78 protein-coding genes and 1 other RNA gene (1 of these 79 only partly in view) are annotated in these 97,028 nt (G+C 69.2%); 37 read left to right on the forward strand and 42 right to left on the reverse strand.

Going from position 1 to position 97,028, the window contains the following annotated elements; all coding sequences use genetic code 11:
* From KV106_RS17570 to dkgB, 3 genes are all read left to right on the forward strand, one after another.
* On the forward strand, window positions 1-159 hold the 3' end of the coding sequence (locus KV106_RS17570) for a hypothetical protein (RefSeq protein ID WP_261211357.1). 468 nt of this gene lie to the left of the window's left edge; 159 of the gene's 627 nt are visible here — the last part of the coding sequence; its start codon lies beyond the left edge, outside the window; its stop codon occupies window positions 157-159.
* A 163-nt stretch (window positions 160-322) separates the two neighbouring features.
* Window positions 323-1,525, forward strand: a complete 1,203-nt coding sequence (locus tag KV106_RS17575) for an MFS transporter (protein ID WP_261211359.1) — start codon at window positions 323-325, stop codon at window positions 1,523-1,525.
* Window positions 1,526-1,640: 115 nt separating this feature from the next.
* A complete protein-coding gene (gene dkgB / locus KV106_RS17580; protein WP_261211361.1) occupies window positions 1,641-2,459 on the forward strand; it encodes a 2,5-didehydrogluconate reductase DkgB in 819 nt (272 codons plus the stop codon).
* 96 nt (window positions 2,460-2,555) lie between these two features.
* Here the strand turns inward: dkgB and KV106_RS17585 are convergent, their stop codons facing one another.
* A complete protein-coding gene (locus KV106_RS17585) occupies window positions 2,556-2,936 on the reverse strand; it encodes a hypothetical protein (RefSeq protein ID WP_057597225.1) in 381 nt (126 codons plus the stop codon).
* Between the two features lie 267 nt (window positions 2,937-3,203).
* On the opposite strand from KV106_RS17585, the gene KV106_RS17590 reads away from it, so the two are divergent.
* The 3 genes from KV106_RS17590 to KV106_RS17600 all read left to right on the forward strand — a co-directional run bounded on the left by KV106_RS17590 (window position 3,204) and on the right by KV106_RS17600 (window position 5,881).
* Window positions 3,204-4,166 (forward strand): GlxA family transcriptional regulator, encoded by a 963-nt coding sequence (locus tag KV106_RS17590; RefSeq protein WP_261211363.1) that lies wholly within the window; start codon window positions 3,204-3,206, stop codon window positions 4,164-4,166.
* A 118-nt stretch (window positions 4,167-4,284) separates the two neighbouring features.
* A complete protein-coding gene (locus KV106_RS17595) occupies window positions 4,285-5,277 on the forward strand; it encodes an SLAC1 anion channel family protein (protein ID WP_462982919.1) in 993 nt (330 codons plus the stop codon).
* A gap of 199 nt (window positions 5,278-5,476) precedes the next feature.
* On the forward strand, window positions 5,477-5,881 hold the full coding sequence (locus tag KV106_RS17600; RefSeq protein WP_261211365.1) for a RidA family protein: 405 nt from the start codon (window positions 5,477-5,479) through the stop codon (window positions 5,879-5,881).
* Here KV106_RS17600 and KV106_RS17605 read toward each other — a convergent pair.
* The 3 genes from KV106_RS17605 to KV106_RS17615 all read right to left on the reverse strand — a co-directional run bounded on the left by KV106_RS17605 (window position 5,876) and on the right by KV106_RS17615 (window position 8,561).
* The gene (locus KV106_RS17605) at window positions 5,876-6,877 is read right to left on the reverse strand and encodes a phosphotransferase enzyme family protein (protein WP_261211367.1); all 1,002 of its coding nucleotides are present in this window, start codon (window positions 6,875-6,877) and stop codon (window positions 5,876-5,878) included. The two genes, KV106_RS17600 and KV106_RS17605, sit on opposite strands and share 6 nt — an antisense overlap.
* 65 nt (window positions 6,878-6,942) lie before the next feature.
* The gene (locus KV106_RS17610; RefSeq protein WP_261211369.1) at window positions 6,943-7,296 is read right to left on the reverse strand and encodes a hypothetical protein; all 354 of its coding nucleotides are present in this window, start codon (window positions 7,294-7,296) and stop codon (window positions 6,943-6,945) included.
* Window positions 7,297-7,334: 38 nt separating this feature from the next.
* Complete coding sequence (locus tag KV106_RS17615) at window positions 7,335-8,561, reverse strand: MFS transporter (RefSeq protein ID WP_261211371.1); 1,227 nt, start codon at window positions 8,559-8,561, stop codon at window positions 7,335-7,337.
* Window positions 8,562-8,661: 100 nt separating this feature from the next.
* Between KV106_RS17615 and KV106_RS17620 the strand changes: the two genes are divergently transcribed.
* The 3 genes from KV106_RS17620 (at window position 8,662) to KV106_RS17630 (ending at window position 10,775) form a co-directional block, all read left to right on the forward strand.
* Window positions 8,662-9,633, forward strand: a complete 972-nt coding sequence (locus KV106_RS17620) for a LysR family transcriptional regulator (RefSeq protein ID WP_261211373.1) — start codon at window positions 8,662-8,664, stop codon at window positions 9,631-9,633.
* A gap of 126 nt (window positions 9,634-9,759) precedes the next feature.
* Complete coding sequence (locus KV106_RS17625) at window positions 9,760-10,521, forward strand: SDR family NAD(P)-dependent oxidoreductase (protein ID WP_261211375.1); 762 nt, start codon at window positions 9,760-9,762, stop codon at window positions 10,519-10,521.
* Between the two features lie 11 nt (window positions 10,522-10,532).
* Window positions 10,533-10,775: a tautomerase family protein gene (locus KV106_RS17630; RefSeq protein ID WP_057593911.1), complete on the forward strand. Its 243-nt coding sequence runs from the start codon at window positions 10,533-10,535 to the stop codon at window positions 10,773-10,775.
* Between the two features lie 31 nt (window positions 10,776-10,806).
* Here the strand turns inward: KV106_RS17630 and KV106_RS17635 are convergent, their stop codons facing one another.
* The 8 genes from KV106_RS17635 to KV106_RS17670 form a co-directional block, all read right to left on the reverse strand.
* Window positions 10,807-11,064 (reverse strand): hypothetical protein, encoded by a 258-nt coding sequence (locus KV106_RS17635; RefSeq protein WP_409976535.1) that lies wholly within the window; start codon window positions 11,062-11,064, stop codon window positions 10,807-10,809.
* Window positions 11,065-11,355: 291 nt separating this feature from the next.
* A complete protein-coding gene (locus KV106_RS17640) occupies window positions 11,356-12,078 on the reverse strand; it encodes a hypothetical protein (RefSeq protein WP_261211379.1) in 723 nt (240 codons plus the stop codon).
* Between the two features lie 823 nt (window positions 12,079-12,901).
* Window positions 12,902-31,240, reverse strand: a complete 18,339-nt coding sequence (locus KV106_RS17645; protein WP_261211380.1) for an Ig-like domain repeat protein — start codon at window positions 31,238-31,240, stop codon at window positions 12,902-12,904.
* A 347-nt stretch (window positions 31,241-31,587) separates the two neighbouring features.
* Window positions 31,588-32,058: a nucleoside deaminase gene (locus tag KV106_RS17650; RefSeq protein WP_261211381.1), complete on the reverse strand. Its 471-nt coding sequence runs from the start codon at window positions 32,056-32,058 to the stop codon at window positions 31,588-31,590.
* 23 nt (window positions 32,059-32,081) lie between these two features.
* Window positions 32,082-33,353 carry a cyanate transporter gene (locus KV106_RS17655; RefSeq protein WP_261211382.1) on the reverse strand — a complete coding sequence of 424 codons (1,272 nt, stop codon included), beginning with the start codon at window positions 33,351-33,353 and terminating at the stop codon, window positions 32,082-32,084.
* Entirely contained in the window at window positions 33,350-34,552 is a 1,203-nt protein-coding gene (locus tag KV106_RS17660; protein ID WP_261211383.1) for an amidohydrolase family protein, read from the reverse strand. Before KV106_RS17660 ends, KV106_RS17655 begins: the two co-directional genes overlap by 4 nt.
* A gap of 32 nt (window positions 34,553-34,584) precedes the next feature.
* Window positions 34,585-36,060 carry a sodium:solute symporter family protein gene (locus KV106_RS17665; protein WP_261211384.1) on the reverse strand — a complete coding sequence of 492 codons (1,476 nt, stop codon included), beginning with the start codon at window positions 36,058-36,060 and terminating at the stop codon, window positions 34,585-34,587.
* A complete protein-coding gene (locus tag KV106_RS17670; protein WP_057593917.1) occupies window positions 36,057-36,269 on the reverse strand; it encodes a DUF3311 domain-containing protein in 213 nt (70 codons plus the stop codon). The genes KV106_RS17665 and KV106_RS17670 overlap by 4 nt, the downstream gene beginning before the upstream one ends.
* A 166-nt stretch (window positions 36,270-36,435) precedes the next feature.
* Between KV106_RS17670 and KV106_RS17675 the strand changes: the two genes are divergently transcribed.
* From KV106_RS17675 to KV106_RS17685, 3 genes are all read left to right on the forward strand, one after another.
* Window positions 36,436-37,200 (forward strand): GntR family transcriptional regulator, encoded by a 765-nt coding sequence (locus KV106_RS17675; protein ID WP_261211385.1) that lies wholly within the window; start codon window positions 36,436-36,438, stop codon window positions 37,198-37,200.
* A 63-nt stretch (window positions 37,201-37,263) separates the two neighbouring features.
* Window positions 37,264-38,205 carry a DMT family transporter gene (locus tag KV106_RS17680; RefSeq protein WP_261211386.1) on the forward strand — a complete coding sequence of 314 codons (942 nt, stop codon included), beginning with the start codon at window positions 37,264-37,266 and terminating at the stop codon, window positions 38,203-38,205.
* 3 nt (window positions 38,206-38,208) lie between these two features.
* Window positions 38,209-38,517 (forward strand): DUF1272 domain-containing protein, encoded by a 309-nt coding sequence (locus KV106_RS17685; protein ID WP_261211387.1) that lies wholly within the window; start codon window positions 38,209-38,211, stop codon window positions 38,515-38,517.
* On the opposite strand, the gene KV106_RS17690 is transcribed toward KV106_RS17685, so the two are convergent.
* Genes KV106_RS17690 through KV106_RS17700 form a run of 3 tightly spaced genes read right to left on the reverse strand, consistent with a single transcriptional unit; the run spans window position 38,514 to window position 41,233 of the window.
* A complete protein-coding gene (locus KV106_RS17690; protein WP_261211389.1) occupies window positions 38,514-38,888 on the reverse strand; it encodes an AtuA-related protein in 375 nt (124 codons plus the stop codon). The two genes, KV106_RS17685 and KV106_RS17690, sit on opposite strands and share 4 nt — an antisense overlap.
* A gap of 4 nt (window positions 38,889-38,892) precedes the next feature.
* On the reverse strand, window positions 38,893-40,254 hold the full coding sequence (locus KV106_RS17695) for an acyclic terpene utilization AtuA family protein (protein WP_261211391.1): 1,362 nt from the start codon (window positions 40,252-40,254) through the stop codon (window positions 38,893-38,895).
* A 13-nt stretch (window positions 40,255-40,267) separates the two neighbouring features.
* Window positions 40,268-41,233, reverse strand: coding sequence for a Bug family tripartite tricarboxylate transporter substrate binding protein (locus tag KV106_RS17700; RefSeq protein WP_261211392.1), 966 nt, complete (start codon window positions 41,231-41,233; stop codon window positions 40,268-40,270).
* A 152-nt stretch (window positions 41,234-41,385) separates the two neighbouring features.
* Between KV106_RS17700 and KV106_RS17705 the strand changes: the two genes are divergently transcribed.
* Entirely contained in the window at window positions 41,386-42,372 is a 987-nt protein-coding gene (locus KV106_RS17705) for a LysR family transcriptional regulator (RefSeq protein ID WP_261211394.1), read from the forward strand.
* On the opposite strand, the gene KV106_RS17710 is transcribed toward KV106_RS17705, so the two are convergent.
* From KV106_RS17710 to KV106_RS17720, 3 genes are all read right to left on the reverse strand, one after another.
* A complete protein-coding gene (locus tag KV106_RS17710) occupies window positions 42,359-43,348 on the reverse strand; it encodes a Bug family tripartite tricarboxylate transporter substrate binding protein (protein WP_261211396.1) in 990 nt (329 codons plus the stop codon). The two genes, KV106_RS17705 and KV106_RS17710, sit on opposite strands and share 14 nt — an antisense overlap.
* Window positions 43,349-43,359: 11 nt before the next feature.
* Window positions 43,360-44,439, reverse strand: a complete 1,080-nt coding sequence (gene add / locus KV106_RS17715; protein WP_261211397.1) for an adenosine deaminase — start codon at window positions 44,437-44,439, stop codon at window positions 43,360-43,362.
* A 71-nt stretch (window positions 44,440-44,510) separates the two neighbouring features.
* A complete protein-coding gene (locus KV106_RS17720; RefSeq protein WP_261211399.1) occupies window positions 44,511-45,461 on the reverse strand; it encodes a LysR family transcriptional regulator in 951 nt (316 codons plus the stop codon).
* Between the two features lie 155 nt (window positions 45,462-45,616).
* Here KV106_RS17720 and KV106_RS17725 point away from each other — a divergent pair, with 155 nt between their 5' ends.
* Window positions 45,617-46,495, forward strand: a complete 879-nt coding sequence (locus KV106_RS17725; RefSeq protein ID WP_261211401.1) for a TorF family putative porin — start codon at window positions 45,617-45,619, stop codon at window positions 46,493-46,495.
* Between the two features lie 24 nt (window positions 46,496-46,519).
* Here KV106_RS17725 and KV106_RS17730 read toward each other — a convergent pair whose 3' ends face one another.
* On the reverse strand, window positions 46,520-47,527 hold the full coding sequence (locus KV106_RS17730; protein WP_261211402.1) for a Bug family tripartite tricarboxylate transporter substrate binding protein: 1,008 nt from the start codon (window positions 47,525-47,527) through the stop codon (window positions 46,520-46,522).
* Between the two features lie 118 nt (window positions 47,528-47,645).
* Here KV106_RS17730 and KV106_RS17735 point away from each other — a divergent pair, with 118 nt between their 5' ends.
* The 3 genes from KV106_RS17735 to KV106_RS17745 all read left to right on the forward strand — a co-directional run bounded on the left by KV106_RS17735 (window position 47,646) and on the right by KV106_RS17745 (window position 50,730).
* Entirely contained in the window at window positions 47,646-49,313 is a 1,668-nt protein-coding gene (locus KV106_RS17735; RefSeq protein WP_261211404.1) for an MBL fold metallo-hydrolase, read from the forward strand.
* Window positions 49,310-50,026: an RNA pseudouridine synthase gene (locus KV106_RS17740; RefSeq protein WP_261211405.1), complete on the forward strand. Its 717-nt coding sequence runs from the start codon at window positions 49,310-49,312 to the stop codon at window positions 50,024-50,026. Before KV106_RS17735 ends, KV106_RS17740 begins: the two co-directional genes overlap by 4 nt.
* A gap of 119 nt (window positions 50,027-50,145) precedes the next feature.
* Window positions 50,146-50,730, forward strand: coding sequence for a hypothetical protein (locus KV106_RS17745; RefSeq protein ID WP_057593928.1), 585 nt, complete (start codon window positions 50,146-50,148; stop codon window positions 50,728-50,730).
* A 79-nt stretch (window positions 50,731-50,809) separates the two neighbouring features.
* Here the strand turns inward: KV106_RS17745 and KV106_RS17750 are convergent, their stop codons facing one another.
* The 8 genes from KV106_RS17750 to KV106_RS17785 form a co-directional block, all read right to left on the reverse strand.
* On the reverse strand, window positions 50,810-52,036 hold the full coding sequence (locus tag KV106_RS17750; RefSeq protein WP_261211407.1) for a multidrug effflux MFS transporter: 1,227 nt from the start codon (window positions 52,034-52,036) through the stop codon (window positions 50,810-50,812).
* Complete coding sequence (locus KV106_RS17755; RefSeq protein WP_261211408.1) at window positions 52,033-53,520, reverse strand: efflux transporter outer membrane subunit; 1,488 nt, start codon at window positions 53,518-53,520, stop codon at window positions 52,033-52,035. Before KV106_RS17755 ends, KV106_RS17750 begins: the two co-directional genes overlap by 4 nt.
* A complete protein-coding gene (locus KV106_RS17760; RefSeq protein WP_261211409.1) occupies window positions 53,520-54,491 on the reverse strand; it encodes an efflux RND transporter periplasmic adaptor subunit in 972 nt (323 codons plus the stop codon). The genes KV106_RS17755 and KV106_RS17760 overlap by 1 nt, the downstream gene beginning before the upstream one ends.
* A 7-nt stretch (window positions 54,492-54,498) precedes the next feature.
* Window positions 54,499-54,705 (reverse strand): DUF1656 domain-containing protein, encoded by a 207-nt coding sequence (locus KV106_RS17765; RefSeq protein WP_057593930.1) that lies wholly within the window; start codon window positions 54,703-54,705, stop codon window positions 54,499-54,501.
* Window positions 54,702-56,864, reverse strand: a complete 2,163-nt coding sequence (locus KV106_RS17770) for an FUSC family protein (protein ID WP_261211410.1) — start codon at window positions 56,862-56,864, stop codon at window positions 54,702-54,704. The genes KV106_RS17765 and KV106_RS17770 overlap by 4 nt, the downstream gene beginning before the upstream one ends.
* Window positions 56,865-57,368, reverse strand: a complete 504-nt coding sequence (locus KV106_RS17775; RefSeq protein WP_371269545.1) for a MarR family winged helix-turn-helix transcriptional regulator — start codon at window positions 57,366-57,368, stop codon at window positions 56,865-56,867.
* 131 nt (window positions 57,369-57,499) lie between these two features.
* Window positions 57,500-57,857, reverse strand: an RNA gene (gene rnpB / locus KV106_RS17780) — RNase P RNA component class A.
* A gap of 33 nt (window positions 57,858-57,890) precedes the next feature.
* The gene (locus KV106_RS17785) at window positions 57,891-58,688 is read right to left on the reverse strand and encodes an AraC family transcriptional regulator (protein WP_261211411.1); all 798 of its coding nucleotides are present in this window, start codon (window positions 58,686-58,688) and stop codon (window positions 57,891-57,893) included.
* Between the two features lie 118 nt (window positions 58,689-58,806).
* Here KV106_RS17785 and KV106_RS17790 point away from each other — a divergent pair, with 118 nt between their 5' ends.
* On the forward strand, window positions 58,807-59,703 hold the full coding sequence (locus tag KV106_RS17790; RefSeq protein WP_261211412.1) for a DMT family transporter: 897 nt from the start codon (window positions 58,807-58,809) through the stop codon (window positions 59,701-59,703).
* Between the two features lie 6 nt (window positions 59,704-59,709).
* On the opposite strand, the gene KV106_RS17795 is transcribed toward KV106_RS17790, so the two are convergent.
* The gene (locus tag KV106_RS17795) at window positions 59,710-60,666 is read right to left on the reverse strand and encodes an AraC family transcriptional regulator (protein ID WP_261211413.1); all 957 of its coding nucleotides are present in this window, start codon (window positions 60,664-60,666) and stop codon (window positions 59,710-59,712) included.
* A 99-nt stretch (window positions 60,667-60,765) separates the two neighbouring features.
* Here KV106_RS17795 and tehA point away from each other — a divergent pair, with 99 nt between their 5' ends.
* The 6 genes from tehA (at window position 60,766) to KV106_RS17825 (ending at window position 66,799) form a co-directional block, all read left to right on the forward strand.
* Window positions 60,766-61,782 (forward strand): dicarboxylate transporter/tellurite-resistance protein TehA, encoded by a 1,017-nt coding sequence (gene tehA / locus KV106_RS17800; RefSeq protein WP_261211414.1) that lies wholly within the window; start codon window positions 60,766-60,768, stop codon window positions 61,780-61,782.
* A 69-nt stretch (window positions 61,783-61,851) separates the two neighbouring features.
* Entirely contained in the window at window positions 61,852-62,772 is a 921-nt protein-coding gene (cysK, locus tag KV106_RS17805; protein ID WP_057593936.1) for a cysteine synthase A, read from the forward strand.
* Window positions 62,773-62,867: 95 nt separating this feature from the next.
* Window positions 62,868-64,514: an NAD(P)/FAD-dependent oxidoreductase gene (locus KV106_RS17810; RefSeq protein ID WP_261211417.1), complete on the forward strand. Its 1,647-nt coding sequence runs from the start codon at window positions 62,868-62,870 to the stop codon at window positions 64,512-64,514.
* A 7-nt stretch (window positions 64,515-64,521) separates the two neighbouring features.
* Window positions 64,522-65,091, forward strand: a complete 570-nt coding sequence (locus KV106_RS17815) for a VUT family protein (protein WP_261211418.1) — start codon at window positions 64,522-64,524, stop codon at window positions 65,089-65,091.
* 23 nt (window positions 65,092-65,114) lie between these two features.
* Window positions 65,115-65,741: a flavin reductase family protein gene (locus KV106_RS17820; RefSeq protein WP_261211420.1), complete on the forward strand. Its 627-nt coding sequence runs from the start codon at window positions 65,115-65,117 to the stop codon at window positions 65,739-65,741.
* 71 nt (window positions 65,742-65,812) lie between these two features.
* Window positions 65,813-66,799, forward strand: coding sequence for a ProQ/FinO family protein (locus tag KV106_RS17825; RefSeq protein WP_261211422.1), 987 nt, complete (start codon window positions 65,813-65,815; stop codon window positions 66,797-66,799).
* Window positions 66,800-66,809: 10 nt separating this feature from the next.
* Here the strand turns inward: KV106_RS17825 and KV106_RS17830 are convergent, their stop codons facing one another.
* The 5 genes from KV106_RS17830 to pyrC form a co-directional block, all read right to left on the reverse strand.
* The gene (locus KV106_RS17830) at window positions 66,810-67,271 is read right to left on the reverse strand and encodes a DUF4304 domain-containing protein (protein ID WP_261211423.1); all 462 of its coding nucleotides are present in this window, start codon (window positions 67,269-67,271) and stop codon (window positions 66,810-66,812) included.
* Window positions 67,272-67,380: 109 nt separating this feature from the next.
* A complete protein-coding gene (gene htpX / locus KV106_RS17835) occupies window positions 67,381-68,253 on the reverse strand; it encodes a protease HtpX (RefSeq protein ID WP_057593941.1) in 873 nt (290 codons plus the stop codon).
* A gap of 182 nt (window positions 68,254-68,435) precedes the next feature.
* A complete protein-coding gene (locus KV106_RS17840) occupies window positions 68,436-69,188 on the reverse strand; it encodes a DUF3025 domain-containing protein (RefSeq protein WP_261211426.1) in 753 nt (250 codons plus the stop codon).
* Between the two features lie 11 nt (window positions 69,189-69,199).
* On the reverse strand, window positions 69,200-70,036 hold the full coding sequence (locus tag KV106_RS17845; RefSeq protein WP_261211427.1) for an NYN domain-containing protein: 837 nt from the start codon (window positions 70,034-70,036) through the stop codon (window positions 69,200-69,202).
* The gene (gene pyrC, locus KV106_RS17850) at window positions 70,033-71,064 is read right to left on the reverse strand and encodes a dihydroorotase (protein ID WP_261211428.1); all 1,032 of its coding nucleotides are present in this window, start codon (window positions 71,062-71,064) and stop codon (window positions 70,033-70,035) included. Before pyrC ends, KV106_RS17845 begins: the two co-directional genes overlap by 4 nt.
* Before the next feature lie 199 nt (window positions 71,065-71,263).
* Here pyrC and KV106_RS17855 point away from each other — a divergent pair, with 199 nt between their 5' ends.
* On the forward strand, window positions 71,264-73,090 hold the full coding sequence (locus KV106_RS17855; RefSeq protein WP_261211429.1) for an ATP-binding response regulator: 1,827 nt from the start codon (window positions 71,264-71,266) through the stop codon (window positions 73,088-73,090).
* Between the two features lie 6 nt (window positions 73,091-73,096).
* Here the strand turns inward: KV106_RS17855 and KV106_RS17860 are convergent, their stop codons facing one another.
* The 5 genes from KV106_RS17860 to KV106_RS17880 all read right to left on the reverse strand — a co-directional run bounded on the left by KV106_RS17860 (window position 73,097) and on the right by KV106_RS17880 (window position 78,655).
* Window positions 73,097-74,539, reverse strand: a complete 1,443-nt coding sequence (locus tag KV106_RS17860) for a UdgX family uracil-DNA binding protein (RefSeq protein ID WP_261211432.1) — start codon at window positions 74,537-74,539, stop codon at window positions 73,097-73,099.
* Between the two features lie 11 nt (window positions 74,540-74,550).
* Window positions 74,551-75,804 (reverse strand): putative DNA modification/repair radical SAM protein, encoded by a 1,254-nt coding sequence (locus KV106_RS17865; RefSeq protein WP_261211434.1) that lies wholly within the window; start codon window positions 75,802-75,804, stop codon window positions 74,551-74,553.
* A 104-nt stretch (window positions 75,805-75,908) separates the two neighbouring features.
* Complete coding sequence (gene ligK / locus KV106_RS17870; RefSeq protein ID WP_057595500.1) at window positions 75,909-76,592, reverse strand: 4-carboxy-4-hydroxy-2-oxoadipate aldolase/oxaloacetate decarboxylase; 684 nt, start codon at window positions 76,590-76,592, stop codon at window positions 75,909-75,911.
* Window positions 76,585-77,655: an amidohydrolase family protein gene (locus tag KV106_RS17875; RefSeq protein WP_261211435.1), complete on the reverse strand. Its 1,071-nt coding sequence runs from the start codon at window positions 77,653-77,655 to the stop codon at window positions 76,585-76,587. The genes ligK and KV106_RS17875 overlap by 8 nt, the downstream gene beginning before the upstream one ends.
* A gap of 16 nt (window positions 77,656-77,671) precedes the next feature.
* The gene (locus KV106_RS17880) at window positions 77,672-78,655 is read right to left on the reverse strand and encodes a Bug family tripartite tricarboxylate transporter substrate binding protein (protein ID WP_261211436.1); all 984 of its coding nucleotides are present in this window, start codon (window positions 78,653-78,655) and stop codon (window positions 77,672-77,674) included.
* 109 nt (window positions 78,656-78,764) lie between these two features.
* Between KV106_RS17880 and KV106_RS17885 the strand changes: the two genes are divergently transcribed.
* Complete coding sequence (locus KV106_RS17885; protein WP_057595462.1) at window positions 78,765-79,538, forward strand: IclR family transcriptional regulator; 774 nt, start codon at window positions 78,765-78,767, stop codon at window positions 79,536-79,538.
* Here the strand turns inward: KV106_RS17885 and KV106_RS17890 are convergent, their stop codons facing one another.
* From KV106_RS17890 to leuC, 3 genes are read right to left on the reverse strand one after another with little or no spacing between them, the layout of a single operon-like run.
* On the reverse strand, window positions 79,539-80,561 hold the full coding sequence (locus KV106_RS17890; protein WP_261211438.1) for a tripartite tricarboxylate transporter substrate binding protein: 1,023 nt from the start codon (window positions 80,559-80,561) through the stop codon (window positions 79,539-79,541). It lies immediately after the preceding gene.
* On the reverse strand, window positions 80,558-81,235 hold the full coding sequence (gene leuD, locus KV106_RS17895) for a 3-isopropylmalate dehydratase small subunit (protein WP_261211441.1): 678 nt from the start codon (window positions 81,233-81,235) through the stop codon (window positions 80,558-80,560). Before leuD ends, KV106_RS17890 begins: the two co-directional genes overlap by 4 nt.
* Window positions 81,232-82,638, reverse strand: a complete 1,407-nt coding sequence (leuC, locus tag KV106_RS17900; RefSeq protein WP_261211442.1) for a 3-isopropylmalate dehydratase large subunit — start codon at window positions 82,636-82,638, stop codon at window positions 81,232-81,234. Before leuC ends, leuD begins: the two co-directional genes overlap by 4 nt.
* A gap of 113 nt (window positions 82,639-82,751) precedes the next feature.
* On the opposite strand from leuC, the gene KV106_RS17905 reads away from it, so the two are divergent.
* Entirely contained in the window at window positions 82,752-83,480 is a 729-nt protein-coding gene (locus tag KV106_RS17905) for a GntR family transcriptional regulator (RefSeq protein ID WP_261211443.1), read from the forward strand.
* On the opposite strand, the gene KV106_RS17910 is transcribed toward KV106_RS17905, so the two are convergent.
* Complete coding sequence (locus KV106_RS17910) at window positions 83,464-84,366, reverse strand: LysR family transcriptional regulator (protein WP_057595471.1); 903 nt, start codon at window positions 84,364-84,366, stop codon at window positions 83,464-83,466. The genes KV106_RS17905 and KV106_RS17910 overlap by 17 nt on opposite strands.
* A 143-nt stretch (window positions 84,367-84,509) precedes the next feature.
* Here KV106_RS17910 and KV106_RS17915 point away from each other — a divergent pair, with 143 nt between their 5' ends.
* The 10 genes from KV106_RS17915 to KV106_RS17960 form a co-directional block, all read left to right on the forward strand.
* Window positions 84,510-86,645, forward strand: coding sequence for a 3-hydroxyacyl-CoA dehydrogenase NAD-binding domain-containing protein (locus KV106_RS17915; protein ID WP_261211446.1), 2,136 nt, complete (start codon window positions 84,510-84,512; stop codon window positions 86,643-86,645).
* A 30-nt stretch (window positions 86,646-86,675) separates the two neighbouring features.
* Window positions 86,676-87,866, forward strand: coding sequence for an acetyl-CoA C-acyltransferase (locus KV106_RS17920; RefSeq protein WP_209542527.1), 1,191 nt, complete (start codon window positions 86,676-86,678; stop codon window positions 87,864-87,866).
* A 10-nt stretch (window positions 87,867-87,876) separates the two neighbouring features.
* On the forward strand, window positions 87,877-89,085 hold the full coding sequence (locus KV106_RS17925) for an acyl-CoA dehydrogenase family protein (RefSeq protein WP_261211448.1): 1,209 nt from the start codon (window positions 87,877-87,879) through the stop codon (window positions 89,083-89,085).
* Window positions 89,086-89,097: 12 nt separating this feature from the next.
* Entirely contained in the window at window positions 89,098-90,240 is a 1,143-nt protein-coding gene (locus KV106_RS17930) for an acyl-CoA dehydrogenase family protein (RefSeq protein ID WP_261211449.1), read from the forward strand.
* On the forward strand, window positions 90,237-91,052 hold the full coding sequence (locus KV106_RS17935) for an oxepin-CoA hydrolase, alternative type (protein WP_261211451.1): 816 nt from the start codon (window positions 90,237-90,239) through the stop codon (window positions 91,050-91,052). Before KV106_RS17930 ends, KV106_RS17935 begins: the two co-directional genes overlap by 4 nt.
* A gap of 73 nt (window positions 91,053-91,125) precedes the next feature.
* On the forward strand, window positions 91,126-92,334 hold the full coding sequence (locus KV106_RS17940) for a CaiB/BaiF CoA transferase family protein (RefSeq protein ID WP_261211453.1): 1,209 nt from the start codon (window positions 91,126-91,128) through the stop codon (window positions 92,332-92,334).
* A 35-nt stretch (window positions 92,335-92,369) separates the two neighbouring features.
* The gene (locus KV106_RS17945) at window positions 92,370-93,368 is read left to right on the forward strand and encodes a Bug family tripartite tricarboxylate transporter substrate binding protein (protein ID WP_057595483.1); all 999 of its coding nucleotides are present in this window, start codon (window positions 92,370-92,372) and stop codon (window positions 93,366-93,368) included.
* Between the two features lie 50 nt (window positions 93,369-93,418).
* Window positions 93,419-95,380, forward strand: a complete 1,962-nt coding sequence (locus tag KV106_RS17950; RefSeq protein WP_261211455.1) for an acyl-CoA synthetase — start codon at window positions 93,419-93,421, stop codon at window positions 95,378-95,380.
* Window positions 95,381-95,456: 76 nt separating this feature from the next.
* A complete protein-coding gene (locus KV106_RS17955; protein WP_261211456.1) occupies window positions 95,457-96,473 on the forward strand; it encodes a Bug family tripartite tricarboxylate transporter substrate binding protein in 1,017 nt (338 codons plus the stop codon).
* A 33-nt stretch (window positions 96,474-96,506) separates the two neighbouring features.
* On the forward strand, window positions 96,507-97,028 hold a 522-nt coding region (locus KV106_RS17960), incomplete at its 3' end, for an electron transfer flavoprotein subunit beta/FixA family protein (protein WP_261211457.1).

Below are 97,028 nucleotides of genomic sequence, written 5' to 3' on the forward strand. Positions count from 1 at the left end.
CAACGATTCCCAACTATGCTATGGCTTTCGGCATTAGCATGGATGTCTTTGTGGTATTCAATGTTGATGACGTTGGAAATTATTGGCACTATTTATAGACTTGGAGAGCATTCGCTTCTCGATAAGGTGGATGAAGATGATGACCATAGCTGGTCCTAGTCGGAGTCATAAACCATCTACAACCCAGAAAATCCCCGCCAAAATCTCTAATTTATATAGAACTGATTACAATTGACTTTCAGTCAACTATCTTATTCTCTGCATCTAGTTAATTTGCAAGAATAATCGCGAGACACTCCTCCCATCCAAGAAGGAGTGCCCCATGCCCATCGCCCTACTAGCGCTGACCCTCAGCGCCTTCGCCATCGGAACGACAGAGTTCGTCATCGTTGGCCTCATCCCCACGGTCGCCGCCGATCTAGGCATCGGCCTTCCCTCCGCCGGCCTGCTGGTCAGCCTCTATGCACTGGGCGTGGCCATCGGCGCGCCGGTGCTCACCGCGCTCACGGGCAAGCTGCCGCGCAAGGCGCTGCTGCTGGGCCTGATGGCGCTGTTCACGGTCGGCAACCTGCTGGCCTGGAAGGCGCCGAGCTACGAGACGCTGGTGGCCGCGCGCATCCTGACGGGGCTGGCGCACGGGGTGTTCTTCTCGATCGGCTCGACCATCGCCACCGGCCTGGTGCCCAAGGAAAAGGCGGCCAGCGCGATCGCGATCATGTTCACGGGCCTCACGGTGGCGCTGGTCACGGGCGTGCCGCTGGGCACCTTCATCGGGCAGCACTTCGGCTGGCGTGAAACCTTCCTCGCGGTGTCGGCGCTCGGCGTGATCGCCTTCGTGGGCAGCTGGATCTTCGTGCCCAACGACATCCGCCACACGGCGCCGGCCTCGCTGGCGCAGCAGGCCAAGGTGCTGGCCGAGCCGCGCCTGTTGCTCGTGTATGCCAAGACGGCCATCGGCTACGGCGGCTCGTTCATTCCCTTCACCTTTCTCGCGCCGATCCTCACCGACGTGGCCGGCTTCAGCGCGGGCGCGGTGGGCTGGGTGATGCTGGTCTACGGCGTGTCGGTGGCGGTGGGCAACATCTGGGGCGGCAAGCTGGCCGACCGGCTGGGCCCGATCCCGGCGCTGAAGATCATCTTCGCGCTGCTGGCCGCGGTGCTGCTGCTGTTCAACTTCGCGGCGCCGCACAAGTGGTTTGCCGTGGTGGCGGTGCTGCTGTGGGGCGCGGTGGCCTTCGGCAACGTGCCGGGCCTGCAGGTCTACGTGGTGAAGCAGGCCGAACGCTTCACGCCGCAGGCGGTCGACGTGGCCTCGGGCCTGAACATCGCGGCCTTCAACCTCGGCATTGCCGGCGCGGCCTGGGCCGGCGGCCTGATCGTCACGCACCTCGGCCTGATGCACACGCCCTGGATCGGCGCGCTGGTGGTGCTGGTGTCGCTGGCGCTCACGCAGTGGAGCGGCGTGCTCGACCGCCGCGGCGGCATCCCGGTGCGCGCCTCGGGGCCGGTGCCGGTCGGACACTGAGGCGCGGTGCGCGCCTGCGCCGCGCGACGAGGGCGCGGCGTCTTCTCCCTTCTTTCACCTTCATTCATCGATCGATCGATTCGACGTACGTAACTTCTCAACCAAGGACCCCACCATGAGCAACGACAACACCCCCATCCCCGCCTTCGGCCTCGGCACCTTCCGCCTCAAGGGCCAGGTGGTCATCGACTCGGTGAAGACCGGCCTCGAGCTCGGCTACCGCACCATCGACACGGCCCAGATCTACGGCAACGAAGCCGAGGTGGGCCAGGCCATCGCCGAAAGCGGCGTGGCGCGCAACGAGCTCTTCATCACCACCAAGATCTGGACCGACAACTACGCCAGCGACAAGCTGGTGCCCAGCCTCAAGGACAGCCTCGCGAAGCTGCGCACCGATCACGTCGACCTGACGCTGATCCACTGGCCCTCGCCCGGCAACGCGGTGCCGGTGGCCGAGTTCATGGGCGCGCTGGCCGAGGCCAAGGCGCAGGGGCTCACGAAGCACATCGGCGTGTCGAACTTCAACATCGCGCTGATGAAGGAAGCCATCGCGGCCGTGGGCGCGGCGCAGATCGCCACCAACCAGGTCGAGCTGCACCCCTACCTGCAGAACCGCAAGCTGGCCGAGTTCGCGAAGAGCCAGGGCATCCACATCACCTCGTACATGACACTGGCCTACGGCAAGGTCATCAACGACCCCGCGATCGAGGCAATTGCCAAGGCGCACGGCGCGACCACGGCGCAGGTGGTGCTGGCCTGGGCGATGCAGTTGGGCTATGCGGTGATTCCGTCGTCGACCAAGCGCGCGAACCTCGAGAGCAACCTCAAGGCACAGCAGCTTCGGCTCAGCGATGCGGAGATGGCGCAGATCGCGGCGCTCGACCGTGGCGAGCGGCTGACGGATCCGGCCGGGCTGTCGCCGGCGTGGGATTAAGGGAACAAGAAGAAAGAGAAAGCGCGGCGGGCCGCACCCTGAAGGCCGGCCCGCACGCTGGAGCTGCTGCGCCCGAGGCGCGGCCTGCTGCCCGCATCAAGAACCTTCGCTGACGCCACGCGCCGCCGTCGCACGCGCCTCGGCACGCACGGCCTGGCGGTCGACGTTGCCGGCCACGACGCGGGCCACGCCATCGCCGCTCACGTCGCCATAGAGGTTGCCGGCACGCGCGGCGGCCACGGCCTGCGAGCGGGCGTCCGAACGGGCGACCTGGCTCTGGAACACCGGCGGCACGCCGGCCTGGGCGGCTTCGCTGTACGGGTCTTCGCTGTGGGCGGCGACCACGGCCTGGGCCCGCACATCGGCGCGGCTCGCGGTCGACTGGAACTGCAGCACGCCCTGGTATTGCTCGGCGCTGGCGCCGAGCGAGAACACGGAAGCGAGGACGGCGACGGAGAGGAGGACGGAAGACTTCATGATGGACTTTCTCGAAGGTTGAAGAAGAAGAAGAAGAAGAAGAAGGAGACGGACAGTCGTCAGTGGCGGAAGGAGAGGGTTGTTGCTGCTGACGGAAGTGATTGTTTGAGCGGCACGCCTCTCGCGAACGCGATTGCGTATGCCTGTGTATCCGCGGGGGCGAACGCTCACAGTAAATTTCACAGCGGGGGCATCGAACCCGCGCGGCCATCCATGTAGACAGGGCGTTCTACAATCGCCCGCCCATCGGCCCCGAAAGCGCGCCTCATGAAGCTGGTCATCGTCGTCCTCGAAGGGGTGCAGGCCCTCGACGTCGCGGCGCCCATGGACGTCTTCACCGAGGCCAACCGCTTCCTGCCCCCGCACCAGCAGTACGAGATCACGCTCGTGGGCCTGCAGGCCGGCGGCGTGCGCTGCGCCAACGGCATGCAGCTGCACGTGGGCACGGGCTACCTCGACCACCACGAACAGCCCGACCTGCTGCTGGTGGCCGGCGGACCGAACCTGCCCGAGCTGCACGCCTATCCCGCGCCCTTTCTCGCCTGGCTCAACGCCATGGCCGAGGGCTCGCGGCGCTATGGCTCGGTGTGCAACGGCGCCTTTCCGCTCGGCCATGCGGGCCTGCTCAACGGCAAGGAGGTCACGGCGCACTGGCACGACGTGGACCGGCTCATTGCGCGCTTTCCGCGAGCGCGCGTGCGGCCCGACAAGATCTTCGTGCGCGACGGCAAGCTGTTCACCTCGGCCGGCGTGACGGCCGGGGTGGACCTCTGCCTCGCGCTGGTGACCGAGGACTGGGGCCACGAACTGGCGCTGCGCATCGCCAAGCGGCTGATCGTCTACATCCGCCGCGACGGCGGGCAGTCGCAGTACAGCCCCTACCTGGCGGTGGGCCCGAAGGAAGAGACCATCGTGGCGAAGGTGCTGCGCCACGTCACCGAGCACCTGAGCGAGCCGCTGAGCATCGAGCAGCTCGCCGACGCGGTGGGCGTGAGCCGCCGCACCTTCTCGCGCAGCTTCGCGAAGGACGCCGCGATGACGCCCTCGGCTTTCGTCGAGCAGGTGCGCATCGACTTCTCGCGCAAGCTGCTCGAGGAGACCGACCTGCCGCTCAAGACGGTGGCCTTCCGCTGCGGCTTTCGCAGCGCGAACCACATGCGCGTGGTGTTCGCGAAGCGGCTCGACACGACACCGCGCGACTACCGCGAGCGCTTCCACAGCGTGGCCTGAAACGGGCCATCAATGGCGCAAACCGCGCCATCGTGGCTCACCGCCGAGCACCACCGACTCCTAGACTTTTGCTTCGCCCTCGCCGCTCTCGCGCGGGGGTTTTCAGGAGCAAGAAATCATCACCACCCACACGCTGAGCCCGGCAGCCCCTCCGCGACAGGCCTCCCTTCGCCACCTGCCGGTCAACCTCTTCGCCTCGGTCATGGGCATCTCGGGACTGGCCGGCGCCTGGCACCAGGCCAGCGAGCAGTTCGGCGCGAGCCCGCGCATCCACGCGGCGATCGGCGCCATCGCCGTCGCGGTGTTCGTGCTGCTGTGCCTGGCCTATGCGGCCAAGGCCGTGCTGCATCCGCAGGCGGTGCGCGCCGAGTTCATGCACCCGATCGCGGGCAACTTCTTCGGCACGATCGCCATCGCCACGCTGCTGATCTCCTCGGTCGTGGCGCCGGTCAGCGCACGGGCCTCGCAACTGCTCTGGAGCATCGGCGCCGCGCTGACCGTCGCGCTGTCCTTCACCATCGTGAGCCGCATGCTGCGCGGCAAGGTCGACGCGGGCCATTCGGTGCCGGCCTGGCTGATCCCGGGCGTGGCCACGCTCGACATCACGGTGGCCGGCGCCACCATGCCCATGGCCTGGGCGCGCGAACTCAACCTGTTCGCGATGGCGGTGGGAACGATGGTCGCGCTGGTGTTCTTCACCATGATCGTGTCGCGCCTGATCCATCACCACGAGAAGCTGACCAACGAGATGGTGCCCTCGCTGATGATCCTGGTCGCGCCCTTCGAGGTGGGCTTCCTGGCCTACACCGGCTTCTTCCAGCGCGTCGACACCTTCGCGGCGCTGCTCTTCTACTTCGGGCTCTTCGTCTTCTTCACGCTGGTGTTCAAGGTGTTCCGGCGCAGCATTCCGTTCGCGGCCGGCTGGTGGGCGCTGAGCTTTCCGATCGCCGCGCTCGCCAATGCCGCGCTGCGCTACGCGCATCACGCCGACTTCCTGCCGCTGACCGTGCTCGCGCTCGCGCTGCTGGTCTTCCTGAGCGGGCTGATCGCAGTGCTCGCGATTCGCACCTTGCAATCGCTCGCGAGCGGCAGGCTGCTCGCGCCCAAGTGAACAACAACCTCCCACGCCACCAGACCATGAACGACGCTCCATACTCGCCACCCATCGCACCCACCGCCCCTGCCGACGCGACGAGGCCCCCGCCTCTGTCGGGCTGGGACGAGGTCGGAAACTGCAGCTGCCTGGACCATGTCGAGGCCGCGCCCGATCCGGCCGGTGGCCGCTCTCCGGAACCCCACATCCCTTTGCCATGACGCAACGACAACTCATCATCCCCGCCTCGATGCAACGCCTCGCCGAACGCGCGGGCTACGCCCCCGCCGTGAAGGTCGGCGCCACGGTCTACTGCGCGGGCCAGGTCGGCCGCACGCCCGAGCTCGAGGTCATCGCCGACCCCGAGGCGCAGTTCGTCGCGGCATGGGACAACCTGCGCACGGTGCTGGCCGAAGCCGGCTGCGGCTTCGAGGACGTGGTCGAGATGACGACCTACCACGTCGACATGGCCACGCACATGCCGGTGTTCCGCGCGGTGAAGGACCGCATCTTTCCGCGCGGCCAGTGCGCCTGGACCTGCATCGGCGTGCACTCGCTCGCGCACGCAGGGCTGCTGGTGGAGATCAAGTGCATCGCGGTGGCGCGCGACGGCCGGTCATAGCGGCAGCTCGAGCGTCTGCCATGCGCGCAGCATGGCGGTCTGCTTGCGCAGGTAGTCGGTCGGTATCGACTGCGATCCCCAGTCGGGAATGCGCGCCGCGTATTCGCCCAGCAGCCAGAGCTGCCGCACGGCCATGAAGCGCGGGATCGCGGCGAGGTCGACATCGGCGACCGGCCGCACTTCGCGATAGGCGCCGATGAAGGCCAGCCATTGGGACCTGGCCTTCTCGCTCATCACGCCATCGGGCATGCGCGGATGCAGGCTCCACGGATACACCGCGAGTTCGTAGGCCAGGTAGCCGGGGCCCGCTTCGTCGAAGTCGAAGAACAGCGCCCGGCGCTGCCCCTTCGCATCGGCCGCGATGAAGTTGTTGTAGCCGTGCGTGTCGCCATGGCACAGCACGCGCAAGAGTTCGCCGAAGGCCAGGATGTCGTCGTCGAGGCGACGTCCTATCTCCTCGTACTGCGGGCGCAGTTCGGCCGGCATGGTCGATCCGCACAACAGGGCTTCGAGCGGACGGTGCAACAGGTGATCGAGATCGAGGGTGTAGGCGCTGGGCGGACCGCCATAGCTCTCGCCCGCGGCATGCAAGGCGGCCAGCCCGTGCGCAAGCAGCGCGATGTGCTCGACGCTGTCGCCGGTGGCTTCGCCTTCGAGGTGCTCGAAGAGCATCAGCGCGCGCGGTCCTTCGGGGAGTTGCACCCGGATCGCCGCCTCGCCATTGGCTGCGGGCAGGCAGCGCGCGACAGCGCAACCGGCATCGGCCCAGTGCGCGAGCGCGGCCGCCTCGAAGGCGATATTGGGCCCGCCACGAAAGCGCTCGGGACTCAGCCGCGCCACCACGCGTCGGCCGTCGGCGAAGTCCAGGCGGTAGCTCTGGTTGAAGCGTCCAATCAGGAATTCGCTCGCGACGACTTGGCCCAGATCGTAGAAGGCCTGCACGAGCCTCGCGATGCTGGCGGCGGTCGGCGTCGATTGCGCGATATCGATCTGCATGGAGCCCCCGAAAAAGAAAGGGGCGCGATTACGCGGCGACGAACCTGCGGGGAAGCTGAAGGCCCTCAGCCCTGGCCGCCGGCATCGCCCACGGGCTTCACCGCCGCATCGGCCTCGAGGCAGGCCGCCTTCAAGGCCTCGGCCACCGCCTCGGGCGCATCGCGCAGCTGGACGATGTCGCGCTCGCCCACGCAATGGCCTTCGAGCCGGATGTAGATGCGCTTGAAGTCGCCGCCCAGCGCCTTGGCCACGTCGCGCAGGCAGTCGGGCAGCGTGGCGAAACCGCTGTCGCGGTAGGAGCTCGGCGGGATCACGCCCTTGGAGCGCGGCGCGCGCACCGAGTAGCCGTAGGCGGCGCCCTGCTCCTTCAGCTCGACCACGGGCTGAAGGGTGCGCTCGACTTCCAGGGCTCGCTTCATCGCCCCAGTGTAAGAGCGATGCGCCGCGGGAAACCAGCTCAGGCGGCGGGGTGCAGCCTCCGCGCGACGATGTCGGTGACGAGCGCCAGCACGATCGCCACGCCGCCCACGGCAAACAGCAGCGCATACCCGCCACCCGCGTGCGCGAGCAGCCACGACATTCCGTAGGCACCGCTGGCCTGCAGCACCGCGAAGCCGGTGGTGGCGCGGCTCCATGCGGGCTTCTGCATCGCGGGGTGATGCGCGAGCAGCTCCTGCACGCGGCCCAGCACCAGCGGCACGATGCCCGGCGTGAAGGCGCCGACCACGGCGCTCGACACGATCAACCCGCCATGGCCGATGAGGCCGAACGCGGGCAAGGCGAGCGCCGCGGCCTGCAGCACGAAGGCGATGCGCAACGCGGTGGCGAAACCGACACGGTCGGCGAGCCAGCCGCTGAGCACCGGCCCCACGAGCGCGCCGAGGCCGAACACCACCCAGTACTGCGCGCCGACCGCGAGGCCCTGCCCGAGGCCGCGCGCGACGAAGTCGACCAGAAAGATCATGTGCGGCACGAGGCCCACGGCATTGAGCGAATAGGAGACGGTGAGCGCGCGCAGCGCGCCGGTGGCCGGCTTGCGCGCGGCGGCGGTGTGCGCGGTGGCCACGGGTGCCGGCGCGGCGGCGGGCCAGCCGTTCCATGCGAGCGCGGTGAGCAGCAGGGCCAGCAGCGCGAGGCCGAGCCAGGTCGCGCCCAGTCCCTGGCGCAGCAGCAGCGGCACCAGCGTGCCCGAGGCCGCGATGCCCAGGCCGATGCCCGCGAACACCAGGCCGCTCGCGAGGCCGCGCTGGCGCGGCGGAATGTGCGCGAGCACGGTGGGCGCGGCCAGCACCATGAGCGCGCCGCCCGAGATGCCCGAGACGATGCGCCAGCCGAAGAACCATGCGAAGTCCAGCGGCCAGGCGCAGGCCGCGAGCGAGGCGACGGTGGCGAGCATCATCGCGCGCAGCACGCCGCGCACCGGCCAGCGCGCCGACATCGGGCCGCCAAGCAAGGCGCCCGCGAGGTAACCCACGAGGTTGGCGGCGCCGAGGTAGGTGGCGGCCGAGGCGTCGAACCAGTGCGCGTCGATGATGGCGGGCAGCAGCGGCGTGTAGGCGAAGCGCGCGAGGCCCAGGCCCACGAGCGTGGCGCAGAAGCCCGCGAGGATGACGGGCCAATTGGAGGCGGCGCGCGGGTGCGATGCGGTGGCAGTGCGCGCGGCGGCACTGCGGGGGGTGGCCATGGTGTGCTCCGGCGAATCGAGGGATTCGATGCTACGGATTGCCGGCCCGCGAATGAATCTTTATCCTCGGGCATTCAGTATTTCGCGAGAAGGAAGAATCATGGACCGCATCGACGCCATGAAGGTGTTCGTGGCGGCGCTGGCCGAAGGCAGCCTCGCCGGTGCCGGCCGCAAGCTCGGCAAGTCGCCGGCCGCCGTGAGCCGCGCGATCGCCTTCCTCGAGGCCCATGTGGGCGCCGAGCTGCTGCACCGCACGACGCGCTCGATCCGGCTCAGCGAGGCGGGCGAGCGCTATGCGGTGGCCTGTCGGCGCATCCTCACCGACCTCGAGGAAGCCGACATCGCGGCCGCCGGCGAACGCTCGGCGCCGCGCGGCAGGCTCACGGTGACGGCCGCGGTCGCGGCGGGCGAGGCGCTGCTGCGGCCGATCCTCGATGCCTTCATGAACGCGCACCCCACGGTGTCGGTGCGGCTGCACCTGCTGGACCGCCCGGCCAACCTGATCGACGAGGGCATCGACGTGGCGCTGCGCATCGCGCACCTGGCCGACTCGACGCTGGTGGCGCTGCCCGTGGGCGAGGTGCGCCGCGTCACGACGGCCTCGCCGCGCTACCTCGCGAAGCATCCGCGCATCGCGGTGCCGGCCGACCTCGCCGAGCACCAGGTGATCGCGATGACGCACTTCGGCATCGACTCGTGGAGCTTTCCGCCCGCGGGGGGCGCCAGCGGTGCCGGCACCCTGCCGCGCACGGTGCAGTTCGCGCCGCGCTTCGTGGTCAACAGCCTGCGCGCGGCGGTGGCCTCGGCGGCCGAGGGGCGCGGCGTGCTGCGTTCCTTCTCGTACCACGTGGCCGACGAGGTGGCCGACGGGCGCCTGCGCATCATCCTCGCGCAGGACGAACCGCCGCCGCTGCCGGTGCATCTCGTGGTGCCGCACGGCCGGCTGGCGGTGCCGAAGGTGCGGGCCTTCGTCGACTTCGCGCTGCCCAAGCTGCGCGCGGGCTTCGCGGACTGGTGCAAGGTCTGCACGCCCAAGGCCGAGGCCCCGCGCGCCAGGCGCCGCACCGGCTGATTCGCTCGAGTGGCGGAAGAGTGATTGCCGAATCGCGGCCATTCACTCTTCGATCGAGCGACTCCACACTTCCTTCCACGACGCCACCGCATCTCGCGGAGCGCACATACCGGAAGGACATTCACCATGAGCACCCCTGATTCCCAAGGCGGCAAGGCCCGCACCGCCGTCGTCACCGGCGCCAGCAGCGGCATCGGCTTCGCGATCGCGCGCCGCCTGCTGGCCGAAGGCTGGAACGTGGTCGGCAATGCGCGCAGCGACGCGCGGCTGGTCGAGGTCGCGCGCCAGTTCGGCGCCGGCGACCGCTTCACCGGCGTGGCCGGCGACATCGCCGATCCGCGCATCGCCACCGCACTGGTCGAGCATGCGGTCACGCGCTTCGGCGGCGTCGATGCGCTGGTCAACAACGCGGGCATCTTCCTGGCCAAGCCCTTCGTGGACTTCACGCCCGAGGAGGTCGAGCAGCAGATCGCCACCAACGTGAAGGGCACGATCTACGCCTCGCAGGCCGCGGCGCGCCACATGATCGGCCGCGGCGCGGGCGCGATCGTCAACATCACGGCCTCGATCGCGATGCAGCCGCGCGGCAACGTGCCGGCCTTCATGGCGGTGCTGCTCAAGGGCGGGTTGAACGCGGCCACGCGCGCGCTGGCGCTCGAGCTCGCGCCGCATGGCGTGCGCGTGAACGCGGTAGCGCCCGGCATCATCGACAGCCCGATGCATGCGCCCGAGACGCACGGCTTCCTCAAGACCCTGCAGCCGGCCGGCCGCCTGGGCACGGTCGACGAGATCGCCGATGCGGTGCTCTACCTGGTGGATGCGGGCTTCACCAGCGGCGCGGTGCTGCCGGTGGATGGCGCGGGCAGCGCCGGCAACTACGTCGCCTGAAGGAGAACGCCATGCCCTACGTCAACGTACGCATCACGCGCGACGGCGTCACGCGCGCACAGAAGGCCACTGTGATCGCGGAGATCACCGACACGCTGCAGCGCGTGCTCGGCAAGGACCCGCACCTGACCCACATCGTGATCGACGAGATCGACACCGACGACTGGGGCTATGCGGGCGAGACGACGACGGTCGTGCGCGCGCGGGAGGCGGCGCAAGCGAAGGAAGCGGCGGGGCAGGCCCGTCAGGCCTGAGCCGCCGCCGCGCGGTATCGAAGGACACGGATCAACCCGCGTTCTTCAGCGACTGCTTGGCCTTCTCTGCCGAAGCCTTCGAGCGGTTCTTGTGATAGCCCGATTTCACGTTGTTCACGGCCTTGCCGACCGGGCCGCTCTTCTTGGCCTTGCTGTCGGCCTGCTTCTCGTCGATCTTGTGCTGGGCCGCATCGGTCGCCTCGGAGGCGGCCTTGCCGATCTGGGCGTTGGCGGTGCCGGCGGCGAGCAGGGTCAGCGAGGTGGCGAGAGCGAGCAGGGTCTTGTTGATCATGGGAAGGGTCCTCCAAGAGTTATCAGTGAAACCCATGGTCATGCCGTTGGAGCACACGGCCTGTCGGCGGTGGCCGCGCATCGCTAGGCGGGTCGCCCTACAGCCATCGTCATTTTCCCCGCTGCCGAGGTACGCGCGATGGGAGCCTCAAGCAAAAGCGGCGCTGATGCACAAAGGCCGAGCAAATAGAGAACACGGGCCAGCCCGCTTTCTTTATGCAACTACCAAGGTCTTATTGTTATAACTACTTTTAACAGTAAGGATTACTGACTTGGCGCGAAGGATCAATCATTTCACGACCTCCATCTTGAAGTCTCTCGATCTCGAGGCTACCGCCCAACCACTCTGAAATTCATTGGAAATATTTTTGAGAGGAGTGCGCTGCTGACGAAAGATGTTCGCTTTCACAGAACCGATCGGAAGTTCGATTTTTTTATGAATTGGATCAAACACGATCTCTTGTTCCGCGGCAGGTTTCTGATCAAAGGGGTAGTAGATGTTTCCAGCGTAGATTGCCATACGATGGGTATCACGCATGCCCCCTGCCCGAGGTGGCCCAGGATTGACCCTCACCTTGAGCGTCTCACCTGCCCGATAAGTGCGAGGAAACTCGACGATCTCGAGTTCCGGCAAGGCAAAACTATGCTCGATCACCCTCCCAGGCGTACGCGCAAACTCGAAGGTCAGCAAACCACGCGATGTGGGGATTTTTCCTATATAGGAGACCAACTCTTTCGGGTCGCGTTGCAACTCAAAGCCATTAACCTTGATGGAGGCGCCCGGAAGTAATCTCACGTCTTTCTTGGTGTCGTAGGAGTAGAAGTCGGCCCGCACAAAAGTGTGGGACTGACTCTCGTTGTGGGTCATCACATAGACGGGTGTGATCTCGGAAACTCCGTCATCGACAACCTTCTTGGATTGCGTCTGGGCATTTGTTTCCGTCATGGCCGTAGAGCCGGTCAACCCACCTGCGAGCAGCAGCAGGCTGTCGCGCCGATTGATGGAGTACATGTGTTCACCTTCCTGGCGCCACCGCAGTTAGCGAGACCATCGTTTCGCAGCCACTCCAGGTTCGGCTGCAAATCTAATGATCACCCACATGCCGTCTCTTGACGTTTTTGGTATTACGCTCGTAATTTCTAATTTGTCGGAACCAAGCACGGCCAAACTGCACTTTCCCCATTCTGTCCGAACCTTACATCATCTGTACCCATGTCGTCGTGTTACCAGGTAGCCTATTTTCTATTAATCATCCGTGAATCAGCATTTGCGCGGACGAATTACAACAGCCTGCTGGGGGTCTCTCGCGACGAGCCGGAATCAACGCCCACCATGGCAGCAGATGAGATCGACCTTGCACCCACCCAAGGCCCCTGAGCCTTTCGTCAGCAAGATATTGAGACGATCCCGGCTCGGTCCTGACCACGGAGCACAGCTAGCACTGAAGCCCTCACGACTTCAGCGAACGACTGCTATTGAACCCAGGACTCTCTTGACCTGCATATTTCTGCATCACCGACAACCAACGCTCCCTGGAAATTGAATTCACACCTCTCTTTTTCCCCATCGGGTTCGTTCAGTTCAACAGACACAACCCGCCCGAGTTCCAGCCGAACTATCGCCAATCGATGATTGTTTTCTAGCCAAGTAACCTTGCATCCTGAATAATTCGGCTTCAACGACGCTGGATATGTTATCAATCTGCCGGCATGAGTGGAGCGCACCAGAGCTCCAATTGGAGGCCGTTGCATTGTGCATACGTCGGATTTTTCCGCTCTGCTCCCCCCGACCACCAACCCAGTGGTTATAGCAAACAACATTCTCAATAGTAAACTCATATTGGCTTTCGATACCAAATGAACGGCAACGGTTTTTGGTAGGCGGGCGCAGTACCACCAGCAGGCGCATTCTCTGCGCCGCTGACAAAGCGGTAGACGTTCTCACGTAGATAACTTTCGAGTACTTCGACGCTTGCCCGGTTCTTGTACATCGTTAGGATGTTTGCCGAAACCAAGGTCGCAGGCGCTACGCCAGGTGTATCGCGCCATGTGCCGCCCTTCGGTATCGAGTCTGCTGATCCGTGCTGATGCGAATCCTGATCTTGGTAACTTTGAAAGACGATTACGTCATCGACACTATTTCTAACCACATGCGATTGTGAGTATGAGTCCTGCACCATGTGCAACACTTTTCCCACATGAAATATATTCCCCTCGGAGACTGAGGCTTGGTACCAGCTTTTCGCTTGGTCGACAATCTTTTCCAATACTTGCTTATTTGTATAGCTTCCATCAGACGGGACCATGCTGTGCCAGTACTGACGAGAACCATAGTGCGATTCGTACGTCAAGGTGCCGGGCTTCTCCAGGTCAAGGATTAAGCCACCATAGCTGATCGAGTTCGGTTTCCTGCTTGGAACATCGGGCCATCGCACTCCCTTGCGTAGCACCGAGTCGTACTCTACTCCTGCCATTCTTGCGGCAGCCTCGGTAATTGATTCATGAACACTGCCTCCTCCATATATTTTGAATACTGGCAACACGCTTGCATCATCCTCCCCCAGTCGATATAGGGCACTTCGTATAGACGCGTCTGCCATTGACTCATCATTTTTTTCCCGGCCGATGCGTGCGACAGTGTCACTAGATTGAGCGGCGAACAAAGCTGCCGCAGCGTTCTCTTGCCAAACTTCGATGCCGCCGGGCGAACCAGCGTAACTGAAGCCCGTGCCCACTGGTACTCGGCTCCAGTTCAGCTCGTTGAAGATCGAAGCACCACTTGACCAATCGTTGTCGTTCAGACCTGGCCCTATCTCCACTGCCGTGACAGCCGCCTCGGCTCCCCCAGCGCTTTGCGCGCTTTTTTCCATAGCCCTCGCCAAGTGTTCATCCGGTGCATTGCCTATCGTCGACCCAATCACATCTCCAACAATGCCCGGCAAGGCTCGACTCAAACTACCCCCGCGAACCGCAGTGCTCACTAGGCCACCCGCCATGCCGCGGACCATTCGCTGACCGCTCACGCTCCACTTTGCGTTCTGGGCCCACTCGCCAACCGATACCGAGACATAGCCCGAGGCCGCGCTGGCGGCTACCCCTCTCCAATCAAATCCCTTCTGTAACCCGGTTGCAATACTCAAGCCTTGGGTGGCAATGTTGGTCACAGCCAACCGTCCAGCGGTGCCCCAACGTCCCGAGTCCGCAAGCGCTTTACCCAAACCTCCGCCTTGGATCCAACCGCCCAGTCCGGCACTCACACCAGCACCCAAGGCACCCTGCAGTACGCCCTTCCAGTCGAATGAATCCTGCACACCGATACCGATGCCGACCGCTTGGCTGGCGATGGATCCAACCGCGCCGCCAATGGATGCCGCCGCGATACCGACTCCAAAACCCAACCCAGCGGTACCGACCATTGCCGAAGCTCCCAGCGACATCGTGGCACTGAAGCCGGTCGTGGCAGCTACTGCCGACCCGGCAGGAGCCAATGCACTGGCCGCCGCCCCCGCCGTGTAGATCGAAGCGACCACTGCCACCACGGCGACGATGATCTGCCCGAAGCCTCCGCATTTTTCTCGATCACTTCGCGGCGGTGGCAGTGGATCCGGTAGCGCTGGGCTCGTTTCGCCCATGACCCGCCCCGGGTTGTAAGGCCGGAAGGTCTCGCTGGTGTTGTGCAGGTTGGTGACTTTGTTTGGTATCACCAGTACCGTGTTGCTCACCAGGGGTGCCGACGGTTGACCGTCCAGACCATTGGCCTCGGCCAAGAGATACCACAGCGTCGCATCCCCCCATAGCGCCCGCGCAACGCGCTCCAGCGTGTCACCCTCGCGCACCGTATAGCTACCCGGAGCCGCTCCCGGAAAGTCGGCATTGATCGGCTGATAGTTCTCGTCGAAGTCCGCCGCGCTGATGGGCTTGAATCTGTGATATTTGTTGTCTGGATTCTCTGGCAGAGCCGCGTTGCGCGCGAGCTGTTGCGCATAGTCCTCACGCTCAATGCCATCGTTTCCAACATTACCCACACGCTTGCCGTCGAAGTAGAAATAGCGGTGTTCGCGGCTCTTGCGCGCGGAGGTATCCAACGTGCGGGTCTTTGGATCGTAGGCTGCGCCAATGAGCTCCTGGCGCATCAGCACCTGCCCTTGAGCATCGGACCAATACTCGAAGGCGCGTGGCTGGTTCGGGTTGCGATCGGTTGCTGTCTTCAGATTGCCATTGGCGTCGTAGACGAACTCCGAAAAGCCGAGCAAGTACTGCGCCCCGGGTTGGGCCGTGTTACCAGGCAGCGGCGCCAGCGTGATTGATTTCTGCTTAGCACTGTCCCACCATTCGTACTGGTATGCCGTCGCCTGACCGCTAACGGTACTCTTTTCGAAGTCGGAGACAACTGTGCCAGTAGCCGCGAGCGTACCGTCCTTCATCAATGTGTAGGTTGTCGTGGTTTCGGATTTCGGCAACTGCAGCGCGTTGAACCGGCCCTCCACCTCCTTGGTCAGTTGGTTGTCCAGATTCCAGGTGCGCTCCTTTCTCAGGCTGAGCATTCCGTTGGCGCCAAACTCCTCGTAGCGGACGACCCGCCCTGCGAGATCGTTCACGCGATTGCTTGCAAGCGCGCTGTCGATGCGAACCGTTGTGAGGTTGCCTGCGCCGTCATAAGCGTAGTCCTCTCGGTGCCCATCACGCGCGTAGATTGCCGTCTTGCGTTGGCCGGCATCGTCGTATTCGATCGCGACGCCGTCGCCAGATGAGCCGCGCACGATCTGACCACCGACGATCTGCCCCATCGTCACGGTGAACCGGTTCATTCCATCGTAGGCGTACCAGTAGTCCTCTTCCCCCTTCTTGTTCGGGCTGCTGCTCGAACTAGCGATGTCGAGATAGATACTGTGCATGCGGCGTCGATTGCCGTTGGCGTCGTATTCGTAGTCGATGACGTAACGCGAATCCTTGATTGTCTTGACACGGTTGTATTCGTCGTAGACCACCTCCGACTGCTGGAAGGCGAGCAGCGCTCCCTGGGTATTGACAATGATGGACTCGCGAACTCTGTTGCCATTTTTGTCATACTCGTACTTACTCGTCGTCCTTGTTGTGCGATCGATGACCTCGCGCAGATAGCCGTTGTCGTAGTAGCTGTAACGAATGTCCTGTCCAGAGTTGCCCGCACCCGTTCCCACGCCAATCTGCGTTTCGATGAGGCCCGACCAGTTGTAGCCATAGGTGAACTGATGGCCGCCATAGTCCTGCTTCCACATCAATCGCCCGAAGACATCGTTCTTGAGCGTCTGCACCATGCCATTGGCGTTCGTGGTGGTATTGATCCAGCCACCGGTATTTACGCCACCGGCCGAACTGACACTGCTGTCGAACGCGTAGCCATAGCTGATGATGGCGTTCTCAGCGGACACGAACTTGCTAACCCGCCCCTGACTGTCGTAATAGGTACGCTCCTTGAAGCCCTTGAGGGCATTCGTGCGCGCTATACGCTGTCCCAGGATGTCGTATTCGTAGGCATCGAAGGCGCGCGAACCATCCACGTTGACGGGGCGTTCCACTTTGATCAAGCGATCGTTGGCGTCGTAGATGTTTCTCGTGAGCCGCTTGAGCTCATCGGAGACCGTTACCAGATTTCCAAAGAGATCGTAAGTTTTTCTTACGGCGACAAGTCTGCCGGCTGAAGTGCCAGTGCTCGAGCCCGGATGCCATTCGGCCACGGCCTGACCTGCGGCGTCGAGTTCCACGGTACTCTGATAGCCGTTGGCGTCGCGCTTCCCGACCAATTGACCATTCAGGTCGTAGCTGTAGTGATCCGTCGGCTTGATCCTCGTCTTCTGGCCGTCGGCCTGCGTCACCTCAACCATCGGCCCGATCTTGTCCGTCAGCAAACCCTGCGTGTTGTAGCGCAGTTCAGTGAGGTTGCCTTTGCCATCCTTTTCGGTAACGACCTGATCAAAGGCATCGTAGGTCTGGCGGCGCTGGATCACCCAGTTGTTATTGACAATCTCGTTATCGGGCAGATTCGGTATAGCCCAACGCGCGACAAGGTACGACCCGTCGTTGGTCGGGTCGTTGTCGGGACGGAAGTAACCCTCCCCACTGGCGATCACGGCATCGGCGGCGTTGCGCACCTCGTAGAGAAACTCGTACTCCTTGGCTGGATCGAGCTTCTTGTCCGTGGCATCCCACTTGAAGACGATGCGGCTTTGCCCGTTGGAAGTGATCGTGCTGCGCGTGGCCGCAGCCTCGATGAACTTCTCCGTGGCAGGCGCCCCCTTTTCCCGGTAACGCAGATTGAGCGTCCGACCTTCGGGTACGCCCGGATCGAGGACGAGTACCTGATGCTTGACGTTACCCGTCAACTTCGCTTTCGTACCCTCCCTGCTGATCGCACCGATTGTGACTTCGCCGGTTGCGTCGGTCACGATGAAGCCATCCCCATCGCGGGCCACAAAGCTCAGTTTGTAGCTGTACAGATTGCGCGGGTCGAGGACAAGACTGCTCGCGTCCCACACCCATTCGGTAACCCCGCCGGCTTCCTTGCGCGGTATGGAGATCGTAGCCTTGGGCTTGCCGCCGGGAGAAAGCGGCTCATAGGTGATCTCCAGCGTCTGTGCATCCGTTGGAATGTCGCGGAAGGTAATGCTGGAAGGCTTGGCTCCGAGCGATCCCATCTCGTAGCGCGAGGTTCGGGGATCGATGATGCCCTTCAGGCGGTCCACTACTACCCCCTCGCCACCACCACGCCCCAGATCGAGCACCTCGATGATCACATCGCTGGCCCCGGAATCGAACGCTACATTGAAAGTTCCGGGAGCGCCTTCAGGCCAGTAAGTCCTGCTCTCGTACTTCTGGTCCGGCTTGCCCAAGGGCCTTTGCAGGACCCGGATGGCTGAGCCGTTGATCCTGAGGCCTGTGAAATGCCCAACGTTGTCGCTCGTAAAGACCGGCTTGGCAGGTGCTGCCGAGGTGGTGAGCGTGCGTGTCGCCGGGTTCCAGAGAATCGAGTCGCGTCGTGCTACGGATCCGTCGGCATGTGTGATCACCAGCAGCAACTCGCTCGGCTGTGCGAGGTTGTCCAGGCGAGTGAGGTACCACCCCTCGAGCGCGGCGCCATTCAAGCTGGACCCACCCTCGCCCCCCCTGAACACGGGCAGCGTGCGCTCGAACGGCCCCGCCCCCTGCGCCCGGCTGTACAAGGCGATGCTGTCGCCCAAATTCACACTTGTGGCAAGACGCAAGAAGGTACCGCTGAGTCGCTGCTCGCTGGCGCCGAACACGCTGGTGGTCACCGTGGCCCCAAACTGCGAAAGCGTACGAGTTGCCATCACGATGGGCGCGCGCAGGCTGTCCGAGACGGCAACCAGACGCAGCTGCGTACCGTTGACCGTGTTCAATGGCAAGAACAGGTCCTTGCCAGGGCGAAGAGGATCGCGCGGATCCGTCAAGCGCAAGGTCTGGGGCCAACTGGTGATGCGGCCGAGATCATAGGTGTAGCTGAACTGGGCATTGACGAATTCCACACGCCAAGACACTTGACCATACAGGTTTTCGATCTGGCGCGTCCAGTCGACGCCGCCTTCGCCAAGAACGACATTGGTGAAGCCAACCGTGCGTGGATTGATAAAGTTGCGGCCTCCGAAAATCTGTGCGTCAGTGACGGACTTGGCGGTTCCCCCTGTCAGGGGGATACCCAGCTGGCCGACGGCAGCCACCGCGGACGAACTCGCAGGCCCGAGGATTGCCGTGGAGTCGGCTTCGGCCAACGCGGGCGCTACATCGATATCCAATCCACCGTACTTTCCAGACTCCATGTCCACCGGATCGGTCATCATGCGCAGCCGCGGACGTGACGCGTCCATTGCGGGCTGCTTCACACTGACAGCTCGATTGTTCTGGTCGTACTCGGTAATGGTGATCAGGATGTCCGGAGCGGGTCGGGTGCCGTCATCAGCCATCTGTTCCCAACTCATCGCGCGCAGATTCGCACGCTGCGACTCCAACTGGAGAGTGGCATTTCCTGCCAAGTCATACATCCAGGCCTTGTTGACGCCGGCTTGCCCGCCTTTCTGGGAATTGGTGCGCCACAGGCGACCCGCCTTGTCGTAGTCCCAGTACTCCTGGGCTTCGCCTCGAAGGTTCCCGCTGCCGGTACGACGGCTGGCCAACTCTCCCCATGCGTTGTACCCGAGAGTCACCGTCTTGCTGATGTCGTAGATGGGCGCATTGGTCGCGTCGCGCGTGCCCGTGAAGCGCGTGGTCTCGCGGTTGGCCGCGTCGTAGGCGATGCTCACGATGTCGTTGGACAGCTCGTTGTCGGCGTCTAGCCGGTCCACCATCTGCGCGGTCGTGTTCCCATTGGCATCGCGCCCATAGCGGATGGTTTCTCTTTTCCCCGTTGTCATCGAGGTTCGCACGCCGGTGGCGTCGTAGCCATAGCCAACGATTTGGTCATCACCTTCCGAAGTATTGTCGGCACCGCGGCGGATCTCGCGGCGCAGGTTGTTCAGGCCGTCGTACTCGTACTCGGTGGTCTGGCGCCAGGAAGTCGCCGCATTGCCCGTGCTGGTGCTGTCCACCAGCGCGGCGGGCTTGCGCTCGCTCAGCAGCCGGCCCAGCCGGTCGTAAGCAAGATCGGTGCGCTGGCTCAGCGCATCGGTCACCGAGGTACGGTTACCCATGGCGTCATAGCCATAACGCTTGGTCGCGGCGGCCGTTTTCTCTGCAAGCGCGCCGGTAGTTGCGTTCACGCTGCCATAGGCCACACCCAATCTCGATTCGCTGAGCATGCGGCCATTGCGGTCGTAGGTGTAGTCGGTGATTTGGTCGTCGGGGTTGGACTTGAAGAGCGCCAGAACGGTAGACATGGGGGTGCTCTCGCTCATGCTGCCCAGGTCGATGCCCTTGGCGAAGCGGGTCTCGCGGAACACCGCACCGTTGGCGTCGCGCTCCCAGCGCACGCCGTAGCCCATCGCATCGACCTCGAGCACCTTCTGGCCCAGCTTGTCGTACCAGTTGGTGATCGCCCCTCCTCTCCCGTCAACCTGGCGCAACACGTTGCCGTTGGAATCATGGAAGCTGCGTCGAATCAAGTCGCGCCGGTTCATGTGATAAGCATTGGTGGCGGCGTTGTATTCACCGAACTCCACCTGCGCGATGGTGCTGCTGGTCACGCGGTTGTTGGCATCGACCTGGTAGGTGGTGGTGCGCACGTTGGCGGCGTTGACCGGCACGGGCAACGCATCACCCACCGGCAGCGCCAGCACATCGCCATAGACGTTCTGCTCCATCACGTTGCCCGCCGCGTCGTACACCCAGGTGCTCAGCGTCCCTGTGGCGCTCACCTCGGCCACCTTGCGGTTGCCGGCATCGAACCAGTTGCGCGTGCGCCCGCCATTGGCATCCACCGCCACGATCAGGTTGCCGCTCGCGTCATAGCTGCTGGTGCGCGTGGGCGCGGCCGTGGCCCAGCCGCTCGCGGCGGTGTAGATGCTCACCGAGGCCAGGCGCACCGAGACCTGGCGGTTCAGGCCGTCGTAGCCGTAGGTCGTCACGCGCTGCTCGGGCAGCCCCGCCGCCTCGGTGGTCGTGAGCTTGTTGCCGAAGGCGTCGTAGGTGGTCTGGTTGACCACCGCCACCGCCTGGCCACTCGCGTTCTTGCTCGTGATCGGCAGCGTCTCGCCGACCACGCGCCCGAGCCGGTCGTAGGCATAAGTGGTCACGCCCCCGAGCTTGTTGGTGAGCGTCTCGCGCTGGCCCAGCGCGTTGTAGGTGTAGCGCTCGGCGTTCGACTCCGCATCGATCGTGCGCGACAGGCGCCCCGCGGCGTCGTACTCGAAGCGCGTGAGCGCATCGCTGGCGTTCGTGCCCGGCAGGGCTGGTGCCTGGGTGGCGCTGTAGGTTCCCGTGACCCGGCCGAAGTAGCGCTTGATGCTCAGCGTCTGGCCGAACATGTCGTAGCTGGTCGCGGTCGCGTAGCCCTCGGGGTCCACGCTGAGCGTGACGCGCCCGGCCGCATCGAAGTAGTAGAAGGCCGCGTTGCCGCGCGGGTCGGTGATCTTGACGACGTTGCCGTTGGCGTCGTAGTCCGAGCGCGTGATGCCGCTGAGCCCATCGGTCACGCTGATCTTGTGGCCGGCCGCGTCGTAGTCGTTGACGGTGGTGTATAGCGCCGCGAGCGCATCGCGCTGAGCCGGCGTCAGATCGACCGCCTTGAGCGCGCCGCCCGCGGCATTGGTGTACTTCAGCAGCTTGCGCTGCTGCAGCGCCCAGGCACTGTCGCTGAGCGAGAGCTCGCCGCCGCGCGGGTCGATGGTGCGCGTGAGCCGCCCGACGCCGTCGTAGACGTAGCGCGTGACGGCCGCCTCGGGCTGACCGAAGGCCGTGGTCTCGCTGATGCGCTGCCCGGCCGCGTCGTAGCCGTAGACCGTGATCTGCAGCGCGCGCCCGGAGGTGGACGCGAGCTTGATGGCCGCGTCGAGCTGCGCCTGCTGGGTCACGGCGGTGGCCGCCGGGATGGCCACCGGGTAGCGCACGATGGCCGAGAGCCGGCCCTGCGCGTCGTACTGGCGCTGCACGGCGTAGCCCAGTGCGTCGACCGTGAGCGACTCGCGCCCGGTGGGGTCGTAGAAGCTGCGCGTGCGCTGGTCGAGCGTGTCGGAGGCCGTGGGCGCGGGCACGGTGCCCGGCACCCAGCTGGCCATGTTCACGGGGTTGTAGAAGGCGCGCTTCTCGCTCACGCTGCCATTGCCGTCGAGCGTGTACTTGACGGTGTTGCCCAGCGCGTCGACGCTGGCGACCAGGCGCCCGGCCTTGTCGTAGACGCTGTGCTGCAACTGGTCCTTGGCCGCGGTCGAGGCGGTGGTGGTCTCCACGTAGGTGCCCGCTGCCGCGGCCTGCTCGAGCTGGAAGCCCGAGATGCGGAAGGGCCGTGCATCGTTGGCCGTGTACTTGACGACCCCGAAGTTCAGTCCCGGTGCCGCGGGTGCGACCGCCGTGGTCGAGATCCGGTAGCGCCCGTTGCCCAGGCTCTGCACCACGTACTTGTTGGTGGCGACGCCGGCGCCGAACATCACCATCCCGAACGAATTCCCGGCCGTGTTGACCGTCGGGTTGCCGAAGGCCGGCGCCAGACCGTCCTCCATCTCGACGATCATCGACAGCGTGTAGGTCGTGCCCGGGGTGGTCGCGAGCGTCTTGTAGACGAGGGAATAGGGGCCGCTCGGGTCGGGGGCGATGCGCAGCGCGCCGCCCAGGCCGGTCATCGTCGCCACCGAGACCACGCCGGTCTTGGAGGGCGCATCGACCAGCCCGTTGACGAACTCGCTCTGCGTGAAGAGGTTGGTGTTCGCCTGCACCAGGGCGTCCAGCTGCGCGAGCGTGGGCGCGGCGCCCAGGCTGGTGGTGTTGATGGCCTTGGCGTAGCGCGTGACCAGGGTCACGCGCCCGGCGGCGTCGTAGCTGTTCTTCTCGAGCTGGCCCAGCGGACCGAGGGTGTAGACGAGGCGGCCGGCGCTGTCGTAGGCCAGGCGCGTCACCTGGCTCTTGGCATCGGCCGCGGCGGTGATGGCCGTGGTGGTGGTCGAAGTGAGGTTGCCCGAGACGCTGGCCTGTTCGAGCTGGTAGCCGCTCACGCGGAAGGCACGCGCGTCGTTGCCGGTCTGCTTGATGACCCCGAAGTTGACCCCGGGTGAGGCAGGCGCCACGCCAGTGACCGACACCCGATAGCGTCCGCCACCGAGGTCTTGCGTCACGAGCTTGGTCGGGTCCTGGAAGAACGAGAACAGCACCAGCGTGAACGAGTTGGATCCGCTGGCGGTGTTCGCGCTGGCGAACGTCGGCGGCAGGCCATCCTCCATCTCCACGATCACCGACAGGGTATAGGTCGATCCCGCCGTTGTTGCCACGGTCTTGTAGGCATACGAGTAAGGTCCATTCGGATCCCTCTCGAGCTTGACCGCCCCCTTGAAGCCGGCCATCGACGCCGCGGTGACGACACCGCCCTTGACCGGTACGTCGCCCACGCCATTGGCCAGCTCGCTCTGCGTGAGCAGATTGGTGCCCGCCTGCTGCGCGTTCCAGTACGAGCGGTTGGTGACGTTGCCGTTCTTGTCGAAGCTCTGCGCGGTGACGGTGCCCACCCCGTCGGTGTGCGAGGTCTGGCGGTTGGCACGGTCGTAGACGTAGATGTCCCGCTCGGTGCGCGCGGCGGTGGCACTGGCCATGGCGGTGGTCACCGCGCTGTCGATCGCCGTCGGGGTCAGAGCCGTCGTCAGCGGGATCCGGGCCCCGTACGCGAAGCGATCGATGACGTTGCCGTTGGCATCGTAGACCTGCTTGACCACGGCACCGGTGCCGTCCACCGTGTAGGTCTTGCGCCCCAGGTTGTCGTAGACGTTGCGCGTGCGCTGGTCATGGCTGTCGTCGGCCACCACCACCGGGTCCTTGGTCGGGTCCCAGGCCGTCAGGTCGATGGGCTTGGCGTAGCCCCGCGTCTCCACGAGGTTGTTGCCCGCGTCGTACTTGTACTCGACCACCCCGCCGGCGCCGTCCACCGTGAAACGCAGCCGCCCGTCGCGGTCGTAGCGCCGGCGCTGGATCGCCGCCGCACCCAAGGTCGGCAGCAACGCCCGCATGGCGTCCAGGCTCGGCGCCACGCCCTGCAGGTTCGCCAGCGACATGGCCGCCGCGTAGCTGGTCTCGGCGCTCACGCGACCCTCGTCGTCGTAGCTCGTCTGGCGCACACCGCCCATCGCGTCGATGGTGAAGACCTTGCGATTGGCCTTGTCGTAGACGTACAGCGTGGCGTTGCCGTTGCCGTCGGTGGCCCTGACGAGGTTGCCCTCGCCGTCGTAGTCGTAGCCGCGCGTGAGGTTCAGGCCCAGCGGGTCGACCTGCTCCTTGATGCGCCGCCCGGCGCCGTCGTAGGTGTAGCGCGTGAGCCGCCCGTCCGGCCCCAGCACGCTGAGCGTGGTGCCATCCACGTCGTAGGTGTAGGTGGTCTGCAGGTTCAGCCCGACGTAGGCGCCGTTGGACGGGTCCACCGTCTCCTGCAGCAGCTGGCCGTCGAGGTCGTACTTGTAGCTGGTGACGGTGCCGCCGGGGTCGGTGACGCTGATCTTCTGCCCCGAGGTGTCGTACTTGTAGGTGGCCACCAGCGCCAGCCCGGCGGCATCGACGGTGCGCGTGAGCAGGCGGTCGGCCGCGTCGTAGGCGTAGCTGGTGACGGTGCCCCGTGCATCCGTGGTGGTGAGCTTCAGGCCGATCTTGTCGTAGGTGGCGCTGGTGCCCACGCTCTCCGGTGCCTGGGTCTGCAGCAGGTTGCCGCTCTTGTCGTAGACGTAGCTGGTGGTGTTGCCGCGACCGTCCTTCACGCTCAGGGTCTGGCCGTGGCGGTTGTGCACGGTGGTCACGCCGACGCCCTCGGGCGTGGTCACGGTGACGCTGCGGTTGGCCAGGTTGTAGGCGTAGGTCGTGGTGTTGTTCAGCGCGTCGCGCTGGGTGAGCACCCGGTCGAAGGCGTCGTAGGTGGTGACGCGCTTGGCGCCGGTGGCATCGGTGGTGGTGACCACCCGTCCGAGGCGGTCGTAGGCGATGCTCGTGGCGTTGCCGTTGCCGTCCACGCGCGTGGTGGCGCGGCCGAAGGCGTCGTAGCCGATGCTGCGGCCTGCCGCGACGCCCGTGGCGTCCGCCGTGCTCGAGGTCTTCAGGCCGCGGCGGTCGTAGCCGATGGTGTTGCTGACGACCTGGCCGTTTGCCCGGGTCTGGCTGCTCGCGGTGACCTCGCGGAAGGCGTTGTACGAGTAGCTGGTGAGGTTGTTGGTCGTGGCCGTGACGGCGTCGCTGCTGCTGGCCAAGGTGCCAGTGGCGTTGTAGCGGTTGACGGTGTGCCGGTCCTTGGCGGTGTCGTCCACCGCGTCGATCAGGGTCTTGAGGGTGCTGGTGTTCAGCCCGCCCGGGGTGGTGGCCCCAAGGGTGCTCAGGTTCACGGGGGTGCCGTAGACGATGAGATCGCTCACCTGGCCCAGCGCGTCGTAGCGGTTCTCGGTGACCTCGCCCAGCGCGTTGACGCTGTAGGTCAGCCGACCCAGGGCGTCGTAGAAGAACAGGGTGCGGTGGCCGTTGGCGTCGGTGGTGCTGGTGCGCCGGCCGGCCGCGTCGTAGGCGTGGGTGGTGCCGTTGGCGCTCCAGGCGCTCAGCGGATCGGCCAGGGCCACGGCCGCGCTGCCGCGCCCGTCGAGCTCGCCGATCAGGCGGCCCTGCACGTCGTAGCGCTGGCGGCTGATGCGCTCGTCCGTGGTGCCCGCGGCGGTGGAGGTCTGAACGAGGCGGCCGGCCGCGTCGTAGCTGAAGCTGGTGACGGTGCCCTCGACGTTGGTGCGGCTGAGCAGCTGATTCGCCGCGCTCCAGGTCTGGCTGACGACCTGGTCCAGCGGGTCGGTGTCGGGGCGCACGGTCGCGAGCGTCGCCCCTGCGGCCGCCGGGCTCTTCGCCGGCTTCAGGTAGCGCTTGGTCTGGGTGACGTTGCCGCGCAGGTCGTACGTCGTCTCGGTGAAGTAGCCCTCGCCGTCGACCTGGCCCACGAGCTGGCCGCGGGCGTTGTAGAAGCTGTAGGTGCAAATGTCGTCGGGGCTGGTGTCTACGGGGCGCAGGCCCTTGAGATCGCCGCTGGCGCGCGCGATCGCCACGGCCATCATGCGCGCCGATACGCTCGCGAAGTTCGCCGCTCGGCTCGCGTAGCGGATGGTCTGCACCTGCTCGCCCGCGGCGTTGTACTTGTACTCGGTGAGGTAGCCCTCCGCGTCCAGCGTGCCCTGCAGCTGGCCGTTGCGGTTGTACAGCTGCGTGGCGGTGCGGTCTTGCCCTGCGTCGAGGCCCACCAGCACGGTGGGCGTGGAGGTGCCCGTGACCGTCTGGGTGAAGGTGATCGCGCCGTCGGCGTTGAGGGCGTCGCCGGAGTACACAGCGCTGAAGGTGTGCGTGCCGGCGGGGATCGGAACGCCGCGTAACGTGGCTGTGCCGTCGGATAGGACCACAACCGTTCCCAGCAGGGTCGTGCCACTGTAGAAGCTCACTAGGCCTGTGGGGGTCTTACCGGTGATGCGAACAGACAGGGCGCCATCCTTGGCGATCGAAGGCGTTGTGAGATTGGTCAGTGTGGTGACACCCACATTGACGTAGACCACGGAACTCGAAATGAGCGCGGCATCTTTCGAGTAGATCGCCTGAATCGTGTGCGCACCGACGCTCAGGCTGCTTGTCACCAGGCTGGCACTTCCGTTGGTCACGGCGACGGATCCAAGAAGCACGGCGCCGTCGTAGAAGTCGACGATGCCACCGTTGCCCACGACCGAGGCCGTCAGCGTGATGGGTGCATTCCAGGCACTGGCGGATGGCGAGGCGCTGAGTGTGGTTGTGGCGGTCGATGACCAGACTTGCTGCGACAAGAGGTTGGCATTGGCGGACTTGTAGTTGGTAGTACCCGAATAGCTGGCGGTGATGTCGTTCGTGCCGAGTGACAGATCGCTCACCGTCAAGCTCGCCACGTCGTTGATCACACTAGCGGTGCCGATGGCAATCCCATTCCGGTAGAAGGTCACTGTGCCGCCAAGAGGTGGACTGTTGAGGTCCCAAGTGCCCGCCCGGGAAACCTTTGCGGAGAAGGTCAGCGGCGCACCAACAACTGCGCTCATTCTTGAGGTGCTCAAACTGAGATTGGTGGCGGCCGGCTGAACGTTGAGCTGCAATACACCGGAGGCTGCTGCATTATTCGCATCACCCGAATAGACCACGGTCAGCGAGTGCGTGCCCAGCGGCAGGAGCGGCAAGGTGAAGACACTGCCTGTGCCAGCCGGTCGGCTGGCGATCAGGGTCTGACCCGAAAAAAAACTAAAGGTGCCCGTGGCCGACGGGGCACCAGAGACAGACGCATTGACTTGCATCGAGCTCGTACTGACATTCGTGGCCGTCACGATGACTATGTCAGGGCGCACTGCCGGAGGCAGCTCACTCGGCAACCACTCTGGCGTCCAGCCTGGTGTGACCATGCCAGTCACGGTATCCACACCGCTCCACCACAAGGCCGTTCCATCGGCCTTGTAAATCACCAGATTTCCGTCGTCTTGCAGACGAAGTTGGGAGGCGCCCTTTCCCGAAGTGCCCGAATTCCAGACTGGCACGTCAGGCCAAGAACCGGTCTTCGTGATAGCCGTTTCTGAGTAGACGACAAGATTTCCGTCTGACTGAAAAGATACTTTGTAGGGTGCGCCCGACGCGGATGTATAGCCCGGGCGCACCTCTTTTGAGAAAGCTGTCTGTGTATTCCAGACAACCTGCCGACTTTCCTTGCGGTCATAGACCACTAGGTTGCCGTCATATTGAAAGATCAGTTGATAGCGCCTGCTCGGAGAAAAGATGGAATCCCCCCGCTTCAGCGTCTCGCCGAGTCCCACGGACGTTGCAAATTCCGATACCTGAAGCGTCGGCCCTTGCGCGATCACACTGGCTTGGTTGCTGGCATCACCCGAATAGACAGCACTGAGCACATAAGTGCCGGCGGGAAGGAACATCGAACTGCGTAGAGCGCCGAAGCTGGCGCTGTAGTTATGAACGGTGCTGGTTCCCAATAGGATGGTTCCCGCGAAGAAGGTCACCAATCCACCAGGTTTTACCCCATCAATATATGCCGTCAAATTTACCGCCCCGCCCCCCTGCCGTGTTTCCGTGAGATCGCTGACGAGTTTGATCGTGGTGGGCGATGCAAGTGTCTGCCCGGATGCATCGAGGGTGCCGCTGGGTGCATTGATCGCGTCGCCGCTATACATCGCCCTAAAAGGCGGTGGGGAGCCCGTTGCGCCGAGGAACTCCAATGTCAGTCGCCGCGTCGCCTCCGGTGTCATCTGCAGCGCCGCAACACCGTTGACCAACGTGGCCGTTCCCAGCACGGTGCCGCCGCTGTAGAAGGTGACCGAACCAATGGGAAATGAAAAGTCAATGTTCCTTGACTTGACACTTGCGACAAGCAAAAACGGGTCGTATCCCTTCGAAGGATCCGCCAGCTCGGTCTGGACCACGCTCTCCAACTTCGTGACTGTCGGCGCCAACCCCACAGTTATCGTCTGCGAAGAAATGGCACCTGTGTGCGTCATATCACCTGCATATTCGGCGCGAATAGTTGATGCTCCAACCGGCAGGCTGCTAGTGGTCAGCGTCGCTAGTCCGTTGATGACCGTCGCCATTCCGATCAGCGTATTGCCGTTGTAGAAGCGCACCTCGCCCGTCGCAGGCGGCGCCAGCCCTGGCAGCACCAAGGTGGTCAGCGTCACCGACATCGTTACCGTCTGACCATAGGTGATCGGAGTGGAAGGCCAGAAATCCAGCCTCGCGCTGGTGGCTGCGGGCGCAATGGTCTTATTGACTGCCTTCGACACACTCGCCAGCCTCCACTCATCGCCCGAATACGCCACCCGCAGGCTGTGTGTGCCGATCGACAACCTGTCCGTCATCAATACCGCATTTCCATCGATCACCAAGGCACTGCCGATGACCGTCTCACCATCAAAGAAACTAACCATGCCCCCAGCGGATGCACCATCGACGGTGGCCGTCAACACCACGACTTGCCCCAGCGGCGTCGACCCGGCGTTGTTCAGACTCAGCGTGATCCCCCCGATGGTTACCGGATCGACCACGAAGTCGACATTGGCCTCCTTGGTCAGCGGCGCCACATCAATCGGATTGGCCAACTGCGTCACGCTCACGATCCTCGACGCCCCGTCATACGTCGTCTCCGTCACATACCCCAGCGCATCCACCTGCCACGCCAGGCGCCCCGCGTTGTCGTAGAAGCGCCAGACCTTCTGATCCTGCTGCGCCACCTGTCCCGGCCTCAGCGCCGCCAGGCTCGTCGTCGTGTTCGTCGCACTCCACGCCGTGGTCGGCTGATTCACCCCATCCACCAGCGATGCCAACTTCGCCGTCGTGAGCTTCGTCGCATAGGCCACCGTCTGGCGCAGCTGCCCATTGGCGTTGTAGACGTACTCCACCAACGCACCCGTCGCGTCGATGTCCGCGATCTTGCGACCCGCCGCGTCGTACAGCATCCATTGGCGCACGCCCGTCGGGTCCTGCGTCATCAGCAGGTTGCCGTCCTTGTCGTAGGCGTACTTGGTGGCACCCAGCACCCCGGTGCCGGCACTTTGCTGCGTCACGCTCACCAGCCGACCCGCCTTGTCGTAGGCCGAGATGCTCACCAGCCCGCCCGCCACGGTCACCGTGGTCTTGCCGCCCGCGTCGTCGTAGCTCGTGACTGTGGTGTTGGCCGTGGTCCCGCCATCCAGCGAGGGCGCGCTGACCGACAGCACCCGGCCCAGCCCGTCGTAGACATAGGTCGTGGTACCCCCGCCAGTCGGCTCGATGGTCTTGAGCAGCCAGCCGTGCTGGTCGTAGACATACTGCGTCTTGGCCGCCGAGGCCGCGACGCCAGCCCCCGTTGTATCGACTTCGCCGTAGGTCGTGGAGGAACTCAGCGCGCCACGCGCGTCGTAGACCCGGTCGATGCGCTCGGTGCGCCGCAGGTCTTGGGTGCTGCTGCCAACCCAGGTGATCATCTGCGCTTCCGTGGGCACGGCGCCGGCCGCCAGCGCGGCGACGTTGTAGCCGCCGCCCGTGTAGCGGATGGTCGCCACCGCCTGGCCGTAGCTGTCGTAGCGGTGCTCGGTCACGTCGCCCTGCGGGCTCAGCACGAAGCGCAGCAGCCGGGGGTTGCTCTGTGCATACACGTAGCGGGTGATCTCCGGCAACGAGGCCGGCTGGCTGAAGGCGCCGCGGCTGACGGCCGCGTCGGCGTAGAAGATCTCGGTCAGCAGCTGGTTCGCGGCGTTGTAGCTGCGGGTATGGAGATTGCCCGCGGAGTCGGTCTCCTTCAGCAGGTTGCCGTTGGCGTCGTACTCGTAGGCGACCTCGCGGCCTTCCCCGTCGGTCATGCCCGTGACGTTGCCTGCGGCGTCGTAGCGGTAGCTGATCTGCGACAGGCCCGAGGGGTTGGCTGCGGTGACGCCTCGGCGCATCTGCAGCAGCTGGCCCTGGGCGTCGCCGCTCCCTGCATACAGGTAGGTGCTCTGCGCGCCCAGCGGGTCGGTGACGGTGGTGGTGCCCGCGACGGTGTCGTAAGCGAAGCGGGTGACCTGGCCGAGGGCGTCGGTGACCGTGGCGACCTTGTAGCTGCCGCCGGCCAGCACGTAGGTGAAGGCCAGGCTGGTGCCGTCGCGCTGAGTGACCGAAGCGACGCGCTTGCTGGTGCCGTCATAGCCGTAGGTGGTGACGTAGGTCTTGCCGTCGGTCACGGCGTTGTCCTCGGGGCTGAGGTCGACGGTGACCGTGCTCAGCCGCCGGGCGCTGTCGTAGGCGTAACGCACCCGGGTGGTGGTCGCGCCGCCGGTGGCCACCGTGCGGATCTGTGTGAGGTTGTTGCTGGCGTCGTAGTCGAAGTACGTGGTCTCGCCGTTGGCATCCACCATGCTCTGCAGCAGGCCGCTGGTGCTGTTGTAGCTGTAAGTGATGGTGTTGCCGGCAAGATCGACCACCGTCATCAGCCGGCCCGCCCCGGTGCTCTCGTAGCGCTCCACCAGGCCGGTCGCGCCGTCGGTCCAGATGTAGCGCGCCGCCGCCGCGTCGTAGGCGATGGTGTCGAAGGCACCGGAGCCCGCGGAACTGACATACAGGCTGCGGCTGGCGTTCCAGGTGTAAATGGCGCTCGCGCCATCGCGGTCGGTGCGCGTCAGCGTACTGCCGGCCGTCCCCACCGTGCCCGTGAGCACCATCCGCTGGCCGAAGGCACCCAGCAGCCAGTTGTCGGCGTTCGGGTCGAGCGTGCTGTCGTTCAGCAATCCCTGGCTGTTGTACGTGCGCACCACCCCGATGTCCGCGCCGCGGCCCACCAGCTTGTCGTCGAGGTCCTGTAGCACCAAGTTGCCGTTGGCAACGTTCACGTACGCCAGTTCCCCGTTGCGTCCCTGCCCCGCCGTCCCCGACGTCCCTCGCTGCCCCAGCACTCCCAGCGACGTCAGACTCAGTCCCAGGCTATTGCCACTGACGATTGCAACCATTTCACAGCCCCCCAATGCATCCTGCGAACCACCGAAATGGCAGCCAATACACGGACGCACCTTCTTCATGGACGGCTTATCCGGTATTTGTCGCAGGTTCCTCCCTGCTGGCTGTGCCGGCCCTCTGTGAGGCCGATCTACGGTTCTGCCTAGTACATCCGCCGCTCTCAGCAATTGTTTAGCCCGGGCGTTTAGATGCCGACAAGAGTCACGGGTTATTGCACTCCAAAGCGACTCCTACAAAGCGCAGAAACGGCTGACACGACAGTCAAACGAGGCCAATTTATTTATCCAAAATAAAATAACTCACTTTCTTTTGATTCAATTAATTAATATTCATCACAATAAAGTTAATGTTATTAGGGCGCAACCCTCCCGCCATATTGCATTGGTTGCACCCATCTTCGGAAAACCACCTATCTCCGCGTGGCCGCCCAATCGGCCAGGATCCGCACCGCCTCCCCATCCATCCTCTGCTCAGCCGGCAGGCTACGCTGCCCGAGCGTCGCGCCCGATTCGATGCGCAGCGCCTCCACATCGATCGGATGGCGCGCGGCCACGGTCACGCCGTCGAAGGCCTCGCCCGACTGCGCGAGCGAGGCCGCGTAGTAGAGCTGCGCGATGCCCGCGATGTGCATCGCCGCCACGCACATGGCGCAGGGCTCGCACGAGGTGTAGAGCTCGCAGCCCGAGAGGTCGACGCTGCCGAGCCTGCGGCAGGCGTCGCGGATGGCCTCGACCTCTCCGTGCGAGGTGGGGTCGTGGTGCGCGACCGAATGGTTGAAGCCCTCGCCGACGATGGCGCCGTTCTTCACGACCACGGCGCCGAAGGGCTCGGTGCCGGGTTCGTGCAGCGCCTGCGCGGACAGGGCGAGCGCGCGTTGCATGAAGCGTTCCTGGTACATGGTGTTCAGACCTTTCGAGTGGCTGCGCCCTCGGGCGCGAGGGAGGAGGATGGCATGGCGCGCGGCGCGAACAGCTCCGCGGTGGCGGCGCCATAGCGGCGCGGATCGAAGCGCAGCAGCAGCGGCAACAGCACGAGCACCACGGCGCCGAGGTAGGCCCAGGCGAGCGCGAAGCCGCCCGTGTGCTCGCGCACCCAGCCGGTGACGAAGGGCGCGAGCGCCGCGATCATGAAGCCCAGGCCCTGCATGAAGCCCGCGAGCGCACCGGCCTGCGCGGGGTCGGGCAGGTGGTCGAGCGCGAGCACCATGCACAGCGAGAACGCGCCGCCGAGGCCGAAGCCCAGCACGAGCGCGATGGCCGGCGCCGGCACGGGCGCATGCAGTGCGAGCGCGCAGAAGCCAGCGAGTTGCGCGGCCAGCGTGAGCGCGAGCCAGGGCCGCAGATCGCGCCCGCGGCTGCGCGCGATGGCGGGCATGGCGAGCGCGCCCACCACCTGCGCGAGCGTCATCAACGCGAGCACCGAGCCGCCCTGCTGCGCGCTCCAGCCCTGCTGGGCATAGAAGTGCGGCAGCCAGGCCACGAGACTGGTGTAGCCGCCGTTGATGAGGCCGAAGCAGATCGCCAGCAGCCAGGCGCGCGGGCTCGCGAAGCAGCGCAGCCACGAGAGGCCGCGGCGCGGCGCATCGGCCGTGAATTCCATGCGCCGCATGTTGAGCCAGTACAGCAGCGCGAAGACCGCGGGCAGCGCCCAGATCGCAAGGCCCGCATGCCAGTCGGGATGCACGCCGCCGAGCGCCTGCGCGACCCAGGGGCTGGCGATCGCGCCGAAGCCGCCGCCGCCCATGATCGCGGCCGAATAGAGCCCGGTCATCACGCCGATGCGCGCTGGATAGGCCTGCTTGACCACGCCCGGCATCAGCGCCTGCACCAGCCCGACACCAGCGCCCGCGAGCGCCGCGCTGGCGAGCAGCGGCGCGGCGCCGTTCGCCCCATAGCGGCTCGCGCAGGCGAGCGCGATGGCCGCGAGGCCCAGCGCGACACCCGCGCGCGCGCCGATGCGCTGCCCCACGGCCGCGCCGCACAGCGAGGTGGCGCCCATCGCGAACATCGGCAGCACAGTGAGCAGCGCCACGACGTGGAAGCCGATGCCGGTGTCGAGGCGGATGGCACCGAGCAGCGGGCTGCTCGAGGTGAGGAAGGCGCGCAGGTTCAGCGCCACCAGCACGATCACGGCCGCGAAGGCGGTGCCGGCATCGCGGCGGACCTCTGCCCTCACAAGGCGGCCACGTCGTCCTGCAGCACGCCGTCGCGCGCCACGATGCGGCCGCCGGCCAAAACGAGCCGGCGCACGGGGCGCTCCACCACGGCATGCGCCACGGTTTGCGCATCGACCAGCACCAGGTCGGCGCGGTCGCCGACGCCAAGGCCGTAAGCCTCGAAGCCGCAGCCACGCGCGCCCGCGTGCGTCACGGTGTCGAGCGCGACCTCGATCTCGTCGTCGCGGCGCAGGTTGTAGCGCAGGCCGATGATCATCGCGCGCTCGAGCATGTCGGGCCGGCCATAGGGCGACCAGGTGTCGCGGATGCCGTCGTTGCCGCCGAGCACGGTCACGCCGGCCTGGCGGCAGGCCAGCAGCGGCGGCACGTTGCGCGAGGGCGGCGCGCTGGTGATCAGCACCACGCCGAGCTTCGCCATGCGCGCGAGCAGGGCATCGCGCTCGCGCTCGCTCACGTCGCCGAGGCAGAAGCCATGGCTGATCGCCACCTGGCCCCGCATGCCCAGCGCCTCGGTGCGCTGCAGGATCAGGTCGAGCGAGAAGGCACCCATGGCGCCGGGCTCGTGCAGATGGATGTCGATCGGGCGCTGGTGCCGGTGGGCGATGTCGAACAGCACGTCGAGCGACTTCACGGGATCGCCGTCGATGGCGCAGGGGTCGAGCCCGCCGAGCACGTCGGCGCCCGCGGCCAGCGACCGGTCGAGCAGCTCGGCCGTGCCGGGCCGCGCGAGCAGGCCCGACTGCGGGAAGGCGACGACCTGGATCTGCTGCAGATCGCGCAGGGTCTCGCGCGTGCGCAGCGTGCCCTCGAGGTGGCGCAGGCCGGCCTGCGTGTCGACGTCGACATGCGTGCGCAGCCGCGTGGTGCCGAGCGCGAGGAAGGCCTTGGCCAGCACCAGCGACTGCGCGGCCGCGTCGTGGCCGCTGGCATGGCGGAAGGCGCGCTCGTTCTCGATCTTGTCGATCAGGTTCGTGCCGACCTCGTTGCGGTACCAGTCCAGGCCCCACATCGTCTTGTCGAGGTGGGTGTGGCCCTCGACGAGGCCGGGCAGCAGCAGCGCGCCGCGGCCGTCCTCGATGGCGGCACCGGCCGGCGCGGCGAGCGCGGCGCCGAGCTCGGCGATGCGGCCGTCCTGCACCCGCACGTCGACCGGCGCGGCACCCAGCGGGCGAACGTTGCGGATCAGGAGCGATGGCATGGGGATTCCTTTGTTCCTTGTCGTATGAAGCATCAGGCGGGTTGCGCCGCGGCCGCGCGCGGCGCCGGGCCCGGCGTGACCAGCGCCACGATCACGAACACCAGCGCGTTGGTCGCGAGCGCCACCAGCCCGGTGTTGAGCGACTTGAAGGCCAGCGGCGCCGTGGGAAACAGCGTAGCGAGGTTCGCGCCGGTGGTCATCAGGAAGCCGAGCACCGCGCCGCCCGCGACGATGCCCGCGAAGGCCGCGTGCTTGTTGCCGAAGGGCTTCTTCATGAGGCTGAACAGCAGCGAGGGCAGCAACTGCGTGAGCAGGCTGGAGGCGAAGATCGCCACCGCCACGATGGTGGTGCCGCCGCGCAGCACGAAGTACACCGCCACCAGCGCGAACAGCGGCAGCACGCCGCGCGCCACGCGCGACACCTGGCGGTCGGTGGCGTGCGGCGCGAAGCCTTCCTTGTAGACGTTCTTGCCGATCACGGTGGAGGCCGTGAGCAGGATCATCGAGCCCGGCACCAGCGCCGTGAGCACGCCGGTGCCGCCGATCACGCCGACGAACCAGGGGTCGAAGCTGTGCTTGACGAGGCCGAACAGGGCCAGGTCGACGTCGGAGCCCTTGAGCCCCGGCACCTGCAGGATGGCCGCGAAGCCGACCAGGAACAGGAAGGCGATCACCACCTGGTACAGCGGCATCAGGATGGTGTTGCGGCGCACCGCGCTCGCGCTGCGCGCGGCATACACCGAGGTGAGGTTGAACGGGTAGAGGTAGTAGCCCAGCGCCGTCAGCAGGATGGTCGAGTTGTACCAGCTGAGGTTGAGGCCCTCCTTCGGGAATTCGAAGAAGCCCGGGTTGGCCGCGTGGATGGCCGTGAACATCGGCGCCACGCCGCCGTAGTAGTGCCACGGCAGGTAGAGGCCGAGGAACACGGCGAGCGCGAGGATGAGCACGTCCTTCACGATGGCGATGCTGGCCGAGCCGTGGATGCCCGAGAACAGGATGTAGCTGACCATCACCAGCGTGCCGATCCAGATCGCCACCGGCGGTGCGATCGAGCCGTAGGAAGCCTCCGAGACGATGATGCCGAGCCCGCGCAGCTGGATGGTCAGCAGCGCGACCATGCCGCCGAGCGCGACCACCGACACCAGCACGCCGAGCGGGCGGCTGTCGTACTTGTGGGCGAAGAAGTCGGAGAACGACACCAGCTTGTGCGCGCTGGCGTAGCGCCACACGGCCGGCAGCATCCAGAAGGCCATGAGGTAGGCCAGCCCGCCATAGGCCAGGATGTAGAAGGCCGGCGAGCCCTTGCTGTACGACCAGCCGCTGGCGCCCAGGAAGGTGAAGGTGGAGAACGATTCGCCCGCCATCAGCAGGAACACCATGATCGCGCCGAGCCCGCGCCCGCCGAGCGCCCATTGCTCGAGGCTCATGGTGCGGCCGCGCCGCGCCAGCACCGCGAGGGCCAGCGCGCCGACCACGAACAGCGCGATCACGCCGAGCGCGGCGTTCATCGCGCGTCTCCCTGCGTTGCGGGTGCGTCGAGGTCGCCTTCGGCGCGGTCGATGACCACCATGATCAGCGAGGTCAGCACCAGCCAGAGCACGTTCCACACCATCAGGAAGGGCATGCCGAGCACGAAGGTGGGCGCGACGGAGGACAGCCAGCCCCCGCTGAAGAAGGCGGCGACCGGCAGCGCGGCCAGCCATTTGGCGGATTTCATGTGTGTCTCCGTTGTCGTGTGTGGTTGTGGATACCTGGAATTTTGGTCAACCATATCATTTTATTTTGGTTAACCAAATTTCCGCGAATGGTACGAAGCGGACGGGGCCGCGTCAATCCGGGGGCTTTCCCCGGGGTGGCGCGACGCAGGCAAAATCCGCCTGCCTATGCCCGCCACCCGCAAGACTTCCGCGCCCGCACCCTCCCCCGAGCCCACCGACGCCGACGGCGCCAACGTGGACGAACGCGTCTATGCCGCCGTCTCCAAGGCGCTGCTCAGCGGCAAGCTGCGGCCCGGCACGCCGCTGCGCGAGCGCGCGCTGGCCGAGGCGCTGGGCTGCACGCGCGGCGCGGTGCGCAAGGTGTTGGCGCGGCTGGGTTCCGAGAAGCGGCTGGTGCTCGAGCACAACCGCGGCGCCTTCGTGCCCAACCCCTCGATCGAGGACATGCGCGGCACCTACCGCGCGCGCCGCATCGTCGAGGCCGGGCTCGTGACCGCGCTGTTCGGCCAGCTCGCGCGCGAGCAGGTGGCCACCCTGCGCAAGCACGTGCAGGCCGAGCAGAAGGCCTTCAAGGAAGGCCGGCGCGAAGACGCCGTGCGCCTGGCCGGCGACTTCCACCTGCTGCTGGCGCAGATGGCGGGCAGCGAGGAACTGCTGTCCTACATCGGGCGGCTGATCGCGAACACCGAGCTCTACAAGGCGCTCTACGACTCGGCCGAGGCCGCGAGCTGCGCGCCGCGCGAACACGAGCAGATCATCGATGCGCTGACCGCCGGCAAGTCGCTCGACAAGGCGCTGGCCGTGGCGCTCGAGCACCTCGACGAGCTCGAGCGGCGCGTGATCGCGGGCGCAGCGGCCGAGCAGGAGACCGACCTCGCGACGCTGCTCAACGGCGGCGCGGAAGACCCGCACCACGGGCACGGCCACTGAGGCAGGCACGTTTCGGCCGCGGCCGAAGTGTCCGCACGCGGCCTTCGCGATGATCGGCGCGCCATGCCGACCGCCACCACCCTCGCCACGTCAGCCAAACCCCAGGCCCCCGCCCTCGAATGGGCGCTGCTCGTGCTGCTCGCCACCTGCTGGGGCGCTTCCTATACCTTCATCAAGATCGGCGTCGCGACCCTTCCGCCGGTCACGCTGATCGCCGCGCGCACGCTGGTCGCGGGCCTGCTGCTGCTGGCCGTGCTGCGGCTGCGCGGCCTGCGACTGCCGCGCGACACGGCCAGCTGGCGCCGCTTCGCGCTGCAGGCCGGCCTCAACAGCGTGCTGCCCTTCACCTTGATCGCCTGGGCCGAACGCAGCGTCGACGCCGGCCTCGCGACCATCCTCAACTCGACCTCGCCGATCTTCATCTTCCTGCTGAGCCTGGGCCTGGCCGGCGCCAAGCGGCCCACGCTGCGGCGGCTGTTCGGCGTGGCGGCCGGGCTGATCGGCATCTGCCTGATCGTCGGTGTGGAGGCGCTCGGCGGCCTCGGCCGGTCGCTGTGGTCCCAGCTCGCGCTGGTCGCGGCCGCGGTCTGCTACGGCTGCGCCGCGATGTTCGGCCGCGTGTTCAAGGGCCTGGACCCGATGCTGCCGGCCGCGGGCTCGCTCGTGAGCGGCGCCGCGCTGCTGCTGCCCGCGAGCCTGCTGATCGACCGCCCCTGGACCCTCGCGCCCTCGGCCGCGTCGCTGGCCGCCGTGCTCGCGCTCGCCGTGGTCTCGACCGCGCTGGCCTTCACGATCTACTTCCGGCTGATCCGCACCCTGGGCCCGATGTCGACCTCCGCCCAGGCCTACCTGCGCGTGCCGATCGGCGTGGCCGTCGGCGTGCTGTTCCTCGGCGAACGGCTCGCGCCCACCGCCTGGGCCGGACTTGCGTGCATCATGGCCGGCGTGATCGCGATGACGCTGCCCGCGCGCGGCGCCATCCCCCTGCCCTTTCTCCGGAGATGACCCATGCTCGAACTCAGGCCCAACTGCGAATACTGCGACAAGGACCTGCCGCCGAACGCGACCGACGCGCGCATCTGCAGCTACGAATGCACCTACTGCGCCGACTGCGCGCAGCACGTGCTGCACGACGTCTGCCCCAACTGCGGCGGCGGCTTCGCGCCGCGGCCGATCCGGCCGGCGACCGAAAGGCGGCCCGGGGTGTTCCTGGGCAAGCAGCCGGCGTCGGTGCAGCGCAAGCATCTGAAGTGGGAGCGCGACACGCTCGCGGATTTCATCGCCTCGGTGCAGGCGATTCCGCCGTCGCAGCGCTAGGGCGACGCGCCCGTCGCGGCAGGCAAGGCCGGAAACCGCCGCCGCACCAACCGCTCGATGTCCGGCGGCACCTCGATGTCGATGCGCAGGATCACGCTCGACATGGCCTTGCCGTAGTTGTCCAGCGCGAGCGTGCGCGAGACGCCGCCGGCCAGGGCGCCGTGCAGCACGAAGTTCATGCCGTGGATGTTGTCGGCCACGTGGCGGTCCACGCGCTCGGCCACCTTGTAGAAGGCCTTGACCTTCTCGGCCGTCAACTGCTCGACCAGGTACGGATGGAACGCGGGCTCGTAGGCGAACACGCCCACGTTGAAGATGTTGCCCTTGTCGCCGGAACGGCTGTGCGCGAGGTAGCGAAGCGGGATCTGCATGGTCTCAGCTTTCGATGGTTTCGAGCCTGAAGTCGATCGCGTCGCGATCCACCAGGGTGGACCACACGCCGATGACCTCGCGCGTGCGGTCGTTGAACGGCAGGCGCTTGCCGGTCGCGGCGATGCCCGACACAGCCATGCCGTCGACCTCGCCGCCGATCTTCTCGGCCATCTCGCGCGTGCGGGTGCGCGCGCAGACGCGCACCGCCACCTCGTAGGGCTCTTGGTCCATGGGCGGCGATGCCTCGCGATGCACGGCGTTGACGCCCAGGTAGTCGATGCGCAGTTCCTGTGCCTCCAGCCCGACCATGCGGAAGCGCTCCTCGAGCATGCGCTTGGCCAGCTCGGCGCGCGCCATCGCGCCCGGCCCCGCGTAGAAGAACCAGTCCTCGCCGATGAAGCCCTCCTTGCAGCCCATCGACACCTTGAGCGTGCGCGGCCGCGCGCGGCCGGTGGCGCCGCTGAAGCGCACGCGGTCCTCGCCGATCTCCTCGACGCGCGCGGTCAGGAAATTCACCACCACGTCGGGCGTCAGGTACAGCGACGGGTCGTGCACCTCGTAGAACATCTGCTCTTTCACCGTGCGCGCATCGACGCGCCCGCCGGTGCCCTGCACCTTGGTGATCACGGCATCGCCGTTGGCCGACACCTCGGCGATCGGCAGGCCGAGGTTCCAGGGATCGGGCACGTCCTTGAAGCCGGGATCGCTGAAGTAACCGCCGGTCACCTGCGCGCCGCATTCCAGCAGGTGCCCGATGGCCGAGCCCTGGGCGATCAGGTCGACGTCGTGCGGCGACCAGCCGAAGGCATGGATCATCGGCGCGAGGAACAGCGAGGGATCGGCGACCCGCCCGGTGATCACGATCTGCGCGCCCTCGTCGAGCGCCTGGACGATGCCGTCGGCGCCCGCATAGGCCTCGGCCGAGATCAGGCCGGGGCGCAGCGTCTCGAGCGCGACGCCGCTCTCCATCACCGTGTCGGCGAGTTCGAAGATGCGCTGCGTCAGGTCGTCGCCCACCACGGCGGTGATCCGCACGTTGCGTTGGCCGAGCTCGGCGCAGATGCGCGCGGTGGCCTCGGCCGCGGCCACGGGATGGATCCAGCCGCCGTTGGTGATGATCCGCGTGCCCTGCGCCAGGCAATGCGGAAGCACGCGGCGCATGCGCTCCTCGAGCAGGGTCTCGTAGCCCGCGAAGCCCGGGTCGGCGCGCTTGCGGGCCTGGGCGAAGGACACGGTCGCCTCGGCCATGGTCTCGAAGCACAGGAAGTCGAGTTGCCCGAGCTTGGCGCTGACGACCGCCGGCTCGATCCGGTCGCGCCACCATCCCGAGCCGCAGCCGATGCGCACGCTGGTCTTGTTCCTCATCGCGTCTTCTCCCTCAATCGATCCGGATGCCCGCATCCCTGATGACGCGCGCCCACTTCTGGTCCTCGGCCTTCAGGTAGGCGGCGAACTGCGCGGGCGTGTTGCCCACCGGGATCGCGCCCCAGCCGCTCAGCTTCTGCCGCACGTCCTGCATGTCGAGCGCGGCCCTCACGCCCTGGTTCCAGGCCTCGATGGCCGCGGGCGGCGTGCCCTTGCGCGCGAGCAGTCCGAACCATGCATTGACCTCGTAGCCCGGGAACCCCGCCTCCGCGAAGGTCGGCACCTCGGGCAGCGCCGGCACGCGCTGGCTGGTGGTGACGGCCAGCGCGCGCACCTTGCCCGCATGGATCTGGGGCAGCGAGGCCGGCAGGTTGTCGAACATGGTGTCGACGTGGCCGCCGAGCAGGTCGGTGATCGCCGGGGCCGAGCCCGGGTAGGGCACGTGCATCAGCTGCACCTTCGCGAGGCTGTTGAACAGGGCACCCGACAGATGGGGCGAGCCGCCATTGCTGGTCGAGGCGAAGCTCACGCCGCCGGGCCTGGCCTTCTCGGCGGCCACGAGGTCCTTGAGCGACCTGAACGGCGACGCCGCGCCCACCACCAGCACGTTCGGCGTGTTCACCACCAGCGTGACCGGATCGAAGTCGGTATAGGCCACGCGGATCGACTTGTTGAGGTAGGGGTTGGTGATGGTCGAGAAGGTGCCCATCAGCACCGTGTAGCCATCGGCCGGCTGGTTCAGCACGGCCTGCGCACCGATGGTGGTGGCACCGCCCGGACGGTTCTCGACCACCACGGGCTGGCCGAACGAGGCGCCGAGCTTCTCGGCCAGCAGGCGCGCCACCAGGTCGGTGGTGCCGCCGGGCGGCGTCGGCACCACGATGGTCAACGGCTTGGCGGGAAAAGGCGCCGCGAGCGCGGCGCCGGCCGACATCGCGGCCCAGGCGGCCGCGGCCAGCCACCGGTGCAGGATCTTCATCTGTCGTCTCCGTTTCGTTGTTCGGGCCGCTGCATTCCCGCGGTCGTCGGTCTCGATACTGACCGGGCCGCCCTCGGCGCGCCAAGCGAAAGTCGGGCACTTCAGCTGTGAAGAATATTCACCGTGCCCGGCGCCGGGCCTACGATGGTGCAATGGAGAAACGACCGAACCAGATCGACCGGCTCAGCGACGTGGCGCTGTTCGTGCGGGTGGCGGAGCGCGGCAACTTCTCGATGGCGGCCAAGGACTGGCACCTGTCGCCCTCGACCGTCAGCAAGCTGGTGGACCGCCTCGAGGGGCGCCTGAAGGTGCGGCTGTTCGACCGCACGCCGCGCGCCGTGACCCTGACGCCCGCGGGCCGCATCTTCTACGGCAAGGCGCTGGCATTGCTCGAAGCGGCCGAGAGCGCGCAGAGCGCCGTCATGCAGGAACACGACGACGTGCGGGGAATGCTGCGCGTGCATGCGCCGCCCGTGTTCGCGCGGCACGACCTTGCGCGGCTGCTGCCGGACTTCCTGGCCCGCCATCCGCAGGTGCGGGTCGAGCTCTTCGTGGGCCTCGACACACCCAGCCTGATGCAGCAGGGCCTCGACGTGCTGATCCACTCGGGCCATCTGCCCGATTCCTCGATGGTGGCGCGGCAGCTGTCGACCGTGCGCTGGATCGTCTGTGCCTCGCCCGCCTACCTCGCGCGCTACGGCACGCCGCGGCGGCCCGAGGACCTGCTGCGGCACAACTGCCTCAACTTCGTGGGCCGCGAGGCCTGGAACCACTGGCAGGTCGGCGGGCCCGAGATGCCGCGGGAACAGCTCGCGATCGGCAATGTCTCGGCCAGTGACGGCGGCGTGCTGCTGGAGATGGCGCGCGGCGGCGCCGGCATCGCGCGCCTCGGCGACTTCCACGTGCGCGCCGACATCGACAGCGGCCGCCTGGTTCCGCTCTTCCTGAGCGAGGCCTTCGAGGAGGTGCCCGTGCTCGCGGCCTACCACCACCGCAAGCACCTGAGCGCGCGCATCCAGGCCTTCGTCGACTTCATGGCCGAGGCGCTGGAGGCGCGCAACCGGGACATGGATGCGTGGCTGGCGGCGCTCGGCGGATCGGCGGGGCGCTCCGCTCCCGACGCCGCTACTCGGCCTTGATGTTCCCCTTCGCGACGATCGCGCCGAACTTCGCATCCTCGCCCTTCAGGAAGGCCGCGAACTCCTTCGGCCCCGCGCCCAGCGGCGTGACGCCGCCCTCCTCGAAATTCCTGCGCACGCCCGGGTTCGCGAGCACCTGCGCCAGCGCGGCATGCAGCTGCGCGACGATCTGCGGCGGCGTTCCCTTGGGCGCGAAGATGCCCTGCCAGACCGACACGTCGGCGCCGCGCCATGCGGGCACGCTGGCCAACGGCAAGGCTTCGGGCATGGCGGCCGAGGCGCTCTCCGCCATCACGCCGTACACGCGCAGCTTGCCCGCGCGTGCCTGCTGGATGACCATCGACAGCGGCAGCACGGCGAGGTCGAGCTGGTTGCCGCTGAGGTCGCTCACGATCTGCACGCCGGTGCGGTACGGCACATGGACCATGTCGACGCCGCCGCGCTGCTTGAGCAGCTCGCCGCCCAGGTGCAGCGAGGTGCCGACGCCCGAGCTCGCATAGCTGTACTTGCCGGGCGCGGCCTTGAGGTCGGCATACAGCGCCTCGCTGGTCTTCGGCTGCAGCGCGGGCTTGCCCACCAGCGCCAGCGGCTGGGCGCCGAGCAGCGTGACGGGCACGAGGTCGGCGAGGCCGTCGTAGCGCACGGTGGAAGGCGTCACCATCTTGGCGATGACGACGGTGCTCTCGACCGACAGCAGCAGGGTGTAGCCATCGGGCCTGGCGCGCACGGCCTTCTCGGTGCCGATGACGCCGCCGGCGCCCGACACGTTCTCGATCACCACCGGCTGCCCGAGCCGCGTGGCGAGCTCGGGCGCGATCCAGCGCGCCATGACGTCGACGTTGCCGCCGGCACCGTAGGGCACGATCAGGGTGATCGGGCGCGCGGGCCAGGCGGGCTCGGCGATGGCAGCGGTGGTGCAGGCAGCGAAGGCCAGGGCCGCGAGCAGTGCGCGGCGGCGTGCGGTGTCGAGGTGCATCGTGGGATCCTTCAGTCGCGGTTCGTTTCCAGGGGAGCAGCCTGCTCGCGCTCGAGCGCGGCGATCTCGCGTTCGAAGTCGGCGCGCAGGTTGCGCTTCGCGTCGTCGTCGAGCCAGCAGGCGTCGACGCCCGCGAGGCTGAAGGCGCGCGCCTGCTCCCAGCCCCAGCCGCCGCCCTCGAGCACGGTGGCGTAGGTGTGGCTGAGGTCGGTGTGGAACATCGCGGGGTCGTCGGTGTTGAGGCTGACCGGCAGGCCCGCGTCGACCATGCGCTTCACGCTGTCGAGCCGCCGCCGCTGGTTGCGCACCACGCTAGTGATGCCGCAGACGCAGAAATGCACGCCGCGGTCGCGCGCGCGCCGCAGGCCGTCGTCGCTGGCGAGCAGGTTGTAGCCATGGTCGAGCCGGTCGCAGCCCAGCAGGTGGATGCAGTCGTCGACGTTGGAAGGCGGCGCCTCCTCGAGCGTCTGGTTGTCCTCGCAGACATGGGCGGTGCGCTGGAGGCCGGCGCGGCCCGCGCGCTCGAACAGGGCCGCGAAGCTGGCGGGCGGGCCCGCGCGCTCGGGGCCGTCGAGGCCCACGCCGACGACCAGGTCGGAGCGCAGGCCGAGGATGTCGTCCATCGCGCGCTCGGCGCTGTCGCGCGGCAGGCCGCGGTCGAAGGAGGCGATCAGCAGGCCCGAGCAGCCGAAGTCCTGCCGCGCGGCGCGCAGGCCGGCCACCAGCCCCTCGACCTGCACGCGGTACGGCACGCCCGTGGGCATGAAGTACTGCGGGTTGAAGGACAGCTCGACATGGCGCGCGTTGCTGCTGCGCGCGGCGTCCTCCACGGCCTCGTAGGCCACGCGCTCGAAATCGGCGCTGCTGCGCACCGCCTGCGCCGCGATGCGCAGCACGTCGATGAAGTCGTAGAAGTCGCGGTAGCTGTAGAGCGTGTCGACCGGGCGCGGCAGCGGCAATTCGTACTGGCGCGCGAGCGCGACCAGCGTGGCCGGGCGCAGGGTGCCGGCCATGTGGAAATGCAGGTCGGTCTTGGGCAGCCGGGCGAGCAGGTCCGGACGGACCGGCGCGGGAGAGGAAGGGGTGGACATGGACGGCGACGATAGCCACGCCCACCGCCCGCGCCCAGCACAGCGCTGTGCAGCAGGTTATGACAGCGCCGTCATGACCTGGGCCGGTGCGCCAGCTCGCGCGCGGCCGCCGTCAGCTCGCCGCGCAGCCAGCGCATGGCCTGGTTCTTGTGCGTGCGCTCGTGCCACACGAGGCGGTAGCGGTGCGGCTTGATCTTCGCGGGAAAGGGCACGATCGCGAGCGGGTACTGGCGCGCGAAGTCCTCGGCCAGCAGGCGGCCGGTGGTGAACACGAGGTCGGTGCGCGCGAGGATGGCCGGCGCCATGCCGAGGAACTGGGTGTGCATCGCCGTGTGGACCGACACGCCGAGCTCGGCCAGCTGCGCATCGATGATGGTGCCCTGCCCCGGCACGTGCTCGAGCGAGGACAGGTGGCGCGCGCGCCGGTAGTCGTCGAGCGTCATCGGCGCCCTGGCCAGCGGATGGCCCTCGCGCACCAGGCAGACCATGGGCTCGGTCAGCAGGCTGGCGGCGCGCAGGTGGCCGGGCAGCTCGGGCCAGATGGTGATGACCATGTCGACCTCGCCGTCGGCGAGCTGGCGGTAGTGCTCGAAGCGCGAGCCCAGGCCGCGGATCACCACGTCGCACTCGGGCGCCTGGCGCGCCACGCGCTCGGCGACGTCGGCGAAGAACTGGCGCGGCAGGAAGTCGTAGGTCGCGATGCGGAAGCTCTGGCGCAGCTCGCGCGGCTCGACGGGGCCGGCCTCGGCGGTCAGCAGCGACATGTCGGCCAGGATGCGCCGCGTGGGCGCGGCCAGCGCCTGCGCGCGCTCGGTCAGCACCATGCGGTTGCCCACGCGCACCAGCAACTCGTCGCCGGTGAGCTGGCGCAGCACCTTGAGGTGGCGGCTCAGCGCGGACTGCGCCACGCCGAGCTTGGCCGCGGCCTGCGACACGCTGGCCTCGCTCAGCAGCACGTGGAGCGAGCGCAGCAGCGATTCATCCAGTCGGCGGTCATGCTCGCCGGTGTCGGGCAGGGACATGGTGTTCGGATCGAAGAGGAATGGAACGTCTGCGGGCCAGCGATTCTGCCCGCCCGCCGCATGCGCGATTTTTGCGCCGCGGCCCGAAGTCTTTACACGGCTTTGATACGCCCCCTCCTACGCTGTCGCTCTTCCTTCATCCCCGAGCTCTCTCGATGCAACGATCGATCCGCGCCGCCTCCTCGGCACTCGCCCTCCCCACCCTGATTGCCGCCGCCTTCGCGCTGCCTGGCGCGGCCTTCGCGCAAGCGGCCGGCGATGCACCGGCACCGGCCGCCTCGCCGGTCACGGCCAACATCGCGCTGACCACGAACTACAAGTTCCGCGGCCAGGACCAGGACATGCTCGGCCGGAACGACTACGCCAAGACCCGCGGCGCCAAGCCCGCCATCCAGGGCGGCTTCGACTACGCCTTCGGCGACATCGGCTTCTACGTCGGCAACTGGAACTCCAGCGTCAACTGGCTCCAGGGCAACAGCGTCGAGGTCGACCTGTACGGCGGCTACAAGTTCAAGGCCGGCCCGCTGGACATGGACGTCGGTGCGCTGACCTACATCTACCCGGGCAACACCGCCGGCAACACCACCGAGCTGTACGGCGCGGCCACCTATTCGAACGAAACCTTCGGCTCGTTCACGGCCAAGTACTCGCACACGGTGTCGAAGGACTACTTCGGCTTCGCCGGCAACAAGCTGGGCTCGGGCCTCGAGGGCACCAACACCGGCTACCTGAACCTGTCGTACAGCAAGGAGATCCTGCCCAAGGTGACGCTCAAGGCCGCGGTGGGCTACACGGCCCTGTCGAGCGACATCCGCAGGAACACGCCCTACAAGAGCTATGTCGACTACAACGTGGGCGCCAGCTACGACTTCGGCGGCGGTCTCACGCTCGCCGGCTCGGTGCAGGGCGCGAACCAGAAGAACGCCTTCAACGCCGCGGCCGGCCCGCTGTACGACTTCGGCTTCTACACCGTGCAGCAGGTCTACTCGCCGAACAAGCCGCGCTTCATCCTCACGCTGGCCAAGACGCTCTGACGAAGACGCCGGCGGCCCTCGGCATCAATCGATGCTGATGTTCGCCGTCTTCGCGACCTCCGCCCACTTCACGCGGTTGTCGTGCACCGTCTTCCTGAACTGCGCGGGCGTCTCGATGCGGATGGTGTTGCCCTGGCTCTCGAACTTCTCGCGGATCTCGGGCTGCTCGAGCACCGTCTTCACGGCGGCGTTGAGCTTCTCGACGATGCGCGCGTCGGTGCCCTTGGGCGCGAAGATGCCGAACCAGATCGAGCTGTCGAAGCCCTGGGTGCCCGGCAGGCCGCTCGATGCGATGGTGGGCACTTCCTTCACCGCGGCCACCGGCGTGGCGGTGGTCACGCCGAGCAGCCGCACCTTGCCGGCCTTGTAGTGCGGCAGGATGGTCTGGACCTGGTTCATGATGCAGCAGGTCTCGCCGCGCACCACCGAGGTGATGGCCTCGGGGCCGCCCTTGTAGGGCACGTGGACCATGTCGAGCCCGAGCCGCGCATTGAACTCGGCGAAGGCCATGTGGGTGCCGGCGCCGTTGCCGGTGGAGGCGTAGTTGTACTTGCCGGGGTTGGCCTTGACGAGCGCGACGAACTCCTTGAGCGTCTTCACGTTGATCACGTCGGGATTGATCGTGAGCACGTTCGACACGTCGAGCACCGGCGCCACCGGCACGAAGTCGGCCTCGACGTCGAAGGGCAGCTTCTTGTAGAGCGCGGCATTGCTGCCGTGGGTGGCGGCGGTGCCGAACGAGAGCGTGTAGCCGTCGGGCTTCGCGTGGGCCACGTACTCGCTCGCGATGTTGCCGGCCGCGCCGGAGCGGTAGTCGATGATCACGGGCTTGCCGAGCTGGCGCGTCAGCGGGTCCTGGATGGTGCGGGCCACCACATCGACGCCGGAGCCGGCGGGAAAACCCATGATCAGCGTTACGGGCTGTTGCGGCCAATCGGCCTGTGCATGCGCCACGGGCGCGATCGACGCGCACAATGCAGCGGCCGTCAGCAGCGCGCGCAGGTGCCGGCTCGGGAAGTGGAAAGGGGGCATGGCGGTGGTCCTCGGTTCGGGCGGTGCAGGCCCGGATTCTGGCGCGATGCTCATACCCGCTTCGGCATGTGCTTATGCGCGACACACCTCCGGCGCGCCGCCTCTCCATAATCGCCCCATGGTTCGTCCCACACAACTCATCCATCCCCAGCGCGAACCGGTGGCGGTGCGCGCCGCGGCCACCGTGCTGCTTCTGCGCGATACCGCGTCCGGCATCGAGGTGCTGATGACGCGCCGCTCGGCCAAGGCCAGCTTCGCGCCCGGCGCCTACGTCTTTCCCGGCGGCCACATCGACGCGGCCGACGAGGTCGCCGCGCGCACGGCCGCGCGCCGCCCCACGCAGAGCCCGCTGCAGGCCACGCAGGCGGTGGCCGCGATCCGCGAATGCTTCGAGGAGCTCGGCGTGCTGCTCGCGCACCATGCCGACGGCCGCCCGGCCGGCGCCGAGGACATCGCCGCGATGGACCGCGACGGCCACGCGGCCGTGCCCTTCGCCGAGCAGTGCGCGGCGCGCGGGCTGGTGCTCGAGGCCGACCGCGTGTTCACCTTCGCGCACTGGATCACCGACCGCGACCTGCCCAAGCGCTTCGACGTGCCCTTCCTGGTGGCGCGCATGCCCGAGGGGCAGGAGCCCTCGGCCGACGAGAGCGAGCAGTTCGAGCCGAGCTGGGTGCGCCCGGCCGATGCACTCGCGCGCCACGCGGCCGGCAGCTTCTTCATGATCTTCCCGACCGTGCGCACGCTGCAGCGCATGGCCTCGTACGCGAGCGTCGATGCGGTGCTGGCGGCCTGCGCGAGCGAGCAGCCGCTGTGGACCAGTTGCCCGCGCGGCGGCTTCGTCAACGGCCGCGACGAGCGCTACATGGAGAACGACCCGCCCTTCGGCGAGCTCGCGCTGGTCTGCCCCGACGGCCAGATGCTGCACTCGCTCGACTGGAAGAGCGATGCACCGGTGGCGCTGCTGAAGAACGTGCAGCGCCTGACCGCGCCCAACCCGGGCGCGATGACCGGCCCGGGCACCAACAGCTACATCGTGGGCGACGCGGCCACCGGCCACATCGTGATCGATCCGGGCCCGAACGACCCCGCCCACATCGAGCGGCTGTGGCAGGCCGCCAGGGGCGACATCCGCATGATCGTCTGCACGCATTCGCATGCCGACCATTCGCCGGGCGCGGCGCCGCTGCAGGCGCTGGCCGGCGCCGCGAAGCCGCCGATCCTGGGGCTGTCGTCGGCGCCCACGGCGCGCTCGAGCGCGCGCTTCTCGGCCGAGCGCGAGCTGGCCGACGGCGAGCGGCTGGTGCTCGCGGGCACCGATGCCGAGGGCCAGCCGCTCACGCACACGCTGCGCGTGATCCACACGCCGGGCCACGCGGCCAATCACCTGTGCCTGGTGCTCGAGGAGGACGGTCTGCTGTTCTCGGGCGACCACATCCTCAACGGCAGCACCACGGTGGTCGATCCGCCCGACGGCGACATGACGGCCTACCTCGATTCGCTCGACAAGCTCGACGCGAACTGCGAGGCCGGCGGCGTCGAATTCATCCTGCCCGCGCACGGCCACGTGATCGGCTTCGCGCGCACGGCCATCGCCTACCTGAAGGCGCACCGCCTCAAGCGCGAGGCCAAGATCGCGGCCGCCATGCAGAAGCTGCCCGAGGGCACGCCCGAGCAATGGCTGCCGCTGGCCTACGACGACGTGCCCGAGCGGCTGTGGCCGGTGGCCGCGCGCTCGCTGGCGGCGCACGTGGCGCGCATCCGGCAGCAGGCGGCCGTCGGCTCATGAGTGCGCAAGACAGGCACGACGCCGAGGGCATCCGCCTCGCCAAGCGCGTGGCCGCGCTCGCGGGCTGCTCGCGGCGCGAGGCCGAGCTGCTGATCGAGAACGGCGCGGTGCGCGTCGACGGCCAGCCGGCACTGCTGCCGCAATCGCGCGTGCAGCCGCACCAGCAGGTGGAGATCGAGGCGGGCGCGCGGCCCGAGCCGGTGCTGCCGGTGACGCTGCTGCTGCACAAGCCGGCCGGCCTGCGCATCGAGCAGGCGCACACGCTGCTGGTGGCCGCCAACCTCGCGCCCGCGCACGGAATGCCGCGCTTCCTGCCCGCGCATGCGCGCGGCCAGCACTGCATGACGCCGCTGGAGACCGGCGCCAGCGGCCTGGTGGCCTTCACGCAGGAATTCCGCATCGAGCGCAAGCTGCACGAGGACGCCGCCGTCATCGAGCACGAGATCATGGTCGACGTGGCCGGTGCCGTGTCGCCCGAGCAGCTCGCGCGCTTCGAGCGCACGCCCGCGCGTGTGAGCATCGGCCGCCAGACGCCCGAGCAGACCGGGCTGCGCTTCGCGCTCAAGGGCGCGCAGCCGGGCCAGGTCGCGCACCTGTGCGACCGCATGGAGCTGCGCATCCTCGCGATGCGCCGCATCCGCATCGGACGCGTGCCGCTGGCCGGCCTCGCGCCCGGCCAGTGGCGCTACCTCGCGCCGCAGGAACGCTTTTGACGCCCCCGAAGAAGAAGAAAGAAGAACGGGAAGCCGGCGCGCTTCCACCCTCGCACCGCATGTTCGCGGCCTGCTTTTTCAGCCAGCGGCTTCGCGCCGCCGACAGGAGACCCCAAGCCATGAAGTCCGGATCGATTCCCGCCACCGAGGCCGCGCCCTTCCCGCGCCGCCTGCCCGCCACGGTGGCGGCCCTCGCCCTCGCCTCGCTCGGCGGCTGCTCGGTGTTCGAGCCGCTGATGCCCGCGCCCCCGCCGCCGCCGGCTCCCGCGCCGCCGCCCATCGTGTCGAGGGACGGCCTGGCGCCGATCACCGAGGACCAGGTCGAGCGCATTCGCGAGCAGATCGCCGCCAAGCCGCCGACCCCGGCCGTGGGCCGCGTGGTGCGCAGCGCCTCGCCGACCATCGAGTCCTTCCTGCGCACCGAGGGTTGCATCACCGCGCGCAACGGCGCGGTGCTCAACCCCTTCGCGGCGCCGGGCCGGCTGTTCGACGCCCAGGGCTTCCAGGGCGGGCCGATGGCGCAGATGCAGTACCACGACAAGACGGCCTGCGTGACCGTCAAGCGGATCCAGAACTGGAAGATGGTGTCGCCGAAGCTGCTGCGCTTCGACGTGGTCTACGTGGGCGACGACGGGGAGGAGCGTTCGGTGAAGCGGCACGAGCTGGTGCGGCAGCCGAAGGGCGGGTGGTTGTTCGCGAAGTGAGCCCGTCACCGTTCAGGCTGAGCTTGTCGAAGCCTTGCGCGAGGCTTCGACAGGCTCAGCCCGAACGGGTGGGAATGGCTCAGCCCGAATGAGCTGAAACGGGCACCACCTTGCGCTGCGACCGCAGCGCCACCGCGAACGACAGCTGCGCCACGATCCCCGCCCCCGCGAGCACCAGCGCCGAGGCCAGCGCGGGATTGCGGTGCCCCATGCCCGCGAGCGCGGTGCACAGCGCGCCCACGGCCATCTGCGTGAAGCCGTAGAGGCCCGAGGCCGAGCCGATGATCTGCGGGTTGACGCCGATGGCCTGCGTGAGCGCGGCCGGCGAAGCCATGCCGACGCCGACGGTGAACAGGAACATGCTGGCCACGATCAGCGGCACCGACAGCCGGTCGGTGAGCGCGGCGCCCAGCAGCACGAAGGCCGCGAGCACGCTGAGCGCGTTGGAGCGGATCATCAGCCGGTCGACGCGCACGCGCGCGATCAGGTGGCTGGTGAGGAAGCTGCCGAGCCACACGCCCGAGACCAGGATGGCGAGGTAGATGCCGGCCTCGTGCGCGGGCCGGTGCAGCTGGTCGACGAAGATGAACGGCGCCGAGGCGACGAAGGCATACATCGAGGTGGTGGCGCAGCCGCCGCCGACGGAGAAGCCGAGGAAGGCCGGCGAGCGCAGCAGGCGCGCGTAGTTGCGCGCGAGCGCGGGCGCGCTGACGGCGGCGCCGGGCCGGCCGGTCTCGGGCAGCAGGCGCCAGGTGAACAGCAGGCCGACGATGCCGAGCGCGAACAGGCCGTAGAAGATCGAGCGCCAGCCCAGGGCGGTGGCGAGCGCGCCGCCGACCAGCGGCGCGATGCTCGGGCCCACGGTCACCATCAGGTTCATCAGCGCGAGGCGGCGCGTGGCCTCCTGCGGCTCGGCGGTGTCGCGCACGATGCTGCGCCCGAGCACCAGGCCCGCGCAGCCGCCCATGGCCTGGAACAGCCGCGCCGTGATCAGCGCATGCACCTCGGGCGCGAGCGCGGCGGCCAGGCCGGCGGCGGTGTAGAGGGAGAGGCCCGCGAGCAGCACCGGCCGGCGGCCGAAGCGGTCGGCCAGCGGGCCGTACACCAGCTGCCCGACGGCCAGGCCGAAGATGTAGAGGCTCACCGTCATCTGCATCTCGCCGATGCCGGCACCGAGGCTGCGCGCGGCGATCGGCAACGCGGGCACGAAGATGTGCATGGCCAGGGTGCCGCTGAACGTGACCAGCGCGAGCAGCCACAGCGGCGCGTGCGCGGCGCGCGGCACGGGAATGGCGTTCGTGCTCACTGCTTGCGTGCCTCGCTGCCGGTGGCGGCGAGCCGGTCGCCGTCGTCCGTCTCCCAGCCGCCGCCGAGCGCCATGAACAGCACGATCTGATCGTCCGACAGCTGCGCCTCGCTGGCCGCCAGCGCGGCATCGCTCGCGGCCAGCGCACGCTCGGCATCGAGCGCGTCGAGGTAGGCGGTGCGGCCGTTGCGGTAGAGCTGGCGCGCCTGCGCGGCGACGGTGGCGCTCTCGTCGCGCGCGGCCTGCAGCGCGGCGCGGCGGTCGAGCTCGCGCGCGTAGTTGCCGAGCGCCGACTCGGTCTCGCGCAGCGCGGTGAGCACGGTGCCGTCGAACTTCGCGAGCGCCGCGCGCGTGCCGGCCTCGGCCTGTGCGATGCGGGCCTGCGCGATGCCGGTGTTGGGCACGGTCCACGAGATCAGCGGGCCGAGGCTCCAGCCGAAGGTGCCCTTGCGGCCGAAGTCCTCGGCCGGGCCGGCCGACGAGGCCGACAGGCCCAGGGTGATCTTCGGATAGAGGTCGGCCGTGGCGACGCCGATGCGCGCGGTGGCCTGGGCCAGGCTGCGCTCGGCCTGGCGGATGTCGGGCCGGCGGCGCAGCAGCGCGGCGCCGTCGCCCACCGGCACGGTGCCGGCCACGCGCGGCGGCACGGCACAGTCGGCGAGCTCGCGCGGGAAGTCCTGCGGCAGTTCGCCCGTGAGCGTGGCGAGGCGGTAGAGCGCGTTCTGGCGCTCGGCCACGAGCGGCGGCAGCGCGGCCGTGAGCTGCTGCAGCTGCGCGCGGGCACGGCCGGTGTCGAGCGCGCCGGCACGGCCGGCCTCGTGCAGCTTCGCGGTGACGTCGACCGCCTCCTGCTGCAGCCGCACCGATTTCCGCGCGATCGACAAGCGCAGGCCGGTGGAGCAGGCCTCGGCATAGGCACGCGCGGTGCCGGCCGCGACGTTCACGCGCACCAGGTCGAGCGCGGCCGCGGCCGACGCGGTGCCGGCCTCGGCGGCCTCGGCGGCGCGGCGGATCTGGCCGAACAGGTCGACCTGGTAGGACAGCGACAGGCCGCTGCTGTAGTTGAAGCGGTCCGGCGGCTCGTAGTCCTTCTGCAGCAATTGCAGGCCCGAGACATGGCCGAACGAGGGTCCGCCGTTCACGCCGATGACAGGACGCTTGCCGCCGGCCACCTCGGCCTCGATGGCGCGCTCGCGCTCGAGGTTGGCGACCGCCTGGCGCAGATCGGTGTTGTGCGCGAGCGCCTGCTCCACCAGCCGGTCGAGCCGCGGGTCGCGGTACAGCCGCCACCAGTGCGGCGGCAGCGGCACGGCCTGCAGGCCGGCGGCGGGATCGGCTTCGGCGAAGGGCCGGCCGGCCGCGGGCTGGCTCGCGATGGCCTCGTCGGGCTGGCGGTAGTCGGGGCCGACGCTGCCGCAGGCCGCGAGCGCCGCGGCGGCGGCCAGCGCGGCGATGCGCAGCACGGCGCGGGATGCGTTGGTCATCATCCTTCCTTCCTGGCGCCGGCCTTGGTCTCGGCATCGGCGGCGGTCTTCTCGCGCTGCGCCTCGGCCTGCTCGAGCACCTGCACCGTCACCGTCTGGCCCGCCACCAGCCGCGCACCCGCAGGCAGCGGATCGAGCTTCACGCGCACCGGGATGCGCTGCGCGAGCCGCACCCAGTTGAAGGTGGGATTCACGCTCGGCAGCAGGTTGGCGCTGGTCGAGCGGTCGCGGTCGGCGATGCCGGCGGCCACGCTCTCGACGGTGCCGCCGAGCACCGCGCCGCCGCCCATCGGCATGACGTGCACGCGGTCGCCGAGGTGGATGCGCGGCAGCTTGGTTTCCTCGAAGTAGCCCTCGACGTAGAAGGAGCGCGCATCGACCAGCGCGAGCACCGGCCGGCCCGCGGCCGCGTAGCTGCCCTGGCGCAGGTCGAGGTTGGTGACCAGGCCGTCGGCCGGCGCGCGCACCTCGGCGCGCTGCAGGTTCAGCCGCGCCGAATCGAGCGCGACCTCGGCCTGCGCGACGGCGGCGCGCGCCTGCTCGACACGCGCGCGGGTCTGTTCGCGCGCTTCCTGCGAGACCAGCGCCTCGAGCCCCGCGTTGCGCGCGTTCTCGCGCTGGGCCTGCGCGCTCATGGCGCGTTGCGCGGCGAGCGCGGCCTGGGCCTGGCGCACGGCCAGGTCGTAGCGCGCGCGGTCGACCTCGAACAGCAGGGTGCCGGCGGCCACCGACTGGTTGTCCTGCACCGGCACGGCCGTGACCAGGCCCGAGACGTCGGGCGCGATCTGGACCACGTTGGCCCGCACGCGGCCGTCGCGCGTCCAGGGCGCGAGCTCGTAGTGGTCCCAGAGGCGGAAACCCGCCCAGACGGCGGCGGCCACCACGGCCGCGGTGACGAGGATGCGCAGCGCGCTGGCGGGCCAGGTGCGGGCGCCGGCCTTGTTGTTGTCGTTGGATGTGTTGGCGGTCATGGTGTGGTCATTGCAGGGAGGTCGTGGCGCGGCTCAGCGCATAGAGCAGCAGCAGGTAGAGCGCCATGTCGAACAGGGCCGGGTGCCAGACCCAGCGGTAAAGGCCGGTGGCGGCCAGCAGCCGGCGCACGCCCCACAGGGCCAGCAGCGCGGCGCCGGCCAGCAGCATCAGCCAGGGCACGTAGAGGCCGTAGAAACTCGCTTCGCCGATCATCGGGACACTCCTTGCGCGGGAACTGGAACAGCGGAGGCCGCGCGCATCGGCGGTGCCTCCGGAAAGAGATTGCGGCGCAGCCCCACCAGCGCGGTGACGGCCGAGCGCGCGTCGGCACTCGACGCACCCGCGGTGCCGAGCATCGAGGCCAGCGCCTCGTCGATGCGCGCCAGCAGGCTCGCGGGCCGCGCGGCCACGCGGCCACCGGCGCGCTGGCGGAAGAAGCGCGCGATGTCGCCGAGCAGCGCGCTCGCCGAGGCCAGCGGCAGTTGCGCGCGCACGCGCTGCAGCGCATCGATGTCGGCGCCCATGCGCAGGTCGCGCAGCGCGTCGTCGGCGGCCACGCCCTCGATGCGGCCGCCGGCCTGCGCGATGCGCGGTGCCAGCAGGCCGATGCGGTCGAGCATGCGCACCGCGTAGGCGTCGCCGGGCACGCCACGGCGCTGGGCCGACGGCGACAGGCTCGCGGGCGTGGCCGCGGCCGCGCCGGCCATCTCGCCGAGCTCGCGCCAGGTGGCGCGCTGGATGCGGCGCGCGCTCCAGTCGGCGCCCACCGAGCGCACCAGCCGCGTGACGAAGGCCGCGGCCACCACGCCGAAGACCTGGCCCAGCATGCTGTTGATGAAGCTCACGATGTCGGCGGTGGCGGTGTCGTGCATCGCCAGCGTGCCCGCGACGCCGAACAGCAGCGCCATCGCGGCCATGAAGTAGGCCGGCCGGGCCATGTACAGGCCCAGTGCCAGGAACACCGGCGCGCAGACCGCGACCAGCATGCCGAAGTCGTGCACCAGCGGCAGCAGCACCAGCACGTAGAGCGCGGAGATCGGGATCGACCACAGCGTCCACTTGAGGAAGCCCTGGATCGCGGGCACCGGGTCGTCCATGGTGGCGAAGAAGCAGCAGAAGACCGCGGCCATCATGGTGGCGGCCGAGCCCATCGACCAGCCGGTGAGGATCCAGAACGCGCCGCACAGGCAGATGGCGAGCACGGCCGCGAGCGCCGACAGCAGCGCCATGCCGCGGTCGAGGTGCAGCACGCGGTTGCCGAGCGCGGCGACGCGGCGCGGCGGCACCGCGCCCTTCAGGCCGTCGTCGATGTCGGCGCGCAGCCGCGCGCAGGCGCGCCAGCCTTCGACCAGTTCCTCGAGCCGGCCCGCGAGCGCGATGCGCAGCGCGCGGCCCCAGGGGGAGATGGAGGCGCCGGGTCGCGTGGCGGCGAGCGTGGCAAGGGTCGCGCGCAGGGCCTGCAGGCGCGCATCGTCCGAAGTGCCGGCGCCCTCCTCGCGCAGCCACTGCCCGGTCTGCGCGAGCAGCGCGGCCACGTCGGGCGCGATGGCGCCCTCGGCCTGCTCGAGCGCGAGCAGCCGGTCCTCCACCGCCGACAGCGCGGGCGTGAGCGCGGCCACGCGGTCCTGCATCGCGCGGATCGCGCCGGCGGTCCAGCGCAGGTGCGTGGTGTCGAAGGGCACATGGGTCGACAGGATGCGCAGCTGCGTGATGTCGCCCGCGAGGCGGCGCCGGTCGTCGGCCAGGCGCTTCGGGTCGGCATCGGCGCGGCGCGCGGGCGTGCCCGTGGCGCTCGCGGGCGGCTGCAGCAGGTCGCCCAGCCACTTGCGCGCGTCCTGCAGGGTGCGGTCGAGCAGGCCCAGCACCGTGGGGCCCATGCCGGCCGGCAGCACCAGGCTGTGCAGCAGCGTGGCGCAGAAGATGCCCAGGCCGATCTCCTCGACGCGCGCGACGGCGGTGTCGAACAGCGCCTCGGGCGCCTGCACCGAGGGAAAGCCGATCAGCGCGGCGGTGTAGCCCGCGAGCATGAAGACATAGGAGCGCGGCGTGCGGTCGAACAGCGAGATGCACAGGCACAGGCCGACCCACAGCGCGAGCACCAGCGTCAGCAGCTCGGGCGCGTTCGACAGCGCGGGCACCAGCAGCACGGTGGCGGTGCTGCCGATCAGCGTGCCGCAGAAACGGTAGACCGCCTTGGAGCGCACCGCACCGGCCAGCGGATGGGCCACGACGTAGGTGGTCATCAGCGCCCAGAACGGACGCGGCAGGCCGGCGCGGCTGGCGAGGTACATCGCGAGCATCGCGGCGGCGAAGCTCTTGGTGGAGAAGACGATCTCGGCGCGGCTGAAGCGCGGCAGGCTCAACGAGGGCATCTAGCGTCGCCCCTCGGCCGGTGCGCCGCGGCCCAGCCGTTCCTCGAGCACCGCGAACACGCGCAGGCAGGCCGCGAGGTCCTCGTCGGACACGCCCTCGAACAGCCCGGCGCGCATCAGGCTCAGCGCGGCCTCGATGGGTTCGCAGGCGGCCTCGCCCGCGGGCGTGAGATGCAGGGTCTTGGCGCGGCGGTCGGCCGGGTCCTCGCGGCGCTCGACATAGCCGGCCTCCACGAGCTGGTCGAGCGAGCGCACCAGCGAGGGCCCCTCGATGCCCAGCGCCTCGGCCAGCACGCCCTGGCGCACGCCCTGCTCCATGCGGCCGATCATCACCACCGGCCAGGCCAGGGTCTGCGACAGGCCCACGTGCGCGACCGCCTTGTCGGCGGCGGCGCGGTAGCCGCGCTGCAGGGTCGAGAACTGCATGCCGAGCTTCATCAGCGCGGCTTCGCGCGCTTCCTTTTTCTTCTTCCGGCCGGCGGGCGGCGTGACCGGTTCGGCCATGGCAAGGCTCCCAATTAGTTAGCTTGCTATCGATTATACGGGTTTACCCCAGATCGTGCCGGCCATGCCGACAGGCGGGTCATGCACCGCCCGGCATGACCCGACGAAGAACGTTGGGGGAAGAAATAAAAGTGTGAAGCGCGCCGATAAGCCGGATTCTGTGCACCGGACATCTCTTGCGAAATGCCCGGCGTGACCGCCATTACTCTGGGCCGTCTGTCGCCAGACGGCTCGATGCCACCTACCCGCCAGCTCAGCGGAACCACCTCGATACTGGCCTACTTGGTGTTGCTGCGCGCAGAGATTGCCCGTTTCACCCGAACTGAATCGGCTCGTCTCTGTTGCTCTGATCCTCACCTCACGGTGGAGAGCCGTTAGCTCCTGCGCTGTCCTGTGCAGTCCGGACGTTCCTCCAGTGCGGTCTTTCGACGCGGTGCCCGAAGGCATCGCCCCTTTCGGGCTTGCACCAGCGGCGGTCTGGCACGCTTCACGGGGCGGATTATCGCCGCTTCGCGCACGCCCTCATCCCGCGATGCCGCAGAACTCCCGCCGGTACTGCTCCGGCGTCGTGCCCGCCTCGCGCTGGAACATCGCGATGAAGGCCGAGGCCGTGCTGTAGCCGAGGTCGAAGGCGATCTCCTGCACCGTGCGGCCGGCCTCCAGCGCGTCGATGGCGCGCAGGAAGCGCAGCCGCTGGCGCCAGTCGCCGAAGGACATGCCGAGTTCGCGCTGGCACTGGCGCGCGAGCGTGCGCTCGGTCATGTGCACGCTCGCGGCCCACTCGGCCAGCGAGCGGTGGTCGCCGGGCTCGGCCTGCAGCGCCTCGAGCACGCCCACCAGCGCGGGCGAGGCCGCGGCCGGCAGGTAGCAGCGCAGCACCTCGGCGCGCGCGAGCTGGTCGACCACCACCTGCGCGAGCCGCAGGTCGGCCGGCGTGACGGGCTCGTTCACATCGCGCGCGGCGAAGTCGGCCAGCACGCTGCGGACGATCGGGCTGATGCGCACGGTGCAGGGCTGCGCGGGCAGCTCGGCGCACAGCGCGGGCACGATGTAGACGGTGCGGTAAACGACGGCATGGCGCAGCGTGCAGCTGTGCACCACCCGCGGCGGGATCCACACCGCGTACTGCGGCGGCGAGAGGAAGCGCAGGCCCTCGGCCTCCATCTGCATGGTGCCGTGCGCGGTGTAGTTGAGATGGCCCCAGCTGTGGCTGTGCGGCGCGGCCAGGGTGTCGGCGCCGAATTCGTCCCAGTTGAAATAGAACGGGCCGGCCTTGTGCTCCACGTCCTGGATCGACAGGTAGCGCGCGCGATCGGCCATGGCGAGTCGGTTCCTCGAAAGAGCGTCCGGAATTCCGGACCGGTTGTCCTGATCGAGCTATATGCCGCAGGACGGACGCACCGATGATAGCCCCGCCTCCTCCTGAAAGTCCTGTCCCATGTGGCCCTATGCCTTCCCCCTGCTCGCCGTCGTCATCTGGTCGGGCAACACCGTCGTCAGCAAGATGGCGGCCGGCACCATCGCGCCGGCCGAGATCAGCTTCTACCGCTGGCTGCTCGCGGCCCTGCTGTTCACGCCGCTGGCGCTGCGCCCGGTGCTGCGCAACTGGCGCGCGATCCGCCCGCAGCTGGGCCGCATCGCGGTGCTCGGCCTGCTGGGCATGGTGGTCTACCAGAGCCTGGCCTACTACGCGGCCTACATGACCACGGCCACGCACATGGGGATCATCGGCTCGCTCACGCCGATGATGGTGCTGGCGCTGTCGATCCTGCTGCTGGGCCAGCGGCTCACGGCCGGCGCGGTGGCGGGCTCGCTGGTGTCGATCGCGGGCGTGGCGGTGGTGGTGTCCTCGGGCAACCTCGGCACGCTGCTCGAGAGCGGCGCCAACCTGGGCGACGGCCTGATGCTGCTGGCGATGCTGGCCTATGCGGTCTACGTGATCCTGCTCAAGCGCTGGGGCATGAAGGAAGTGCCCGCGCTGCAGCTGCTCTACCTGCAGATCGTGTGCGCGGTGATCGTGCTGCTGCCGCTGTACCTGCTGACGCCGCGCATGGGCCTGTCGGCCGCCAACCTGCCGCTGATCGGCTTCGCGGGCCTCGGCGCCTCGATGCTCGCGCCGCTGGTGTGGATGCACACGGTGGCCCACATCGGTCCGAGCCGCGCGAGCATGTTCTTCAACCTGATCCCGCTGTTCACCGCGCTGATCGCGGCGGCGGTGATCGGCGAATCGCTCGCGGCCTATCACGCGGTCGGCGGCGTGCTGACGGTGGCCGGCGTGCTGCTGGCCGAGCTGTGGAAGGCGCCACTGCGGCGCCCGGTGCTGGCCGGGTCCTGAGGCGCCTCAGCCGGCCGCTGCCGCCGCGGCGCGCCGGAAGCGCCCCGGCGTGAGGCCCGCGTGGCGCGCGAAGGCGCGGTTGAACGCGGCCTCGGAGCGATAGCCAACGGCCTCGCCGACCGAGGCCGTGTCCTGCCCGCCCTGCGCGAGCAGCCGTGACGCGAGCTCCATGCGCAGGCTGGTCAGCAGCTCGAGCGGGCCGGTGCCCGTGCGGCGCGCGAACTCGCGCGCGAAGGTGGCGCGCGAGAGGTGGCAGCGCTCGGCCAGCGAGGCCACGGTCCAGTCGTGCTGCGGCGCGTCGAGCATGGCCTTGAGCGCGCCCGCCAGCCGCGGGCTGGCCATCAGGCCCAGCACGCCCGAAAGCTCGGGCCGGGTGTCGAGGCAGGCGCGCACCGCGAGCGTGAACAGCGTGCCCGAGAGCTGCGCCACGATGGCCTGCGCACCGGCGTTCTGCTGCTCGATCTCGTGCGCCATCAGCCGCACCAGGCCCTGCAGCCAGCCGTACTCGGGCCGCTGGCCGAAGGGGATCACCAGCGGATCGGGCAGCGCCTCGAGCAAGGTGCTGCGGCGCCGGCCCGGGAACTCGAACTCGCCGCAGAGGATGTCGGTGTCGGCCTTCGCGGGGCGCGGCAGGTTGGTCTTGAGGTCGACCAGCTCGCCCTTGCGCAGGCGGATCGGGCGCATGTCCTCTTGCGGCTCTCGCGGCTGCGGCCCGAGCCCCGCGGTGCGCAGCACGTGCGCCTGGCCCCGCGGCAGGATCACGAGGCTGCCCTCCTCCAGCGGCAGCAGCGTGCCGCTGGCCGGCAGCCACAGCTCGCAGCGCCCGCGCATCAGGATGTGGAAGGGCGCGCGCCACGGGCCGATGGCCTCGTGCGGCGCGGCCCAGTCCTGGCCGAACAGGCAGCGCAGGTCCATGCGGCCGCGCGGGGCCAGCCAGTCGACGAGTTCGCTCAGGGCATCCATGGTGTGAGACGTTGGAGCAATTTTTGTAGCCAGATCGGCATTCAAAATCCTAGCACGCAGGCCTACAGTTCATTCACCGACTTCCACGAGGTGAACAGAATGACTTCCGATCTCGTCCCCGCCGCTCCCACCGCCGCACCCGCGGCATCGGCCCGCGGCCCGATTCCCGTCTCCTTCTTCAGCATCGCCGTCGGCCTGCTCGCGCTGGCCGCGGCCTGGCGCGTGGCGACGCCGCTGTGGCAGCTGCCACCCGAGGCCGCGCAGGCCCTGACCTGGGCCGGCATCGCCGTCTGGCTGGTGCTGCTGGCGCTCTACGCCGCCAAGTGGCTGCGCCATCCCGACGAGGCGCGCGCCGAGCTCGAGCACCCGGTGCAGTCGTCGTTCGCGGCGCTGGGCCCGGTGGCCAGCATGCTGGCGGCGGTCGCGCTGCTGCCCTACGCACGCCCGGTGGCGCTGGCCGTGTTCGCGCTCGCGGTCACGGCGCAGCTCGCGCTCGGCCTGCGGCTCTATGGCCGCACCTGGCAGGGCGGCCGCACGCCGGCCTCGGTCACGCCGGCGATCTACCTGCCGGCGGTGGCGCAGAACTTCGTCGCCGGCACCGCGGCCGCGGCCTTCGGCTGGCCGCAGCTGGGCGTGCTGTTCTTCGGCGCGGGGCTGTTCTCGTGGCTCGCGCTCGAATCGCTGATCCTGCACCGCGCCGCGACGCAGGAGCCTCTGCCAGAGGCGCAGCGCCCGCTGCTGGGCATCCAGCTCGCGCCGGCCGTGGTCGGCGGCGGCACCTGGCTCGCGGTCAACGGCGGCGTGCCCGACCTGTTCGCGCAGATCCTGCTGGGCTACGGCCTCTACCAGGCCCTGCTGCTGCTGCGCCTGCTGCCGTGGATCTCGCGCCAGTCGTTCACGCCCGGCTACTGGGCCTTCAGCTTCGGCGTGGGCGCGCTGCCGACGCTCGCGATGCGGCTGGTGGCGGCCGGCGCCACGGGGCCGGTGCGCTGGCTCGCGCCGCTGCTGTTCGTGGCCGCCAACGCGATCATCGGACTGCTCGTGGCGCGCACCCTGGCGCTGCTGGTGCGCGGCCGGCTGCTGCCGGGCGTGCCGGTTGCAACACCTTCGCGCTGAAAGGTCCTCACAATGCGTTCTGTCGTCGCGACACCCATCGAACCGAACGCATCCAAGGAGATTCCATCCATGAAGGCCCAGAACATCCTCCAGACCATCGGCAACACGCCGCACGTGCGCATCCAGCGCCTGTTCGGCAACGCGAAGCAGCAGGTCTGGGTCAAGGCCGAGCGCGCCAACCCCGGCGGCTCGATCAAGGACCGCATCGCGCTCGCGATGGTGGAGGACGCCGAGAAGAGCGGCGCGCTCAAGCCCGGCGGCACCATCGTCGAGCCCACCTCGGGCAACACCGGCATCGGCCTGGCGATGGTCGCGGCCGTCAAGGGCTACAAGCTGATCCTGGTGATGCCCGACAGCATGTCGGTGGAGCGCCGCCGGCTGATGCTGGCCTACGGCGCCACCTTCGACCTGACGCCGCGCGCGGGCGGCATGAAGGCCTCGATCGCGCGCGCCGAGGAGATCGTGGCGGGCACGCCCGGCGCCTGGATGCCGCAGCAGTTCAACAACCCGGCCAACGTCGAGGTGCACGTGCGCACCACGGCCGAGGAGATCGCGGCCGACTTCCCCGAAGGCATCGACGTGCTGATCACGGGCGTGGGCACCGGCGGCCACATCACCGGCGTGGCGCGCGTGCTCAAGAAGAAGTGGCCGAAGCTGCAGGTGTTCGCGGTCGAGCCCGTGGCCTCGCCCGTGATCTCGGGCGGCCAGCCCGCGCCGCACCCGATCCAGGGCATCGGCGCCGGCTTCATCCCGAAGAACCTCGACACCGCGCTGCTCGACGGCGTGCTGCAGGTCGATGCCGAGCCCGCGCGCGAGATGGCGCGCCGCTGCGCCACCGAGGAAGGCATGCTGGTGGGCATCTCCTCGGGCGCCACGCTGGCGGCCATCGCGCAGAAGCTGCCCTCGCTGCCCGAGAACGCGGTGGTGCTGGGCTTCAACTACGACACCGGCGAGCGCTACCTGTCGGTCGAGGGCTTCCTGCCCGCCTGATCCCCTCGCTTCCCCGCGTTGCGGCCAGCTATCCCTTTGATAGCGGCCCAACGCGTAAAATCGTCGGCCTGCTTGATAACCACAAGCCCCACGACATGCTGAGAATCTCCGAACTCAAACTTCCGCTCGACCATGCGCCCGAGGCGCTGGCCGCGCTGATCGCCCGCACCCTCGAGGTGCCGCCCGAGGCGATCGCCTCCCACACCGTCTACAAGCGCAGCTTCGATGCCCGCAAGGCCGAGCTGCTGACGGTCTACATCTGCGACGTGGCGCTCGCCGACGCGAAACGCGAGGCCGCGCTGCTCGCCAAGCACGCCGGCCATCCGCACATCCAGAACGCCCCCGACATGCGCCACACGCTGCCGGCGGACGTGCCCGCGGGCGCGAGCCGCCCCGTGGTGATCGGCTTCGGCCCCTGCGGCATCTTCGCGGCGCTGATGCTGGCGCAGATGGGCCTGCGCCCGATCGTGCTGGAGCGCGGCAAGACCGTGCGCCAGCGCACCAAGGACACCTGGGGCCTGTGGCGCAAGAGCGTGCTCGACCCCGAGTCGAACGTGCAGTTCGGCGAGGGCGGCGCCGGCACCTTCTCCGACGGCAAGCTCTACAGCCAGATCAAGGACCCGCGCTTCCTCGGCCGCAAGGTGATGGAGGAGTTCGTCAAGGCCGGCGCGCCGCCCGAGATCCTCTACGTCGCGCATCCGCACATCGGCACCTTCAAGCTGGTGAAGGTGGTGGAGAACATCCGCGAGCAGATCGTGGCGCTCGGCGGCGAGATCCGCTTCGAGCAGCGCGTGACCGACGTGCGCATCGAGGATGGGCAGCTGCGCGGCCTCACCGTGCTCGACCAGGCCACCGGCCGGAGCCACGAGCTGCGCGCCGACCACGTCGTGATGGCGCTCGGCCACAGCTCGCGCGACACCTTCGCGATGCTGCACGAGCGCGGCGTCCACATCGAGGCCAAGCCCTTCTCGATCGGCTTTCGCGTCGAGCATCCGCAGGGCCTGATCGACCGCGCGCGCTGGGGCCGCCATGCGGGCCACCCGATGCTGGGCGCGGCCGACTACAAGCTGGTGCACCACGCGAGCAACGGCCGCTCGGTCTACAGCTTCTGCATGTGCCCGGGCGGCACGGTGGTCGCGGCCACCAGCGAGCCGGGCCGCGTGGTCACCAACGGCATGAGCCAGTACTCGCGCGCCGAGCGCAACGCCAACGCGGGCATCGTGGTGGGCATCGACCCGCGCGACTACCCCGAGGGTCCGCTGGCCGGCATCGCGCTGCAGCGCGCGCTCGAGTCCAACGCCTTCGTGCTCGGCGGCGGCGACTACCGCGCGCCGGGCCAACTGGTGGGCGACTTCATCGCCGGCAAGCCCTCCACCCAGCTCGGCGAGGTGATGCCCTCGTACAAGCCCGGCGTGACGCCGACCGACCTGCACCGCGCGCTGCCCGACTTCGCGATCGAAGCGATGCGCGAGGCCTTCCCGGCCTTCGGCCGCAAGATCAAGGGCTTCGACCTGCACGACGCGGTGCTCACCGGCGTCGAGACGCGCACCTCCTCGCCGATCAAGATCACGCGCGGCGAGGACTTCCAGAGCCTCAACGTGCGCGGCCTCTATCCGGCCGGCGAAGGCGCGAGCTACGCGGGCGGCATCCTGTCGGCCGGCGTGGACGGCATCAAGGTCGCGGAGGCCGTGGCGCGCGGCCTGCGTGCCGAGGCCGAACGGCAGCGCACCGCCGCCGTCTGAGAACGCCATGACGACGACGCACGACCGCGCCCCCCTCGCCTTCGCACGACCGGGCACCGGCGCCTTCGCGCTCGCCATCGGCGCGATGGCGCTGGTGGTGCTCGCCTCCAACATCCTGGTGCAGTTCGCGATCAACGACTGGCTGACCTGGGGTGCCTTCACCTACCCGGTCGCCTACCTCGTGAGCGACCTCGTCAACCGGCGCTTCGGCCCCGGCATGGCGCGCCGCGTGGCCTGGATCGGCTTCGCGGTGGCGGTGGCGGTGTCGCTGCTGCTCGCGCCGGCACGCATCGCGCTGGCCTCGGGCAGCGCCTTCATCGCCTCGCAGCTGCTCGACATCCGCGTCTTCGACCGCCTGCGCCGCGGCCTCTGGTGGCGCGCGCCGCTGGTGGCCACCGTGGTCGCGGCGGTGCTCGACAGCATCGTGTTCTGGGGCATTGCCTTCGCGGGCACCGAGGGCCCCTGGCTCACCTGGGCGCTCGGCGACCTCGGCGTGAAACTCGCGGTCGGCGTGTTCATGCTGCTGCCGTTCCGCCTGCTGATCGGCCGCCAGGCGATGCGCCCGGCCCTGCGCTGACCGAAGAACCCGGGGTCCCTTCCATGCAGGACGACGACCGCTTCCATTTCTACGAGCCCGCGCTGGGCCACGGCCTGCCGCACGATCCGTTCAACGCGATCGTCGGCCCGCGGCCCATCGGCTGGATCTCCTCGCACGATGCGCGGGGCGTGCTCAACCTCGCGCCCTACAGCTTCTTCAACGGCTTCAACTACACGCCGCCGATCGTCGGCTTCGCGAGCATCACGGCCAAGGACAGCCTGCGCAACATCCGCGAGACCGGCGAGTTCGGCTGGAACCTCGCCACGCGCCCGCTGGCCGAGCCGATGAACCAGAGCTGCGCCGCGGTGCCGCCCGAGGTCGACGAGTTCGCGCTCGCCGGGCTCACGCCCGCGCCTTCGCGCCGCATCGCGGTGCCGCGCGTGGCCGAGAGCCCGGTGTCCTTCGAATGCCGGCTGACCCAGATCGTGCAGCTGCAGGCCGCCGACGGCCGCGCCATCGAGACCTGGCTGGTGCTCGGCGAAGTGGTGGGCGTGCACATCGCGCGCGAACTGCTGCGCGAAGGCATCTACGACACCGCCGCGGCGCAGCCGATCCTGCGCGGCGGCGGCCCGGCGGACTATTTCGAGATCCGGCACGACAATCTGTTCAAGATGTTCCGGCCCCGCTGACGCGCACCGCGCGCCGCCCACCGACTTCCAACCCCTAATTCCGACTTCGCGCCCCGCGCCGAATCCCGAGCATGACCGACGCCCCCACCACCGCCCCGAAGACGAATCCGCGCAACAAGCCGCGTGGCCCTCGCCCGGACCTGGCCTCCCAGCTGCAGCAACTGCGCGGCGGTGCCGATGCCGCGCAGGAGCCCGGCGCCGAAGCCGCGCCCGCGGCCGGCGCCCGCCCCGAGGGCCAGGCGCAGCGCGACAACAACCCGCGCCGCAAGCCCCAGCGGCCGCAGCGCGGCCAGGGCCCGCGCGGCCCGCAGGGCGCCGCGCCGCAGCGCCAGCCGCAGGCCCAGGCGCAGCCCCAACAGCCCGAGCGCCCGGCGCGCAAGGTCAACCCGGTGCTCGAGCGCCTGTTCGAGCTCTATCCGCAGCTGTTCGGCGCGCGTTTCGTGCCGCTGAAGCTCGGCGTCTACGAGGACCTGCTCGCGCGCCATCCCGAGGACTTCAAGGCCGAGGACCTCAAGGTCGCGATGGGCCAGCATGCGCGTTCCACGCGCTACCTCGAGAGCGTGGCCGCCGGCCATCCGCGCCACGACCTCGACGGCAACGCGCTCGATCCGGTCGCGCCCGAGCACGTGCACCACGCCATCCTCGAGCTGCACCGCCGCCGCTCGCAGCGCACCGAGGGCGACCTGCGCCCGCAACTGGTGGCGCGCATCGCGCGCGCCATCGAGAGCTCGGGCCTGGACCGCGAGGCCTACGCCGTGCTCGTGCGCTCGCGCGACGAGAAGGCCAATGCCGTGGTCGACGAGGCGCTGGCCGAACTGGCGGCGCAGGCCGCCAAGCGCGAAGCCCTGCTGCGCGCCTTCGAGGCCAGCGGCCGCGGCGAGCAGGAGTTCGCCGACATGTACGGCATGAAGCCCGGCGAGGTGACGCGCACGCTGCAGCGCGCGCGCAAGGAACGCGAGGCACCGGCGCCCGCTGCGGCGGTGGTGGCGCAAGCCGAAACCGTGGCCGCGCCCGAGGCGGCGGCGCCCGCTCCGGAAGCCGCGCCCTCCGCGGATTGAGCGCCCGGCCCTACGGCATCGCGCCGTAGGGCGAGAGATTCGGCCCCACCTCGCCGCGCGCCAGCCAGGCCTCGACCTGCGGCAGCAGCCCGACGACCGTGGCGGCGACCGCCCGATAACCCGCGGCATCGTCGCCCCGCCCCGCGTACGAGAACCAGTCGGACGGCTGGCTGCTGAGGCCGCCGACCTGCTGCAGCCGCGCGCGGTTCTCGAGCGGTGCGTGCTCGAGCAGCAGGTCGCGCTGCGGCACCAGTTCGCCCCAGCTCGTCATCTTGTCGCCCGGCGGCTGCCACGCGGCTTCGAGGAAGAAGGAAGTACCGGCCTTGTCGTACTGCATGCTGATGAAATGCAGCACCTCGGCACGGTCGCGCCGATAGCGCGGAAAGCGGCCGTCGAACCCGCTCTCGTTCAACACGGGCACCAGGACGGCCTTGAGCGCGGCGGACATCTGCTGGCTGGGCGACTTGGACATGATGCGGCACTCCTGAGAATCGAGGGGGCCGCAGTGTAGAAGCACCATGAAAAAAGCCGCCACCCGAAGGTGGCAGCCGTATGCCTCGAGGCATGTTCCGAGGTCGATCTCAGCGCGCGTTCTGCAGCGCCGCGATGCGCTCCTCGATCGGCGGGTGGGTGGCGAACAGCTTGCCCATGGCGCCGGTGATGCCCATCGCCTCGACCGCCTTCGGCAGTTCGCCGGCCGGCAGGCCGCCCAGGCGCGCGAGCGCGTTGACCATCGGCTGGCGGTTGCCCATCAGCGCGGCGGCGCCGGCATCGGCGCGGAACTCGCGCTGGCGCGAGAACCAGGCCACGACGATCGCGGCGGCGAAGCCCAGCACGATGTCGAGCACGATGGTGCTCACGTAGTAGCCGATGCCGGGGCCCGAGGAGCGGTCGTCGCCGCGGCGCAGGAAGCTGTCGACCGCGTAGCCGATCACGCGCGAGAGGAACACGACGAAGGTGTTCATCACGCCCTGGATCAGCGTCATCGTGACCATGTCGCCGTTGGCGATGTGGGCCACCTCGTGGCCGATCACGGCCTCGACCTCTTCGCGCGTCATGTTCTGCAGCAGGCCGGTGGACACCGCCACCAGCGAGGAATTCTTGAACGCGCCGGTCGCAAAGGCATTGGGCTCGCCCTCGAAGATGCCGACCTCGGGCATGCCGATGCCGGCCTTGTCGGCGAACTTGCGCACCGTGCCGACGATCCAGGCCTCGTCGGGCGTCTGGGGGTTGTCGATCATCTGCAGGCCCGCGGTCCACTTGGCCATGGGCTTGCTGATCAGCAGCGAGATGATCGCGCCGCCGAAGCCCATGATCAGCGCGAAGCCGAGCAGGGCCGTGAGGTTCAGCCCGTTGGCCGTGAGGAAGCGATTGACGCCGAGCAGGCTGGCGACCACGCCGAGCACCGCGACGACCATCACATTGGTCAGGACGAACAGAAGGATACGTTTCAAGTTGAATTCTCCGTGGGGGAACGCTGCCGACCAGATGAGGGCCTTGCGGCCCGCTTCAAGCCGTTCCTGCCGCGTTCGCCTCCCTGCCTGGGTTGTTGTTGGTTCTGGAGGAAGGCGTCGCGCGCGGCCGTGCGGCGGCAGGCGGGTAGACAGATGATAGGAGCAAAAGTTCTAGCAGCCCGCTATCCGGGGCCTGGCGCGGGGGATTCGGCGGCCGGCCGCGCGGGGCGGAAGACCTGGGCGTCGGCATAGAAATCGGGCGCCTCGTTGCCGGCCCACCAGCCCGGCACGCCGAGCACCGGCAGCGGCACGAAGGGCTTGGCGGCGAGCCAGGCGGGGTCGAGGCGACGCGCGAGCGCCTCGTCGTCCAGCCCATCGATGCCTTCGGTCAGCAGCACATGCGCCGTGGCGGCCTTGCGCGGCGCCACCAGCTTCTCGAGCAGCGCATGGCCGAACACGCGCAGCCGCGCCTGCGCCCACAGCCCGCGCCGCGCGACGAACAGCGCCGGCCAGTCGCGCGCGGCCAGCGCGCGCCACAGCGCGGGCGGCGCCTCGAGCAGCGCGCCGTTCTCGTCGAACAGCGTGAGCGCGTCGCGCAGCGGCCCGCGCGTGGCGCCGACGCCGGCGCGTTCGATCTCCGCGGCCTGCAGTTCGTTGAGACGGCGCTTGGCCCGCGGAAAGGCGCGCCACACGAGGCCGTTGAAGAAGTCGTGCAGGTTGTCGCGCGTGGGCACGGTGCCGGTCTCGAAGACGTGGGCCTCGTAGGCCCGGCCCGCGGGCAGCGCGTGCTGCGGCACGAAGGCCGGCGGCTCCGCGCCCTGCAGCGCCCGCGCCACCGGCAGGCCTTGCGCGATGGCACTGGCCGCCGCTTCGCCCTGCGCGCGGTAGGGCGCGAGCCAGGGCCGGGTCCAGTCGATCGCGGCCGTGCCCGCCATCGCCGGCAGGATCAGGCGGCGTCCGCGCCCGTCCAGCGGATGCGGTCGGGATGCTGCGTGTGCCTGAACTCGGCCGTGAGCTTGTCGAACAGCTTGAGCGAGCTGCCGTTCTTGCCCAGCAGGCCCGCCTCGCGCAGCGCCTTCGCCACCTCGTTGAGCGGCACGTCGGTGCCGGCGCGCAGCGCGGGCACGGCGCGCAGCACGAATTCGGCGGCCTCGGAGATCTCGGGCGCGGGCGGCGGCACCGGCACAGCGGCCACGGGTGCCGGCGCCGCGGCCTTCGCCACCTTTTTGGCCGCCGTCTTCTTCGCGGTCTTGGCGGCCGCCTTCTTCGCCGGCGCCTTCTTGGCCGACGCGGTCTTCGCGGCGGCCTTCTTCGCCGCCGTCTTCCTGGCGGGCACGGTGCGCGCGGCCGGCGCCACGCCGTGGTGCGCGAGGTCCATGAAGCTGTCGTAGATGCCGACCGTCTCCTCGCCCGTCTTGCCCTGCTGGCCGATGCCGCAGACGCGGCAGCCCTTCTCGCGCAGCCGGGTCACCAGCGGCGCGAAATCGGAATCGGAGGACACCAGCACCACCACGTCGGGCCGCTCGGCGATCGCGAGGTCGATGGCGTCGACCGACAGCGCGATGTCGGTGCTGTTCTTGCCGGCCGAGAGGTTGACCATCGGCCGCACCGACAGCCGCTTGAACAGCGCCTGCCGGTTCACGGCCATCTCGGCATTGCAGTAGGCGCGGCGCACGTGGATCGCGCCGTACTCGTCCATCGTGCGCTGCACGGCCTGCTCGATCACGTCGGCCGAGACGTTGTCGGCGTCGATCAGCAGCATCACCCGCAGCGTGGGGGTCATGCGAGTCTCCAGTGGATGGTTTCGCCGCCGCGCAGCGGCTTGAGCGTGGCATCGCCGTAAGGCACGGTCTCGGGCACGGTCCAGCTCTCGCGCTTGAGCGTGACGCTGTCGGCATGGCGCGGCAGGTCGTAGAAGTCGGGACCGTGGAAGCTCGCGAAGCCCTCGAGCTTGTCGAGCGCGCCGGCGTTGTCGAAGGCCTCGGCATAGAGCTCGATGGCGGTCAGCGCGGTGTAACAGCCGGCGCAGCCCAGCGCGTGTTCCTTCAGGTGCGCCGGGTGCGGCGCGCTGTCGGTGCCGAGGAAGAAGCGGTCGCTGCCGCTGGTGGCGGCCTCGACCAGCGCCACGCGATGGGTCTCGCGCTTGAGCACCGGCAGGCAGTAGTAATGCGGGCGGATGCCGCCGGTGAAGATGGCGTTGCGGTTGTACAGCAGGTGGTGCGCGGTGATGGTGGCGGCCGTGAAGCGGCCGGCGTCGCGCACGTAGTGGGCGCCCTCCTTCGTGGTCAGGTGCTCGAACACCACCTTGAGCTCGGGGAAGTCGCGCCGCAGCGGAATCATCACGCGATCGACGAACACGGCCTCGCGGTCGAACAGGTCGATCGCGGGATCGGTGACCTCGCCGTGCACCAGCAGCAGCAGGCCGTGCTTCTGCATCGCCTCGAGCGTCTTGTAGGTCTTGCGGATGTCGGTCACCCCGGCATCGCTGTTGGTGGTGGCGCCGGCCGGATAGAGCTTGAGCGCGCGCACGCCGGCCTCGGCGGCCAGCGCGATCTCCTCGGGCGGCAGCTTGTCGGTCAGGTAGAGCGACATCACGGGCTCGAAGCCGCTGCCCTCGGGCACGGCGGCGCGGATGCGGTCGCGGTAGGCCACGGCCTGGGCCGCGGTGGTCACGGGGGGACGCAGGTTCGGCATGATCAGCGCGCGGCCGAACTGGCGCGCGCTGTGGGGCACGACGGCTTCGAGGGCGGCGCCATCGCGCACGTGCAGGTGCCAGTCGTCGGGGCGGGTGATCGTGAGGGTGTCAGTCATGGCGCGGCGATTGTCGCACCCGCCCTCACGCACCGTGTGGACGCCGGGCCAGGCATGACTTTGGGCACTTACCATGGGGCGAGGGGGCCGCCTAGGATGCGCCGATGACCATGCCGGCGGGCACCATCGGCAGCCGGCCATGGGCCCGGCCGGGCCGCGAACGCGAGACGGGGGAACCACCCCGCGGGGAGACTGCTTGATGAAAGACACGATGCCGGGACGCCTGGCACGGGACGCCACGCTCGAGCTGCGCGTGCTGCGCGAGCACCTGGCCTCGGTCTATGCCGGCCACACGACCGCGATCGCGGCGCACGGCGTCTTCGCGCTCGCGATTGGCGTCTTCGGCTACTTCAACGTGCTGCCCGAGCACCGCGCGCTGGTGCTGGGCATCGTCTCGGCCATCGTGCTGATGGACCTGTACGTGCTGCTGTCGAAGCGCTGGACGCCCGAGGTGCCGCTGGCCGACAGCCCGCGCTGGGCGCGCCGCTACACCGTCCACGTCACGCTGGTCAGCACGGTGACCGCGCCGGCCAGCCTGTTCCTGGTGGCGCTGCAGAGCCCCGCCATGACCACCTTCGTGACGGTCGTGATCATGGGCAGCTGGACCCGCGCGGTGCAGGCGCGCTGGCCGCTCAAGGGCGCGATGTTCGGCTACGGCATCCCGATGATGAGCGGGCTGATCGCCGCGCTGGTCTGGTACGGCCACATGCTGAACTGGTTCCTGGCCGGCTTCGCGCTGCTCAACCTGGTGCTCACGCTGCGCGAGGGCGTGAAGCAGAACGAGCGCCTGACGGCCTCGCTGATCCTGCAGTTCGAGAACGAGGCGCTGGCCGCCCAGCTGCGCGAGCAGGTCGCGGCCACCGAGCGCGCGAGCGCCGAGAAGACCCGCTTCCTGGCCGCCGCCAGCCACGACCTGCGCCAGCCCATGCATGCGATCGCGCTGTTCGGCGCGGCGCTGGGCAGCACGCTGCGGCGGCGGCCCGAGATCCAGAACGTGGAGCGGCTGATGCGCGCGGTCGATGCGCTGGGCGCCTCGCTCGACACCATGCTCGACATCTCGCGCCTCGACGCGGGCGTGGTCCAGGCGGCGCCGCGCGCGCTGTCGCTCGATGCCCTGCTGATCCCGCTGCACCACACCTTCTCGGCACAGGCCGAGCGCAAGCGGCTGCAGCTGCGCGTGCGCGCCAGCGGCCTGTGGATCCACAGCGATCCGCAACTGCTCTACCGCATGCTGTCGAACCTGGTCGACAACGCGCTCAAGTACACGACGCAGGGCGGCGTCACGGTGATCGCGCGCCCGCGCGGCGACCAGGCGTGGATCGAGGTGCGCGACACCGGCATCGGCATCGCGCCCGAGCAGCGCGACCGCATCTTCGAGGAGTTCTACCAGGTCGACAACCTCGGGCGCGACCGCTCGCGCGGCCTGGGCATCGGCCTGTCGATCGTGCAGCGGCTCTCGCGCCTGCTCGGCCACCGCATCGAGCTGCGCTCCCACATCGGGCGCGGCACGCGCTTTCGGGTCGTGCTGCCGCTCGCCGAAGCCTCGGAAGGCTCGGCGGGTGCCTTCAGTCCGCAGGACCTCGAGCTGCCGGTGCGCCAGCGCTTCGAGGTGCCGGCGCTGCGCGGCCGCGTGCTGCTGATCGACGACGAGGAGGAGATCCGCAAGGCCATGACCGAGCTCATGAGCGCCTACGGCATCGAGGTCGCGGCAGTGGCCGACGAGGCCGAGGCGGTGGCCCTGCTGACCGGGCCCGCGGCGCAGGACCCGCCGGTCGCGCTGCTGCTGTGCGACTACCGGCTGTCGAGCGGCGTCGACGGACTGGAGCTCGGCCTGCGGCTGCGCGAGCGCTTCCGGCTCGACGTGCCGATGCTGCTGATCACCGGCGAGACCGCGCCCGAGCGGCTGCAGCGCGTGCGCGCCTCGGGCGTGCCGGTGCTGTTCAAGCCGGTGACCGCGGCCATGCTGATGCAGGCCATGGCCGAGCTGGTGCCGGCCGAACGCCGCGCGGAAGATCCCGGCACCTGATCCCCTTCAGGCAACCGGCGCCGTGTCGCGCGCGCGGGCCAGCTCCTCGCGCCAGCGCGCCTGGGCCGCCTCGCGCTCCGCGTCGGGCAGCCGCAGCAGCGCCGACGGATGCAGCGTGACGAACACCGGCCGCCCGTCCGCGCGCTCGCGCAGCCAGGCGCCGCGCTCGGCCTGCACCGCCACCGGCCGGCCCAGCAGCGCGCGCGCCGCCGTGGCGCCGAGCGCGACCAGCGACTGCGGCCGCACCAGCGCGATTTCGGCATCGAGCCAATGGGCACAGGCCTCGGCCTCGCGCTGCCCCGGCGTCTTGTGGATGCGCCGCTTGCCGCGCAGCTCGTACTTGAAATGCTTCACGGCATTGGCGAGGTAGACGCCCTCGCGCGCCCAGCCGAGCTGCGCCATCGCGCGCTCGAGCAGTTGGCCGGCCGGGCCGACGAAGGGCCGGCCCGCGAGGTCCTCCTGGTCGCCCGGCTGCTCGCCGACCAGCATGTGGCGCGGCGCGAGCGGCCCTTCGCCGCACACGGCCTGGGTGGCGTGCGCGCCGATCGGGCAGGCGCGGCAGGCATGGGCGGCCGCGCGCAGTTCGCCGAGGTCGGCCGGCATCGCGCCCTCGGCCGGAAGCGGGTGCAGCGCCATCGGCGCGCGGATGCGCCGCGCGGGCGTGGCCGGCGCTTCGATCATCGACTGGCTGCGCGCGTCGGCCGCGTCGGCCAGCGGCTGGATCAGCGCGGCCTCGGGCAGGTTGTGCCAGTAGCGGCGCGGCATCTCGCGCTGCATGGTCGCGAACTTGAGCCGCGCGGGATTGAAGATGTGGGCGTAGTAGGTGAGCCAGAGTTGCTCGCCCGCATCGGGCGGCGGCTTCTCGCGGCGGTCGGCGCCCGCGCGGAACGACAGCGCATGGCCGTCCCATTCGACGCAGCGCTCGGGCGTGAGGATGGCCCAGCGCATCTGCGCGAAGCGGCGCGCGAAGAAGTCGGCATTGGCCTCGACGATGCGGTGCTCGGGCTCGAACCACGCGACATGGCGCTCGAGCCCGTCGTCGTCCGTCACCTGCGTGAAGCGCACGAAGGCGCGCATCTTGTGGATGTCGCGGTGCACCGCCTTGGCCATGCGCTGCGCCCGCATCATGTCGGCGTCGAGCGGATCGTGGCGCAGCGCGGGTTCGTGCGCGAGGCGCCAGAGCAGGCGGTAGAGCAGCGCGAAGCGCTGGGGATCGCGGTGCAGGATCACGTCGGCGCACAGCGCGACGAAAGCCGCGGGCACGGGCTGCAACGCCGCGGTCGGCGGTGCGATCGCCTGCTCGGGCGCATCGCCGAACAGGCCCTCTCCGCCATCGGGCCGTGCCACGCCCCACTCGACCTGCTCGGGCGGCACGCCATCGGCCAGCAGCTGCCGCGCGCGGCGCCGGAAACCGTCGAGGTCGACCGCGTCGTCGAGCCGCACCTGCATGGCGATGGCGCTCAGAACAGCGAGGCCTGCCGCGCGGGCTCGGCGCGCGCCGAAGCAGCCATCGCCCCGGCCGCGGGCCGGTGTCCATCGGCCACCACGAAGGGCAGCACCTTGCGCGCGGGCACGTGCAGCCGCCGCAGGTCGTCGGCGCGCACGCGGCGCACGCGCCTGGCCTGCAGCAGCCGATCGACCGCCTTCACGCCCAGGCCCGGCACGCGCAGCAGCAGCTCGCGCGGCGCATGGTTGAGGTCGACCGGGAAGCGCTCCGCATGCGCGAGCGCCCAGGCCATCTTGGGATCGACGTCGAGCCGCAGCAGGCCGTCGCGCTCGGCCACGATCTCGCCGTGCTCGAAGCCGTAGAAGCGCATCAGCCAGTCGGCCTGGTAGAGCCGGTGCTCGCGCAGCAGCGGCGGCGCGGCCAGCGGCAGCGCGCGCGCCGCGTCGGGGATCGGGCTGAAGGCCGAGTAGTAGACGCGGCGCAGCCGGTAGGCGCCGTAGAGCGTGGCGCTGGTCGCGAGGATGGCGCGGTCGTCGGTGGCGTCGGCGCCCACGATCATCTGCGTGCTCTGGCCCGCGGGCGCGAACGGCGGCGGCTTGGCGGCCACGGGCGCCGCGCCCGGCAGCGCGCGGATCGGCACCACGCGGCGCGCCTCCTCGCGCGTGTCGTCGATCTGCAAGCGCAGCCGCGCCATCGAGCGGCGGATCGCGCTCTCGTCCTTCTCGGGCGCCAGCGAGCGCAGGCCCTCGGTGGTCGGCATCTCGACGTTGATGCTGAGCCGGTCGGCATAGCGGCCGGCGCGCGCGATCAGCTCGTCGCTGGCATCGGGAATGGTCTTGAGGTGGATGTAGCCGCGGAAGTCGTGGTCCTCGCGCAGCGAGCGCGCGACCTCGACCACCTGCTCCATCGTGTGGTCGGGCGACTTGACGATGCCGCTCGAGAGGAACAGCCCCTCGATGCAGTTGCGGCGGTAGAAGTCGAGCGTGAGCTGCACCACCTCGTCGGCGCGGAAACGCGCGCGCGGCACGTTGCTCGAGGCGCGGTTCACGCAGTAGAGGCAGTCGTACTGGCAGTGGTTGGTCAGCAGCACCTTGAGCAGCGAGATGCAGCGGCCGTCGGGCGCATAGCTGTGGCAGATGCCCATGCCCTCGGTCGAGCCGATGCCGCGCCCGCCCACCGAGTCGCGCGGCTGCGAGCCGCTCGACGCGCAGGAGGCGTCGTACTTGGCGGCATCGGCCAGGATGGCGAGCTTGTGCTGGAGGTCCATGGGCGGGCGGAAAATACTGTACGTTTATACAGATGTTAACCGTCCCGTCGCCCCGATGGCCCTGCGGCCATGCGCGCGGGTCGGGCATTGCCCGCCGCGCCCTTTCAGTCGATGTAGCGCAGCCCCGCCGCCGCCAGCGCCGGCCGCATGTCGTACATGTCGAGCCCGAGCACGCCGCTCGCGAGCTTCTCGCGCTTCGACGTCTCCAGCGCCTCGCGCTGGCGCGCCTTCTCGAGCGTGGCCGCGGCCATCGCGCGCGGCACGCAGACCACGCCGTCGTCGTCGGCCACGATCGCATCGCCAGGCTGCACCGACATGCCGGCGCAGACCACCGGGATGTTGACCGAGCCCAGCGTGGCCTTCACGCAGCCCTTGCTGCTGATGGCCTTGCTCCAGACCGGAAAGTCCATCTGCTGCAAGGTGCGCACGTCGCGCACGCCGCCGTCGATCACCAGCGCGCGCGCGCCGCGGGCCTGGAAGCTGGTGGCCAGCAAGTCGCCGAAGAAGCCGTCGCTGCTCGGCGCGGTGACGGCCGCCACCACGATGTCGCCGGGGCGGATCTGCTCGGCCGCGACGTGCAGCATCCAGTTGTCGCCCGGATGCAGCAGCACGGTGACAGCGCTGCCGCTGACCTGCGCGCCCGAGTAGATCGGCCGCATGTACGGCGCGAGCAGGCCGACCCGGCCCATGGCCTCGTGCACCGTGGCCGAGCCCAGCGCCGCGAGGGCGTCGACGACCTTCGCGTCGGCGCGTTCGATGTGGCGATGGACGACGCCGAGTTCATGCATGGCGGGCTCCTTGCGAGGAATGAGATTGGGGATCGAACAGCCGGCCGCGCGCGTTCAGTTGCGCATCGAGCCGCGGAAAGACGCGGCGCGCATTGCCTTCGTAGACCTGCGCGCGCTCGCCGGCGCTCAATGCGGCGGCCTCGATGTAGCGCCGCGTGTCGTCGTAGGCGTGGCCGGTCTCGGGATCGATGCCGCGCACGGCGCCGATCATCTCGGAGGCGAACAGGATGTTCTCGACCGGGATCACGCGCGCGAGCAGGTCGATGCCCGGCTGGTGGTAGACGCAGGTGTCGAAGAACAGGTTCTTCAGCAGGTGCTGCGCGAGCGGCGGCTTCTTCATCGCCTGGGCCAGCCCGCGAAAGCGCCCCCAGTGGTAGGGCGCGGCACCGCCGCCGTGCGGGATCACGAAGCGCAGGGTCGGGAAATCCGCGAACAGGTCGCCCTCGATGCACTGCATCACGGCCGTGGTGTCGGCATTGAGGTAGTGCGCGCCCGTGGTGTGGAAGCAGGCGTTGCAGCTGGTGCTCACATGGATCATGGCCGGCACGTCGAGCTCGACCATCTTCTCGTAGAGCGGATACCAGTGGCGGTCGGTCAGCGGCGGGCTGTTCCAGAAGCCGCCCGAGGGATCGGGGTTGAGGTTGACGCCGACGAAGCCGTAGTCGCGCACGCAGCGCTCGAGCTCGGCGACGCACGAGGCGACCGGCACGCCCGGCGACTGCGGCAGCATCGCCGCGCCCGCGAAGCGCTCGGGGAACAGCGTGCTCACGCGGTGGCACAGCTCGTTGCAGATCGCGGCCCAGGCCGATGACACGGCGAAGTCGCCGACGTGATGCGCCATGAAGCTCGCGCGCGGGCTGAAGACGGTGAGGTCGATGCCGCGCTCGTCCATCAGCCGCAGCTGGTTGCCCTCGATGGATTCGCGCAGCTCGTCGTCGCCGATGCGCAGCTCGGACGCGGCCGGCGCGGGCCGCCCCGCGCCGAAGGCCTCGACCTGGCGCCGGCGCCAGGCCTCGAGCGCGGCCGGCGCGGTGGTGTAGTGGCCGTGGCAGTCGATGATCATGAAGTCGACGCCGTGCTCAGTCGGCCTTGATGTCGGCCGCGCGGATCACCTGCTCCCACTTGGCCGATTCGCTCTTGAGGAAGGCCGCGGCCTCCTGCGGGCTCGAGGGCGTGATGACCGCGCCGAGCGCGCCCAGCTTCTCGCGCGTGCCGGCATCGGCCAGCGCCTTGCGCGTCTCGGCATTGAGCTTGGCGACCACCTCGGGCGCGGTGCCGGCCGGCGCGAGCAGCGTCCACCAGACGCTGGCGTCGAAGTTCGGCAGGCCGGCCTCGGCCATGGTGGGCACGTTCGGCAGCATCGGCGCGCGCTGGGCGCCGCTGACCGCCAGCGCGCGCAGCCGGCCCGACTGGATGTGCGGCAGCACCTCGAGCGGATTGAGCAGCATGAACGAGGTGCGCCCGGCGATCAGGTCGACCAGCGCGGGCGAGCCGCCCTTGTAGGCCACGTGCAGCGCATCGAACTTGCCGACCGAGGCCAGCAGCGCGCCGGCCAGGTGGCCCGAGCTGCCGTTGCCGGCCGAGCCGTAGCTCATGTCGCCGGGCTTGGCGCGCGCGGCCGCGAGCAGCTCGGGCACGGTCTTGTAGGGCGCGCTGGCCGGCACCACCAGCACCAGCGGTGCATAGCCGAGGCGCGCCACGGCGACGAAGTCGCGCAGGCCGTTGAACGACAGCTTGGGATAGAGCGTGTTGTTGGTCACCACGCCGTTGGCCGCCACCAGCAGCGAGTAGCCATCGGGCGCCGAGCGCGCGACGTTCTCGGTGCCGATGTTGGCGTTGGCGCCGGGCCGGTTGTCGACGATCACCGGCTGGCCCATCTGCGTCGACAGCCGCTCGCCGACCACGCGGCCCACGGTGTCGACCGCGCCGCCGGCCGCGAAGGGCACGACCAGGCGGATCGGCTTGCTCGGATACGGCGCCTGCGCGAGCGCCAGCGAGGGCGCGGCGAGGCAGGCCAGGAAGAGCGCGCCAAGGCGGCGGCGCAGCGGGGCGATGGGTGTCATGAGCGGGTCTCCTGCGGATGTTCGAAGCGATGGGGCCCAGTGCCCCGGGAAAGCCGCGAGCCTAGGATTCGCAACGCGGCCGCACAATGCCGTTCCACTCCGCGAAACGATGGCCTCCTCCGCACGCGCCCCCACCCGCACCGCCAAGCCCGTGCCGCGCGCCGAGGGCGTGACCGCGGTGGCGCGTTCTCTCGCCATCCTCGATGCCTTCGGCACCGCCGACGCGCAGCTCGCGCTGGCCGAGATCGCGCGCCGCACCGCGCTCGCCAAGCCCACCGCGCTGCGGCTCGCGCGCACGCTGGCCACGGCCGGCTACCTGGTGGCGCTCGAGGGCGGTGCCTGGCGCCTGGGCCCGGCGGCCGCGCGGCTGGGCGCCCGCTACCAGCGCGCCTTCGACCTGCGCAACGTGATCGAGCCGGCGCTGCAGCAACTGGCCGAGCGGACCGGCCACAGCGCCTCCTTCTTCGCGCTCGAGGAAGGCCAGCGCGTGCGCCTGCTGCGCGTGCGCGGCGCCGACGGCTTCGTGAGCCCGAGCCGCGTCGGCGAGCCGCTGCCGCTCGAGCGCGGCGCGGCCGGCCAGGTGATCCTCGCGTTCTCGGGCGCGCCGGGCGCCGCGCTCGACGCGATCCGCCAGCGTGGCCATCACCTGACCGTGGGCGAAGCCGACGCGGCCGCCGCGAGCGTGGCCGCGCCGGTGTTCGCCGCGCGCGGCACGGTGCTGGGCGCGCTCAGCGTGGCGGTGCCGGCCGATGCGGCCGCGGCCGGCGAACTCGCGCGCCATGCGGCCACGCTGATGGAGGCGGCACGCAGGTTGTCGGATGCGCTCGCGGCCACGCGCTACGAACCGCTCGAAGGCCGCGCGCGCAGCCAGTGGCACCCTTAACTAGTCGGCCTTCACGCCCGCGGCCTTCACCACCGGCGCCCACTTCACGATCTCGCTGCGGATCGTCGCCTCGAACTCGGACGCGCTCGAGCCCACGGGCTCGACGCTGAGCTCGGCCAGGCGCTGGCGCACCTCGGGCAGCTGGATCACCTTGACGAGGTCGCCCGACAGCCTGGCCGCGATCGGCGCGGGCAGGCCGCGCGGCGCGACGAAGCCGAACAGGCTCTCGAGCGAATAGCCGGGAATGGTCTCGCCGACGGTCGGGTAGTCGGGGTAGATGCGGCTGCGCTTCGCATTGGTCACGGCCAGCACCTTGAGCTTGCCGGCCTTCACGTGCGGCAGCGCCGAGTCGAGCAGCACGAAGCCCACCTGCACGCGACCACTGAGCAGGTCGTTGTACGCGGGCGCGCTGCCGTTGTAGGGGATGTGGACCATGCCGGTCTCGGCGCGCACGTTCATCATCTCGCCCGCCAGGTGAGTGGCGGTGCCGATGCCCAGCGAGGCATAGCTGACCGAGCCCGGCTTGGCGCGCGCCTTCGCGATCAGCCCGGCCACGTCGTTGGCGGGGAACGAGGGAATGGCGACCAGCGCGATCACCGGGAAGCCCAGCAGGCTCAGCGGCGTGAAGTCCTTCGTGGCGTCGTACGGCAGGTCGTTGCGCAGCGAGGGATTGATGGTGAAGGCGCTGATGACGATGCCGAAGGTGTAGCCGTCGGCCGGCGCCCGCGCGATGGCCTGGGTGCCGACGATGGTGCCGGCGCCGGGCTTGTTGTCGACGATCACGCTCTGGCGCCAGAGCTCGCCGAGCTTCTGCCCGAGCAGGCGGCCGATGACGTCGGTGGCGCCGCCCGGCGGCAGCGGGATCACCATCCGCACGGGGTGCGAGGGAAAGGTGGAAGCGGGCTCCTGCGCCAGCGCGCGCAGCGGCAACGCGCCGCTGGCGGCGAGGGCGGCGCCGGCGCGCAGCAGGCCGCGGCGGGTGGCGGCTGCCGGTGGCAGGCGCGGGGGTTGTTCGGGTGTCACGGTGTCTCCTTATGGGTATGGGGGGCGGGGTCGGTGGCGAGGCTCGGGCGCCGCGCGCCGTCGAGGTGCAGCCAGGGATGCAGCGCCCTGTCGCGGCGCTGGAAGGCGTCGATCTCGGCGCCGCGCGCGAGCGTGAGCTCGAGGTCGTCGAGGCCGCGCAGCAGCCCCTCGCGGCGCCGCGGCGGCAGGGCGAAGGGCAGCGTCGGCAGGCCCTCGCGCCGCACGGTGCAGGCCTGCAGGTCGACCGTGAGCACGGCATCGGCGCCCTCGGCCACGGCGCGCGCGAGCACCTCCACCTGCGCGCGCGGCAGGCGCACCGGCAGCAGGCCGTTCTGGAAGCAGTTGCCCTGGAAGATGTCGCCGAAGCTCGGCGCGACGATGCAGCGGATGCCCAGCGCCATCAGCGCCCACACCGCGCCTTCGCGCGAACTGCCGCAGCCGAAGTTGTCGCCCGCCAGCAGGATGCCGGCGCCGCGGTAGCGCGGCTGGTTCAGCACGCAGGCCGGGTCCTCGCTGCCGTCGGCGCGAAAGCGCAGCGCGGCCAGCGCATGGGGGCCGAGCTCCTCGCGCGGCACGCCACCGAACAGCGGCTCGACGCGCACGATCAGGTCGGTGTCGATGTTGTCGCGCACGAGCGGCGCGGCGGTGGCCGTGAGCACGCCGAACGGGCTCATGGCCGGGCCTCCATGGCGCGCGGATCGACCAGGCAGCCCGCGATGGCGGAGGCGGCCGCGAGCTGCGGGCTCGCGAGATGGGTGCGCGCGCCCGGCCCCTGGCGGCCGACGAAGTTGCGGTTCGAGGTCGACACCACGCGCAGTCCCGGCGGCACGGCCTCGCCGTTGGCCGCCACGCACAGCGAGCAGCCCGACTCGCGCCATTCGAAGCCGGCGTCGAGGAACACACGCGCCAGCCCCTCGGCCTCGGCCTCGCGCTTGACCAGCTCCGAGCCCGGCACGATCCAGGCGCGCACGCCGCTCGCCACGCGCCGGCCGCGCACGGTCTCGGCCGCGAGCCGCAGGTCGGAGATGCGCGCGTTGGTGCACGAGCCGATGAACACCCAGTCCACCGGCGTGCCCGCGATCGCGTCGCCCGCGCGCAGGCCCATGTAGTCGAGCGCGGCCTGCCGCGCGGCGCGCTGCGCCGGATCGCTCGCGGCCGCCGGGTCGGGAATGCGCGCGTCGATGCCGATGGTGTCCTGCGGGCTCGTGCCCCAGGTGACCTGCGGCACGACCTCCGAGACGTCGATGCTCACCTCGCGGTCGAACACCGCGTCGTCGTCGCTGCGCAAGGTGGCCCAGTGCGCCGCGGCTTGGTCCCATTGCGCGCCGCCGGGCGCGAACGGCCGGCCGCGCACGTAGGCCAGCGTGCGCGCGTCGGGCGCGACGATGCCGAAGCGCCCGCCCATCTCCACCGACAGGTTGCACACCGTCATGCGCGCCTCGATGTCGAGCGCGTCGATGGCCGCGCCCGCGTACTCGACCGCGCAGCCCGAGGCCCCGGTGGCGCCGAGCCGGCCGATGGCATGCAGGATCAGGTCCTTCGCGCTGGTGCCCGCGGGCAGCGTGCCCTCGAAGCGGATGCGCATCTGGCGCGGACGCTGCAGCACGATGGTCTGGGTCGCGGCCACGTGCTGGAACTCGGTGGCGCCGATGCCGAAGGCCAGCGCGCCGAGCGCGCCGTGGGTGCAGGTGTGGCTGTCGCTGCAGACCACCGAGGCGCCCGGCAGCGTGAGCCCGAGCTCGGGCCCGACCACGTGCACGATGCCCTGCCCCGGCTGGCCGACGTCGAACAGGCGGATGCCCTGCAGCCGCGTCTCGTGGCGCAGGTCGGCCAAGTAGCGGATCGCGTTGGGCGTGTGGCCCTCGCGGCCCGGCGCGGTCGACACCGTGTGGTCGGGCATCGCGAAGGTCAGCTCGGGATGGCGCACCGGCAGCCCGCGCCGGCGCAGCGCGGCCAGCGCCTTGCTGCCGGGATCGCTGACCAGGTGGCGGTCGACATGCAGCAGCGAGAAGCCGCCGCCCAGGTCGGACACCACGTGGGCGTCCCATATCTTCTCGAAGAGCGTGCGGCCGGGCATGCGGGGTCGGTCGGCGTGAGCCGTCGTGGAGCGTTGTTGGTCCTATTGTATTGACATCAATACTTTTAGCCAACGCCCCGGTCCGCCCCGTCATCGACCGCTAAGATTTGCCCATGGACCTCAACAGGCAGCCCGGCGTGGCACTGCATCACCAGATCTCGACCCTGATCGAGGACATGGTCGCCAGCGGGCGGCTGCGCGACGGCGACCAGCTGCCCACCGAGGAGGAGCTGCGCGAGAAGTACGGCGTCTCGCGCGTCACGGTGCGGCGCGCGCTGCAGTCGCTGGAGGAACGCGGCCTGCTCAAGCGCCAGCGCGGCCGCGGCACCTACGTGTCGGCGCCCTTGCGCTCGGCGCCGCTGCCGATGCCGATGGAGTCCTTCCTCGCGACCATGGCCGAGCGCCGCTCGCGCAGCAAGCCGTCGGTCAAGGAATTCGGCTTCGTGCCCGCGCCCGCCGACGTGGCCACCGCGCTGCGGCTGGAGGAAGGCACGCCGGTGCTCCAGGTGGTGCGGCTGCGCAGCACCGGGCGGCTGCCGATCCTGCACAGCATCGTCCACCTCATCGAGGACGTGGGCCGGCGCTTCGCGCGGGCCGATTTCTCGCGGCTGTCGTTGACCGAGCTGCTGCAGGGCCAGGGCATCCGCTACGGCCGCATCGAGATGCTCACGCGCGCCACGCTGGCCGACGCGCCGCTGGCCGCGCTGCTCGGCGTGCCGATGGCCTCGGCGCTGGTCGACGTGCTGCGCATCGGCCACGACGAGGCCGACCGGCCCTTCGAGTTCCAGCGCCTGCGCGGCCCGTCGGACCGCTTCCACTCGCACGTCACGATCCGGGGCTGACCTCGCGCACGCGCTCCAGCGTGTAGTCGATGAAGGTGCGGATCGCGCGCGTGTGCTGGCGGTTCGGCATGTAGAGCATGAACATCTGGGTGCCGAAGATCGACAGCCGCCAGTCGTCGAGCGTGGTCAGCACCTCGCCGCGGCGCACGTCCTCGGCCACCACGTAGTCGGGCACCAGCCCGATGCCCAGGCCCGCGAGGATGGCCTGGCGCAGGAACAGGAAGTTCTCCGAGATCAGGGTCGGCTCGAGCACCACCTCGCGCCGGATCTCGCCCTGGTAGGCCGACACCCGCAGCTGCCGCCCGATGACCGCGGCCGTGACCACCGGCGCGCCATGCAGCCCGTCGAGCTGCTCGGGCAGCGGATGCCGCGCCGCGTAGTCGCGCGAGGCGCAGGCCACGTAGCGCACCGGGCCCATCGCGCGCGCCACCAGGTTCTGCGGCGGCTCGGGGATCACGCGGATCGCGATGTCGACCTCGTCGCGCAGCAGGTCCTCGATGCGGTTCTCGAACACCACGTCGAGCACGATGCCCGGGTAGCGGCGCTTGAAGTCGATCAGCCAGTCGGCCATGACCAGCTGCCCGTAGCCGCTGGGCACGCTCAGCCGCACCTGGCCCTGCAGCCCCTCGCCCAGCGTGGTGACCGATTCGCGCGCCGCGCGCAGCTCGCCCTGGATCGCGGTGCCGTGCTGGTACAGGCGCAAGCCGATCTCGGTGGGCTCGGCGCGCCGGGTGGTGCGCCGCACCAGCTGCGCGCCGACCGAGCGCTCGAGCTGGTTCAGGTGGTAGCTGACGTTGGCCCGGGTCATCTTGAGCCGGCGCGCGGCCGCGCTCAGGTTGCCGGCATCGATGATTTCGACCAGCAGGGTCAGCGATTGGAGGTCCATGACCGGATTTTGTCAAAAATCCTTTGACAGTCTGTCAACCGGCTATGCAATTGTCAAAACGGGGATGGGTGCAAAGAATGCGGGGTTCACCCCTCCAGAGCCTCGCGCCGCTCCGGCGCGTCACCGAGACAAGCGACACGCACATGGCCACCCCGACCTCCAGCCCCTCCACGTCCTCCGGTCCCGTCGCCTTCGAGCGCCAGGGCGACGTCTTCGTCGTGACCATCGACAACCCGCCCGTCAACGCCCTGGGCGTGGAAGTGCGCCGCGGCCTGGTGGCCGCCATCGACGCGGCCGAGGCCGACGCCGCGGCCAAGGCCGTGCTGATCGTCGGCGCGGGCCGCAACTTCATCGCCGGCGCCGACATCCGCGAATTCGGCAAGGCGCCGCAGCCGCCCTCGCTGCCCGAGGCCTGCCTGAAGATCGAGAACTGCAGCAAGCCCGTGATCGCCGCCATCCATGGCGCCGCGCTCGGCGGCGGCCTCGAGGTGGCGCTGTCGGCCCACTACCGCCTGGCCTCCCCCACCGCCAAGCTGGGCCTGCCCGAAGTCGCGCTGGGCCTGTTGCCCGGCTCGGGCGGCACGCAGCGCACGCCGCGCCTGATCGGCGTGAAGCCCGCCATCGAGCTGATGCTCAGCGGCCGCCACGCGCTCGCGAAGGAAGCGCTGTCGCTGGGCCTGGTCGACCGCCTCGGCAGCGAGGCCGACGCGCGCGCCGAAGGCCTGGCGTATGCCAGGGAACTGATCGCCGCCAACGCCCCGGTGCGCCGCACGCGCGAGGCCGGCGCGCTGGCCGACCAGGAAGCCAGCCGCGCCGCCCTCGAGGCCGCGCGCGCCGACACCGCGAAGAAGAGCCGCGGCCTGTTCTCGCCGATGAAGATCGTCGAGGCGGTCGAGGGCGCGCTCACGCTGCCCTTCGACGAAGGCATGGCGCTCGAGCGCAAGCTGTTCCTGCAGTGCATCGACAGCCCGCAGCGCGCGGGCCTGATTCACGCCTTCTTCGCCGAGCGCGAAGTGCTCAAGGCGCCCGAGACCCGCTCCGCCAGCCCGCGGCCGCTGGAATCGGCCGGCATCGTCGGCGGCGGCACCATGGGCGCGGGCATCGCGGTGGCGATGCTCGACGCCGGCCTGCCCGTGACCATGATCGAGCGCGACGACACCCAGCTCGCGCGCGGCCGCGCCAACGTCGAGAAGGTCTACGACGGCCTGATCGCCAAGGGCCGCATCACGCCCGAGGCCAAGGCCGCCGTGATGGCGCGCTTCTCGGGCTCGACCTCGTACGACGCGCTCGCCGGCGTCGACATCGTGGTCGAGGCCGTGTTCGAGGACATGGGCGTGAAGAAGGCCGTGTTCGCCGAGCTCGACCGCGTCTGCAAGCAGGGCGCGGTGCTGGCCACCAATACCTCCTACCTCGACATCGACGAGATCGCCGCCAGCATCTCGCGGCCGCAGGACGTGGTGGGCCTGCACTTCTTCTCGCCGGCCAACATCATGAAGCTGCTCGAGATCGTGGTGCCCGCCAAGGTGCGCGCCGACGTGGTCGCCACCGGCTTCGAGCTCGCGAAGAAGCTCAGGAAGGTGCCGGTGCGCGCGGGCGTGTGCGACGGCTTCATCGGCAACCGCATCCTGGCCGTGTACCGCCAGGCGGCCGACCACATGATGGAGGACGGCGCCTCGCCCTACGAGATCGACGCGGCCGTGCGCAACTTCGGCTACCCGATGGGCCCGTTCCAGGTCTCGGACCTCGCGGGCGGCGACATCGGCTGGGCCACGCGCAAGCGCAAGGCCGCCACGCGCGACCCGAAGGCGCGCTACGTGCAGGTGGCCGACCGCATCTGCGAGCGCGGCTGGTTCGGCCAGAAGACGCAGCGCGGCTACTACCTCTATCCCGAAGGCGCGCGCACCGGCCAGCCCGACCCCGAGGTGCTCGCGATCATCGATGCCGAGCGCGAACGCGCGGGTGTCAAGCCACGCGCCTTCACCGAGGAGGAAATCATGCGTCGCTACATGGCCGCGATGATCAACGAGGGCGCCAACGTCGTGCTGCAGCGCATCGCGCTGCGCCCGCTCGACGTCGACGTGACCTTCCTCTACGGCTACGGCTTCCCGCGCCACCGCGGCGGCCCGATGAAGTACGCCGACATGGTGGGCCTGCCCAAGGTGCTGGCCGACATCCAGGAGTTCGCGAAGGAAGACCCGATCTTCTGGAAGCCGTCGCCGCTGCTGGTGCAGCTGGTCGAGCGCGGCGCCGACTTCGCGAGCCTCAACCAATCCGAGTAATCACAGAGCCAGCCTCCAGGAGACATCCCCATGCGTGAAGCCGTCATCGTTTCCACCGCCCGCACCCCGCTCACCAAGGCGCACCGCGGCGAATTCAACATCACCCCCGGCCCCACGCTGGCGGCCTTCGCGGTCAAGGCCGCGGTCGAGCGCTCGGGCCTCGACCCGGCCTTGATCGAGGACGCCATCCTCGGCTGCGGCTATCCCGAGGGCACCACCGGTCGCAACATCGCGCGCCAGGCCATCGTGCGCGCGGGCCTGCCGATCTCGATCGCCGGCACCACCGTCAACCGCTTCTGCGCCTCGGGCCTGCAGGCGATCGCGATGGCCGCGGGCCGCATCGTGGTGGACGGCGCGCCGGCCATGATCGCGGGCGGCGTGGAAAGCATCTCGCAGATCCGCAGCCGCAGCGCCACCGACAGCGGCGACAACGGCATGGACCCGTGGATCGTCGAGCACAAGCCCGCGCTCTACATGGCGATGATCGAGACCGCCGACATCGTGGCCCAGCGCTACGGCATCAGCCGCGAGGCGCAGGACCGCTTCTCGGCCGAGAGCCAGCGCCGCACCGAGGAAGCGCAGCTCGCGGGCCGCTACAAGGACGAGATCGTCGCCTGCACCACCACCATGGCGGTGACCGACAAGGAGACCAAGGAGGTCACGCACCGCGAGGTCACGGCCACAGAGGACAACTGCAACCGCCGCGGCACCACCTACGAGGCGCTGGCCAAGCTCAAGCCCGTGATGGGCGACGACAAGTTCATCACCGCGGGCAATGCCTCGCAGCTCTCCGACGGCGCCTCGGCCTGCGTGCTGATGGAAGCGAAGGATGCCGAGCGCGCCAACATCAAACCCCTGGGCGCCTTCCGCGGCCTCGCGGTCGCGGGCTGCGAGCCCGACGAGATGGGCATCGGCCCGGTGTTCGCCGTGCCCAAGCTGCTCGCGCGCCACGGCCTCAAGGTCGAGGACATCGACCTGTGGGAACTCAACGAGGCCTTCGCCTCGCAATCGATCTACTGCCAGGACCGGCTGGGCATTCCCTCGGAACGCCTCAACGTCGACGGCGGCGCGATCTCGATCGGCCACCCCTTCGGCATGACCGGCGCGCGCCTCGCGGGCCATGTGCTCATCGAAGGCAAGCGCCGCGGCGCCAAGTACGCCGTGGTCACGATGTGCATCGCCGGCGGCATGGGCGCGGCCGGCCTGTTCGAAATCTATTGAGGAGCGCGCGATGGACCTGAACTTCACCCCCGAAGAAGAAGCCTTCCGCGGCGAGGTGCGTGCCTTCCTGGCCGACAAGCTGCCCGCGCGGCTGTCGGACAAGGTGCGCGGCGGCAAGATCCTCGAGAAGGCCGACATGGAGGAATGGCATGCCATCCTCGACGCGCGCGGCTGGCTCGCCAACCACTGGCCCGAGCAGTACGGCGGCCCGGGCTGGACGGCGGTGGAGAAGTTCATCTTCGAGAACGAATGCGCGCTGGCCTTCGCGCCGCGCATCGTGCCCTTCGGCGTGAACATGCTCGGGCCGGTGCTGATCAAGTACGGCAACGAGGCGCAGAAGAAGCACTGGCTGCCGCGCATCCTCAACGGCGCCGACTGGTGGTGCCAGGGCTATTCGGAACCCGGCGCGGGCTCCGACCTCGCGGCCGTCAAGACCTCGGCCGTGCGCGGCATCGATGCCCAGGGCGACCACTACATCGTGAACGGCCAGAAGACCTGGACCACGCTGGGCCAGCACGCCAACATGATCTTCTGCCTGGTGCGCACCAACCGCGAGGCGAAGAAGCAGGAGGGCATCAGCTTCCTGCTGATCGACATGAAGTCGCCCGGCGTCGAAGTGCGCCCGATCATCACGCTCGACGGCGAGCATGAGGTCAACGAGGTGTTCTTCTCCGACGTGCGCGTGCCGGCCGAGAACCTCGTGGGCGAGGAGAACAAGGGCTGGACCTGCGCCAAGTACCTGCTGACCTACGAGCGCACCAACATCGCGGGCGTGGGCTTCTCGGTGGCCGCGCTCGAACAGCTCAAGGGCATCGCCGCCACGCAGACGAAGAACGGCAAGCCGCTGTCGGAAGACCCGGCCTTCGCGGCGCGCATGGCGCGCGTGGAGATCGACCTCGAGAACATGAAGACCACCAACCTGCGCGTGATCGCGGCCGTGGCCGGCGGCGGCGTGCCGGGCGCCGAGAGCTCGATGCTCAAGATCCGCGGCACCGAGATCCGCCAGGAGATCTCGTCGCTGGCGCGCCGCGCGATGGGCGTGCATGGCCGCCCCTTCATCGCCGAGGCGCTGAAGGACGGCTTCACCGGCGAGACCTTCGGCCCGGCCTATGCCTCGGCCGCCGCCTCGCGCTACTTCAACAACCGCAAGCTGTCGATCTTCGGCGGCTCGAACGAGATCCAGAAGAACATCATCTCCAAGATGATCCTGGGCCTGTAAAGGAGAGATGCAATGAACTTCGAACACAGCGAAGACCGGCGCATGCTCGCCGACAGCCTCAACCGCTTCATCAGCGAGCAGTACGCCTTCGATGCGCGCGACCGCATCGTGAAGTCGGAACACGGCTTCAGCAAGGAGATCTTCCAGCAGTTCGCCGAACTCGGCGTGATCGGCGCGCTGTTCAGCGAGGCCGATGGCGGCTTCGGCGGCGGCGGCTTCGACATCGCCGTGGTCTTCGAGGCCCTGGGCCGCGGCCTCGTGGTCGAGCCGCTGCTGGGCGCGGTGATGGTCGGCGAGGCGCTCGGCGCGGCCGGCACGGATGCGCAGAAAGAGAAGCTGGTCGACATCATCAACGGCGTGACCGTCGCGGCCTTCGCGCACGACGAGGCCGACACGCATTACGAACGCACGCGCGTGCAGACGAAGGCCGAGCGCAGTGGCGACGGCTGGGTGCTGAACGGCGCCAAGGCCGTGGTGCCGCAGGGCGAGCAGGCCGACCTGTTCCTGGTCTCGGCCCGCACCTCGGGCAACGTGGACGATGAAGCCGGCATCTCGCTGTTCCTCGTGCCCGCGAAGACCGCAGGCCTCACCGTGCGCGGCTGCCCTTCGATCGACGGCGGCCGTGTCGCCGAACTCTCGTTCGACGGCCTGAAGCTGCCCGCCGATGCGCTGCTGGGCGCCGAGGGCCAGGGCGCCGCGACGCTCGAGCGCGCCATCGGCCGCGGCGTGCTCGCGCTGTGCGCCGAGGCCGTGGGCGCGATGGAAGCGGCCAAGACCGCGACGCTCGACTACCTGCGCACGCGCAAGCAGTTCGGCACGCTGATCGGCAGCTTCCAGGCGCTGCAGCACCGCATGGCCGACCTGCTGCTCGAGATCGAGCAGGCGCGCTCGGCGGTCATCAATGCCGCGGCCGCCATCGACGGCAGCGACCGCCTCGCGCGCGAGCGCGCGCTGTCGGCGGCCAAGTTCAGCATCGGCCGCATCGGCGCGCTGGTGGCCGAGGAAAGCATCCAGATGCACGGCGGCATCGGCATGACCTGGGAACTGCCGCTGCCCCACTATGCCAAGCGCCTCGTGATGATCGACCACCAACTGGGTGACGAAGACCACCATCTGCAGCGCTACATCGCGCTCGGCAAGGAGCTTGCGGCATGAGCGACAACAAGACCGTTTTGATCTCGCAAGAGGGTGCCGTCCGCATCCTGACCAACAGCAACCCGGCCGCGCGCAACGCGATCACGCCCACGCTGTATGCCGAACTCGCGGCAGCGCTGGCCGATGCGCAGGACGACCCCGAGGTCGGTGCCATCGTCTTCACCGGCGCCGGCGATTTCTTCTGCTCGGGCGGCGACCTCAACCTGCTGGCCAAGCGCCGCGAGCTGCCCGCATCGGAACGCCGGGAAAAACTCGAAGGCCTGAACAACCTGATCCGCGCGCTGCGCGATTGCGGCAAGCCCGTGATCGCGGCCGTCGAGGGCGGCGCCGCGGGCGCGGGCCTGTCGATGGCGCTGGCCTGCGACATGCTCGTGTCGGCGCGCGATGCCTTCTACACCGTGGCCTACGTCAAGGTCGGCCTCACGCCCGATGGCGGCGCCACCGCCTTCCTGGCCGAGTTCGTCTCGCGCCAGCTGCTGACCGAGCTGTGCCTGACCGGCGACCGGCTGCCGGCCGAGCGCCTGCATGCGCTGGGCGCGGTCAACCGCCTGACCGACAAGGGCGCGGCACTGGCCGAGGCGATCGCGCTCGCGGCCAAGGTCGCGAACGGCCCGCAGCGCGCGAGCGCGCGCATCAAGTCGCTGTGCCGCCAGGCGCATCGCGCCACGCTCGAGGAACAACTCGAAGCCGAGGCCGTCTACATGGTGGAGTCGCAGGCCGATGCCGAGGCTGCCGAAGGCATCGGTGCCTTCCTCGGCAAGCGCAAGGCCGACTTCGCCGCGCTGCGGCAGCGCCGGCAGGACAAGTCCTGACGCTGGCCGCCACCGTTTCTTCCCCGGCCTCGCGCGGACCCGCGCCGAGGTCTCACGTCTTTCCGGAGCCACCATGCCCTCGCTGAATTCCTCGCTGCCGCTCGCCGGCGTGCGCGTCCTCGACCTCTCCCGCATCCTCGCGGGCCCCTGGTGCGGCATGGTGCTGGCCGACATGGGCGCCGAGGTCATCAAGGTCGAGCACCCGGGCCGCGGCGACGACACGCGCGACTGGGGCCTGCGCGTCGGCAAGACCGAGACCGCCTACTTCAACAGCGTGAACCGCAACAAGCGCTCGGTCACGCTCGACCTGCAGACGCCCGAGGGCCAGCAGCTCGCGCGCGATCTCGCGAAGCAGTGCGACGTGCTGATCCAGAACTTCAAGTTCGGCGGCATCGACAAGCTGGGCCTGGGCTACGAGCAACTGAGCAAGGAGAACCCGCGCCTCGTCTACTGCTCGATCTCGGGCTACGACCGCACCGGCCCCGAGGCCGCGCGCCCCGGCTACGACCTCGTGGTGCAGGGCGAGGCCGGCCTGATGGCGCTCAACGGCGAGGCCAGCCAGCCGCCGCTGAAGTTCGGCGTCGCGGCCGTCGACCTGTTCACCGGCATGTACTCGGCGCAGGCCATCCTCGCCGCGCTCTACCAGCGCGAGAAGACCGGCCGCGGCCGGCACGTGGAGATGGCGCTCTTCGACTGCGGCCTGATGATCACCGCCTACTACGGCCTCGAGGCGCTGCTGCTGGGCGAGGACCCGCCGCGCTACGGCAACTCGCATCCCTCGATCGTGCCCTACGGCGTGTTCGAGGCGGCCGACGGCCCGCTGGTCATCACCGTGGGCAACAACGCGCAGTTCGCGCGCTTCTGCACCGAGGTGATCGAGCGGCCCGACCTCGCGGCCGACGAGCGCTTCAAGACCAACATCCTGCGCTCGGCCAACCGCGCGGTGCTGCTGCCGCAGCTGCATGCCGAACTCGCGAAGCGCCCGCGCGCCGCGTTGCTCGAAAAACTGAGTGCCGCCGGCATTCCCTGCGGCGAGGTGCTGGGCCTGCTCGAGGCGCTGCAATCGAAGCGCGCCACCGACGCCGGCCTGGTCACGCGCCAGCCGCATCCGGTCGCGGGCACGGTCGACGTGCTCGCGCCTCCTTACCGTTTCGATGGCGAGCGCCTGCCGGTGCGCAGCGCGCCGCCCACCCTGGGCGAAGGCACGCACGACGTGCTCCAGTCCTTGCTCGGCCTGTCGGATGAAAAGCTGGCAGCGCTGAAAAGCAGCGGCGTCGTCTGACGGCGCCATCTCGTGTTCCCCTGAAGCAGAAGTCCATGGCCTCCCTCTCTCTCCGTACCCTCCGCAGTCCTCTTCGCCGTGCACTCCTCGCGCTCGCCCTTCCCCTCGCCGCCGGTGCCGCCTTCGCGCAGGCCTGGCCGGCCAAGCCGATCACGCTGATCGTGCCCTTCCCGCCCGGCGGTCCCACCGACGTGGCCTCGCGCATCGTGGCGCAGAAGATGTCGGCCGCGCTCGGCCAGAACATCGTGATCGACAACCGCAGCGGCGCCTCGGGCACCGTGGGCGCGGCGGCCGCCGCGCGCGCGCCGGCCGATGGCTACACCTTCGTGATGCTGGCCACGCCCACGCTGCTGGCCTCGCACCTCTACGGCCCGACCGGCTACGACATCTTCAAGAACTTCACGCCCGTGGGCAGCGTCTACGACCTGCCGATCGTGCTGGTGGTCAATCCCAAGGCGCTGCCCGAGGTGACCGGCCTGCAGGGCCTGATCGCCAAGGCCAAGGCCGAGAACGGCAAGCTCAACTACACGACCGCGGGCGCCGGCAGCTTCGGCCACCTGACGACCGAGCAGCTCAAGAACATCGGCAAGTTCGAGATGCAGCACGTGCCCTACCGCGGCAGCGCGCCCGCTGTGACCGACCTGATCGGCGGCCAGGTGCCCGCGATGTTCTCGGACCTGGTGGCCGTGATCCCGCACATCCGCGCGGGCAAGCTGCGCGCCATCGCGGTCGGCTCGGGTCAGCGCGTGAGCCTCCTGCCCGACGTGAAGACGGTGGCCGAACAGGGCTTCCCGGGCTTCGACGCCACCTCGTGGGGCGGCCTGCTGGCACCGGCCGGCACGCCCAAGGACGTGGTCGAACGCATGAGCGCCGAGCTCAAGAAGGCGCTGGCCGACAAGGAAGTGCAGGACAAGCTGCAGGGCGTGGGCTCGTTCGCGGCCTACCGCACCGCCGACCAGACCGCCGAACGCATGCGCCAGGACTTCGAGCGCTGGGGCAAGGTCATCCGCGACAACCACATCACGAACCAGTAAAACAGCCGGGCCGACACGGCGACGATTTCAAGGGAACAAGGAGACAGGCCATGACCGACAGGAACGACCGGCACGACAACGACTACGCGACGCCCGTGGGCGCGCCGTTCCGGCCCGCGCGCCCCGTGCGCAGCCTCGCCGACATCCACGCGCTCGAGCAGACGCCGCTGGCGCAGGCGCTCACGGTGCGCAGCACCTACGAGATCTTCCGCAACGCGGGCCATGCCTTCGGCGACAAGACGGCGCTGACCTTCCTGCGCACCGGCAACCCGGACGACGCGCCGATCCGCTGGTCGTATGCCGAGCTGCTCGCGCGCATCCACCAGACCGCGAACCTGCTGCATGGCCTGGGCGTGGGCCCGAACGACGCGGTGGCGGTACTGCTGCCGGGCTGCCTCGAATACCACCTCGCGCTCTGGGGCGGCGAGGCGGCCGGCATCGTGCAGCCGCTCAATCCGCTGCTCACCGACGAGAAGCTGGTCGCGCTGATGACCGCGGCCCGCGCCAAGGTGCTGATCGCCTACGGCTCGGATGCCGAGTCGGGCATGTGGTCGAAGGCGCTGCGGCTGCGCGGCCAGGTGCCCGGGCTAACCACCCTGCTGCGCGTGGCGCCGCACGGCGAGGCACCGGGCGCGGCGGGCGCGCTGCCCGAGGGCGTGGCCGACTTCGAGGCGCTGCGCGCGGCACAACCCGATGACCGCCTCGTGAGCGGCCGCGACATCGCCTCGAGCGACATCGCCGCCTACTTCCACACCGGCGGCACCACCGGCGCGCCCAAGCTCGCGCGCCACAGCCACGGCGCGCAGGTGTTCACCGCCTGGGCCAGCGTGCAGGTCGCGGGCATGAACGAGCACGGCATCTCGATCAACGGCTATCCGCTGTTCCACGTCGCGGGCGTGCTGCCGGCCTCGCTGGCGTCGCTGTCGGCCGGCGTGGAGGTGGTGATTCCCACGCCCTCGCTGCTGCGCAACAAGGAGGTGCTGGCCAACTACTGGAAGCTGGTCGCGAAGTACCGCCCGACCTCGCTGTCGGCCGTGCCCACGGTGCTGGCCGCGCTGGCCAACGTGCCGCTGGACGGCGCCGACATCTCCTCGATCACCTACTGCCGCACCGGCGCGGCCGTGCTCTCGCCCGAACTCGCCGCGCGCTTCGAGCGCCTGTTCGGCCTGCACGTGCACGAGAGCCTGGGCATGACCGAGATGGCCGGCATCTCGACCATCACGCCGCCCGGCGTCGACGGTCCCGCGGGCTGCGTCGGCTTTCGCCTGCCCTACATGCAGATGCGCGTGGTGGCGCTCGACGAGCACGGCAACGCGAGCGACCGCGAGGTGCCGCGCGGCGAGACCGGCATGGTGCTGTTCAAGTCGCCCAACGTGTTCTCGGGCTTCGTCGATCCGGCCGACAACGCCAAGGCCTTCACAGCCGACGGCTGGCTCGCGACCGGCGACCTCGGCTGGATCGACAGCGAGGAGCGGCTCAACCTCACGGGCCGCTCGAAGGACCTGATCATCCGCAGCGGCCACAACATCGATCCCAAGGTGATCGAGGACGCACTGAGCGCCCACCCGGCGGTGCAGGTCTGCGCCGCGGTCGGCGCGCCCGATGCCTACGCGGGCGAACTGCCCGTGGTGTTCGCGACGCTGGTGCCCGGCGGCGTGGCCACCGAGGACGAGCTGCTGGCCTTCACCGCCGCGCGCGTCGACGAGGCACCGGCCAAGCCCAAGTGGGTGGCGCTGGTCGATGCGCTGCCGATGACCAACGTCGGCAAGATCTACAAGCCCGAGCTGCGCGCCATGGCCGCGAGCCGCGTGGTGGCCGCCACCGTGGCCGAGCTGTGCGCCGAACTCGGCCTGCCCGAAGCCGCGCGCCCGAGCGTGACGCACGAGGGCGAGAGCCTGGTGCGCGTGACGATCGACCCGACCGCCACCGGGGCGCAGGCCGCGAATCTCGCCGAGCGGCTGCAGAAGGCGCTCGAGCCGCTGCCTTTCAAGACCCGCGTCGCGACGGCCTGAAGCCGCCGCACGGCGGGCCGCAGCGCACGGCCCGCCGCCTTTCGTTTCTCCGCCCCCAAGAACCATCAGGGACACCATGACCATCACCCGACACCCGACCCGTCGCGCGCTGCTGCGCGCCACCGCCACCACCGCAGGTGCTGCCGCCCTGTTCGCGCTGGCCCATGCGCCGGCCCAAGCCCAGGCGCCCTATCCGAACAAGCCGATCCGCATGGTCGTGCCCTTCCAGGCCGGCGGCGCCACCGACGTGCTCGCGCGCGTGCTGGGCCAGAAGATGTCGGCCGGCCTCGGCCAGCCCATCGTCGTCGACAACAAGCCCGGCGCGGCCGGCATCATCGGCACCGACGCGGTCGCCAAGTCGGCGCCCGACGGCTACACCATCGTGCTGGGGCTGAGCAATTCGCTGATGACCAACGAGTTCCTCTACGAGAAGCTGCCCTACGACACGCAGCGCGACCTCACGCTGGTCTACCAGATCGCGGCCGCGCCGCTGGTGCTGGTGGTGCATCCCAGCGTGCCCGCCAAGACCGGGCCCGAGCTGCTGAAGTACGTCGTCGCCAACAAGGGCAAGGTCGCCTATGGCTCGTACGGCATCGGCGCCTATCCGCACCTGGCCGGCGCGCACATGAGCCTTGCCACGCAGTCCGACATGAGCCACGTCGCCTACAAGGGCGAGGCGCCGATGATGCAGGACCTGATCGGCGGCCAGATCCAGATGGCCTACGCCAGCGCGCTGGTCGCCAAGCCGCACATCGACTCCGGGAAGATCCGCGCCATCGGCGTGAGCGGCGAGCGCCGCATGAGCACCCTGCCCAACGTGCCCACCCTGGCCGAGCAGGGCCTCAAGGACGAGGCCTACCGCGTCACCGGCTGGCTCGCCATCGCCGTGCCCGCCAAGACGCCCAAGCCCATCGTGGACCGCATCGCCGAGGAAGTGCGCAAGGCCACGCAGCAGCCCGACGTGCGCGAGCGCATCGCGGCCATGGGCTTCGAGATCAAGGACAGCTCGCCCGAACTCTTCGCCGCCGCCTGGAAGGCCGAGCGGCCGATCTGGGAGCGCCTCATCAAGCAGTCGGGCGCCAAGCTCGAGTGAACCTCTCCTCCGTTTTTCATTGAAGGACCAGCCATGAAGATTCTCGTGCCCGTCAAACGGGTCGTCGACTACAACGTGAAGGTGCGCGTCAAGAGCGACGGCACGGGCGTGGACATCGCCAACGTCAAGATGAGCATGAACCCCTTCGACGAGATCGCCGTCGAAGAGGCCGTGCGCCTGAAGGAGAAGGGCGTGGTGACCGAGGTCATCGCCGTCTCGTGCGGCGACGCCAAGTCGCAGGAAACCCTGCGCACCGCGATGGCCATCGGCGCCGACCGCGGCATCCTGGTCGAAACCTCGGAAGAACTGCAGCCGCTGGCTGTCGCCAAGCTGCTCAAGGCGCTGGTCGACAAGGAACAGCCCTCGCTCATCATCCTGGGCAAGCAGGCCATCGACGACGATGCCAACCAGACCGGTCAGATGCTGGCCGCGCTGGCCGACCTGCCGCAAGCCACTTTCGCTTCGAAGGTCGAAGTCGCGGGCGACAAGGCCAACGTGACCCGCGAAGTCGACGGCGGCCTCGAGACCGTCTCGCTCACGCTGCCGGCCGTCATC

Origin of the sequence: Variovorax endophyticus (genome assembly GCF_025376855.1) — a bacterium.
Taxonomy (GTDB): domain Bacteria; phylum Pseudomonadota; class Gammaproteobacteria; order Burkholderiales; family Burkholderiaceae_C; genus Variovorax.

Bases quoted from the DNA above. Each gene is read 5' to 3' on its own strand.
- KV106_RS17810 (WP_261211417.1), top strand. From the start codon at position 62,868: ATGCTGAGAATCTCCGAACTCAAACTTCCGCTCGACCATGCGCCCGAG.
- KV106_RS17865 (WP_261211434.1), bottom strand. From the start codon at position 75,804: ATGGACCTCCAGCACAAGCTCGCCATCCTGGCCGATGCCGCCAAGTAC.
- KV106_RS17670 (WP_057593917.1), bottom strand. From the start codon at position 36,269: ATGAAATCCGCCAAATGGCTGGCCGCGCTGCCGGTCGCCGCCTTCTTC.
- KV106_RS17775 (WP_371269545.1), bottom strand. From the start codon at position 57,368: ATGGCCGAACCGGTCACGCCGCCCGCCGGCCGGAAGAAGAAAAAGGAA.
- KV106_RS17630 (WP_057593911.1), top strand. From the start codon at position 10,533: ATGCCCTACGTCAACGTACGCATCACGCGCGACGGCGTCACGCGCGCA.
- KV106_RS17600 (WP_261211365.1), top strand. From the start codon at position 5,477: ATGACGCAACGACAACTCATCATCCCCGCCTCGATGCAACGCCTCGCC.
- KV106_RS17665 (WP_261211384.1), bottom strand. From the start codon at position 36,060: ATGAACGCCGCGCTCGGCGTGATCGCGCTGTTCGTGGTCGGCGCGCTG.
- KV106_RS17640 (WP_261211379.1), bottom strand. From the start codon at position 12,078: ATGTACTCCATCAATCGGCGCGACAGCCTGCTGCTGCTCGCAGGTGGG.
- KV106_RS17685 (WP_261211387.1), top strand. From the start codon at position 38,209: ATGCTCGAACTCAGGCCCAACTGCGAATACTGCGACAAGGACCTGCCG.
- KV106_RS17610 (WP_261211369.1), bottom strand. From the start codon at position 7,296: ATGAAGCGAGCCCTGGAAGTCGAGCGCACCCTTCAGCCCGTGGTCGAG.
- KV106_RS17820 (WP_261211420.1), top strand. From the start codon at position 65,115: ATGCAGGACGACGACCGCTTCCATTTCTACGAGCCCGCGCTGGGCCAC.
- KV106_RS17790 (WP_261211412.1), top strand. From the start codon at position 58,807: ATGTGGCCCTATGCCTTCCCCCTGCTCGCCGTCGTCATCTGGTCGGGC.
- KV106_RS17765 (WP_057593930.1), bottom strand. From the start codon at position 54,705: ATGATCGGCGAAGCGAGTTTCTACGGCCTCTACGTGCCCTGGCTGATG.
- KV106_RS17660 (WP_261211383.1), bottom strand. From the start codon at position 34,552: ATGCCATCGCTCCTGATCCGCAACGTTCGCCCGCTGGGTGCCGCGCCG.
- KV106_RS17690 (WP_261211389.1), bottom strand. From the start codon at position 38,888: ATGCAGATCCCGCTTCGCTACCTCGCGCACAGCCGTTCCGGCGACAAG.
- KV106_RS17830 (WP_261211423.1), bottom strand. From the start codon at position 67,271: ATGTCCAAGTCGCCCAGCCAGCAGATGTCCGCCGCGCTCAAGGCCGTC.
- KV106_RS17815 (WP_261211418.1), top strand. From the start codon at position 64,522: ATGACGACGACGCACGACCGCGCCCCCCTCGCCTTCGCACGACCGGGC.
- KV106_RS17700 (WP_261211392.1), bottom strand. From the start codon at position 41,233: ATGAAGATCCTGCACCGGTGGCTGGCCGCGGCCGCCTGGGCCGCGATG.
- KV106_RS17650 (WP_261211381.1), bottom strand. From the start codon at position 32,058: ATGCAACGCGCGCTCGCCCTGTCCGCGCAGGCGCTGCACGAACCCGGC.
- KV106_RS17885 (WP_057595462.1), top strand. From the start codon at position 78,765: ATGGCCTCCTCCGCACGCGCCCCCACCCGCACCGCCAAGCCCGTGCCG.
- KV106_RS17840 (WP_261211426.1), bottom strand. From the start codon at position 69,188: ATGGCGGGCACGGCCGCGATCGACTGGACCCGGCCCTGGCTCGCGCCC.
- KV106_RS17945 (WP_057595483.1), top strand. From the start codon at position 92,370: ATGGCCTCCCTCTCTCTCCGTACCCTCCGCAGTCCTCTTCGCCGTGCA.
- tehA (WP_261211414.1), top strand. From the start codon at position 60,766: ATGACTTCCGATCTCGTCCCCGCCGCTCCCACCGCCGCACCCGCGGCA.
- KV106_RS17590 (WP_261211363.1), top strand. From the start codon at position 3,204: ATGAAGCTGGTCATCGTCGTCCTCGAAGGGGTGCAGGCCCTCGACGTC.
- leuD (WP_261211441.1), bottom strand. From the start codon at position 81,235: ATGAGCCCGTTCGGCGTGCTCACGGCCACCGCCGCGCCGCTCGTGCGC.
- KV106_RS17905 (WP_261211443.1), top strand. From the start codon at position 82,752: ATGGACCTCAACAGGCAGCCCGGCGTGGCACTGCATCACCAGATCTCG.
- KV106_RS17695 (WP_261211391.1), bottom strand. From the start codon at position 40,254: ATGAGGAACAAGACCAGCGTGCGCATCGGCTGCGGCTCGGGATGGTGG.
- KV106_RS17675 (WP_261211385.1), top strand. From the start codon at position 36,436: ATGCCCGCCACCCGCAAGACTTCCGCGCCCGCACCCTCCCCCGAGCCC.
- KV106_RS17915 (WP_261211446.1), top strand. From the start codon at position 84,510: ATGGCCACCCCGACCTCCAGCCCCTCCACGTCCTCCGGTCCCGTCGCC.
- add (WP_261211397.1), bottom strand. From the start codon at position 44,439: ATGTCCACCCCTTCCTCTCCCGCGCCGGTCCGTCCGGACCTGCTCGCC.
- KV106_RS17955 (WP_261211456.1), top strand. From the start codon at position 95,457: ATGACCATCACCCGACACCCGACCCGTCGCGCGCTGCTGCGCGCCACC.
- KV106_RS17645 (WP_261211380.1), bottom strand. From the start codon at position 31,240: ATGAAGAAGGTGCGTCCGTGTATTGGCTGCCATTTCGGTGGTTCGCAG.
- KV106_RS17950 (WP_261211455.1), top strand. From the start codon at position 93,419: ATGACCGACAGGAACGACCGGCACGACAACGACTACGCGACGCCCGTG.
- KV106_RS17710 (WP_261211396.1), bottom strand. From the start codon at position 43,348: ATGCACCTCGACACCGCACGCCGCCGCGCACTGCTCGCGGCCCTGGCC.
- KV106_RS17930 (WP_261211449.1), top strand. From the start codon at position 89,098: ATGAACTTCGAACACAGCGAAGACCGGCGCATGCTCGCCGACAGCCTC.
- KV106_RS17795 (WP_261211413.1), bottom strand. From the start codon at position 60,666: ATGGATGCCCTGAGCGAACTCGTCGACTGGCTGGCCCCGCGCGGCCGC.
- KV106_RS17755 (WP_261211408.1), bottom strand. From the start codon at position 53,520: ATGACCAACGCATCCCGCGCCGTGCTGCGCATCGCCGCGCTGGCCGCC.
- KV106_RS17575 (WP_261211359.1), top strand. From the start codon at position 323: ATGCCCATCGCCCTACTAGCGCTGACCCTCAGCGCCTTCGCCATCGGA.
- cysK (WP_057593936.1), top strand. From the start codon at position 61,852: ATGAAGGCCCAGAACATCCTCCAGACCATCGGCAACACGCCGCACGTG.
- KV106_RS17875 (WP_261211435.1), bottom strand. From the start codon at position 77,655: ATGATCATCGACTGCCACGGCCACTACACCACCGCGCCGGCCGCGCTC.
- KV106_RS17615 (WP_261211371.1), bottom strand. From the start codon at position 8,561: ATGGCCACCCCCCGCAGTGCCGCCGCGCGCACTGCCACCGCATCGCAC.
- KV106_RS17705 (WP_261211394.1), top strand. From the start codon at position 41,386: ATGGAGAAACGACCGAACCAGATCGACCGGCTCAGCGACGTGGCGCTG.
- KV106_RS17925 (WP_261211448.1), top strand. From the start codon at position 87,877: ATGGACCTGAACTTCACCCCCGAAGAAGAAGCCTTCCGCGGCGAGGTG.
- ligK (WP_057595500.1), bottom strand. From the start codon at position 76,592: ATGCATGAACTCGGCGTCGTCCATCGCCACATCGAACGCGCCGACGCG.
- KV106_RS17770 (WP_261211410.1), bottom strand. From the start codon at position 56,864: ATGCCCTCGTTGAGCCTGCCGCGCTTCAGCCGCGCCGAGATCGTCTTC.
- KV106_RS17740 (WP_261211405.1), top strand. From the start codon at position 49,310: ATGAGTGCGCAAGACAGGCACGACGCCGAGGGCATCCGCCTCGCCAAG.
- KV106_RS17825 (WP_261211422.1), top strand. From the start codon at position 65,813: ATGACCGACGCCCCCACCACCGCCCCGAAGACGAATCCGCGCAACAAG.
- KV106_RS17725 (WP_261211401.1), top strand. From the start codon at position 45,617: ATGCAACGATCGATCCGCGCCGCCTCCTCGGCACTCGCCCTCCCCACC.
- pyrC (WP_261211428.1), bottom strand. From the start codon at position 71,064: ATGACTGACACCCTCACGATCACCCGCCCCGACGACTGGCACCTGCAC.
- KV106_RS17605 (WP_261211367.1), bottom strand. From the start codon at position 6,877: ATGCAGATCGATATCGCGCAATCGACGCCGACCGCCGCCAGCATCGCG.
- KV106_RS17730 (WP_261211402.1), bottom strand. From the start codon at position 47,527: ATGCCCCCTTTCCACTTCCCGAGCCGGCACCTGCGCGCGCTGCTGACG.
- KV106_RS17585 (WP_057597225.1), bottom strand. From the start codon at position 2,936: ATGAAGTCTTCCGTCCTCCTCTCCGTCGCCGTCCTCGCTTCCGTGTTC.
- KV106_RS17845 (WP_261211427.1), bottom strand. From the start codon at position 70,036: ATGACCCCCACGCTGCGGGTGATGCTGCTGATCGACGCCGACAACGTC.
- KV106_RS17880 (WP_261211436.1), bottom strand. From the start codon at position 78,655: ATGACACCCATCGCCCCGCTGCGCCGCCGCCTTGGCGCGCTCTTCCTG.
- KV106_RS17935 (WP_261211451.1), top strand. From the start codon at position 90,237: ATGAGCGACAACAAGACCGTTTTGATCTCGCAAGAGGGTGCCGTCCGC.
- KV106_RS17785 (WP_261211411.1), bottom strand. From the start codon at position 58,688: ATGGCCGATCGCGCGCGCTACCTGTCGATCCAGGACGTGGAGCACAAG.
- KV106_RS17680 (WP_261211386.1), top strand. From the start codon at position 37,264: ATGCCGACCGCCACCACCCTCGCCACGTCAGCCAAACCCCAGGCCCCC.
- KV106_RS17760 (WP_261211409.1), bottom strand. From the start codon at position 54,491: ATGACCGCCAACACATCCAACGACAACAACAAGGCCGGCGCCCGCACC.
- KV106_RS17860 (WP_261211432.1), bottom strand. From the start codon at position 74,539: ATGCAGGTGCGGCTCGACGACGCGGTCGACCTCGACGGTTTCCGGCGC.
- KV106_RS17625 (WP_261211375.1), top strand. From the start codon at position 9,760: ATGAGCACCCCTGATTCCCAAGGCGGCAAGGCCCGCACCGCCGTCGTC.
- leuC (WP_261211442.1), bottom strand. From the start codon at position 82,638: ATGCCCGGCCGCACGCTCTTCGAGAAGATATGGGACGCCCACGTGGTG.
- KV106_RS17910 (WP_057595471.1), bottom strand. From the start codon at position 84,366: ATGGACCTCCAATCGCTGACCCTGCTGGTCGAAATCATCGATGCCGGC.
- KV106_RS17735 (WP_261211404.1), top strand. From the start codon at position 47,646: ATGGTTCGTCCCACACAACTCATCCATCCCCAGCGCGAACCGGTGGCG.
- KV106_RS17720 (WP_261211399.1), bottom strand. From the start codon at position 45,461: ATGTCCCTGCCCGACACCGGCGAGCATGACCGCCGACTGGATGAATCG.
- KV106_RS17745 (WP_057593928.1), top strand. From the start codon at position 50,146: ATGAAGTCCGGATCGATTCCCGCCACCGAGGCCGCGCCCTTCCCGCGC.
- KV106_RS17855 (WP_261211429.1), top strand. From the start codon at position 71,264: ATGAAAGACACGATGCCGGGACGCCTGGCACGGGACGCCACGCTCGAG.
- KV106_RS17940 (WP_261211453.1), top strand. From the start codon at position 91,126: ATGCCCTCGCTGAATTCCTCGCTGCCGCTCGCCGGCGTGCGCGTCCTC.
- KV106_RS17920 (WP_209542527.1), top strand. From the start codon at position 86,676: ATGCGTGAAGCCGTCATCGTTTCCACCGCCCGCACCCCGCTCACCAAG.
- dkgB (WP_261211361.1), top strand. From the start codon at position 1,641: ATGAGCAACGACAACACCCCCATCCCCGCCTTCGGCCTCGGCACCTTC.
- KV106_RS17620 (WP_261211373.1), top strand. From the start codon at position 8,662: ATGGACCGCATCGACGCCATGAAGGTGTTCGTGGCGGCGCTGGCCGAA.